The 112,485-nt window shown below is 68.3% G+C and carries 111 protein-coding genes, 3 tRNA genes, 2 pseudogenes and 1 riboswitch (1 of these 117 only partly in view); of the genes and pseudogenes, 55 read left to right on the top strand and 61 right to left on the bottom strand.

Going from position 1 to position 112,485, the window contains the following annotated elements:
- From ACLJQ7_RS13520 to ACLJQ7_RS13505, 4 genes are all read left to right on the top strand, one after another.
- Positions 1–611, top strand: partial view of a SpaA isopeptide-forming pilin-related protein gene (locus ACLJQ7_RS13520; protein ID WP_410648523.1) — the end only. Its footprint begins 862 nt before the window's first position; the window shows 611 of its 1,473 coding nt (coding positions 863–1,473); its start codon lies off the left edge, out of view; its stop codon occupies positions 609–611.
- 11 nt (positions 612–622) lie between these two features.
- Positions 623–1,312: a class F sortase gene (locus ACLJQ7_RS13515; protein ID WP_410648522.1), complete on the top strand. Its 690-nt coding sequence runs from the start codon at positions 623–625 to the stop codon at positions 1,310–1,312.
- 99 nt (positions 1,313–1,411) lie between these two features.
- Positions 1,412–3,403 (top strand): SDR family oxidoreductase, encoded by a 1,992-nt coding sequence (locus ACLJQ7_RS13510; protein ID WP_410648521.1) that lies wholly within the window; start codon positions 1,412–1,414, stop codon positions 3,401–3,403.
- Between the two features lie 118 nt (positions 3,404–3,521).
- Positions 3,522–4,643: a cell division protein DivIVA gene (locus tag ACLJQ7_RS13505; protein WP_410648520.1), complete on the top strand. Its 1,122-nt coding sequence runs from the start codon at positions 3,522–3,524 to the stop codon at positions 4,641–4,643.
- A 147-nt stretch (positions 4,644–4,790) separates the two neighbouring features.
- Here ACLJQ7_RS13505 and ACLJQ7_RS13500 read toward each other — a convergent pair whose 3' ends face one another.
- On the bottom strand, positions 4,791–6,116 hold the full coding sequence (locus ACLJQ7_RS13500) for an amidase (protein ID WP_410648519.1): 1,326 nt from the start codon (positions 6,114–6,116) through the stop codon (positions 4,791–4,793).
- A gap of 224 nt (positions 6,117–6,340) precedes the next feature.
- Positions 6,341–6,916, bottom strand: coding sequence for a TIGR03086 family metal-binding protein (locus ACLJQ7_RS13495; protein ID WP_410648518.1), 576 nt, complete (start codon positions 6,914–6,916; stop codon positions 6,341–6,343).
- A gap of 219 nt (positions 6,917–7,135) precedes the next feature.
- Between ACLJQ7_RS13495 and ACLJQ7_RS13490 the strand changes: the two genes are divergently transcribed.
- The 4 genes from ACLJQ7_RS13490 (at position 7,136) to ACLJQ7_RS13475 (ending at position 11,458) form a co-directional block, all read left to right on the top strand.
- A complete protein-coding gene (locus ACLJQ7_RS13490) occupies positions 7,136–8,356 on the top strand; it encodes a glycoside hydrolase family 3 N-terminal domain-containing protein (RefSeq protein WP_410648517.1) in 1,221 nt (406 codons plus the stop codon).
- A 96-nt stretch (positions 8,357–8,452) separates the two neighbouring features.
- Complete coding sequence (locus tag ACLJQ7_RS13485; RefSeq protein ID WP_410648516.1) at positions 8,453–9,403, top strand: alpha/beta hydrolase family esterase; 951 nt, start codon at positions 8,453–8,455, stop codon at positions 9,401–9,403.
- A 108-nt stretch (positions 9,404–9,511) separates the two neighbouring features.
- On the top strand, positions 9,512–10,216 hold the full coding sequence (locus ACLJQ7_RS13480; protein ID WP_410648515.1) for a TetR/AcrR family transcriptional regulator: 705 nt from the start codon (positions 9,512–9,514) through the stop codon (positions 10,214–10,216).
- A gap of 36 nt (positions 10,217–10,252) precedes the next feature.
- A complete protein-coding gene (locus ACLJQ7_RS13475; protein WP_410648514.1) occupies positions 10,253–11,458 on the top strand; it encodes a cytochrome P450 in 1,206 nt (401 codons plus the stop codon).
- Here the strand turns inward: ACLJQ7_RS13475 and ACLJQ7_RS13470 are convergent.
- Both ACLJQ7_RS13470 and ACLJQ7_RS13465 read right to left on the bottom strand, forming a co-directional pair.
- Positions 11,455–12,096 carry a histidine phosphatase family protein gene (locus tag ACLJQ7_RS13470; RefSeq protein WP_410648513.1) on the bottom strand — a complete coding sequence of 214 codons (642 nt, stop codon included), beginning with the start codon at positions 12,094–12,096 and terminating at the stop codon, positions 11,455–11,457. The two genes, ACLJQ7_RS13475 and ACLJQ7_RS13470, sit on opposite strands and share 4 nt — an antisense overlap.
- Positions 12,097–12,194: 98 nt before the next feature.
- Positions 12,195–12,992 carry a TIGR03084 family metal-binding protein gene (locus ACLJQ7_RS13465; protein ID WP_410648512.1) on the bottom strand — a complete coding sequence of 266 codons (798 nt, stop codon included), beginning with the start codon at positions 12,990–12,992 and terminating at the stop codon, positions 12,195–12,197.
- Positions 12,993–13,121: 129 nt separating this feature from the next.
- Here ACLJQ7_RS13465 and ACLJQ7_RS13460 point away from each other — a divergent pair, with 129 nt between their 5' ends.
- A complete protein-coding gene (locus ACLJQ7_RS13460; protein ID WP_410648511.1) occupies positions 13,122–13,568 on the top strand; it encodes a heavy metal-responsive transcriptional regulator in 447 nt (148 codons plus the stop codon).
- 109 nt (positions 13,569–13,677) lie between these two features.
- On the opposite strand, the gene ACLJQ7_RS13455 is transcribed toward ACLJQ7_RS13460, so the two are convergent.
- Positions 13,678–13,899 (bottom strand): hypothetical protein, encoded by a 222-nt coding sequence (locus ACLJQ7_RS13455; protein ID WP_410648510.1) that lies wholly within the window; start codon positions 13,897–13,899, stop codon positions 13,678–13,680.
- Here ACLJQ7_RS13455 and ACLJQ7_RS13450 point away from each other — a divergent pair.
- Positions 13,813–14,013, top strand: a complete 201-nt coding sequence (locus tag ACLJQ7_RS13450) for a response regulator transcription factor (protein ID WP_410648596.1) — start codon at positions 13,813–13,815, stop codon at positions 14,011–14,013. The two genes, ACLJQ7_RS13455 and ACLJQ7_RS13450, sit on opposite strands and share 87 nt — an antisense overlap.
- Here the strand turns inward: ACLJQ7_RS13450 and ACLJQ7_RS13445 are convergent.
- The 7 genes from ACLJQ7_RS13445 to ACLJQ7_RS13415 form a co-directional block, all read right to left on the bottom strand.
- Positions 13,986–14,855, bottom strand: a complete 870-nt coding sequence (locus tag ACLJQ7_RS13445; RefSeq protein ID WP_410648509.1) for an alpha/beta fold hydrolase — start codon at positions 14,853–14,855, stop codon at positions 13,986–13,988. The two genes, ACLJQ7_RS13450 and ACLJQ7_RS13445, sit on opposite strands and share 28 nt — an antisense overlap.
- 40 nt (positions 14,856–14,895) lie before the next feature.
- On the bottom strand, positions 14,896–15,321 hold the full coding sequence (locus ACLJQ7_RS13440) for a winged helix-turn-helix domain-containing protein (protein WP_410648508.1): 426 nt from the start codon (positions 15,319–15,321) through the stop codon (positions 14,896–14,898).
- Between the two features lie 43 nt (positions 15,322–15,364).
- Positions 15,365–16,612, bottom strand: coding sequence for a sulfite oxidase (locus tag ACLJQ7_RS13435; protein WP_410648507.1), 1,248 nt, complete (start codon positions 16,610–16,612; stop codon positions 15,365–15,367).
- A gap of 60 nt (positions 16,613–16,672) precedes the next feature.
- Positions 16,673–16,749 (bottom strand) — tRNA-Leu (locus ACLJQ7_RS13430).
- 149 nt (positions 16,750–16,898) lie between these two features.
- The gene (locus ACLJQ7_RS13425) at positions 16,899–18,227 is read right to left on the bottom strand and encodes an NAD(P)/FAD-dependent oxidoreductase (RefSeq protein ID WP_007028829.1); all 1,329 of its coding nucleotides are present in this window, start codon (positions 18,225–18,227) and stop codon (positions 16,899–16,901) included.
- Between the two features lie 84 nt (positions 18,228–18,311).
- Complete coding sequence (locus ACLJQ7_RS13420; RefSeq protein ID WP_410648506.1) at positions 18,312–19,004, bottom strand: uracil-DNA glycosylase; 693 nt, start codon at positions 19,002–19,004, stop codon at positions 18,312–18,314.
- A complete protein-coding gene (locus tag ACLJQ7_RS13415; protein ID WP_410648505.1) occupies positions 19,001–19,681 on the bottom strand; it encodes an endonuclease V in 681 nt (226 codons plus the stop codon). The genes ACLJQ7_RS13420 and ACLJQ7_RS13415 overlap by 4 nt, the downstream gene beginning before the upstream one ends.
- A 28-nt stretch (positions 19,682–19,709) precedes the next feature.
- Here ACLJQ7_RS13415 and ACLJQ7_RS13410 point away from each other — a divergent pair, with 28 nt between their 5' ends.
- Together ACLJQ7_RS13410 and ACLJQ7_RS13405 are read left to right on the top strand one after the other, a co-directional pair.
- Positions 19,710–21,206, top strand: coding sequence for a S10 family peptidase (locus ACLJQ7_RS13410; RefSeq protein ID WP_410648504.1), 1,497 nt, complete (start codon positions 19,710–19,712; stop codon positions 21,204–21,206).
- Between the two features lie 499 nt (positions 21,207–21,705).
- Positions 21,706–22,302 (top strand): hypothetical protein, encoded by a 597-nt coding sequence (locus ACLJQ7_RS13405; RefSeq protein ID WP_410648503.1) that lies wholly within the window; start codon positions 21,706–21,708, stop codon positions 22,300–22,302.
- Between the two features lie 80 nt (positions 22,303–22,382).
- Here ACLJQ7_RS13405 and ACLJQ7_RS13400 read toward each other — a convergent pair whose 3' ends face one another.
- The 12 genes from ACLJQ7_RS13400 to ACLJQ7_RS13345 all read right to left on the bottom strand — a co-directional run bounded on the left by ACLJQ7_RS13400 (position 22,383) and on the right by ACLJQ7_RS13345 (position 35,459).
- Complete coding sequence (locus ACLJQ7_RS13400; protein ID WP_410648502.1) at positions 22,383–24,128, bottom strand: S8 family serine peptidase; 1,746 nt, start codon at positions 24,126–24,128, stop codon at positions 22,383–22,385.
- 52 nt (positions 24,129–24,180) lie between these two features.
- Entirely contained in the window at positions 24,181–25,179 is a 999-nt protein-coding gene (locus tag ACLJQ7_RS13395; RefSeq protein ID WP_410648501.1) for an ABC transporter ATP-binding protein, read from the bottom strand.
- On the bottom strand, positions 25,172–26,164 hold the full coding sequence (locus ACLJQ7_RS13390; protein WP_410648500.1) for an ABC transporter ATP-binding protein: 993 nt from the start codon (positions 26,162–26,164) through the stop codon (positions 25,172–25,174). Before ACLJQ7_RS13390 ends, ACLJQ7_RS13395 begins: the two co-directional genes overlap by 8 nt.
- Positions 26,165–26,170: 6 nt before the next feature.
- Entirely contained in the window at positions 26,171–27,124 is a 954-nt protein-coding gene (locus ACLJQ7_RS13385) for an ABC transporter permease (RefSeq protein WP_410648498.1), read from the bottom strand.
- Complete coding sequence (locus tag ACLJQ7_RS13380; RefSeq protein WP_410648497.1) at positions 27,117–28,043, bottom strand: ABC transporter permease; 927 nt, start codon at positions 28,041–28,043, stop codon at positions 27,117–27,119. The genes ACLJQ7_RS13385 and ACLJQ7_RS13380 overlap by 8 nt, the downstream gene beginning before the upstream one ends.
- An 87-nt stretch (positions 28,044–28,130) precedes the next feature.
- Entirely contained in the window at positions 28,131–29,750 is a 1,620-nt protein-coding gene (locus ACLJQ7_RS13375; protein WP_410648496.1) for an ABC transporter substrate-binding protein, read from the bottom strand.
- Between the two features lie 257 nt (positions 29,751–30,007).
- Positions 30,008–30,961: an exopolyphosphatase gene (locus ACLJQ7_RS13370; protein WP_410648495.1), complete on the bottom strand. Its 954-nt coding sequence runs from the start codon at positions 30,959–30,961 to the stop codon at positions 30,008–30,010.
- 76 nt (positions 30,962–31,037) lie between these two features.
- Positions 31,038–32,201, bottom strand: coding sequence for a lytic transglycosylase domain-containing protein (locus ACLJQ7_RS13365; protein WP_410648494.1), 1,164 nt, complete (start codon positions 32,199–32,201; stop codon positions 31,038–31,040).
- A 184-nt stretch (positions 32,202–32,385) separates the two neighbouring features.
- A complete protein-coding gene (locus tag ACLJQ7_RS13360) occupies positions 32,386–32,901 on the bottom strand; it encodes a DUF501 domain-containing protein (protein WP_410648493.1) in 516 nt (171 codons plus the stop codon).
- An 18-nt stretch (positions 32,902–32,919) separates the two neighbouring features.
- Positions 32,920–33,282 carry an FtsB family cell division protein gene (locus ACLJQ7_RS13355; protein ID WP_410648492.1) on the bottom strand — a complete coding sequence of 121 codons (363 nt, stop codon included), beginning with the start codon at positions 33,280–33,282 and terminating at the stop codon, positions 32,920–32,922.
- A gap of 251 nt (positions 33,283–33,533) precedes the next feature.
- A complete protein-coding gene (gene eno / locus ACLJQ7_RS13350; RefSeq protein WP_016337276.1) occupies positions 33,534–34,820 on the bottom strand; it encodes a phosphopyruvate hydratase in 1,287 nt (428 codons plus the stop codon).
- A 162-nt stretch (positions 34,821–34,982) separates the two neighbouring features.
- A complete protein-coding gene (locus tag ACLJQ7_RS13345; protein ID WP_410648490.1) occupies positions 34,983–35,459 on the bottom strand; it encodes a VOC family protein in 477 nt (158 codons plus the stop codon).
- Positions 35,460–35,531: 72 nt separating this feature from the next.
- Here ACLJQ7_RS13345 and ACLJQ7_RS13340 point away from each other — a divergent pair, with 72 nt between their 5' ends.
- Positions 35,532–35,945 (top strand): tetratricopeptide repeat protein, encoded by a 414-nt coding sequence (locus ACLJQ7_RS13340; protein ID WP_410648489.1) that lies wholly within the window; start codon positions 35,532–35,534, stop codon positions 35,943–35,945.
- Between the two features lie 77 nt (positions 35,946–36,022).
- On the opposite strand, the gene ACLJQ7_RS13335 is transcribed toward ACLJQ7_RS13340, so the two are convergent.
- The gene (locus ACLJQ7_RS13335; RefSeq protein WP_410648488.1) at positions 36,023–36,592 is read right to left on the bottom strand and encodes a helix-turn-helix domain-containing protein; all 570 of its coding nucleotides are present in this window, start codon (positions 36,590–36,592) and stop codon (positions 36,023–36,025) included.
- A 54-nt stretch (positions 36,593–36,646) separates the two neighbouring features.
- Between ACLJQ7_RS13335 and ACLJQ7_RS13330 the strand changes: the two genes are divergently transcribed.
- Complete coding sequence (locus tag ACLJQ7_RS13330) at positions 36,647–37,567, top strand: NAD(P)/FAD-dependent oxidoreductase (RefSeq protein WP_410648487.1); 921 nt, start codon at positions 36,647–36,649, stop codon at positions 37,565–37,567.
- On the opposite strand, the gene ACLJQ7_RS13325 is transcribed toward ACLJQ7_RS13330, so the two are convergent.
- Positions 37,540–38,244, bottom strand: a complete 705-nt coding sequence (locus ACLJQ7_RS13325; RefSeq protein WP_410648486.1) for a murein transglycosylase — start codon at positions 38,242–38,244, stop codon at positions 37,540–37,542. The two genes, ACLJQ7_RS13330 and ACLJQ7_RS13325, sit on opposite strands and share 28 nt — an antisense overlap.
- A gap of 142 nt (positions 38,245–38,386) precedes the next feature.
- Here ACLJQ7_RS13325 and ACLJQ7_RS13320 point away from each other — a divergent pair, with 142 nt between their 5' ends.
- A complete protein-coding gene (locus tag ACLJQ7_RS13320) occupies positions 38,387–38,797 on the top strand; it encodes a PPOX class F420-dependent oxidoreductase (RefSeq protein ID WP_125674107.1) in 411 nt (136 codons plus the stop codon).
- A gap of 62 nt (positions 38,798–38,859) precedes the next feature.
- Here the strand turns inward: ACLJQ7_RS13320 and ACLJQ7_RS13315 are convergent, their stop codons facing one another.
- The 9 genes from ACLJQ7_RS13315 to ACLJQ7_RS13275 form a co-directional block, all read right to left on the bottom strand.
- Complete coding sequence (locus ACLJQ7_RS13315; protein WP_410648485.1) at positions 38,860–39,420, bottom strand: hypothetical protein; 561 nt, start codon at positions 39,418–39,420, stop codon at positions 38,860–38,862.
- A gap of 8 nt (positions 39,421–39,428) precedes the next feature.
- Complete coding sequence (locus ACLJQ7_RS13310; protein ID WP_410648484.1) at positions 39,429–40,802, bottom strand: hypothetical protein; 1,374 nt, start codon at positions 40,800–40,802, stop codon at positions 39,429–39,431.
- Positions 40,799–41,602, bottom strand: coding sequence for an ABC transporter ATP-binding protein (locus ACLJQ7_RS13305; RefSeq protein ID WP_410648483.1), 804 nt, complete (start codon positions 41,600–41,602; stop codon positions 40,799–40,801). The genes ACLJQ7_RS13310 and ACLJQ7_RS13305 overlap by 4 nt, the downstream gene beginning before the upstream one ends.
- Before the next feature lie 17 nt (positions 41,603–41,619).
- Positions 41,620–42,435, bottom strand: a complete 816-nt coding sequence (locus tag ACLJQ7_RS13300) for a zf-HC2 domain-containing protein (protein ID WP_410648482.1) — start codon at positions 42,433–42,435, stop codon at positions 41,620–41,622.
- Positions 42,432–42,974 carry an RNA polymerase sigma factor gene (locus ACLJQ7_RS13295; RefSeq protein ID WP_410648595.1) on the bottom strand — a complete coding sequence of 181 codons (543 nt, stop codon included), beginning with the start codon at positions 42,972–42,974 and terminating at the stop codon, positions 42,432–42,434. The genes ACLJQ7_RS13300 and ACLJQ7_RS13295 overlap by 4 nt, the downstream gene beginning before the upstream one ends.
- Before the next feature lie 79 nt (positions 42,975–43,053).
- On the bottom strand, positions 43,054–43,977 hold the full coding sequence (locus ACLJQ7_RS13290) for a MazG family protein (RefSeq protein ID WP_410648481.1): 924 nt from the start codon (positions 43,975–43,977) through the stop codon (positions 43,054–43,056).
- The gene (locus ACLJQ7_RS13285; protein WP_410648480.1) at positions 43,974–44,978 is read right to left on the bottom strand and encodes a hypothetical protein; all 1,005 of its coding nucleotides are present in this window, start codon (positions 44,976–44,978) and stop codon (positions 43,974–43,976) included. Before ACLJQ7_RS13285 ends, ACLJQ7_RS13290 begins: the two co-directional genes overlap by 4 nt.
- A gap of 113 nt (positions 44,979–45,091) precedes the next feature.
- On the bottom strand, positions 45,092–48,646 hold the full coding sequence (mfd, locus tag ACLJQ7_RS13280) for a transcription-repair coupling factor (RefSeq protein ID WP_410648594.1): 3,555 nt from the start codon (positions 48,644–48,646) through the stop codon (positions 45,092–45,094).
- 56 nt (positions 48,647–48,702) lie between these two features.
- Positions 48,703–49,617: an LLM class flavin-dependent oxidoreductase gene (locus ACLJQ7_RS13275; RefSeq protein ID WP_410648479.1), complete on the bottom strand. Its 915-nt coding sequence runs from the start codon at positions 49,615–49,617 to the stop codon at positions 48,703–48,705.
- 86 nt (positions 49,618–49,703) lie between these two features.
- Between ACLJQ7_RS13275 and ACLJQ7_RS13270 the strand changes: the two genes are divergently transcribed.
- The gene (locus tag ACLJQ7_RS13270) at positions 49,704–50,468 is read left to right on the top strand and encodes a helix-turn-helix domain-containing protein (protein ID WP_410648593.1); all 765 of its coding nucleotides are present in this window, start codon (positions 49,704–49,706) and stop codon (positions 50,466–50,468) included.
- A gap of 47 nt (positions 50,469–50,515) precedes the next feature.
- Positions 50,516–51,700 carry a PQQ-dependent sugar dehydrogenase gene (locus ACLJQ7_RS13265; RefSeq protein WP_410648478.1) on the top strand — a complete coding sequence of 395 codons (1,185 nt, stop codon included), beginning with the start codon at positions 50,516–50,518 and terminating at the stop codon, positions 51,698–51,700.
- On the opposite strand, the gene ACLJQ7_RS13260 is transcribed toward ACLJQ7_RS13265, so the two are convergent.
- Positions 51,684–52,334 carry an SDR family NAD(P)-dependent oxidoreductase gene (locus ACLJQ7_RS13260; RefSeq protein ID WP_410648477.1) on the bottom strand — a complete coding sequence of 217 codons (651 nt, stop codon included), beginning with the start codon at positions 52,332–52,334 and terminating at the stop codon, positions 51,684–51,686. The two genes, ACLJQ7_RS13265 and ACLJQ7_RS13260, sit on opposite strands and share 17 nt — an antisense overlap.
- A gap of 94 nt (positions 52,335–52,428) precedes the next feature.
- Here ACLJQ7_RS13260 and ACLJQ7_RS13255 point away from each other — a divergent pair, with 94 nt between their 5' ends.
- Positions 52,429–52,950 carry an isochorismatase family protein gene (locus ACLJQ7_RS13255; protein WP_410648476.1) on the top strand — a complete coding sequence of 174 codons (522 nt, stop codon included), beginning with the start codon at positions 52,429–52,431 and terminating at the stop codon, positions 52,948–52,950.
- 3 nt (positions 52,951–52,953) lie between these two features.
- Positions 52,954–53,346: an NUDIX hydrolase gene (locus ACLJQ7_RS13250; RefSeq protein ID WP_410648475.1), complete on the top strand. Its 393-nt coding sequence runs from the start codon at positions 52,954–52,956 to the stop codon at positions 53,344–53,346.
- Between the two features lies 1 nt (position 53,347).
- Here the strand turns inward: ACLJQ7_RS13250 and ACLJQ7_RS13245 are convergent, their stop codons facing one another.
- Together ACLJQ7_RS13245 and ACLJQ7_RS13240 are read right to left on the bottom strand one after the other, a co-directional pair.
- Positions 53,348–53,941 (bottom strand): TetR/AcrR family transcriptional regulator, encoded by a 594-nt coding sequence (locus ACLJQ7_RS13245; protein ID WP_037318732.1) that lies wholly within the window; start codon positions 53,939–53,941, stop codon positions 53,348–53,350.
- A 98-nt stretch (positions 53,942–54,039) separates the two neighbouring features.
- Entirely contained in the window at positions 54,040–54,990 is a 951-nt protein-coding gene (locus ACLJQ7_RS13240; protein WP_125674120.1) for an acyl-CoA desaturase, read from the bottom strand.
- Positions 54,991–55,163: 173 nt separating this feature from the next.
- Between ACLJQ7_RS13240 and ACLJQ7_RS13235 the strand changes: the two genes are divergently transcribed.
- The 5 genes from ACLJQ7_RS13235 to ACLJQ7_RS13215 all read left to right on the top strand — a co-directional run bounded on the left by ACLJQ7_RS13235 (position 55,164) and on the right by ACLJQ7_RS13215 (position 60,540).
- A tRNA-Gln gene (locus tag ACLJQ7_RS13235) sits at positions 55,164–55,235 on the top strand.
- Between the two features lie 43 nt (positions 55,236–55,278).
- Positions 55,279–57,027, top strand: a complete 1,749-nt coding sequence (locus tag ACLJQ7_RS13230) for a diguanylate cyclase domain-containing protein (RefSeq protein ID WP_410648474.1) — start codon at positions 55,279–55,281, stop codon at positions 57,025–57,027.
- Positions 57,028–57,071: 44 nt separating this feature from the next.
- The gene (glmU, locus tag ACLJQ7_RS13225) at positions 57,072–58,559 is read left to right on the top strand and encodes a bifunctional UDP-N-acetylglucosamine diphosphorylase/glucosamine-1-phosphate N-acetyltransferase GlmU (RefSeq protein ID WP_410648473.1); all 1,488 of its coding nucleotides are present in this window, start codon (positions 57,072–57,074) and stop codon (positions 58,557–58,559) included.
- On the top strand, positions 58,556–59,536 hold the full coding sequence (locus ACLJQ7_RS13220; protein WP_378435544.1) for a ribose-phosphate diphosphokinase: 981 nt from the start codon (positions 58,556–58,558) through the stop codon (positions 59,534–59,536). Before glmU ends, ACLJQ7_RS13220 begins: the two co-directional genes overlap by 4 nt.
- A 128-nt stretch (positions 59,537–59,664) precedes the next feature.
- Positions 59,665–60,540 (top strand): TIGR03621 family F420-dependent LLM class oxidoreductase, encoded by an 876-nt coding sequence (locus ACLJQ7_RS13215; protein ID WP_410648472.1) that lies wholly within the window; start codon positions 59,665–59,667, stop codon positions 60,538–60,540.
- Here the strand turns inward: ACLJQ7_RS13215 and ACLJQ7_RS13210 are convergent.
- Positions 60,534–61,151, bottom strand: a complete 618-nt coding sequence (locus ACLJQ7_RS13210; RefSeq protein ID WP_410648471.1) for an NAD(P)-dependent oxidoreductase — start codon at positions 61,149–61,151, stop codon at positions 60,534–60,536. The two genes, ACLJQ7_RS13215 and ACLJQ7_RS13210, sit on opposite strands and share 7 nt — an antisense overlap.
- Positions 61,152–61,246: 95 nt before the next feature.
- On the bottom strand, positions 61,247–62,368 hold the full coding sequence (locus ACLJQ7_RS13205) for a hypothetical protein (protein ID WP_410648470.1): 1,122 nt from the start codon (positions 62,366–62,368) through the stop codon (positions 61,247–61,249).
- A 340-nt stretch (positions 62,369–62,708) separates the two neighbouring features.
- Here ACLJQ7_RS13205 and ACLJQ7_RS13200 point away from each other — a divergent pair, with 340 nt between their 5' ends.
- The 4 genes from ACLJQ7_RS13200 (at position 62,709) to ACLJQ7_RS13185 (ending at position 64,775) form a co-directional block, all read left to right on the top strand.
- Positions 62,709–63,320 carry a 50S ribosomal protein L25/general stress protein Ctc gene (locus tag ACLJQ7_RS13200; RefSeq protein WP_410648469.1) on the top strand — a complete coding sequence of 204 codons (612 nt, stop codon included), beginning with the start codon at positions 62,709–62,711 and terminating at the stop codon, positions 63,318–63,320.
- Positions 63,321–63,330: 10 nt separating this feature from the next.
- On the top strand, positions 63,331–63,927 hold the full coding sequence (gene pth / locus ACLJQ7_RS13195) for an aminoacyl-tRNA hydrolase (RefSeq protein ID WP_034305613.1): 597 nt from the start codon (positions 63,331–63,333) through the stop codon (positions 63,925–63,927).
- 159 nt (positions 63,928–64,086) lie between these two features.
- The gene (locus ACLJQ7_RS13190; RefSeq protein WP_410648468.1) at positions 64,087–64,446 is read left to right on the top strand and encodes a DivIVA domain-containing protein; all 360 of its coding nucleotides are present in this window, start codon (positions 64,087–64,089) and stop codon (positions 64,444–64,446) included.
- Complete coding sequence (locus ACLJQ7_RS13185) at positions 64,446–64,775, top strand: DivIVA domain-containing protein (RefSeq protein WP_410648467.1); 330 nt, start codon at positions 64,446–64,448, stop codon at positions 64,773–64,775. The genes ACLJQ7_RS13190 and ACLJQ7_RS13185 overlap by 1 nt, the downstream gene beginning before the upstream one ends.
- 61 nt (positions 64,776–64,836) lie before the next feature.
- Here the strand turns inward: ACLJQ7_RS13185 and ACLJQ7_RS13180 are convergent, their stop codons facing one another.
- The 5 genes from ACLJQ7_RS13180 to rsmA form a co-directional block, all read right to left on the bottom strand.
- A complete protein-coding gene (locus tag ACLJQ7_RS13180) occupies positions 64,837–66,528 on the bottom strand; it encodes a fatty acyl-AMP ligase (RefSeq protein ID WP_410648466.1) in 1,692 nt (563 codons plus the stop codon).
- A gap of 51 nt (positions 66,529–66,579) precedes the next feature.
- A complete protein-coding gene (locus ACLJQ7_RS13175) occupies positions 66,580–68,352 on the bottom strand; it encodes an ATP-binding cassette domain-containing protein (protein WP_410648465.1) in 1,773 nt (590 codons plus the stop codon).
- Between the two features lie 68 nt (positions 68,353–68,420).
- Positions 68,421–69,386: a 4-(cytidine 5'-diphospho)-2-C-methyl-D-erythritol kinase gene (locus tag ACLJQ7_RS13170; RefSeq protein ID WP_007028772.1), complete on the bottom strand. Its 966-nt coding sequence runs from the start codon at positions 69,384–69,386 to the stop codon at positions 68,421–68,423.
- A 121-nt stretch (positions 69,387–69,507) separates the two neighbouring features.
- Positions 69,508–70,518, bottom strand: coding sequence for a methionine ABC transporter ATP-binding protein (locus tag ACLJQ7_RS13165; RefSeq protein ID WP_410648463.1), 1,011 nt, complete (start codon positions 70,516–70,518; stop codon positions 69,508–69,510).
- 212 nt (positions 70,519–70,730) lie between these two features.
- A riboswitch (SAM riboswitch) is annotated at positions 70,731–70,821 on the bottom strand.
- A gap of 245 nt (positions 70,822–71,066) precedes the next feature.
- Entirely contained in the window at positions 71,067–71,903 is an 837-nt protein-coding gene (rsmA, locus tag ACLJQ7_RS13160; protein WP_410648462.1) for a 16S rRNA (adenine(1518)-N(6)/adenine(1519)-N(6))-dimethyltransferase RsmA, read from the bottom strand.
- A gap of 40 nt (positions 71,904–71,943) precedes the next feature.
- On the opposite strand from rsmA, the gene ACLJQ7_RS13155 reads away from it, so the two are divergent.
- Entirely contained in the window at positions 71,944–72,528 is a 585-nt protein-coding gene (locus tag ACLJQ7_RS13155) for a GNAT family N-acetyltransferase (protein WP_410648461.1), read from the top strand.
- Positions 72,529–72,674: 146 nt separating this feature from the next.
- The gene (locus ACLJQ7_RS13150) at positions 72,675–73,682 is read left to right on the top strand and encodes a DUF222 domain-containing protein (RefSeq protein ID WP_410648460.1); all 1,008 of its coding nucleotides are present in this window, start codon (positions 72,675–72,677) and stop codon (positions 73,680–73,682) included.
- 58 nt (positions 73,683–73,740) lie between these two features.
- On the opposite strand, the gene ACLJQ7_RS13145 is transcribed toward ACLJQ7_RS13150, so the two are convergent.
- The 3 genes from ACLJQ7_RS13145 to metG form a co-directional block, all read right to left on the bottom strand.
- On the bottom strand, positions 73,741–75,120 hold the full coding sequence (locus ACLJQ7_RS13145) for a transglycosylase family protein (protein WP_410648459.1): 1,380 nt from the start codon (positions 75,118–75,120) through the stop codon (positions 73,741–73,743).
- A 413-nt stretch (positions 75,121–75,533) separates the two neighbouring features.
- Complete coding sequence (locus ACLJQ7_RS13140) at positions 75,534–76,370, bottom strand: TatD family hydrolase (RefSeq protein ID WP_410648458.1); 837 nt, start codon at positions 76,368–76,370, stop codon at positions 75,534–75,536.
- Between the two features lie 7 nt (positions 76,371–76,377).
- Positions 76,378–78,171, bottom strand: coding sequence for a methionine--tRNA ligase (metG, locus tag ACLJQ7_RS13135; protein WP_410648457.1), 1,794 nt, complete (start codon positions 78,169–78,171; stop codon positions 76,378–76,380).
- Positions 78,172–78,233: 62 nt separating this feature from the next.
- Between metG and ACLJQ7_RS13130 the strand changes: the two genes are divergently transcribed.
- The 5 genes from ACLJQ7_RS13130 to ACLJQ7_RS13110 all read left to right on the top strand — a co-directional run bounded on the left by ACLJQ7_RS13130 (position 78,234) and on the right by ACLJQ7_RS13110 (position 82,773).
- Positions 78,234–78,827: a PadR family transcriptional regulator gene (locus tag ACLJQ7_RS13130; protein ID WP_410648456.1), complete on the top strand. Its 594-nt coding sequence runs from the start codon at positions 78,234–78,236 to the stop codon at positions 78,825–78,827.
- Between the two features lie 87 nt (positions 78,828–78,914).
- Positions 78,915–79,925 (top strand): ATP-binding cassette domain-containing protein, encoded by a 1,011-nt coding sequence (locus tag ACLJQ7_RS13125; RefSeq protein ID WP_410648455.1) that lies wholly within the window; start codon positions 78,915–78,917, stop codon positions 79,923–79,925.
- Positions 79,915–80,679, top strand: coding sequence for an ABC transporter permease (locus tag ACLJQ7_RS13120; RefSeq protein ID WP_410648454.1), 765 nt, complete (start codon positions 79,915–79,917; stop codon positions 80,677–80,679). The genes ACLJQ7_RS13125 and ACLJQ7_RS13120 overlap by 11 nt, the downstream gene beginning before the upstream one ends.
- Positions 80,680–80,765: 86 nt before the next feature.
- Complete coding sequence (locus tag ACLJQ7_RS13115; protein WP_410648453.1) at positions 80,766–81,386, top strand: glycoside hydrolase family 25 protein; 621 nt, start codon at positions 80,766–80,768, stop codon at positions 81,384–81,386.
- Positions 81,387–81,495: 109 nt separating this feature from the next.
- Entirely contained in the window at positions 81,496–82,773 is a 1,278-nt protein-coding gene (locus tag ACLJQ7_RS13110) for an aminodeoxychorismate synthase component I (protein ID WP_410648452.1), read from the top strand.
- Between the two features lies 1 nt (position 82,774).
- Here the strand turns inward: ACLJQ7_RS13110 and ACLJQ7_RS13105 are convergent, their stop codons facing one another.
- Positions 82,775–83,734, bottom strand: coding sequence for a quinone oxidoreductase family protein (locus ACLJQ7_RS13105; RefSeq protein WP_410648450.1), 960 nt, complete (start codon positions 83,732–83,734; stop codon positions 82,775–82,777).
- Between the two features lie 101 nt (positions 83,735–83,835).
- On the opposite strand from ACLJQ7_RS13105, the gene ACLJQ7_RS13100 reads away from it, so the two are divergent.
- A complete protein-coding gene (locus tag ACLJQ7_RS13100) occupies positions 83,836–84,390 on the top strand; it encodes a QsdR family transcriptional regulator (protein WP_410648592.1) in 555 nt (184 codons plus the stop codon).
- On the opposite strand, the gene rsmI is transcribed toward ACLJQ7_RS13100, so the two are convergent.
- Positions 84,387–85,223 carry a 16S rRNA (cytidine(1402)-2'-O)-methyltransferase gene (rsmI, locus tag ACLJQ7_RS13095; protein WP_410648449.1) on the bottom strand — a complete coding sequence of 279 codons (837 nt, stop codon included), beginning with the start codon at positions 85,221–85,223 and terminating at the stop codon, positions 84,387–84,389. The genes ACLJQ7_RS13100 and rsmI overlap by 4 nt on opposite strands.
- Positions 85,224–85,291: 68 nt before the next feature.
- Here rsmI and ACLJQ7_RS13090 point away from each other — a divergent pair, with 68 nt between their 5' ends.
- Both ACLJQ7_RS13090 and ACLJQ7_RS13085 read left to right on the top strand, forming a co-directional pair.
- On the top strand, positions 85,292–86,863 hold the full coding sequence (locus ACLJQ7_RS13090) for a dolichyl-phosphate-mannose--protein mannosyltransferase (RefSeq protein WP_410648448.1): 1,572 nt from the start codon (positions 85,292–85,294) through the stop codon (positions 86,861–86,863).
- An 84-nt stretch (positions 86,864–86,947) separates the two neighbouring features.
- Complete coding sequence (locus ACLJQ7_RS13085) at positions 86,948–87,991, top strand: hypothetical protein (protein ID WP_410648446.1); 1,044 nt, start codon at positions 86,948–86,950, stop codon at positions 87,989–87,991.
- Positions 87,992–88,027: 36 nt separating this feature from the next.
- Here ACLJQ7_RS13085 and ACLJQ7_RS13080 read toward each other — a convergent pair whose 3' ends face one another.
- The gene (locus ACLJQ7_RS13080; protein WP_410648445.1) at positions 88,028–88,285 is read right to left on the bottom strand and encodes a hypothetical protein; all 258 of its coding nucleotides are present in this window, start codon (positions 88,283–88,285) and stop codon (positions 88,028–88,030) included.
- Between the two features lie 10 nt (positions 88,286–88,295).
- Here ACLJQ7_RS13080 and ACLJQ7_RS13075 point away from each other — a divergent pair, with 10 nt between their 5' ends.
- Complete coding sequence (locus ACLJQ7_RS13075) at positions 88,296–88,637, top strand: hypothetical protein (protein ID WP_410648444.1); 342 nt, start codon at positions 88,296–88,298, stop codon at positions 88,635–88,637.
- A gap of 33 nt (positions 88,638–88,670) precedes the next feature.
- Here the strand turns inward: ACLJQ7_RS13075 and ACLJQ7_RS13070 are convergent, their stop codons facing one another.
- Complete coding sequence (locus tag ACLJQ7_RS13070) at positions 88,671–90,461, bottom strand: serine/threonine-protein kinase (protein ID WP_410648443.1); 1,791 nt, start codon at positions 90,459–90,461, stop codon at positions 88,671–88,673.
- A gap of 98 nt (positions 90,462–90,559) precedes the next feature.
- On the opposite strand from ACLJQ7_RS13070, the gene ACLJQ7_RS13065 reads away from it, so the two are divergent.
- Complete coding sequence (locus tag ACLJQ7_RS13065; RefSeq protein WP_410648591.1) at positions 90,560–92,518, top strand: propionyl-CoA synthetase; 1,959 nt, start codon at positions 90,560–90,562, stop codon at positions 92,516–92,518.
- A gap of 109 nt (positions 92,519–92,627) precedes the next feature.
- Positions 92,628–94,220, top strand: a complete 1,593-nt coding sequence (locus ACLJQ7_RS13060; RefSeq protein ID WP_410648442.1) for a family 20 glycosylhydrolase — start codon at positions 92,628–92,630, stop codon at positions 94,218–94,220.
- Positions 94,221–94,269: 49 nt separating this feature from the next.
- Here the strand turns inward: ACLJQ7_RS13060 and ACLJQ7_RS13055 are convergent, their stop codons facing one another.
- Positions 94,270–94,881 carry a TetR/AcrR family transcriptional regulator gene (locus ACLJQ7_RS13055; protein ID WP_410648441.1) on the bottom strand — a complete coding sequence of 204 codons (612 nt, stop codon included), beginning with the start codon at positions 94,879–94,881 and terminating at the stop codon, positions 94,270–94,272.
- Positions 94,871–95,566 carry an MOSC domain-containing protein gene (locus tag ACLJQ7_RS13050; protein ID WP_410648440.1) on the bottom strand — a complete coding sequence of 232 codons (696 nt, stop codon included), beginning with the start codon at positions 95,564–95,566 and terminating at the stop codon, positions 94,871–94,873. Before ACLJQ7_RS13050 ends, ACLJQ7_RS13055 begins: the two co-directional genes overlap by 11 nt.
- 40 nt (positions 95,567–95,606) lie before the next feature.
- Between ACLJQ7_RS13050 and ACLJQ7_RS13045 the strand changes: the two genes are divergently transcribed.
- Positions 95,607–96,179, top strand: a complete 573-nt coding sequence (locus tag ACLJQ7_RS13045) for a TIGR03086 family metal-binding protein (protein ID WP_410648439.1) — start codon at positions 95,607–95,609, stop codon at positions 96,177–96,179.
- Here ACLJQ7_RS13045 and ACLJQ7_RS13040 read toward each other — a convergent pair.
- Together ACLJQ7_RS13040 and adh are read right to left on the bottom strand one after the other, a co-directional pair.
- Positions 96,133–96,515: pseudogene (locus ACLJQ7_RS13040) on the bottom strand (DUF779 domain-containing protein). The gene ACLJQ7_RS13045 and the pseudogene ACLJQ7_RS13040 sit on opposite strands and share 47 nt — an antisense overlap.
- Positions 96,515–96,916, bottom strand: a pseudogene (adh, locus tag ACLJQ7_RS13035) (aldehyde dehydrogenase); the annotation flags it as partial. The pseudogenes ACLJQ7_RS13040 and adh, both read right to left, overlap by 1 nt.
- 105 nt (positions 96,917–97,021) lie before the next feature.
- Here adh and ACLJQ7_RS13030 point away from each other — a divergent pair.
- The gene (locus ACLJQ7_RS13030; RefSeq protein WP_410648438.1) at positions 97,022–97,234 is read left to right on the top strand and encodes a hypothetical protein; all 213 of its coding nucleotides are present in this window, start codon (positions 97,022–97,024) and stop codon (positions 97,232–97,234) included.
- On the opposite strand, the gene ACLJQ7_RS13025 is transcribed toward ACLJQ7_RS13030, so the two are convergent.
- On the bottom strand, positions 97,197–97,784 hold the full coding sequence (locus ACLJQ7_RS13025) for a DinB family protein (protein ID WP_410648436.1): 588 nt from the start codon (positions 97,782–97,784) through the stop codon (positions 97,197–97,199). The genes ACLJQ7_RS13030 and ACLJQ7_RS13025 overlap by 38 nt on opposite strands.
- A gap of 95 nt (positions 97,785–97,879) precedes the next feature.
- Here ACLJQ7_RS13025 and ACLJQ7_RS13020 point away from each other — a divergent pair, with 95 nt between their 5' ends.
- Positions 97,880–98,680, top strand: a complete 801-nt coding sequence (locus ACLJQ7_RS13020; protein WP_410648590.1) for an SGNH/GDSL hydrolase family protein — start codon at positions 97,880–97,882, stop codon at positions 98,678–98,680.
- The gene (locus ACLJQ7_RS13015; protein WP_410648435.1) at positions 98,659–99,216 is read left to right on the top strand and encodes a TetR/AcrR family transcriptional regulator; all 558 of its coding nucleotides are present in this window, start codon (positions 98,659–98,661) and stop codon (positions 99,214–99,216) included. Before ACLJQ7_RS13020 ends, ACLJQ7_RS13015 begins: the two co-directional genes overlap by 22 nt.
- Here ACLJQ7_RS13015 and ACLJQ7_RS13010 read toward each other — a convergent pair.
- Positions 99,204–100,637 carry a phytoene desaturase family protein gene (locus ACLJQ7_RS13010; RefSeq protein WP_410648434.1) on the bottom strand — a complete coding sequence of 478 codons (1,434 nt, stop codon included), beginning with the start codon at positions 100,635–100,637 and terminating at the stop codon, positions 99,204–99,206. The two genes, ACLJQ7_RS13015 and ACLJQ7_RS13010, sit on opposite strands and share 13 nt — an antisense overlap.
- Positions 100,638–100,732: 95 nt before the next feature.
- Between ACLJQ7_RS13010 and ACLJQ7_RS13005 the strand changes: the two genes are divergently transcribed.
- The 6 genes from ACLJQ7_RS13005 to ACLJQ7_RS12980 all read left to right on the top strand — a co-directional run bounded on the left by ACLJQ7_RS13005 (position 100,733) and on the right by ACLJQ7_RS12980 (position 105,947).
- The gene (locus tag ACLJQ7_RS13005; protein WP_410648433.1) at positions 100,733–101,467 is read left to right on the top strand and encodes a DUF2786 domain-containing protein; all 735 of its coding nucleotides are present in this window, start codon (positions 100,733–100,735) and stop codon (positions 101,465–101,467) included.
- 82 nt (positions 101,468–101,549) lie between these two features.
- A complete protein-coding gene (locus ACLJQ7_RS13000; protein WP_410648432.1) occupies positions 101,550–102,305 on the top strand; it encodes a GNAT family N-acetyltransferase in 756 nt (251 codons plus the stop codon).
- Between the two features lie 28 nt (positions 102,306–102,333).
- The gene (locus tag ACLJQ7_RS12995; RefSeq protein WP_410648431.1) at positions 102,334–102,675 is read left to right on the top strand and encodes an ArsR/SmtB family transcription factor; all 342 of its coding nucleotides are present in this window, start codon (positions 102,334–102,336) and stop codon (positions 102,673–102,675) included.
- A complete protein-coding gene (locus tag ACLJQ7_RS12990) occupies positions 102,672–102,941 on the top strand; it encodes a hypothetical protein (protein WP_410648430.1) in 270 nt (89 codons plus the stop codon). The genes ACLJQ7_RS12995 and ACLJQ7_RS12990 overlap by 4 nt, the downstream gene beginning before the upstream one ends.
- A 110-nt stretch (positions 102,942–103,051) precedes the next feature.
- On the top strand, positions 103,052–105,232 hold the full coding sequence (locus ACLJQ7_RS12985; protein WP_410648429.1) for an MMPL family transporter: 2,181 nt from the start codon (positions 103,052–103,054) through the stop codon (positions 105,230–105,232).
- Positions 105,225–105,947 carry a class I SAM-dependent methyltransferase gene (locus ACLJQ7_RS12980; RefSeq protein WP_410648428.1) on the top strand — a complete coding sequence of 241 codons (723 nt, stop codon included), beginning with the start codon at positions 105,225–105,227 and terminating at the stop codon, positions 105,945–105,947. Before ACLJQ7_RS12985 ends, ACLJQ7_RS12980 begins: the two co-directional genes overlap by 8 nt.
- Here ACLJQ7_RS12980 and ACLJQ7_RS12975 read toward each other — a convergent pair.
- Positions 105,944–107,317, bottom strand: coding sequence for a UTP--glucose-1-phosphate uridylyltransferase (locus ACLJQ7_RS12975; RefSeq protein ID WP_410648427.1), 1,374 nt, complete (start codon positions 107,315–107,317; stop codon positions 105,944–105,946). The genes ACLJQ7_RS12980 and ACLJQ7_RS12975 overlap by 4 nt on opposite strands.
- Positions 107,318–107,522: 205 nt before the next feature.
- Positions 107,523–108,095 carry a 5-formyltetrahydrofolate cyclo-ligase gene (locus ACLJQ7_RS12970; protein WP_410648589.1) on the bottom strand — a complete coding sequence of 191 codons (573 nt, stop codon included), beginning with the start codon at positions 108,093–108,095 and terminating at the stop codon, positions 107,523–107,525.
- Between the two features lie 218 nt (positions 108,096–108,313).
- On the opposite strand from ACLJQ7_RS12970, the gene glp reads away from it, so the two are divergent.
- From glp to ACLJQ7_RS12950, 4 genes are all read left to right on the top strand, one after another.
- Positions 108,314–109,585: a gephyrin-like molybdotransferase Glp gene (gene glp / locus ACLJQ7_RS12965; protein ID WP_126736878.1), complete on the top strand. Its 1,272-nt coding sequence runs from the start codon at positions 108,314–108,316 to the stop codon at positions 109,583–109,585.
- Positions 109,585–110,256: a GNAT family N-acetyltransferase gene (locus ACLJQ7_RS12960; protein WP_410648426.1), complete on the top strand. Its 672-nt coding sequence runs from the start codon at positions 109,585–109,587 to the stop codon at positions 110,254–110,256. The genes glp and ACLJQ7_RS12960 overlap by 1 nt, the downstream gene beginning before the upstream one ends.
- Before the next feature lie 161 nt (positions 110,257–110,417).
- The gene (glpR, locus tag ACLJQ7_RS12955) at positions 110,418–111,230 is read left to right on the top strand and encodes a gephyrin-like molybdotransferase receptor GlpR (protein WP_410648425.1); all 813 of its coding nucleotides are present in this window, start codon (positions 110,418–110,420) and stop codon (positions 111,228–111,230) included.
- Positions 111,231–111,319: 89 nt separating this feature from the next.
- Positions 111,320–111,392 (top strand) — tRNA-Ala (locus ACLJQ7_RS12950).
- Positions 111,393–111,470: 78 nt separating this feature from the next.
- Here the strand turns inward: ACLJQ7_RS12950 and ACLJQ7_RS12945 are convergent.
- Positions 111,471–112,091, bottom strand: a complete 621-nt coding sequence (locus ACLJQ7_RS12945; RefSeq protein WP_410648424.1) for a site-specific integrase — start codon at positions 112,089–112,091, stop codon at positions 111,471–111,473.
- Between the last annotated feature and the right edge of the window lie 394 nt (positions 112,092–112,485).

Here is a 112,485-nt window from a genome sequence, read left to right as displayed (position 1 = left end):
CCGCGGACCGGCCGTACGTGCAGTTCCCGGTCAAGACCGGAGTACAGAACGTCGTCTCGACCGGCGGCGAGAAGGAACTGAAGGCCCAGGGTGTCGCGGTCGTTTCCAAGCCGGGCAAGGTCCAGGTGACGAAGGTCGACGCGAAGACCGACAAGGGCGTCGCGGGCGCCGTGCTGCGGATCACCGCGAAGGACAAGACGACGGCCGCGGTCGGCCACGACGGCAAGCCCCTCAACGGCGCCGACGGCAAACCCGCCGTCGTCACCACCGAAGGCGAGAACGGCGCCGTCACCGTGGAGAACCTGCGGACCCCGCAGGAGATCTGCGTGGTCGAGGTCAGCGCGCCGCCGGGCTACACCAACGCGTTCGACCCGAAGAATCCGCCGTCCGCCTGCGGTGAGGTCAAGCCGGGTGAGACGCTGGCTCTCAAGGTCGCCAACACGCCCAACGAGGTACCGCGCACCATTCCCGCCGGTGACCGGCCGGTGGCGATGATGCAGGGCACCGTCGAGAATTCGGCGTCGACCGCCGGCATCCTCGGCGTCGGCGCGCTCGCGCTGCTCGGTTCGCTGATGGTGGGCGTGGCCGCGCGGCGGTCTTCGCGACGCTAAGAGGTTCTGGAATGTCAGTACGACGCGGGTTCGCGCTGGGAGCCGTCACGGTCCTGTGCGCGGACCTCGTCGCGGCCCTGCTCATCTGGCCGCCGACGACAGTGGTGACGGGGACGGCCCAGGCCGTCTCCGTCCCGGTCGCGGGTGGAGCGCCCGCCGCTCCCGCGCAGCAGGAGGTCCCGCCTTCGCCGGACGTCGTCCCCACGACGCCGACGGCCGCCCCGCCGGCGTCGTCGTCGAAGGCGCCTGAAGCCCCGAAACCACAGGGGCCGGGGACGATCCGGCTGCCCGCGGGCGGCGCCGCGAAACTCGTGCGGAAGGAACTCGGGCCGGGCGCGGAACTTCCCGTCCCGGAGAACCTCGGCGAGGTGACCTGGTGGGGCGCCGAACTGAGCGCGGCCACCGGCGCGAGCGTGTTCGCGGGCCACGTGAACTGGAAGGGCGCGACGGGCCCGTTCGCGGAACTGTGGACCGAGCGGATCGGCGGCACCGTCACCGTGGTCGACAAGGCGGGCAAATCCTGGCAGTACAAGGTCTCCCAGCTGATCACGCTGAAGAAGAACGAACTGCCGCAACGGGCGGACGAACTGTTCGGCCAGTCCGGTCCACATCGGATAGTCCTCGTCACCTGCGGCGGCCGCTGGGTCGGCGGGGAGACCGGATACGCCGAGAACCGGGTCGTCATCGCCGACCCGCTCTAGTTACCCGTGAGTAACTTCACCGGTGCCGTGGTGGTCCTCGCCGTGCCGATGCAGCAGAATGCCGGGGGACGCGGGCGAGCACGGTGAAGGGTGAGGCTGATGGCGACTTTTCTGGTGACCGGGGCGACCGGACTGATCGGGCGCCAATTCACCCGGCTGCTGCTCACCAGGGACGACGTCGACAAGGTCGCGCTCGTGGTCCGGGCGTCCTCCCGGGACAAACTCGCGAAACTCGTGAACGCCTGGCCCCATCCGGAACGCGTCACCCTTGTCACCGGTGATCTCGGCGAGCCGCTGCTCGGCGTCGGTCAAGAGGACCGAGAGATGCTTCGCGGCGTCGATCACGTCGTCCACCTCGCCGCCCTGTACGACCTCACCGCCGACGACGAAGCCAGCATCAAGGCCAACGTCGAAGGCACCGCGCAGGTGATCGCGCTCGCCGCCGAGCTGACCGCGGGCTGCCTGCACCACGTGTCCTCGGTCGCCGTCGCCGGTGACCACGAGGGCATGTTCACCGAAGAGATGTTCGACGTCGGCCAGCGGCTCCTCACGCCGTACCACCGCACGAAGTTCGAAGCGGAGCGCCTCGTCCGCGAGCAGCAGGACGTGCCGTGGCGCGTGTACCGGCCCGCGGTCGTCGTCGGGAACTCCGAGACCGGCGAAATGGACAAGATCGACGGCCCGTACTACCTGTTCCCCGCGATCAGCAGGCTCGCCGGGCTGCCCGACGTACCGATCGTCGGGCCCGACCTCGGCGACACCAACGTCGTCCCGGTCGACTACGTCGCCGAATCGCTGAACGCCCTGATCACCACGAAGGGGCTCGACGGACGCGCTTTCCACCTGGTCAACCCGGAACCGCAACCGGTCGTCTCGGTCTACAACGCCTTCGCGAAGGCGGCGGGTGCGCCGACGATCTCCGTGCAGCTCAACGACCGCTTGTCCAAAGGCATCGTCAACCTGGTGAAACTGAGCGAGCACATCCCCGGCTTCACGATCGCGCGCGACGCCGTGCTGGAGCGGCTCGGGATCCCGCCGGTGCTGCTGGAGACCATGGCGTTCCCGTCGGTGTTCTCGTCGGCGTCGACGCGCAAGGCACTCATCGGCTCGGGCGTCGAGGTGCCCCGGATCGAGGACTACGCGCCGACCCTGTGGCGCTACTGGCGCGAGCACCTGGACCCGTTCCGCGCCCGCAAGCACGGCCCTCGCGGTGAACTGGACGGCCGCCGCGTGATCATCACCGGCGCGTCCTCGGGCATCGGCCGGGCGACCGCGATCAAGGTCGCGGCCGCGGGCGGGGTGCCGCTGCTCGTCGCGCGACGGCAGCACGAGCTCGAAGAGGTGCGGGACGAGATCATCGCCGCGGGCGGTATGGCGTCGGTGTACCCCGCCGACCTGACCGACGAGGAGTCGGTGCACAAGGCCGTCGACGCGATGCTCGCCGAGCACGGCCGGGTCGACATGCTCGTGAACAACGCCGGCCGCTCGATCCGGCGGTCGATCAAACTGTCGTACGACCGGTTCCACGACTACGAACGCGCGATGGCGATCAATTACTTCGGCGCGGTGCGGCTGATCCTCGCGGTACTGCCGCATATGTCCGAGCGGAAGTTCGGGCATATCGTCAACGTGTCGTCGATCGGCGTGCAGGGAATCGCGCCGCGCTTTTCGGCCTATGCGGCGTCGAAGGCCGCTTTGGACTATTTCTCCCGGATCGCCGCGACCGAGACCCACGGCGACGGAATCACCTTCACGACCATCCACATGCCACTCGTGCGCACGCCGATGATCCGGCCGACGAAGATCTACGACGCGTTTCCGACCAAATCCCCGGATCAGGCCGCGGACATGGTGCTGAAGGCACTGCGGGAACGCCCGAAGCACATCGGCACGCCCGCCGGGCAGGCGATCGGACTCGCGTACACGCTCACGCCGGGACTCACGGATGCCGTGGCCTACCAAGGATTCCGGGTGTTCCCGGATTCCGCGGCCGCGGGCGGTGAAGGCGGGCTCAAGATCGGGAAGGGCGAGCAGCATCTGTCCCGGGCGGCGATGGCGCTCGCCCGGCTCAGCCGCGGCTTCCATTGGTGACACTGCGCACACGGGTGGCGGCCGTTCAGGTGAGGGAACGCAGCTGAGAGCCGACACACGTCGGTGAATCACCAAGCCTGGCAACGGCGACCCCGCGTACGCAGGTACCGTCGTGGCCATGGTTCCCGAGCGAGACAACGGCCTGTTGCCCCTGCGGCGCGAGTACACCCAGGCCTGGCACGGCTTCGACCGGAACGAAGTGCGCCAGTATCTGGATCATCTCGAAGCCCAGCTGCATCGCGTGATCACCGACCGCGACGCCGCGATCGCGCAGGCGACGTCGGCCACGCGCGAACTCGAAACCGTCCGCCACGAGGTGGCGAAGCTGAACGCCAGGATCGAGGAGCTGAAGAAACCGCCGGAGCGGCTCGAAGACCTCGACGAGCGGATGCAGCGCACCGTCACGCTCGCGCAGGCGCGTGCGGAAGAGATCACGAAGCGGGCCGAGGTCGCCGCCGAGAAGCACTGGGCGTCGTCGAGCGAGGCTTCGAAGAAGCTCCGTGAGCGCTACACGCGGCTCGTCGCCGAGCTGGACAAGCAGGCGGACGCGCTGCACTCGGAGCACGAATCCGCGCTCGCCGAGACTCGGGCCGAGGTCCAGCGGCTGACCGTCGAGGCCGCCCAGCGCCGGGAACTGCTGGACAACGAGGCCGAGCGCAAGCGCCGGAAGATCGAGCGCGAGTTCGACCAGACGATCGCGGCTCAGCGCGCGTCGCACGAGAAGCACATCGCCGACCAGCAGACGGCCAGCAAGAACCAGGCCGAGCGCCGGATCGCCGAGGCCACCGCGGAGGCGAAGCGCCGCATCGACGAGGCCACCTCCGAAGCCAAGCGCCGGCTCGACGAGGCCACGACGACCGCCGCCCAGCGCACGACCGCCGCCCAGCGGAAGGTCGAGCGGCTGGCGGAGATCCGCGAGCAGGCCCGCAAGAGCCTCATGCAGGCCGACGAGGTCCTGAAGGGCAGCGAGGCGATGCTCGCGGCGCTGCCCGAGGAGTCGGTGATCCCGCACGCTTCGAAGCTCGTCGGTGGCGACGGCAAGGCCGAGGAGAAGAAGCCGGCGGGTAAGCCCGCCGAGCCGCCCGCCTCGAAGGCCGCCGCCCCTGCCGCCGCAAAACCTTCTCCCGCCAAGCCCGCTCCTTCGGCGCCTGCCGCCGCTGCGCCGAAGAACGGACAGAGCGAGCAGAACGGCCCGAAGACGAACGGGCAGAAGCCGTCACCCGCCAAAACCGGCTCCTGACCAGCGCGAAGTAGCAAGGGACCTTTGCTGTCACTCTCTTTTGGAAAGTGATAGCAAAGGTCCCTTGCTCTCTTTTCGCAGGTCAGCGCGGTGACTGTGTGGATTTTGGGACGTCAGATGTCCCGAAATCCACACAGTCGGGAGCTGTCAGGACGCGGTGGTGCGCGGCCAGGGATTGGCCGCTTCGAGCTGGGCGGCGAGGCCCAGGAGGAGCGCTTCCCCGCCGGGCGCGGCGACGAGCTGGACGCAGGCCGGAATGCCCGAAGGATGCACCCCGATCGGCACGGACATCGCCGGATAGCCCGCGAGATTCCACAGCCCCGCGAAACCCGCCACCCGCACGGACGGCAGCACGTTGGCGATCCATCGGCTTTCATGCCAGGTGCGTGCCTTGAGCGGGAGCGTCGCGATCATGGGCGTGACCAGGACATCGTGGTCGATGAAGAACTCCTCGGCACGCTCCAGCCAGCGTTCCCGCGTGCTCTCCCGGACGCGTTCGGCCATCAGCCGCCCGAGCCGGACATGGGTACGCGTCCGAGGCTGGAGCGCGGCGAGATCGAACTCGGCCGCCTGTTCGGCCGGGCCCGCGACCCAACGCGCCAGGAGACCACCGATCGCTCCGGCGCTGTACCGGGGCGTGCCCGGCGCGACGGTGTGCCCAGCTGCGCGGAACAGCTCTCCGGCTCGCGTGACGGCCCGGCTGAACGCGCGCGGCAGCGGGGCCCTCGTCAACGGAACCTGAGTCGACAGGGCGATGCGGGACGGCTTCGGGTCGGTGAGGTCAGCCAGCCCGGGCTGTTCGGCGAGGACCGACATCAGCACGGCGGCGTCGGCCACGGTGGTCGTCATCGGTCCGTGCGTGGACAAACCGAACCAGCCGTTCTCCCCCGGTACCCGGACCACGCCCTGACCCGGTTTGAGACCGACGATCCCGCACATCGCGGACGGTAGCCGGATCGACCCCAGCCCGTCCGTACCGTGCGCGATCGGAACCAGCCCGGCCGCGACGGCCGCGGCACTCCCACCCGAAGAACCGCCGGCGGCATAGGACGGATTGCGCGGATTGCGCGCCGTCCCGTCCGGATCGTCACTCGATGGCCAGATGCACAACTCCGGCACCCGGGTCAGGCCGACGATCACCGCACCGGCCGCACGTAACCGCCGAGCTATCTCACCGTCCTCTGTGGACAGAGTCGGCGAACCCGCGCGCGAACCCCACGAGGCGTATTCGCCTTCGACCGGCGCGACGTCCTTCACCGCGACCGGCACTCCGGCCAAGGGCAGGTCCGCCAGATCCGCGCGTTCGGCGACAGTGGCGGCCTCGGCGAGTGCCTCCTCCGCCCTCACCCGGCGGAACGCGCCGATCACCCCATCCACCGCCGCGATCCGGGCCAACGCCTCACGCGTCACCTGGACCGGATCGAGTTCCTTGGCACGCACAGCCGCCGCGATCTCCACTGCCGTCTTGACCATCCCCGCACTTTAGAGCGGGTGGCGAAGATCAGACAGGCGAACTTCGCCGAGTCCGGTTCGAACGCCGGGAAGTCGGTGTAACTGTCGCGGCCTGCGCCGAAGTAGACGGCGGGACACGGAGAGCGAATCGGCGGGCAGATCGGGGTTCGCGATGAACAAGCTGCCGAAAGCGACCACGTCCCCGGCCGGTCCGGCGACACCGCGGGATCCACGTCTGATCCGTGTCAGGTGTTCGGGTCACGGCCCATCAGTCCGAGCAGCCTGTCCTGCAGGGGCGCGTCTTCGGGCACTTTCACTTCGGGACCGAAGACGACGATGCCGGGCCCGAACGCTCCGGGAATCCTCATCTGATCGGGGATCGCCTGCGCCGCCGGCCACATTCGGGCGACCTCGTCCGGATCGATCGTGTCGTCCTGCCCGGTGGCCCTGGCCAGATCCCAGCCGTGGATCACCATGTCGGCACTGACGACCTGGTCGATGTGCTGCTCCGCGGTCATCTTCCCCGTGGGTGTCTCGTGTTCCGCGGCCGCGAGTACGGGATCGGCGAGGATGGCTTCGACGTCGGCCCGAGCGGCGCGGAAGGCACCCAGCGGGTCGGCCAGGAGCGACGGCGCCGGCCCGAGGTCACGTCCGAAGGGGCGCAGCATCGCGCCGTGCATGTCGACGATGTGCCCGACGACATCCCTGGCGTTCCACTCTTCGCACGGAGATCTGCTCTCCCACCGCCCGGTTCGGACGGCGGCGACCTTGCTCTCGAAGGCGTCGGCCCGGACGCGATAACGGTCCGCGATGGCGGTCATCACGCCTCCACCGAACGGCCGTGACGTCGAAGGACCTCGTCATGACGATCTCGAGATCGCCCGATTTCGTCACGAAGAGAGTTCATCCCATAACCTTGCGGTTCCATAACCATGCGGTAATTTACGACGCCCCTGATCGGGTTGTCAACGACGCGGCCACGCACCAAAGGGCACGCGAGCGCGTACGAAAGGGCAGCGGGGGTTACCGTCGACAGCGGCATGGACGACGAACGAAACGAGCCGATGAACTCCGGGCGACCGAAGACGACGAAGCGGTGGGCGACCGTCATCCTGGGAACCGCCGCTGTCCTGGCCACCAGCGTGCAGTGCGGTACCGCGAACGACCAGGGCGGATCCGCGCAGCCGGCGGGAACGGTACCTCCATCCAGCAGCAGCGCGGCCCCGAGCAGGCCCTCGCCGTCACCGAGGGCGGAACAGGCGCCGGTCGCCGGCTGCGAAGCCGTCATCGCCGGGATGAGCCCCCGGCAGCGGCTGGCCCAGCTGGTGGTGGTCGGCGTGAACGCCGGTGACCCGCAGGCCGCGGTGAAGCTGGTACGCGATCAGCAGGTCGGCGGGATCTTCCTCGGCGGCAACGAGACGGCCCTGCTGAAGAACCGCGCACTGGACGAGGTCCAGCGCGCCGCGAAGGTCCCGGTGTCGGTCGCGATCGACGAGGAAGGCGGTCGCGTCCAGCGGATCGACGCCCTCGACGGCGACATGCCGAGCGCCAGGAAGATGGCCTCGACGCTGACGCCGTCGCAGGTGCGGGCGAAGGCGGCCGAGCGAGGACGGCAGATGCGAGCCCGCGGTGTCACCGTCGATTACGCGCCCGACGCCGACATCACCGACCAGCCCGACCGCGACATCGTCGGCGACCGATCGTTCGGCGCGGACCCGGAGGTCGCTCGCAAGTACATCCTGGCGTTCGCTCAGGGCCTGCGGGACGCCGGGGTGCAGCCGGTATTGAAGCACTTCCCCGGGCACGGGCACGCCACCGGGGATTCCCACAAGGGACTGGTGCGAACGCCGCCGCTGGCTTCACTGCGGAAGGTCGACCTGGTGCCGTACCGCGACATCGGCGAGTACGGCGAGATCGGCGTCATGGTCGGGCACCTGGACGTACCCGATCTCACCGGCGGCACCCCGTCGACCCTGTCGGCACCGGCGTACCGGCTGCTGCGGAAGGATTACGCGTTCGACGGCCCGGTGATCACGGACGATCTCGGGGCGATGAAGGCGATCACGGCGCAGTACCCGCTCCCGGCGGCCGTGCTCAAAGCCCTGCAGGCGGGCGCGGATCAGGCGTTGTGGTCCTCCGGCGGCAACGTCGGGACGGTGCTGACCACCCTGGAGCAAGCGCTCGCGTCCGGTGATCTCCCGGCCGCCCGGGTCGACGAGGCGTTGAGGCGGGTTCTGACCGCGAAACACGCCTGCGGCTGACCGGCCGGTCCGAAAACTCAATGAACACAATGCTGACCAGGCCCGCGTCAGGAGTGACCCTGATCACCGCCCTGCCGCCCGATCAAGGAGGATCGCGTGCCTGGTCCCACGAAGTTCCTGCGCCGTCTCGCGCTGACGGCCACCGCCGCCGCCGGGCTTAGCCTGTTGGCCGCCCCGGCGGCGTCGGCGTCGGTGCCGGCAGTGCCGTCGGCGATCGATCATCCGGTGCGGACGACCGGCTGCCAGCGTCCCTCCCCGGTTCCCGCCGGGACGACGACGCTGCGGACGCTGACGTCCGGCGGCCTGGTCCGCGAATACACGGTGCACGTTCCGGCCCGGTACCGGCCGTCACGGCCGTACCCGCTGGTGTTGTCGTTCCACGGCCACAAACGAACGTCGGAATATCAGGAGCAGCTGTCCGGATTTTCCGCCTATGACGCGATTTCCGTCTATCCGCAAGGACTTCCGGGCACGGACGGCGAATCGGCGTGGACCGGCGCGCCGTATTCGGCGGCAGCCGACGACGTGCTCTTCACCAGCGATCTGCTGAACACGCTCCAGCGTGAATTGTGCGTCGACTCCCGCCGGATCTACGCGACGGGCAAGTCGAACGGCGGCGGATTCGTCGGCGTCCTCGCTTGCCGGATGCCGGGCCGGATCGCGGCGTTCGCTCCCGTCGCCGGCGCGTTCTACCCGCAAGGTGGCGATTGCCACCCGTCGCGTCCCGCTCCGATTCTCGCTTTCCACGGCACGGCCGACGCGACGATCCCCTACACCGGGAATCCCGCCAAAGGCCTGCCGGCGCTCCCGGACTGGCTCGCCGCGTGGGCGGCCCGGAACGGCTGCCACCCGCGCCCGGTCCAGAATTCGCCGAAAACCGACGTCACCGTTCAGCGCTGGCTCGGTTGCTCGCTCCAGCATTACCGGGTGACCGGCGCCGGTCACGTCTGGCCGAGCACCGCACCGAACAACGACTCCGCCACACCGACCGTCATCGACGCGACTCCGGTCATCTGGAAATTCCTGCTCGCCCACCGCCTGCGTTAAGAACTCGTCGATTCCCCTTGCCGGACCGGCACCCCCGGCGCTACCGTCGAACTGACCAGATGACCGGATAAGCAAATTCGGTCACGAAGTCAGAGACTGGGAGCGCACGTGGCAGACCGTCCGGACCGCACCGCCGGCCGCGCCGATCGCATCCTCGACGCGGCCGGCGTCCTGCTGACGCGGCTGGGCTATCGCAAGGTGACCATCGAGGACATCGCGAGTCAGGCGGGCATCGGGAAGGGCACGATCTACCTGCACTGGCCCACGAAGGAAACCCTCTTCCACGCGTTGCTCCTGCGCGAATCCCTCCGGGCCGCCGAGAATCTCCTCGCCCGGCTGGACGAAGATCCGGCGGAAGTCGTCCCGCACCGGTTCCAGCGGGCGGTTTACCTCCACACCCAGCAGAACCCGTTGCTCGGCGCGCTCATCACCGGCAACACCGAACTGCTGGGCCGGTTGAAGAAACATCCCTTGCAGGACCAGGACGCGGTCGTGACCGAGCGGTACCTGAAGACGATGACGGACCGGGGCCTGCTGCGCGACGACATCCCGAACCTGCTGTTCTCCCTGCGCGCCTCGGCGCTCGGGTTCTACCTGATGGACAGCTTCACCGCCGACGGCGCCGACCTCGACTCCGAGGAGAAGGCCGACGCTCTCGCGCACATCATCCGGACGGCGTTCGAGCCGCCGGAGCCGCCGTCCCCGGCGAACGTGGCCGCCACCGCGGCCGAAGTGATCCAGGCGTTCCGGGATCTGATCTCGTCCTATCGCGCCTGGATCTACCGGAAGGACGGCCCCGAGGAGCCCGCCTGACCCGGGCTCTCCACCACTGAAGAAGGGGGCAAGCCATTGACCACGATCGCCGAAAGCTGGGGCGTCCACGAAGGCCAGTTCTGGCTCCGGGGGGAATTCCCGGCCGAACCGGTCCGTTTCGACCCCGAGACGGGCATGTGGAACGTCTACGGCCACGCCGAGGCGCTGAAGACCCTGAGTGATCCCAAGGTGTTCTCCTCCGACACCACCCGGCTGATCCCCGAGGAGCTTTCACCGGACAAGGACACGTTCGTCGAAGGCAACCTGCTCGTGATGGACCCGCCGGACCACAAGAAACTGCGCACGCTGGTGAGCCACGCCTTCACCCCGAAGGTCGTCGCGGATCTCGAACCGCGGATCGCCGCGCTGACGAACGAACTCCTCGACGTCGTCGACGGCGCGGACTCGATGGAACTGGTGACCCATCTGGCGTACCCGCTGCCGGTGATCGTCATCGCCGAACTGCTCGGCATCCCGGTGAGCGATCGCGACCTGTTCAAGGAATGGGTCGACACGTTGCTGCGGAACAGCCAGCAGCGGTCACTGATCAAGCAGACCGAGGCGGACAAGAAGGCCGCCGAGGAGACGACCGCCCAGGTGAAGAACCTGGTGAACTACCTTGCCGAGCATGTCGACGACCGGCGGCGGAACCCGCGTGAGGACCTGCTGACCAAACTCGTCGAAGCCGAGGTCGACGGCGCGAAACTCACGCAGAACGAAGTCGTCAACTTCGCGAACGTGCTGCTGCTCGCCGGGCACATCACCACCACGATGCTGCTCGGGAACACGGTGCTGTGCCTGGATTCCCATCCGGACGAGTACCGGCGCGTCCGGGAGGACCGGGCATCGCTGCCCGCCGCCATCGAGGAATCGCTGCGTTTCCTCAGCCCGTTCGCACTCGTCGCCCGCGCCACGACGACCGAGGTCGAACTGGGCGGCCGGACGATCCCGCCGGACAGCATGCTCGCCATCTGGGTCGCGGCGGCGAACCGGGATCCGCGTACGTTCACCGATCCGGGCACCTTCGATCCGGCGCGGGCGCACAACCCCCACCTGGCCTTCGGACGCGGGATCCATTTCTGCATCGGCGCCCCGCTCGCCAGGCTGGAGGGCAAGATCGCGCTCAACCTCCTGCTGGACCGTTTCCCGGATCTGCGCACCGATCCGGCCGCTCCGCCGTCGTTCATCCCGAGCCCGAACATGACCGGGGTGAACAAGCTCCAGCTGTTGCTGAAGCCCTAGCGGTCGGCGTACCGGGAGGCGAGCGGGACCACCACTCGCGGGACCCGCTTCCCGGGCGTGTACCGCAGTTCGGTGATGTTGCCGTTCGGCACGAGGTAGGTGTCGGCGAACGTGCGGAATCCGCGCATGGCCTCGCTGTCCGGCGTGGTGATGCCGGTCAGCAGTGACCACATGACCGCGCGGATGAAGAGTCCGTGCGTGAACACCGCGATCGGGCCGGGTTCGCGTTCTCCCAGCCGGGCCAGGAATTCCTGGGTCCGGGTGAAGAGGGCCGCGAAGGATTCCGCGCCGTTCACCGCGTGGTGCGGATCGGCACGGGACCAGTAGGCCTCCGTGTACGGCTTACGGGTGGCCGTGGTGGTGACCTGTCCATGGAGTTCGCCGAGAAAGGCGAACTCCTGGACAGGCCACTCCTCGCGCTCCGCGCCGGGGAACCGCTCGATCGTCGGCTCGGCGGTCTGCCGCGCCCGCAGGAACGGCGACGTCACGATCAACCGTGGCGGTTCGGCCAGCGAATCCGCGATTTCGCGGGCTTGGCGTCTGCCGAGTTCGGTCAGCGCCGAAGCCCCCGGCTCCCCGCCGGGAAGCCCCGCGTTGGACTCGCTTTCCCCATGCCTGATCAGCCACACTCGCGCCACGATCGCCTCCTAGACCCCCAGTGCGTCGACGATCGCATCGACTGCGAGTTGATCGCGACTTCCAGGATGCCCTATCCACCGCCGGAACGGCGGGACTCTCAACGGCCGAACTGTCCCGGCGAGCGCCCCTCGCCCGCGGGGCCGCGGTACGCCTGCGCGATGTCCAGCCACTGGTCCGCCAGCGCACCCTCGGCACGGACGTCGAGGTCGTCGCGGTGACGGCGGCGCGTGACCAGAAGGCAGAAGTCCTCGGCGCTCCCGGTGATCCGCTCGGGCGAGTCCTCGGGGCCGAACGTCCACAGCTGGCCGGACGGTGAGGTGATCTCGAACCGGAACTCCTGCTCCGGCGGAGTCAGGCCGCGCGCTTCGTAGCCGAAGTCCCGCACCCGGACGGCGAAGCCGACGAGGTACGCGAGCCGGTCCGTCCGCTCCGGCCGCACCCCCAGCGCGTCCGCGATGTCCTGTCCGTGCGCGAACAGTTCCATCATCCCGGCGCAGGCGAGGATGGCCGGCGGCAGCGGGTTGACCAGCCACGGGACGACCTGGTCGGCCGGGACCGCGGCGAGGGCCTTGATACCGGCGTCGCGTTCGGCGCGCCAGCGGCTCAGCAGGACCTCGTTGGGGTCACCGAGGTAGTCGTGGAGGGCCCCGTTGACGGCGGCGTCGAACCCGCGCGCCATCGACGACTTCGCGAGTTCGGCGAAGGCCCGCGGCTCGGCCGCGGACAACCCGGCGATCTTGAAGATGAACGCGAGATGCGCGATCTGGTGTTTGACCGACCAGCCCGTCGCGGGCGTGGGCCGGTCCCATCCCGCGTCGTCGAGGCCGGCCACCAGGGCGTCGACCTGTTCACCCTCCGTGGTGAGGTCCCTGATCACGTTCCGGAAGTCAGTCACCGTGCCGTCCTCTCGCCGTTTCCACCCTCTCGAATGATGCGGACGAGCCTGGCCGTCGTCTTCTCTTCGTGAGCGCCATCGGAATCCGGACTTGATTCTGGAGCCGGGTCCAAGTTCTACCCTCGTTTCATGCGAACCGAAGCGACGAAGGCGCTGACGGCGTTGACCATGTCCGAGGTGACCTCCCGCGCCGGAGTGCGGCCGGACACCGTGCGTTACTACGAGCGCATCGGCCTGCTGCCCACGCCCGCGCGGACGACCGGGGCCCACCGGCGCTACGACGAGGGCGTCATCGACCGGCTGCGGTTCATCCGCGGCACGCAGCGGCTCGGGCTGACGCTGACGGAGATCGGTGACCTGCTGAGCGTGCGCGACACCGGCGTGTGTCCGTGCGAACCCGCCGAAACCATGCTGGAACGGCATCTCGCCGAGATCGAAGCGGAGATGGCGCGACTCGGCGAGCTGCGCGCCGAACTCACTTCCATGCTGTCCGGGATGTCCGGGGAGAACTGCGCCGACCCGGTGCCCGGCGCCTGGTGCCCGCCCGGCTGTGCCCCCGAGGGAGGAGGTGGATGACCATGCGCAACGACGACTGGTGCGATTGCGACTGCTGCGGCAGCGGCTGCTGCTGACCCGCTTCGGCGGGACCGGCCGGGCTTGACGTCACCCGGCCGGCCATCCGAGGTCACTCCTGCGGCAACAGCACCGTCTTCCCGATCCGGTCCTTGCAGACTTCGGCCGAATACGCCATCAGACCGCCCGCTTTCAGGGCCAGCTCGCGACCAGGACGAGCCCTCGCCGTCATCGGGCGCGAGCCGGGCTGAGCACGCTGACCGAACGCGAGCGGCAGATCGTCACCGCCGTCGCGCAGGGCGGCACCAACGCCGAAATCGGCGCGGCACTGCACCTGAGCGAAGCGACGGTGAAGACCCACATCACCCGGATCTTCGCGAAACTCGACGCGGCCAACCGGGTCCAGCTGACAATCTTCGCCTACGAAGCCGGGCTTGTCGCTCCCTGAACATCCGTCGCGAGCCCGGCGAGGACGGCGGCGGCCTCCTGGGGGTGGATGAGGAACCGGACGTGGCTGCTCACGAGCGACCGCACGTCGGTCGGGTTGTCCGGGGTGAGCGCGTCCGCCTCCTTGACGAACCGGTCCTGCAGCGCGAGCGGCATCGACCGGTCCTCGGTGAGCCGGATGTAGGTGCGCGGGATCCGACCCCAGGTGGCGGCGTCGGCGAGTCCGGTTCCGGCGTCGAGGCTCTCGTCCGGTTCGAGAGTGTTGAGGTACGCGAAGAACTCCTGCTCGGTGCCGTCTTCGAGCATCGCGTTCTTCAACGCGGCCAGCAGCGCGGGATCGGCCGTGCGCCAGTTCATCCGGAGCGCGCCGAGTTCGGCGGGATTCGCGACGACGACCCCGCCGACGTCGTTGAGCGCGCTGCTCGCGTACTCGGGTCCCTGCATGTACTCGCCCACCGTCGCGTCGACGCAGCACCACGCCGAGATGTAGACGATCCGGTCGATCAGTTCGGGGACGGCGTTGCCGACGCCGGTGAGCACGAGCCCGCCGCGGCTGTGCCCCACCAGGATGACCGGGCCGTGCTCGGCGACCTTGCGCACGACGTCCACCACCTGCTCGACGGCCTCGGCCAGCGTGACACCCGCCTGGTTCGACGGCGCCGTGGCCAGCGTTTCGAGGTCCTGCGGCGCCTGGTAAGCGGCGTGGAAACCGGCGGCGAAGCCGTGTCCGGGGAGGTCGACGGCCAGGGTGCGATGGCCGAGCAGCGCGAGCTCGCGTTGCAGCGGGCCCCAGGTGAAGGAGGCACTGCTGGAACCGTGCACGAAAACGTAAGTCGGAGTCACGGTTCGTATCCTGTCATCCCGGCTTTGCCTGGATGACGGCTCAGTCCGCGATGAGCACCTGGCCCGCCCCGTCGAACCGGTAGCCGACCCCGCGCACCGTCGTGATCGGCGTCAGCACGGGTTCCAGCTTCCCCCGGATCTTGCGGACGTGGACGTCCACGGTCCGCCCGTTGCCGCCGGACAGCCCCCACACCTGCGCCATCAGCGTGAGGCGGTCGAAGACACGGTCCGGATTCCGGCTCAGGAACAGCAGGAGATCGAACTCCAATCTGGTGAACTCCAGTACCTCGCCCCGCAACAGCACTCGTCGCGAATCGGGCTCGATACGCAGCGGTGGCGCGAAATCCGCGTCGACGGTCCGTGTCGTCAACGTCACCCCGACGGTGTCCTCAAAGGACTCGAGCAGGCGCGCGGCGATCGCGGCGGCATGTTCCGAGTCGGTGTTGACCCTTAACTCGAGGGTCAATTCGACGGCTGGTTCCCCTCTCACCGCGACCGACCGCGTCACCTCACACCACCCGGACCGGGTGCCGGACGACGGCGTCGAACAGGTAGCCCTGAGTGTTGTGCGGGGTGACCTCCGGCTGGGTGGCACCGGTGATGTCCGTGGCCCGCGCACGCAAGGTGCGGGCACCGGAAACCGCTGGACGCCAAGGGAGTTCCCAGCGTTGCCAGCCCCGGTCCGCCGCCGCGCCGACGAACTTCACCGGCCGCCAACCGGCACCGGTGTCGACTTCGACGCGCCGGATCCGGCCGTTGCCCGACCACGAGCGGCCGCGCAGCACCTGCTTGCCGCCTGCGGCGAATTCGGCGTTCCACGGCAGTTCGAACGCGCTCTTGACCACCTGCCGGGTGACGACCGTGCCGTCGGCCGGATAGTGCGGCCCGAGCAGCCGGTAGTACTGCGTGTTCCACGGCGACACCAGTGGCGTCTCCGAAACCTCGATCCGGCCCAGCCATTTGATCGACGAGATCCCGACCCAGGACGGCACGACGAGCCGCACCGGATGGCCGTGGTCCGGCGGAAGCGGGCGCCCGTTCATCTCGTACGCCAGCAAAACGTCCTGCAACGCCTTCGCGACCGGCAGCGGGCGGCGTACCTTCCCCAGGTTGACCCCGCCGGTGACGTAGTCGGCGTCCAGGCCCTCCGGCAGGACGTCCACCGCGTGCCGCGTCATTCCCGCCTTGGCCAGCACGGTGGAAAGCCGGACGCCGCGCCAGCGCGCGACCCCGATCGCGCCGAGCTTCCACGCCGTACCGGACACCGCCTGCCCTTGCTGGCTGGAGAAGAAACTCCGTCCGTTGCCCGCGCATTCGATGGCGGAAGTGATCGTCTCCGCGGGCAATCCGAGCAAGTCTCGGTAGCTGAACTCGACCGGCCCCTCACGCAGCCCGGTCCCGAAGAGTTTCAGCCGCCAGGTGCCGGCGTCGATCGACGGTGTGGCGGTGTGGTTCCGGACGAAGAACCGTTCGACCGGCGTCAGATAACCCTCACCGCTCAGCGCCTCCCAGCGGGTCTCCGCGTTGGTGCCGTAAACCTCGAAGATCTCCGGCGGCAAGGGTTTCACGATCGGTGAGGCGGCCGATGCCGTTCCGGCCGGAAGCGCGCCGAGCGCCGTCAGCGCGAGCGAGCCACCGGCGGCCAACCGGAGCATCCCGCGCCGCGATATCCCGTCACCCCGCGCCTCCCCCGCACGCCACTGGGCGAGCCGAGCGCGGTCGTAGGTGGCTTCGTCGGTCAGGCCGGTTCCGGTCATGCGGGCCATTGTCGGCAGCGGCGGTGCGCGCGGACCAGGACGTCCACAGAGCGGAACGTGTGGTGCCCCGGACGGGGATCGAACCCGCACTGGGTCGATTTTAAGTCGACTGCCTCTGCCAGTTGGGCTACCGGGGCACCGACAGCCTAGGCGATGCCCTTCGGTTCGCCGCTTCAGTACACCGATATTCGCACGTGCTTCGCCTGCACCGGCACACCTTGAACGCCGTGAAGGCCTCCTTCCCTACGCTCAACGCAGGGAAGGAGGCCTTCACGGACTCACGAACTCAGGACTTCGACAGCCGGTCGAATTCCTCGCGCGGGTTGTTGATCTGACCGAGCGAGATGACCTCGCGCCGGAACAGGCCACCGAGCATCCAGTCGAACAGGATGCGGATCTTGCGGTTCCACGTCGGCATCGCCTTGAGGTGGTACGCGCGGTGGAAGAGCCAGGCCGGGAAGCCCTTGATCTTCAGGTTCAACGCGTCGGCGACACCCTTGTGCAGGCCGAGGCTGGCCACCGCACCCAGGTTCTTGTGGTAGTAGTCCTTCGGCTTGCCGCCGCGGATCACCTTGATGATGTTCTTCGCCAGCAGACGCGCCTGGCGAACGGCGTGCTGCGCGTTCGGCGGGCAGGTCGCGGTCGGGTCCTGCTCGGTACGCGAGAGGTCCGGCACGGCGGCGTTGTCACCGGCGGTCCAGACGTCGGGGTGCCCGACGACCTGCATCGCGGCGGTCGCCTCGACGCGGCCGCGCTTGTCGAGCGGCAGGTCCGAGCTGGCGAGCACCGGGTTCGCCTTCACACCGGCGGTCCAGATGATCGTGTCGGTGTCGAACTCGGTGCCGTCCGAGAGTACGACGTGGCCGTTTTCGAACGACTTCGCCGCTGTCGACAAATAGACTTCGATGCCGCGCTTTTCGAGCTGCTCGACGGTGTACACACCGAGCGTCTCGCGCACCTCGGGGAGGATCCGCCCGGCCGCCTCGACGAGCACCCAGCGGATGTCCTCGACCTTGAGGTTCGGGTAGTAGTTCTCCACCGCGAACCGGGTCATGTCCTCGAGTTCGGCGAGCGCCTCGATACCGGCGAATCCGCCGCCGACGACGGTGAACGTCAGCAGGCGCTTGCGCTGCTCGGGATCGAGCGTGCTGGCGGCCTCGTCCAGCTTCGTCATGACGTGGTTGCGCAGGTAGATCGCCTCGCCGATGGTCTTGAAGGCGATGCCTTCCTCGACCAGGCCCGGGATCGGCAGAATGCGCGCGACGGCACCGAGGGCGACCACGAGGACGTCGTAGTTCAGCTGCTCGACGTGCCCGTCGGCGGCCTCGACCGTCACGGCCTTGCGCTCGTGCTCGATCTTCGTCACGCGCGCGGTGAGCACGTGGCAGCGCTTGAGCACGCGCCTCAGCGGCACGACCACGTGCCGCGGTTCGATCGCACCGGCCGCCGCCTCGGGCAGGAAGGGGGCATAGGTCATGTGCGGCTGCGGGTCAACGACCGTCACGGACGCTTCGTTGGCCCGGAGCATCTTCTGAAGCCCGTACGCCGTGTAGAGCCCGACGTACCCACCACCAAGGACGAGGATCCGTGTCGGTTCCGACTTAACACCAGCCATATTTCTATAGTCGCACCCATCAGCTGAGATCGCTCGCAGACCCCATCCGGCTGTGACCAGCGTCGCCACGGTTTCCGCACCGATTCAGTTCAGGCCGGCCGCCGAGGTCGCGGAGGCCAGGACGTCGCACACCATGTCAAGGGTCAGGCGGCCGGTCTGGACATTGCGCTGCGACACGTGATAACAGCCGAAAAGGCGCAGGTCGCCGAGTTCCAGTTCGGCTCCGTGGCCGAACTTCGGGCGTGGCGCGGGCACCGGCCAGCCCGCGTCCGCGAGCACCGGCAGCAGCGCCTGCCAGCCGAACGCGCCGAGCACCACGACGGCCTTCAGCGTCGGTTTCAGCAACGCGAGCTCCGCCGCGAGCCACGATCGACAGGTTTCCCGTTCCTCAGGTGTGGGCTTGTTGGCGGGTGGCGCGCATCTCACCGGCGAGACCATCCGAGTCCCCCGGAGTTCGAGACCGTCACCTATACGGGTCGACGTCGGCTGCGACGCGACCCCGACCCGGTGAAGCGCCTTGAAGAGAACGTCACCGGACGGGTCGCCGGTGAAGAGACGGCCGGTCCGGTTCGCACCATGGGCGGAAGGGGCGAGGCCGACGATCGCCAGCGACGCGTCCGGCGGGCCGAAGCCGGGCACCGGCCGGGCCCAGTAGGTCTCGTCGGCGAAGGCCGCGCGTTTGACCACGGCGATCTCCTCGCGCCACGCGACCAGCCGCGGGCAGGCGCGGCAGCCGACGACCTCGGCGTCGAGTTCGGCGAGCGAGCGGAACCTCATAACGCCTCTTTCAGCGCGTCTCGGGCCAGCCGGTCGGCCTGCCGGGTGGTCTCCGGCTGACGGAACGCGGGACACAGCCGCAGCACCTGGCGGCACGCGTTGTCCAGCGAGATCTTGTGGCCGACGGAGACGTAAAGGGGTTTCACGCCGTCTTGGGTGCGCAGGACCGCGCCGACGACCTCGCCGTCGTCCAGCAGGGGCGCCCGCGAGCCACGATCGAACCCCGGCTCGTCGTGCTCGCCGACGAAGCGGGTCTTGCCGACCCCGACGGACGGCAGCCCGGTCACGACGCCGACGTGGCACGCGAGCCCGAACCGGCGTGGGTGCGCCAGGCCGTGGCCGTCGCAGACCAGCAGATCCGGGACGTGGTCGAGCGCGCGGAGGGCGTCGAGCAGCGGAGGCAGCTCGCGGAACGCGAAAAGGCCCGGTTCGTACGGGAACGAGATCCGGGAAACGACGGTTCGCTTTTCCACGACGCGGAATCCGCCGGTTTCGAGGGTGACCGCGGCGGCCGCGATGAGACCGCTGTCCTCGTCGTAGGCGACGTCCAGCCCGGTGGCCGCGACGATCTCTTGTGGACAGCGATCTTCGAGTTCGACCAGGCCACGCAGGGTTTCCTGGATCCCGGCAGCCTCCTGGGGCGTGTTCGGGCGATCATGCGCCGTGACGATGTCCACTCCTACAGACTGCCAGTAAGTTGGGAGCATGCCGGACACCAATCCCGATTCGAAGGCCGCCGACGAGAAGGACACCCCGTCGGTGGAAACCAAGGTCGAGCCGACCGACGACCTGGTCACCACGAAGCACACGCTGACGCTCAAGCGCAAGAAGCTCGCCTACACCGCCCAGACCGGGCGGATCGTGCTGCGGAAGGAGGTCATCACCGACGGCAAATCCGAGGGCTACAAGGCCAAGGCCGAGGTGTTCCTGACCTCCTACACGCTCGACGACGCGGAGCCCGGTTCGCGCCCGGTCACGTTCGCGTTCAACGGCGGGCCCGGCTCGGCGAGCGTCTGGCTGCACATGGGCCTGCTCGGCCCGCGCCGGGTGCTTTCGGGCGATGTCGACGATCCGGTCGCGCCGCCCTACGGGCTGACCGACAACCAGGAAACCCTGCTGGCGCACAGCGACCTCGTGTTCATCGACCCGGTGTCGACCGGCTACTCACGCGCCGTGGACGGCGAAGCGGCCAAGGAGTACCACGGGTACGCCGCCGACATCGAGTCCATCGGCGAGGTCATCCGGCTGTGGGTCTCGCGCAAACAGCGCTGGCTCTCGCCGAAGTTCCTCGCGGGCGAGTCGTACGGCACGCTCCGCGCGGCCGGGTTGGCGTCGCATCTCCAGGAACGCCACGGCATGTACCTCAACGGGCTGTTGTTGATCTCGTCCGTACTGGACATGGGCACGCTGCGGTTCACCGAGGGCAACGACCTGCCGTACTCGCTCTTCGTACCGACGTACGCCGCCATCGCGCACTACCACGGGCTTCACGGCGACCGTCCGCTCGACGACGTCCTCGCGGACGCGGAGGACTTCGCGGCCAAGGAACTCCCCTGGGCTCTCGCGCGCGGCGCCCGTCTGTCCACACAGGACCGCGCCGAAGCGGTGGCCACCCTCGCTTCCCTGACCGGCCTGAGCGAGTCCTATGTGGACCGGGTCAACCTGCGGATCGAGCACGTCCGGTACTTCACCGAGCTGTTGCGCGACAAGGGGCTCGTCGTCGGCCGGATGGACGGCCGGTTCACCACCTGGGAACCCGACGGCGGCCGCGAGCACATGAGCGACGACCCGTCGATCTCGCGGATCATCGGCGCCTACACCGGCGGGCTCAACCACTACGTGCGGGCCGAACTCGGCTACGAGAACGACCTGCCGTACGAGGTCCTGTCGACGGACGTGTTCCAGGCCTGGTCGTACTCCGACTTCGAAGGCCGCTCAGTGTCCTCTGTGGACTCACTCGCGTCGGCCATGCGGGCGAACCCGCACCTTCGGGTGCACGTCGCCTTCGGTCACTATGATGGCGCGACGCCGTACTTCGCTTCGGAGCACGTGTTGGCGCGCCTGCAGATTCCCGAGGAGCTGCGGGAGAACATCGACACGGCGTACTACCCGGCCGGGCACATGATGTACGTGCACGAGGAGTCGCGGGTGCGGCAGGCGAAGGACCTGGCGAAGTTCATCAAGGAAGCTTCAGGAAAGTAGCGATCTTCCGCCTTTACCTTTGCTGCGAGTGCCATGAAAGGTCCTTTCCTTGCAAAATTTGCAAGGAAAGGACCTTTTATGGCACTGCGGGATTGAATTTTGTCGGACCTCGCGATCACTGTGTCGGCATGTACCTATCACGAGCTCCGCTAACGGACTCATACCTACGTCAACACAGTCGACACGGCGTCATCCGCGTGGCGACGCTAGAGCAACTCGGAGTCACGCAAAGCACTTCGTATCGAAGATGCCAGCCTGGTGGAAGGTGGACTCACCTGCTTCCAGGCATCGTCCTTCTCTCGAAGGAGCAGCCAAGCGCACGGCATCGAGTAGAAGCCGCCCTGATGCTCACAGACGCCCGGGGATCGTCACTGGCTTCGAGGCCGCACGACGATACGGCCTACGACAGTCCGGCCCCCATGGGACCGTCCATGTACTCATTCCACAACAGCGCAAGGTACGAAGCGTCAAGTTCGCAATCTTCGAACGAACGGTCTCCATGCCGGACCGTCGAGTCATCGAAGGGGTCCCGCTGGCAGCACCGGCTCGAGCGGTCTTGGATGGCGTAAGGCGCATTCGGGACCTCGAACCGGTTCGAGCCCTGCTCATCGAAGCCATCGAGACGGGCCTCTGCACAGTGGACGAGCTAAGCGCCGAACTCGAGTCCGGCAGCAGAAGAGGAACCGCTCTTCCTCGTGCCGTGCTCCGAGAGCTCGCCGCCGATGTCAAGTCGGTCCCCGAAGCGGAGGCCCTGGCGATCTGGGAGAAAGCGGGGCTGCCGTCTGCTGAGCGGAACGTCAAGATCTACGACGCCTTCGGCAACTACATCGGCAAGCCCGATTCATGGTGCGACGAGCTTGGCATGGCATGGGAAGTCGATTCGTACGCCTTCCATTTCGGCAGGGACGCTTATCGGAAGACCCTCCACCGCAACAATCGTTACGCGGCCGCGGGGATCGTCGTCGTCCAGACCTTGCCGTCCCGGATTCGCGACGAACCGGAGAAGGTCATGGCCGAACTCCGTGCCGCGGCCCAAGCAGCGGCACAACGCCCAAGACCCGATGTCACCGTTGTCCGCACCGACCGAGCCGCCTGACGGTCCGAACCGCGCATGCTATGAAAGGTCCTTTCCTTGCGAAATTTGCAAGGAAAGGACCTTTCATAGCACTCTAAAGATCAGCCTCGCAGGTACTGCGAACCCCGCGTGACCGCCGACCAGGCGTCCACGCCCCCGTGACCGTAGAAGCCGTTGAACGAAGCGTCACCGGTGCAGGTCGCGGTGAACGACGCGTCCCGGCCTTCGTCCAGGTAGTCGACGGTCCGCGGCACCGGGCACGCGATGTCCGAAGCCGTGCCCTCGAGCACCCGCTGTACGGCGTCCGGGTTCATCCCGAAGTCGCGCGAACCCTTGCCGTACTGCGAAACGATGAGCGCGGCGACACCGCTCGCGTGCGGCGACGCCATCGACGTGCCCTGCAGCCACTGGTAGTAGCCGACGCGGCCGTCGGCGGCCGTCGCCTTCTTGATGCCGGCGGTGACACCGTCGGGGGTGATGTTCCCGGCAGCGTCGATCATGCCTTCCGCGACACCCACATTGCGCGGGTACGTCGAGAGGATCTGGTTCTCGACCGTGCGGAACCACGGGGTGCCGAAGTAGTCACGGAAGTATCCGCCGGGCGCGGACACCGAGATCTGCTCGACGCCGTAGTTCGAGTAGTCCGCCTTCGCCTGCGAAGGACCGAAGGAGGAGACACCGATCGTGTGCGGGCCTTCGACGGGCAGCGAGAGGCAGCTCGCGTTGTCGATCTGCCGCGGGTGCGTGCTGTTCGACGGGTAGCCCGGGCTCGACGCGTCCGGCTGCGGGGTGGCGAGGTCACTGTGCTGGTTGCCCAGCGAGACGACCTGGGTGACGCCCTTGCGGTGCGCGTAGTTCAGCGCACGGGTCGTCGCCTCGATGATGGTGCGCTGCTCGGCCTGCTGCGCGGGCGTGTCCGCGGGGTTCGCGGTGCAGTTGTACAGCCACGGGTCCGTGAAGAAGCTCATGTTCACGACGTCCACACCGGCGTCGCCGGCGTAGGTGATCGCGTCCACGGTCGACTGCAGGAAGAAGAAGCCCGAGTCCTGCCCGGCGCGGAGGTTCACCAGCGTCACGTTCGGCGCGACGCCCGAGACCCCGAAACCGTTCGCGGCGGCGCCGATGGTGCCGGCGACGTGCGTGCCGTGCCCGTTGTCGTCGTGGTCCACCGGGTCGACACAACTGCGGAATTCACACGGTCCGTCGACGACGGCGCCGTTGACGTCGGAGACGATGTCCTTCGTGAAGTTCCGCGACGCCGCGCGGTCGAAGTTCGGCGCGATGTCCGGGTGGCTCCCGTCGACGCCGGTGTCGATGACACCGACCTTCACCCGCTTGTCGCCGGGCTGCTTGGTACGCGAAAGGTCCGACCGGACCGACTTGAGACCCCAGAGCTGGTCATCGAGCGGGTCCATGCCGACGGCGTTGGCCTGCGCCTGCTTCTTGGCCGACGCGGCGCCGCGGCCTTCCTTCTCGACGACGCCCGGCTTGACCTTGGCCTTGCCCTGCTTCGGCGCGGTGCCGATCGCCTTCGCTTTGGCCGCGCCGAACACCGAGCGGTCCGCGGACACCCGCTCGGCGAAACCGTTGGCGGGCGCGGTCGCGGTGATCAGGCCGACCGCGGCGTTGCTCGTCACGACGGTGCCCCCGGCGGCGCGGATCGCCCTTTCCACCGAAGCGACACTTTGACCCTCACGGGCCAGGACGGAGAATTCGGTCGCGGCGCCGGAAAGCGCCGGTTGCGCTGATGCCACCGGAGCAGCGACGATCGCGCCGAACAGCGGTACCGCGAGCGCGATCACGAGAGATCTGGGCTTTTTCACTTCCTGCCTCCTGAACAAAACCATTCGGGCAAACTACGTCAGCTGTCCCCACGTATCAACGAAGTCCCTACGAAAGTCAGGGGACGACGGTTTTCTCCTCCGCGAAATGACAGGCGGACAAATGCCCGCCGGACCGGGTGATCAATTCGGGTTCCTGATCCGCGCAAATGTCCCGCGCCTTCCAGCACCGCGTGCGGAACCGGCAGCCCGACGGCGGGTCCAGCGGGCTCGGCACGTCGCCTTCCAGCCGGATCACCTGCCGCTGACCGCGCAACGCCGGATCCGCGACCGGCACCGCGGACAACAGCGCCTGCGTGTAGGGATGCGACGGATGTTCGTAGATCTCCTCTTCCGTCCCCATTTCCACGATCTTGCCGAGATACATCACCGCCACGCGCGTGGAAAGGTGACGGACAACCGACAGATCGTGTGCGATGAACACATAGGAAAGGCCGAATTCGTTCTGCAGATCACCGAGCAGATTCATCACCTGCGCCTGGATCGAAACGTCGAGCGCGGAAACCGGTTCGTCGCAGATGATCACCTTCGGCCGCAACGCCAACGCCCGCGCGATGCCGATGCGCTGACGCTGGCCACCGGAGAATTGGTGCGGATAGCGGTTGATGTGCTCCGGATTCAGCCCGACGACGTCGAGCAGCTCCCGCACCTTCGCGGCCCGCGATCCCTTCGGGGCCACGTCGGTGTGGATTTCGAAGGGTTCGCCGATGATGTCGCCGACCGTCATCCTCGGGTTCAGGGAGGTGTACGGATCCTGCAGCACGATCTGGATCTCGCGCCGCAGCCTCCTCAGTTCGGCTCCCCGCAACGCGAAGATGTCGCGGCCTTCGAAGGTCGCGAGCCCGCCTGTCGGTTCCTCCAGCCGCATCAGCACCTGCGCCAAAGTGGACTTGCCGCAACCGGATTCCCCCACCACACCGAGCGTTTCGCCCGGCATGAGATCGAAGGAGACGCCGTCGACGGCCTTCACGTGCCCGATGGTGCGTTTGAAGAGGATCCCGGCCCGCACCGGGAAGTACTTCACCAGGTTTTCGACACGCAGAATGGGGTCAGACACGATCGCTCACCACCTCGTCGGCGAAGTGGCAGGCGCTGACCCGGCCGAAGCCGAGGTTGTGCAGGGCGGGCCGTTCGGTCTCGCACCGGCTTCGCGCGCGCGGGCAGCGCGGATGGAACGGGCAGCCTGACGGGATGTTCAGCAGGCTCGGCGGCAGGCCCTTGATGGTCTCCAGCGTCTGTCCTTTGAGGTCGAGCCGTGGCAGCGAGGCCATCAGCGCCTCGGTGTAGGGATGCCCCGGCGAACGGAACAGCTCGGTGACGTCGGCCTGTTCGACGATCCGGCCCGCGTACATCACGGCGATGCGATCGGCGACCTCGGCGACCACCGCCAGGTCGTGGGTGATCAGGATCAGGCCCATCCGCCGTTCGGCCTGGATCTCCGCCAGCAGGTCCATGATCTGGGCCTGCACGGTGACGTCGAGCGCGGTCGTCGGCTCGTCCGCGATCAGCAGATCCGGATCGAGCGCGAGCGACATGGCGATCATCGCGCGCTGCCGCATCCCGCCCGAGAACTGGTGCGGGTACTCGCGCACCCGGCGGGCGGCGGCGGGAATTCGCACGATGTCGAGCAGTTCGATCGCCCGTTTCCGCGCGTCCTTTTTGGACATACCGAGTCGGACCCGCAGCTGTTCCTCGATCTGGAAACCGACGGTGAACACGGGATTCAACGCCGACAGCGCGTCCTGGAAGATCATCGCGATCTCCCCGCCCCGCACCTCACGCCGCCGCTCTTCGGTGGCGGTGAGCAGATCCTCGCCGCGGTAACGGACCGCGCCGCCGGTGACGACGGCGGGCGGGCTGTCGAGGATGCCCATCACCGTCTGCGCGGTCACACTCTTGCCGGAGCCCGATTCTCCCAGCACGGCAAGGGTTTCCCCGGCGTGCACGGAGTAGTCGACGCCGTTGAGCACGGTCGCGACACCGTCGGACGTGCGGAATTCGACATGGAGGTCTTCCACCTCCAGCAGCAGTTCGTCGGTCACGGACGATCACCGGGCCTTCGGGTCGAGCGCGTCGCGGATACCGTCGCCGAGCATGACGAACGCGAGCACGGTGATGGTCACGAACCCCGCGGGGAACAACAACATGTGCGGATTCACCCGGAAGTAGTCCCGCGCGTCGCTGATCATCACACCCCACGAAACGACCGGCGGCCGCACGCCGACGCCGAGATACGCCAGCGTCGCTTCCGCGCCGATGAACGCGCCGAGCGCGATGGTCCCGTAGACCAGCACCGGCGCGACCGTGTTCGGCAGCAGATGCCGGAACACGATGCGTGGCGTGCTCGCGCCGAGTCCGCGCGCGGCCTTGACGTAGTCGAGCTGCTTGGCCACCAGCGTCGCCGACCGCATGATGCGCATCGCCACCGGCCAGCTCAGCGCGGCGATCGACACGACCACCTGCACGATGATGGTGACGACCCCGGGGTTCGAGCCGGGCGCGTTGAACGTGGTCAGGATGACGATCGCGCCGAGCACGAACGGCAACGCCGCGAAGATGTCGCCCACCCGCGAGAACAGGCTGTCGACGAGACGGCCGTAGTACCCGGCGACGATCCCCACCACCGAGCCGATCAGGATCGTCAGCACCGTCGCGAAAACACCGACCAGCAGCGACGCGCGCGCGCCGTGGATGGTCCGCGCGTAGACGTCGTAACCCTGGTTGTCGTAACCGAACCAGGCGTCCGCGGACGGTCCTTCGTTGGCGTGGAGCAGATCACTGAACCCGGCGGGCCGGGAACTGAACAGGTCGGGCGCGATCGCGATGAGCACGACGAGCGTGATGATGACGGCGGAGATGACGAACGACGGCCGCTTGCGCAACATCCGCCAGGCGTCGCCGCCGAGGCTGCGCGGTTTGTGCGCCTCCGCGGAATCGTCGGCGACACCGGCGCCCGCGACGTCCACAGAGGACACACCGCCGGCCACATTGGGGTCAGTCATAACGGATCCTCGGGTCGAGAACGGCGTAGAGCAGGTCGACGATGAGACTCACCAGCAGGTAGACCACCACCAGCAGGACGACGACACCGGTGACGGTGGCGCCCTCCCGGTTCTGGATACCGCGGAAGATGAGCCCGCCGATGCCGTTGATGTTGAACACGCCTTCGGTGACGATGGCGCCGCCCATGAGCGCGCCGATGTCGGTGCCGATGAAGGTCAGCACCGGGATCACCGAGTTCCGGAGCAGGTGCACGCCGACGACCCGGCTGCGCGGCTGCCCCTTCGCGACGGCCGTGCGGACGTAGTCGGCGTGCCGGTTCTCCGCGATGCTCGCTCTGGTCAGCCGGGCTATGTAGGCCATGGAAAGACTGCCGAGCGCGATCCCCGGCACGATCAGCTCGCCGATCGTGGCGTCCTCGGACACGCTCGCGTCGATGATGCCCAGTTCCGAACCGAGGACGATCTGGAGCACGATCGCGGTGACGAACACCGGGATCGAGATCAGGAACGTGGTGGACATCAGCACGAGGTTGTCGAGGAAACCCTTGCCGCGCAGGCCGGTCAGGATCCCCGCGGACAGGCCGATGATCGCTTCGATGGCCACCGCGATGAGGGCGAGCCGGACCGTCACCGGATAGGCGTTCCCGATCAGTTCGCCGACCGAGACGCCGTTGAAGGTCTCGCCCCAGTCGCCGGTGAACAGGTTGCCGAGGTATTTGAAGTACTGGACGAAGATCGAATCGTCGAGGTTGAACTTCGCGGTCATCATCTCGATGTAGGCGGGCGGGCAGGCGACCTGGCCGCATTTGCCGGCGAACGGGTCACCGGGCACCGCCCACACGAGGGCGTAGATGAGGAACGTCGTGCCGAAGAAGACCGGGATGAGTTGAAGCAGCCGTCGGAGGATGTACTGGGGCATGGGCGTGCCGTCCTGAGGATCGCGTGGTGGGAGCCGTGGGTCCGGCCGGCCGGGAGCGGTGCGCTCCCGGCCGGCACGACCACGCGATTACTTCGCCGCGACCTCGATGGACGAGTAGTCCGCGAGCCGGCCGAAGTCGAGCTTCGCGACCTTGAGCCGGTTCGACTTGCCGCCGACACCCTTCTCTTCCCACACGGGGATCTGCGGCAGATCCTTCGCGATCAGGTCCTCGGCCTGCTGGTACAGCTTGATCGCGGCCGCCTTGTCGGCGGTCTGGTCCGCCTGGGTCAGCAGCGCGTCGACGGCCGGGTTGTTGTACGTGGAGTCGTTCGACGAACCGGTGCTCTTGTAGCGCGGGTTCAGGTAGTTCTCGATCGACGGGTAGTCGGCGGACCAGTCGGAACGGCCCATGCCGGTCAGCTGGCGGTTGTTGACGATGCTGCGCCACTGCCCGAAGTCGGTCGCCGGCACGAAGTCGCATTCGACGCCGAGCGCGTTCTTGATGCTGTTGCACGCCGCGACCAGCGGCTCCTTGCGGCCACCGTCGGCGTTCGAGGCGATGGTCAGCTTGCCGGTGTAGCCGGACTTGGCGAAGAGCTCCTTGGCCTTCACCGGATCGAACTTGCAGAACTCGCCGCAGACACCGGGCCGGTAGCCCTCGATTCCGCGCGACACGTAGCCGTCGGCGGGCGCGTAGGTGTCGTTCATGACGGTTTTGACGATCTGCTCACGGTCGATGGCCAGCGAAATCGCCTTGCGGAGGTCCAGGTTGTTGTAGCCCGGGACGTAGTACGGAAGCGCGAGCGCGCTGATGCCGAGCAGCTTCCCTTCGACCAGACGCTCGCCGAGGTCGGTCTTGTACTTGCCACCGGCCTTCGCCGCGGGCGGGAGCGCCTCCATGAAGTCGAGGCGGTTGCTCAGCAGATCCTGGTACGCGGTCTCCTGGCTGGTGTAGATGCGGACCTCGAGGTCCTTGAACTTGACCTTGTCCTCGCCCTGGTACTCGTCGAACCGGGTGAGCTTCATGTTCTGGTTCGGCGTGCGCGAAACGAACTTCAGCGGCCCGTTCCCGATCGGGGCCTTGGCGAACGCCTCCGGGTCGGCGAAGAACTTGTCCGGCAGCGGCGCGAAGGCGAGGTAGCCGATCTTGGTGGAGAACACCGAGAACGGTCCCTTGAGGGTGACCTGGAACTCGTAGTCGTTCACGACCTTGAGCCCGGACATCTCCTTGACGGCGGGCTCCTTGGCGCTGATCTCGTCGTAGCCCTGGATCTGCTCGAAGAACGACGCGTTCTGCATGCCGTTCTTGCCGTTCGCGCTGTAGTTCCAGGCGTCGACGAAGTTCTTGGCCTTGACCTCGGTCCCGTCGTGGAACTTCCAGCCCTTTTTGATCTTGATGTCGAAGACCTTCGAATCGGTCGTGGTGATCGATTCGGCCATCAGGTTGTACGGCTCGGCGGTGTCGGACTTGTAGCCGACCAGCGCCGAAAAGACCGGCTTGAGGGCCTTGGACCCACCGAGCTCGTTGGTGTTGGCGGGAATCAGCGAGTTCTCCGGCTCGGTGCCGTAGACCGAGACCGACGCGTTGGCGTCGACAGCGCCGGATCCCTTGTTCTCACTGGATCCACCACCTCCACAGGCCGTCAGCAGCAGGGCCGCCGTGGCCACCACCGCCGTCGCTCCCCAGAACCCGCGTGAAGCCCGCATGTCCACTCCAACTCTCGTCGTCGGATAGTCCGGCGAGCGCTGGTCGCGCCCTACCGTCCAGAAGGTGAGACGACGCTATGGGACAGGTGAACCTGATCACAGTGCGTTGGTGTTGCAAATGTGTGACGGTCTCCCGGACCACCCGGTCAGAGCACAACGTTGGTAGGAACGACGCTGCGCCGAACGGCCCAATCCGGACTGGAGGTCACCGCTTGATCACCTAAAGAAATGGCTTCCTGCAAGAGAAAACCCGACTGTCAGGCCAACGACAGCGCGATCCCGTCGAGGATGTCGTGCTCGGAGATCACCAGCTCGCCGGGACCACCGCGCGTGGCGAACTGCTCGGCCAGCACCTGCACGATCACCGAGCCGCCGCCGATCACGTCGACCCGGCCGGGGTGGATCACCGGGTTCGCGGCGCGGGTCGCGTGGTCGGCCGTGAGGAGCGACTGAGCGACGCGGTCGATGTCGGCGTGGGAGAGCTTCGAGAGGTGGGTGCGCTCGGAGTCGTACTCCGGCAGGCCCTGCGCCACGGCGGTCAGGGTCGTGACCGTCCCGGCGACACCGATCCACGTCTTGGCGGTGGACACGTCGACGACGTCGAAGGCTTCGGTGAGGACCTTGGCGGCCAGCTCCCGGGCTTCGGCGATCTCGGCCGCGGTCGGCGGGTCGGACTTCAGCGCGCGTTCGGTGATGCGCACACAGCCGATGTCGACCGACTTGGCCGCGATGACCTCGGCCTGACGACCGTCCCAGGTACCGACCACGAGCTCGGTCGAGCCGCCGCCGACGTCGACCACCACGAAGGGGCCGTCGTCGGGATCCTGCTCGCCGACGGCGCCGGTGAAGGACAGGCGTGCCTCTTCGTCCCCGCTGATGACTTCGGCTTCGGTGCCGAGGACCTCGCGCGTCATCGCGAAGAACTCGTCGCGGTTGCTCGCGTCGCGGGTCGCGGACGTCGCGACCATGCGGACCTTCTCCACACCCTTGCGGCGCGCGGCGATCGTGTAGTCGGCCAGCGCCTTACGGGTGCGCTCGAGCGCCTCGGGGGCCAGCCTGCCGGTGGCGTCCACGCCCTGGCCGAGGCGGACGATCCGCATCTCGCGGTGCAGGTCCCGCAGGTCGACCGTCCCGTCGTGGCGGGGTGTCAGCTCGGCGACGAGCAGGCGGATGGAGTTGGTCCCACAGTCGATCGCGGCAACACGAGGCATGTCCCGGAGATTACAGCGGAGCGGAGCTTCTCCGCCGAGGGTAGTGGCGGGGGCATGGACGGAGTGGTCGACGCGATCAGGGGGACTTGGTACCGGTGTCGCCCGTCGGCGTGACCGTCGTCGTCGTGGTGGTCGTTGTCGGCGAGGTACAGGTCGTCGGCGGCGGAGGCGTGGTCGTCGAGCTGGTGCTGGTGTTCGTGTTCGGCACCGTCTCGGTCTCGGTGACCGTCGGGCAGGCCGGCGGCTTCGAGCTCGACGACGATTTCGACGAAGACGACGAACCCGAATTGCTCGGCGGCAGCGAACTCGACGGCGACGGCGGCACCGAACCGGGCGGCGTCGGCGGCACCGGAGGCGGTGGTACCGACGCGGGCGGCGGAGCGGCGCCGGCGTTGGGCGCGCCGATGGGCACCCTGCTGTCCGGCGTCGGCAGCACACCGGTGCGGTACGCCTCGGCCCAGATCAGCACGGTGTTCACATAGGTGTCCGAGTTGTTGTAGCGGAACACGGCCGCGCGCAACTGGTCCGGTTTGGACAGATCGAGCCCGCCGGAGCACAGGTACCGGCCCGTACCCAGCGCCGCGTCGAAGATGTTGTTCGGATTGGACTCGCCGTCGCCGTTGCCGTCGGAGGCGTAGCCCTTCCAGGTCGACGGGATGAACTGCGTCGGGCCGACGGCGCGGTCCCATACCGTGTCGCCGTCGAATTTGCCGCCGTCGGTGTCCGGGATGGCCGCGAACGGGCCGGCGCCGTTGAGCTGCGGGCCGAGGATCGGTTCGAGGGTGTTGCCCTTCGCGTCGACGTAACCGCCACGCGCGTGATTGGACTCGATGCGGCCGATACTCGCGATCAAAGCCCAGTCGATGTGGCAACCGGGCTGTTCGGCGATGAGGATGTCGGCGGCGTTGCGGTACGCGGCGAGCGCGGTGACCGGGATGCCCAGCGGTCCGTCGGGGAGTTCGTCCGCGGGGAGCGGGAGCGGGGTCGGCGCGTTCGGCAGGCTGCCGTCGACACCGATCTGGTGGACGAGCGGGTTCTTCGGGTCGTAGCCGTCGACGAGGGCGACGTTGTCGGTGTGGATCGTGCTCGCCGTCGCGGCCCAGCTGCCGGCACCGACGATCGCGGCACCGGCCGGGACGATGGCGAGGACACCTCCGGCCACCGCGGCGATCGTGCGATGCCGGAGACAGAGTCTCCGGACATGACCGGTGACCGCGCCTGGCACGTGCCTCACGCGCATACCTCAGAACCCTCCCCGGCGGATCACGACTCGGCGATCCGGTACTGGCTCACCCCGTCAACACTCGACCGTGCCCAGCCTGCCGCATACGGTGACCGGTTTCACCCCTTAGCGGGAGACCAGTTGGCCGACATCGGGTGAATTAACCCACCTGGAGGAACTATCTGTAAACGAGGGGTCGGTGTTACCACTGGCAGTCGCCCGACGGCCAGCCGTTCGCCTTGAGCAGTTCGAGCGTTTCGTCACCGAACGGGTTCACGCCGGGTCCGACGGCCAGCGTGTGCGCCAGGTGGACGTGCAGGCATTTGACGCGGCCGGGCATCCCGCCCGCGCTGACCTCGTGGCCGAGCGAATCGATGGCGTCGCGTTCGGCGAGGTAGCTCTCGTGGGTCCGCTGGTAGGCGGCCGCCAGCTCGGGGTCCTCCGCGAGCCGGTCGGTCATCTCCTTCATCAGCCCGGACGCTTCGAGCGTGCCGACCATGGACGTCAGCTTCGGGCAGGTCAAATAGTAGAGCGTGGGGAACGGTGTGCCGTCGTCGAGGCGGGGGCTGGTCTGCACGACCGACGGGTGGCCGCTCGGGCAGCGCGCGGCGACGGCGCGCAGCGCACGGGGGGCCCGGCCGAGCTGTTCCGCGATGATCTCGCGGTCGGCGTCGGTCACAGGCTCGTATGAAGACTTTTCCGTGCTGTTCACACCCATAAGGCTAAAGGGCGCACTTCAGCCGCCCGCGACCTGATCCCACAGCTTCTCGTACCAGGAACCCGCGGGCACCGGCTGCTGACCTCGCGGCTGCCCCTGCTCGGGCGCCTTGTCTTCGGGGAGCTGCACGATGTACGGCGTCTCGCCGGGCTTCACGAACCCGAACCGCTTACGCGCCTCCGCCTCGATCTGCGCCGGGTCGCTCAGCTCGGCCTTGCGGCCTTCCAGCTGGGTGACGCTCCGCTGCAGTTCGGACTGCAACTGCTGCTGCTCGGTCACCTCGGACTTCTGGCTGAGGTACGTGCGCAGCGGGACGGCGATGGTGAACGCGAGCGCGCACACCACGATCGCCACCACCGCGGCCCGGCGGGTGGTGGACATGCCGAGCACCTTCGCGGCACCCGAAGCCCGTTTCGCCGCCAGGCTGCGGCGCAGCCGGGTTCGGGCGTGAACCTCCGTCGTCGTCGTGCGACGGGCACGCTCGGGACGGCGGCCCCTGCCGGAGCCACCGCCGCCCGCGCGCCCGCTGCCACGACGGGTCGTCCGCGCCCTCCCCCGGTCCGCCATCATCTTTATCGCGCTTTCTCTAGCCGACTAGTCGCGACTTCACAAGATCAAGGAACACTTCCGGCTCATCCCTCCGGGCTGAACCGCGGGAACGCGAGGTCGCCGGCGTAGCGCGCCGCGTCCGCGAGGGTCTCCTCGATGCGGAGCAGCTGGTTGTACTTGGCGATCCGCTCGCCGCGCGCCGGGGCGCCGGTCTTGATCTGGCCGACACCGGTCGCGACGGCGAGGTCGGCGATGAAGGTGTCTTCGGTCTCGCCGGACCGGTGGCTCATCATCGACTTGTAGCCGTACGAGGTGGCCAGCGAGATCGCGTCGAGGGTCTCCGACAGGGTGCCGATCTGGTTGACCTTCACCAGCAGCGCGTTGGCGGCGCGGCGGGTGATGCCCTCTTCGAGGCGGTCCGGGTTGGTGACGAACAGATCGTCGCCGACCAGCTGGACCTTCTCGCCGATCTCGGTGGTCAGCTGGACCCAGCCGTCCCAGTCGTCCTCGCTCAGCGGGTCCTCGATGGACACGAGCGGGTAGTCGCGGACGAGCTCGCCGTAGTAGGCCGACATCTGCTCGGCGCTCTTCTTCGCGCCTTCGAAGGTGTACGCGCCGTCGGAGAAGAACTCCGTCGCGGCGACGTCGAGCGCGAGCGCGACATCGCGGCCCGGGGCGTACCCGGCCTTCTCGATCGCCTGAAGGATCAGGTCGAGCGCCTCGCGGTTGTTCTTCAGGCTGGGCGCGAAGCCGCCTTCGTCACCGAGACCGGTGGCCAGGCCGCGGCCCTTCAGGACCGACTTCAGCGAGTGATAGACCTCGGTGCCCCAGCGCAGGGCCTCGCGGAACGACTCGGCGCCGATCGGCGCGATCATGAATTCCTGGATGTCGACATCGGTGTCGGCGTGCGCGCCACCGTTGAGGATGTTCAGCATCGGCACCGGCAGCACATGCGCGTTCGGCCCGCCGAGGTAGCGGAACAGCTCCAGCTCGGCCGACTCCGCGGCGGCCTTCGCGACGGCGAGCGAAACACCGAGGATGGCGTTCGCGCCGAGGCGGGACTTCGCCGGCGTGCCGTCGAGGTCGACCAGCTTCTGGTCGACGATGCGCTGGTCGACGGCGTCGGTGCCGACCAGGTCCGGGCCGATCTCGTCCAGGACGGCCGCGACCGCGCGCTCGACACCCTTGCCGTTGTACCGGCCGGTGTCGCCGTCACGCAGCTCGACGGCTTCGTGTTCGCCGGTGGACGCACCCGAGGGGACCGCGGCCCGCGCCAGCGTGCCGTCGTCGAGAGCCACCTCCACTTCGACCGTCGGGTTGCCTCGCGAGTCCAGAATCTCGCGAGCGCCTACCTGCTCGATGAGCGCCACGCCATGCTCCTCATGTGGGTTGTGCCTGCGGTGACCGCGCTCAGCCTAGCCGTCGGCGCCGTTCACCCGTTGGAGGCACGCGCCACAATGCGTGCTCCGCAGTACCTCTCCGACCTTCCTCCCCACCACCACCCTCAACCGAGGAGCTGCGCTCCGCGGTAGCTATTCCGGAGCTGGTTCACCTGCGCGAACTTCCCGCCAGCCCGACGGAAGCTCGACGGTGTCGGAGAACTGCTGCCAGAAAGTCCAGCTGTTGCCGCCGATGTCGGAGACGGTGAAAACGCGGGCGCCATAGGGCTGGTCCTGGGGCGCGTCGATGTCGGCGTCGTCGCCGAGCGCGGCGCGGACACGCTCGTACTGCGCGTCGGCGTCGGGGACGTACACGATGTTCAGCTGACCGACCGGGCCGTCGACGCCTTTCGCCTGCCAGTATTCGGGGCCGACCCCGGCCAGCTGGATCTTCGCCGGACCGGCGCACAGAGTGGCCTGGAACACCTCTCCGGAGGCGTCGGCGAAGCGCACTTCCTCGGTGAACCCGAACACTCTGACCAGCCACGCGACCGCCTCGGTGGCGTCGGCGTAGTAGAGGTACGGCGCGAGTCCGAGGTAGCCGGGCTCGCATTCTTCGGCACTGCTCATGGCAGGACAGTCCACCATGACCGTTTCAGCTCCTCGTGAACGACCCTGCCCAGGCGTATCGTGGAGCGGACCATGATGGATGCCGAACCCGCCCCAGAACCCGGTGAGGACCCCTCCGGTGAGTCTCGGTTCCGCGCCTTCCGACAGGCGGAGGCGCTGGTCGAAAGCCGCAGGCCGCTCGACGCCCTCAAAGCCCTCGAGCCCTTGCTGGAGGACGAAACCGACAAACCGAGTGTCCAGTTGCTGGCAGGCCGCGCGTACTTCCACTCCGCACAGTTGCGGCGGGCCGAACGCGCCTTCACCCGGGTACTGGAGCTGGACCCCACCGATCATTACGCGCGGTTCGTGCTCGGGCGGACCCTCCAGCGCCTCGGCAGGCTGACCGAGGCGCTCGCGCAGATGCGGATAGCGTCGGCGATGCATCCGATCCCGGAGTATCTGGAAGCGATCAGCGAGGTCAACGCGCGAATCGCGTTGCGCGACTGATCCGGCCGGGAGGGGAGCAAGGGACCTTTGCTCGCAATGTTGCTCACCGTCACCCCTGGCGCAAGGGACCTTTGCTGTCACGTCGACCTGGCCCGCAGGTGGGCCCGCTCGCCCTGCTTGCCGAACAGCACCAGCAGCTCCACCGGCCCCGGCCCCGCGCTGCCGAACCAGTGCGGCACCCGCGTGTCGAACTCCGCGGCCTCGCCGGGCCCCATCGTGAAGTCGCGGTTGCCCAGCAGCGCCCGCAGTCGTCCACTGAGGACGTACATCCACTCGTAGCCCTCGTGCGTGCGCTGCACGGGCTCGATGTCTTCGACCGGGATCAACAGTTTGAACGCCTGCGGCTGCCCCGGTTGCGCGGTCAGCGCCCACGCGGTGAACCTGCCGAATTTCTGCGGTTTCATCCGCACTCGCGGATCGGCGGGTTCGGGTTCGCCGACCAGTTCGTCGAGTGGCACCTGGTGCGCCGCCGACAACGTGAGCAACAGCTCCAGCGTGGCCTTCCGGGTGCCCGATTCGAGCCGCGAGAGCGTACTGGCGGAGATCCCCGTCGCCTCCGAGAGCGCGGAGAGCGTGGTGCCGCGTTCCTTGCGGAGCTGCTTGAGCTTCGGGCCGACCTCGGCGAGCCGCCGTTCGATGTCCTCCATGCCTCCAGCTTGCCAAATCGGCAATGAACTTTGCCAATCCTCGCGGAGATCCGGATGCTCGGCAGCATGAACAACGAATTCGACGTGGTGATCATCGGTGGTGGCGTCGCGGGTCTCAGCGCGGCCTTGGTACTGGGCAGGGCGCGGCGCCGGGTCGTCGTGATCGACGCCGGCTCCCCGCGCAACGCGCCCGCCGCCCACGCCCACGGTTTCCTGACCAGGGACGGCATCCCACCCAAGGAATTACTGGAGATAGGCCGTGACGAGGTCCGCGGCTACGGTGTCGAGATCGTCGAGGACGTCGTCCACCGGCTGCGGCACGACAAGGCGGTGGAACTGGCGAGCGGCCGGGTCATCCGCGGTCGCCGGATCGTGGTGACCACGGGGCTGGCCGACGAACTGCCGGACGTCCCCGGCGTCGCGGAGCGCTTCGGCGCCGACGTCCTGCACTGCCCGTACTGCCACGGCTGGGAGGTGCGCGATCGGCGTTTCGGCGTGCTCGCCACGTCCGAGAAGTCGGTCCACCAGGCGCTGATCGTCTGGCAGTGGAGTAAGGACCTGACCTTCTTCACGCATACGCAGCAGCTCTCGGCCGAAGATCGGGCGAAGCTGACCGGGCTGGGCATCCGGATCGTGGACGGGAAGGTGTCCGAACTCGCCGTCGAAGACGACCGGCTGACCGGCGTCCGGCTCGTCGACGGGGGATTCGTCGAACGCGATGTCGTGTTCGTCGGCCCGAAGTTCGTCCCGCACGACCGGCTTCTCGCCCAGATCGGCTGCGCGCGCACCGAAAGCGGCTCGATCGCGGTGGACGCGCAGGGCCGCACGAACGTGGACGGTGTCTGGGCGGCGGGGAACGTCGTCGATCCGATGGCGCAGCTGGTCGTCGCCGCGGGCGACGCCTACCGGATGGCGTCGGCGCTCAACTTTGACCTGGTGCTCGAGGATCAGGGCGCGACGCTGGCGTCCGCGTAGGTGTCGGCCGCACTGAAGACCTCCTGGACGTAGGGCACCGACGGGTTGAACACCCGCATCGACTTCCACCAGCCGTCCGGGGTGGCGACGTCGTCGCCGGCGGCGCACAGGTAGCGGGCGGTGGCGAAGGCGGCGTCGTCGAGGTCCTTCGGATCCGGTTGCTTCCCGTCGCTCGTGGCCCGGGCGGAGTGCTTGGCCCAGACGTCGGCCGGGAGCGTGATCGGGCCGGGCCTGCCCTGCGCCGTTTCGACGTGGGAGATCCCGGCCAGGGTCGCCCACGAGAGGTGGCAACCCGGCTTCTGCCGCCGGAGCCACATCTCGGCCCGGCCGTAGGCGGACAGGTCGGCGAAGGAGAGCCTCGTCTTCGCCGCCACCCGTTTCGCCCAGGTCTCGAGTTCGGCCGCGTCGGAAACGGTGGGCCGGTCGGGCGGCGCGGCGAGCCCCGCCCGCGGCGTCGCCACCCCCGGCTGGGGCTTCTGGTCGGGAACCGCGAGCGCGGGCTGGGGCTGGGCCGGCGGAGGCGGCTCCCCGCCTCCCGGCCGGTTCACCCCGACGGTCATGATCAGCACCACGCCCGTGAGTACGAGCCCGCCCGCGAAAGCGAGCTTGGGCACGTACGGCGGCAGAGGGCGGGCAGCGTGCTCCGGGGCTTCGGTGCTCTGCGCGGTGTCGGCCACCCGGTCAGATTACTTCGCCACACTTCCGGGCGATGCCCCAATCGGCTTACGGATCCGACCGACGGTGGAACCGATCGGCGACCGGCTCGAAGCACGACCGGCTCTTGACCTCCAGTCAAGTCGAGATAACACACTGATTCCCATGTTCAGTGAAGCGGAACTCGACTACCTCGCCACCCAAGGGCTCGGGCGGCTCGCGACGGCGCAACCGGACGGCACACTGCAGGTCAGTCCCGTCGGTTACGCCTACAACACCGAAACCCGGACCATCGACATCACCGGCTACGAACTGGCGAAGAGCAAGAAGTTCCGGAACGTGGCCGCGAACGGGCAGGCCGCGTTCGTGGTGGACGACATGCCCTCGCAGGATCCGCCGAGGATCCGCTGCCTCGAGATCCGCGGCCGGGCCGAGGCGCTGACCGGCGCCCGCACCCCCGACGGCCATCTCGACGGCGCGGTGATCCGGATCCATCCGTCGCGGATCATCAGCCTCGGTGTCGACGACCCGGACCACGACCCGCTCGACCTCGTTCCGCACAACCGAAACGTCTGACCGGGGAAACGAAAGGGGCGTTCCCGGCGAATTCGCCGGGAACGCCCCTTTCTTCGACGGAGTCAGCGACGGGCGCCGTAGACCGCGTAGGTCCCCAAACCGGCCACGGCGAGCACGACTGCGGTCCACGTGGCTTCGGCGACACCGGCGGGCTGGAACGGCCAGGTGATCATCAGATGCACGCTCTCCGTGCCCGCCGTGGTGGCCCAGACCACGAACGCGACCGCGAACATGGCCAGCGGCAACGTCCACCCGAAGGCACCGCCGAACAGCACCGCGGCGATCCCGGCGAGACCGAGCAGCCCACCCGCGTTCCGCACGATGATCTCCACCGGAACCCGCTCCGCCTCCCACAGCCGCGGCAGCAGCACGGCACCGATGCCGAGGCCGCCGATCAGCAGGAGATGCAGGATGCGGCGAGGCGCCCAGCGGATCGCCGCGGTCCGGTCGAGGTCGATGTCCTGCCCGCTGAGGCCGATGGCGGTCACCGCGATCGCCACCAGGAGCGCCAGGGAAACCGGGATCTCCGACCAGTGGTCCCGTGCCAGGAACCAGAACACCGCCATGCTCACCGCCAGCGCCGCGAACGACGCGGGCATGGCACGCGAGCGCGCGTACAGCACCGTCCACCTCATCGGGCGCCGCCGAGCAGGATGTCGAGCTGGTTGCCCTGGCAGGTCAGGCCGGCCTGCCGCTGCGCGATGATCCGCTCTCGCTGCACATCGAGCGGAAGGGCGCGGAAGGTCTCCCATTTCCGGAGGACCTCGCTCTTCTTGTCGTCGCTCAGCCACGAACCCCTGAGCATCTCCCATTCACCGAGGAACCAGCTCGACGTGATCGACCGCGCGGTGAGTTCGTCCATGAAGGACCTGCCGGCACCGTGGAGGGTGTAACAGGTCGGCGTCCCGGCGCCGGCGAGCAGTGTCCGCGTCATGTCGTCCGAATTCAGGGCCGAACGGATGGACCAATCCAGCAGGTCGACGAAGACGGTGTCCGCGGCACGCGGCGGTTCCTCGTCGAAGTCCAGCCGCCGGTCCATCACCGTGACCTTGACCGGCGCGTCCGGCAAGGTTCCCAAGAGCCGCAGTGCCTCTTTTCCGGGCCCGGCGAGACGAGCGAGTTCGGGCTCGAGCAGGCGGGGAACGCAGACCGGGCCGTCACAAACCAGCGCCGTCGCACGCGGGTCGACGGTCTCGGCCTCGGCGTAGGTCGCGGGCAGGACGGGCATCGCGATCACGAACGCCACCAGCGCGGGGACGACGGAGAGTGCCTTCGCCCGCTTGGAGCGGGTCGCCAGCAGAAGGAATCCGGTCACGGCGAGTCCGGCGAGCCAGAGCCCCTGCCCGACATCCACCCGGATCGAGGTGGTGACGAACGGATCGTTGGTGACGTCCATCGCAGGAGAGAGCGAAGAGACCCAAGCCGGAACGGCGCCCATGAGCACGCTGCCCTTCGACCCGGCGATCTGGAGCACGAGCACGGCCACGAGAGCGGCGACGGCCACTGCGGGCCCGGTCAGCGGATGCGGCAGCAACCGTCCGATCCCCAGTCCCAGCCAGGCGCCGGCGAGCATCGCGAGGGCGCCGACCACGACGATCGGCAGCCAGCCGAAGGTGAAGAACGCGCCGCTGAAGATAACCTGTACGGCACCGACGGCGAAGATCAGCAGGTAACCCAGCACCAGCAGGCCGCCCAGCGCACCGGCGAGTTTCGCCGCCCGGTGCCAGCCGGGCCGCGGCATCGTGGTGAGCAGTTCGGCCATCCCCGACCGGCTGTCCCGCATACCTTGGATGGCCCCGGCGCCGATCGCGATCGGCCACAGGAACACCAGCAGGAACCGGCTCCACGCCGCGGCGGGCACCCAGTTTTCGTCCCAGGCGAGCGGCGCCTTCGTCCACGGCCCGCTGAACGAATACAGGAAGCCGAACGCCACCACGAGGATCGCGAGGGTGGCCCAAGGGGCGATGGAACGGCGGAGTTCCGTCCGCAGGACACGAGTGTTCACCAGTTCCCCCTTCCCGGCTCGTGCCCCAGCAGCGCCGAGTAACCGCGCTCGATCGGGCTGTCTCCGACGTACTCTTCGCTCCCGGCCGCGGCCAGCTCGTCCGGCGTCCCCTGGAAGACGAGTTTCCCGTTTTCGAACAGGACGACGTCGGTGCAGGCCGTCGCGACGTCCTCGACGAGATGCGTCGAGACGACGACGCAGGCGTCGCGGCCGATTTCCTGAAGGAGATCGCGGAACCGCACACGCTGTGCCGGGTCGAGCCCGGCGGTCGGCTCGTCCAGCAGCAGGACGTCCGGATCGTTCACGATCGCCTGCGCGATCCCGACCCGCCGCACCATGCCGCCGGACAGCGTCTTCATCCGGTCGTCGGCCCGATCGGCGAGGCCGACCCGTTCGATCGACCGCTGTACCGCGGCCGGGATGTCCTCTTTGGACATCTCCTTCAGCCACGCGATGTACTCGACGAATTCGCGGACGGTGAACCGCTTGTAGTAACCGAAATTCTGCGGCAGATAGCCGATCCGGCGGCGCAGGCGGCGCTGATCGGTGAACCCCCCGACGGATTCACCGAGTAGCGCCAGCCCTCCCTCCGCCGGCCGGAGCACCGTCGCCAGTGCCCGGATCAGCGTGGTCTTCCCGGCCCCGTTCGGACCGAGCAGACCGTGCACCCCCGTGCCGAGTTCCAGATCGAGCCCGTTCACGGCGAACTTGCGTTTGCCGACCCGGACCTTCAGTCCCTCCGCCTTGATCTGCCACGCGTAGGTCGTCGGTGCGACCTCCGCGGCCCCGACAGCACGCATCATGTTCTCCCCTTCGTTCATCGTTCGGATCCGGTGAGCAGGCCGAAGACGCTCCGCCGGAGCACCACCACGACCGCGGTCAGCGCGAAGATCGCGCCCCATACCGGGAGCAACCGGGGTTCGAGCGCGGTGGCGCGCCCTTGCGAAGCCACCGCGGGCGCCAAGATCACCGCCAGCCAGACCCCGGTCAGGACGTAGGCCGCCCGCACCACCCCGATCAGCCCGCCGAGCGCGAGCGTCCCGGTGGTGAAGGCCAGGCTCGGCAGGAGACCGAGCCCGAATCCACCGCCGGCGAGCCAGCTCGAAAGGCCCTGGATCGGCAAGACGACGGCGAGGACCGCCGTCGTCCGGCGCAACAGCAGGTAGAGCCCGGCCCTCGGCGTGGAAGTGACGAGTTCGTACGCGGGATCGAGCCCCTTCGCCCACGACACCGCGACCCCGAGCACCGGCAGCACCGGCGAGAAGAGCTGGACGAACGAGGAGCCCTTGGAGCCGGTGAACCCGATCGCGTCCAGCAGGAAGCCGATCGCCGGGATCAGGAGGATCATCACCAGCCACGGCAGCATCACCGGCGTCACCCAGGTATGCAGCCGTCCGGCCCATCGCCTCCGCATCGGGCTCGGGCCCGCTTCGGCGAGCTTCGGGCCCAGTCCGGCCCAGACGTCGTCCACCAGTGCCGACACCGTCGGAAGGCTGAGCGCGGACAGTCTCCCCCGGCATTCCTCGCACGATTCGAGATGGGCTTCGACCGCCCAGACCTCGTCTCCGGCCAAGCCGTCGTCCCCGCGGACGTAACCGGCGAGGAGCTGTCCGGACACGTGTTCCTTGTTCATGACAGCGCCTCCCGCATCGCGATCCGAGCCCGCCTGGCGCGGGTTTTGACGGTTCCTTCCGGCAGGCCGAGCAGGACCGCGGTCTCACGGACGGTCAGCCCGTCGAGCACCATCGCCTGCAGGACCTGACGGAGTTCGGGAGCGAGGCGTCGCAGCGCGTCGCCGACGTGGTCGCCGACCGCGCCCGCCAGTGCCTCGTCCTCGGCGGCCGGCGCGACGGTGGTTTCCGCGACCGGCAGCGGCTGCGCGTGCCGCGCCCGGCGGCGGAAGGCGTCGACGAGCCGCCGCGCGGCGATCGTCCACAGCCAGCCCACGGCGCTCCCGCCGACGGCGGAACCGGCGAACGCGCCCGCCGCGCGCCAGACCGCGAGGTAGGTCTCCTGCATCACCTCGGCGACGATCTGATCGTCGGCGCAGCGACGGCGCAGGCGCACGGCCAGCCAGGGCGACGTGCGGCGGTAGAGCTCTTCGAACGCCGCGCGGTCACCTCGGGCCGCGCGGCGGACGAGCTGCTCTTCGTCCGGTTCCGTTCCTTTCACATCCGGCAAGACGCCGAGATCACCGGAACGGTTCTCACTAGATTGTGTCCTGTATCACAGCACCTCCGCGGAGGTCCCGTCAGGAATCCGGCCAGAACTTGCGCCAGCCGTCGGCCTCGAGCGTCGTCGGCTCCAGGCCGGCGTCGCGGGCCGCCTGTTCGGCGGCCTGGATGTCGCGCGCGAACCGCTTCGCGACGGCTCGGAGCTCGCCTTCGGGATCGATCCCCGCGCGGCGCGCGGTCGCGGCGACCCGGAACAGCTGGGCGGCCGCTTCGGAACCGTCGGGGAACAGGTCGAGCGGGATCCCTGCCCGGCCGCTGCGCTGGCCGAGCTTCCCGGCGAGGGCCACGGCGGGCTGGCCGAGCGCGACGCCGTCCACAATGGACTGTCGGCTCTTCTCGGCCTGTTTCAGTTCTTCCCACTTGACGTTCTGGTCGCTGACGGTTTCGACCCGGGGAGCGTCACTGAATATGTGCGGATGACGTCCGACGAGTTTCGCGACCAGTTCGGAAGCGACCTCGTCGATCCCGAAGGGGTCGTCCGCGTCTTCGACGGCGACGCGCGCGTGGAACAGCACCTGGAGCAGGACGTCACCGAGTTCCTCGCGCAAGGCGAGGCGGTCGCCCTCCTCGATCGCGTCGAGCAGCTCGTAGGTCTCCTCGACCAGGTATTGCCGCAGCGACTCGTGCGTCTGGACGGCGTCCCACGGGCATCCACCCGGCGAACGGAGACGGTCCATCACCTCGGCGGCCTCGACCAGGGGCGGAACGGGCGCTTCGATCACGCGCGCGCCCGACCTGATCAGCGCCGCGGCCTTCGGCTCCCTGCGCGAACCGGCGATGAGCACGAAGTCGCGCCCCAGCGCGTCACCGAGCGCGGGCACCCCGAAGACCTCGGGATCGACGTCGGAAGCCGCGTACACGGCCGAGCCGGTTCGCAAGATCGGGAGTGCCGCGGCGGGCAGTGTCGCACCGCGGGCGATCACGACGACGGCAGCGGTCACGGGTTTCGCGGGGCGGCACCGTGCACAGGCAGCACGATGCCCTTCTTCGAAGCTTCGTTGGGCGCGAGGTCCATCTCGACAACATCCCACACGCCGTAGCGCGGGTTCACCTTGAGGCCGATCTGGTCGAGGTCCGGCTGGAGGAGCCGGACACCGACCTTGGCCAGCTGCTGAGCGGTGGGCTGCGCGGCCTGATCCGACGCGACGGGCTTGTCCGCGGTCCGCTCACGCATCACGACGACGACCCAAAGCGGCTGCTGCGGTGTCGGCTGGAAGGCGGCGACGGTGTTGGGTTCGAGACCGAACAGGACGGTGGCCGCGGTCGCGGGCGACTGCATGGCAGGCAGCTTCTGGCCGGTGCCCGCCTGGGTGTCGGCGGTCTGCTGGTCCTGCGCGATCAGCTCGGCGGCCGCGTTCGGCGAGGCGGCGAAGCGCCGGGCCTTCTCGATCGCCTGCTCGCGCAGCTTGTCCGAGTCGGCACCGGTGGCGTCGGTCGAGGAGACCGAGCTGAAATCGAACGTGACCGTGAGCTTGTCCAGGTACTTCATCGCGAGCTGGGTCTGCAGCGCCGCGTCGATCAGTGCCTCGCGGTGGTCCCGCACCCGCGCCACGAGCTGCTCGACACTGAGTTCGGGGTCGTCCTGCGGGTTGGCCTCCATCGGCTTCGCCAGCGGATCGTTCCGCAACGCGTTCACCACGAGGGACTCGTCGACCCCGATGCCTTCCCTCTGAGCGACGCGCTGGGTGAGGGCGTGCAGGATCTCCTGGCGGACGATCTCGCGGCCGACGAGGTCGAGCTTGTGCTCCTTGGCGAGCTGCTGGCCGTACGGGTGCTCACGAACGGCCTTGTCGATCAGCTGCTGGACGCGATCCACCGAAACGGTCCTGCCGTCGACGATCACCGCCGCACCGACCTGCCCGGGTCCGGCGTTGCATCCGGCGAGAAGGAGAGAACCGGCAAGAACCCCGACCAGCGCGCGACGGCGCCCCATGATCCGCATCACAGGGCCTACCCTCTCATACCGGCCCCGGCGAGAGAACCAGGTCGTAAGTCGCGATTCGGGCTCGGCCCATCACGCGAGTTACGTCTCCGATCACGCGTGTTCGGAGTTCCTCACCCGACGGGCGCCGGCGACTTCATCAGATTCGTCAGCAGCTTCGCGCACCAGTCCAGCAGTTCCTCGTCTCGCAGCACGGGGGCGCCGATCCGCCCGCCGGCCGGGCCCTCCGTCGGCTTCGGCACGGAAACCGTGTTCGTCACCGCCTTGTAGAGAGCCTTGGGGTACAAGCGCTTCAGCCGCACCATCTGCGAATCCGCCAGCGGCAGCGGCGCGAACCGGATCGACGAGCCCTGGGCGGAGACCTCGGTGACCCCGGCCGCGCGGCAGGTGTGCCGGAACGTGGCGACCGCGAGCAGCCTCCGCACCGGGGCGGGCGGCTGGCCGTAGCGGTCGACCAGTTCCTCGCGGACGGCGTCGAGCCCGGCCTGGTCGGGCGCGGCCGCGATCTTGCGGTACGCCTCCAGCCGCAGCCGCTCGCCCGGCACGTAGTCGTGCGGGATATGCGCGTCCACCGGAAGATCCACGCGGACCTCGGCGAGCTCCTCCTCTTCGGAGGTCTCCGCCCCTGTGTGCCGGCGGAACGCGTCGACCGCTTCGCCGACGAGCCGCACGTACAGATCGAAACCGACGCCCGCGATATGCCCGGACTGCTCCGCGCCGAGGATGTTGCCCGCGCCGCGGATCTCCAGGTCCTTCATCGCGACGGCCATACCCGCGCCCAGTTCGGTGTTCTGCGCGATGGTCGCCAGCCGGTCGTGCGCCGTCTCGGTGAGCGGGGCCTCCGGCGGGTACAGGAAGTACGCGTATCCGCGCTCCCGCCCGCGCCCGACGCGGCCGCGCAACTGGTGCAGCTGCGCGAGACCGAGCAGGTCGCCGCGTTCCACCAGCAACGTGTTGGCGTTCGAGATGTCCAGCCCGGTCTCGACGATCGTGGTGCAGACGAGCACGTCGTACTCGTTCTCCCAGAAACCCTGGATGATCTTCTCGAGTTTGTCCTCGTTCATCTGCCCGTGCGCGGTGACGACACGCGCCTCGGGCACCAGCTCGCGAATACGTTTCGCGGCCTTCTCGATCGAGGAAACCCTGTTGTGCACGTAAAAAACCTGGCCGTCGCGCAGCAGTTCGCGCCGGATCGCGGCGCCGACCTGCTTGTCGTCGTACGCGCCGACGTAGGTCAGGATCGGGTGCCTGTCTTCGGGCGGGGTCAGGATCGTGGACATCTCGCGGATCCCGGCGAGCGACATCTCCAGCGTCCGCGGGATCGGCGTCGCCGACATGGTCAGCACGTCGACGTGCGTCCGCAGCGCCTTGATGTGCTCCTTGTGCTCGACGCCGAACCGCTGTTCCTCGTCGACGATCACCAGGCCGAGGTCCTTGTACCGGACCCCGGTCTGCAGCAGGCGGTGCGTGCCGATCACGATGTCGACGTCACCGGAGGACAGCTGTTCGAGGATCGCGTCGGACTCGGGCTTGTTCGTGAACCGCGAGAGTCCCCTGATCTTCACCGGGAACGAACTCATCCGTTCGGTGAAGGTGTTCAGGTGCTGCTGCGCGAGCAGCGTCGTGGGCACCAGCACCGCGACCTGCTTGCCGTCCTGCACCGCCTTGAACGCCGCGCGCACCGCGATCTCGGTCTTGCCGTAGCCGACGTCGCCGCAGATGACGCGGTCCATCGGGACGCCGCGTTCCATATCCGCCTTGACCTCGTCGATCGCGGCGAGCTGGTCGTTGGTCTCGGTGAACGGGAAGGCGTCCTCGAGTTCGCCCTGCCACGGGGTGTCCTGCCCGAACGCGTGCCCCGGCGCGGACTGCCGCGCGGCGTAGAGCTGCACGAGCTCGGCGGCGATCTCCTTGACCGCCTTCTTCGCCTTGGCCTTGGTGTTCTTCCAGTCCGACCCGCCGAGTTTGTTCAGCGTCGGCAGCTCACCGCCGACGTAGCGGGAGACCTCGTCGAGCTGGTCGGTCGGGACGAACAGCCGGTCCCCCGGATGCCCGCGTTTGGAGGAGGCGTACTCCAGCAGCAGGTACTCGCGGGTCGCGCCGGCGACGGTGCGCTGCACCATTTCGACGAACCGGCCGATGCCGTGCTGGTCGTGCACCACGTAGTCGCCCGTCTTGAGGGCGAGCGGATCGACGGCGTTGCGGCGCCGCGAAGGCATCTTGGTGCTGAAGTCCTTTGTGGACGTCCCGGCGCCGGAGCCGCGACCGGTGAGATCCGATTCGGACAACACCACGAGGGCTCGTTCCGGCGAGACGAAACCGTCCGAAAGACCGCCGCACGTCACCGTCACGACGCCGGGCGTCAGCGGACCGGTGATGCCTTCGGCGAGTGCCGCGGGCACGTCTCCCGCCGACAGTTGCTCGACGGCGCGCGCCGCGGTGCCGTGCCCGGCGACGACGAGGACGGCCGTGCCGCCCGCGGCCGTGTGCGCGCGCAGGTCCGTCGTCGCGCGCTCGACCTCGCCGCGGTAATTCGGCGCGGCCTCGATCGAGACGCGGTAGACGTCGGGATCGTCGCTGGCCAGCTGGGTCAGCGTCCACCAAGGGCGCTTCGTCTCCTGAGCGTGCTTCGCGATCCCCGCGAGGTCGCGATACGCGGACGCGCCGAGGTCGATCGGGGCCTGACCGCCCGCGGCGGCCGTGGTCCAGGACGCTTCGAGGAACTCCTGCCCGGTGCGGACCAGGTCGGCCGCGCGGGCCCGGATCTTCTCCGGATCGGCCAGCAGCACGTGCGTGCCCTGGGGCATCGCGTCGGTCAGCAGGTCCAGCTCGCCCTCGCACAGGACGGGGATGAGCGCCTCCATGCCCTCGACCGGGATCCCGCCGGAGAGTTTGGTGAGCATCTCGGTGAGCTGGGCGTCCGCCTCGTACGTCGTCGCCAGCTCGGCGGCCTTCGCGCGCACCGGCTCGGTGAGCAGCAGCTCACGGCACGGCGGCGCGCTGACGTGCTGGATCTCCCCCGGCAGCGACCGCTGGTCGGATACCGCGAACGCGCGGATCTCGCTGACCTCGTCGCCCCAGAACTCGACCCGCACCGGATGCTGCGCCGTCGGACCGAACAGGTCGAGGATGCCGCCGCGCACGGCGAACTCGCCGCGCTTCTCGACCATGTCCACCCGTGTGTAGGCGAGCTCGACCATTCGCTCGAGCAGGCCTTCGAAGCTCTGCTCCTCGCCGACCACCAGGTCGATCGGCGCGAGCGAACCGAGCCCGGGCGCCATCGGCTGGATGAGGCTGCGGACGGTCGCGACGACGACGCGCAGGCCGTCGGCGCCCGTCTTGAGCCGATGGAGCACCTCCAGCCGCCGCCCGACCGTGTCCGCCCGGGGCGACAGCCGCTCGTGCGGCAGCGTCTCCCAGGACGGGAAGTCGGCGACGGCGCCTTCGCCGAGGAACGACTTCAGCGAAGCGGTCAATTCGTCGGCCTCGCGGCCGGTCGCGGTCACCGCGAGCACGGGGCGGCCGGCGCCCTCGTCCGCGGCGAGGGCGCCCACGACCAGCTGGCGGGTGGCGACGGCGCCCTGGAGTTCGAGCACCGGGGCACTGGCCCGCTCGACGACCCCGCGCAGGGCCGGATCGGGAAGGATGGAATGAAGGAGTCCGGACAATGGAGCGTTTGTCACCGTCCCAGCCTACGTGGGGGCACCGACAGTCCGCCGCGCGATTACCTGGGCAAGGCGTCGACGACCTTCGGAAGCTGTTCGTCGAACTCGGCCGGTTCCTGCGTCGCGATCCGGATCAGCACGTGTTCGGCGCCCGCGTCCTGGTATTCGCGCAACCGGTCGGCGACCTGCGCCGGGCTGCCCGAGATCTGCATTTGGATCTTCTCGACGAAGTCCAGCGGAACGCCGTAATTCCGCCGCGCGTAGTCCTCCAGCCGCTCGCGTGCCCGGATCGGGTCCTCCTCGATGAGCACTGTCGCGAACAACGCGGGCGTCACGGGGCGTACGGCCGCTTCGCGGATCTTCGCGAGCCCGTCGGCGTAGTCCGCGACGTCGGGCGGATACGGCGGCCAGCCGTCGTAAAGGCGTCCCGCTCGCTCGAGCGCGCCCGGAGTGAACGAGGCCAGCCACACCGGCGGACCACCCGGACGGTGCGGTCCCGGGTACTCCGGAAGCGCGTCGTAATGCAGCACCTCGCCGTGGAACGGACCGCTGTTCCCGCTCCAAACGTGCCGCCACAGCGCGACGATGTCGTCGAGCCGGGCGCGGCGGCGTTCCCACGGAACGCGGGTGAAGGCGAACTCGGGTTCGCTGCGGCCGGCGAACCCCGCGCCGACGCCGAGCGTGATCCGGCCCTGGCTGAGCAGGTCGAGCGAGAGGATCGCGTTCGCGGAAAGCAGCGGATCCCGTAACGCCGGGAGCAGCGCCGCGGTGCCGAGGGTGACCCGTTCGGTTCTGGCGGCGAACGCGCCGAGCAACGTCAACGAATCGATGGGCGCCTTCGCGAGCGTGTCGCCGACCCAGACCGAATCCAAGCCGAGGCGTTCGGCTTCGACCGCGATCGCGACCATTTCGGGCGCGGTGCGCCCGGCGTCGAGGATGGACCGATAAGTGGGGACGACCAGACCGAATTTCATGCCGGGAGCATCGCCGCGGCGGGGAATCGTCTCAATTCCTTCGAGGGAATGGCGGCGCCGAGGACGGCTCGGCCAAGATGACGACCATGGTTTCCGGATTCGGCCCCGCGCTGAAGGGCTGGCGTGAGCGGCGGCGGCTGTCCCAGCTGGAACTGGCGATCCGGGCCGGCACCACCCAACGGCATGTGAGTTTCCTGGAAGGCGGCCGGTCGATCCCCGGCCGCGGCCTGGTGCTGCGCGTCGCCGAATCACTCGAACTCCCGCTCCGGGAGCGCAACGGCCTGTTGCTCGCGGCCGGGTTCGCCCCCGGTTTCCCCGAAACGGAACTGGACGATCCCAGGGTGAAGCCGGTCCTCGACGGGATGCGGCGGCTGCTCGACGGGCACCGGCCGTACCCGGCCATCGTCGTCGACCGCTACGGCGTGCTCGTCGCCCGCAACGACGCGCTCGACCTGCTCTTCGAGGACGTGGCGCCCGAACTGCTGGAGGAACCGGTCAACACCCTGCGGCTCGCGCTGCATCCGAAGGGGATGGCGCCACGGGTGCTGAACCTCGCGGATTGGGCGCGGCACATCCTGGAACGGCTGACGCAGGAAATCGCGCACGCGCCCGACGAGCGGCTCACCGCGCTGCTGGCCGAACTCGAAGGTTACGTTCCGGAGCCGGGGCCGCCCGGCCCGGACCATCTCGGGTTCGCCGTGCCGATGCGCCTGTCCACTTCGGCGGGTGAGCTGCGGCTGATCACGGCCATCACGACGTTCGCGACCGCGGCCGACGTCACGGTGTCGGAATTGAAACTGGAGACTTTCCTTCCCGCCGACGCCGAGACGGCCGCGATCCTGATCGGATGACCGGTTCGTCCCTAGTGGGCGACCGGCCACGGTGGCATGCTGAAGACATGCGCTCTTCCGCCGTCGTCGCGTTCGCGTCCCTGTCCTTGCTGGTCACGGCCTGTTCCGGGGCGTCGAGCGAGGCGGTGCAGAGCGCACCACCGGTCACTTCGAAACCCGCCGTGTCGGCGCTGAAGGTCGAGCAGGTGACGGCCGGGCTCGAACACGGCTGGGACGTCGGATTCCTGCCGGACGGGAAGATCCTCGTCACCCAGCGTCCCGGGAAGCTGGCACTGGTCGAAGGCGGCACGAAACGCGACATCGCCGCCGACTTCTCCGACGTCCACGCCCGCGGCGAAGGCGGCCTGATGGGGATGGTGATCAGCAGAGACTTCGCGACGTCGCGCGAGTTCATCACCTGCCAGACCCACAAGGAGGGCGACACCGCCGTCGACATCCGGCTGGTCACCTGGCGGCTGTCGGACGACGGCGCGAGCGCCACGAAGGTCAAGGACCTCCTGACCGGGCTGCCGGTGAACTCCAGCGGCAGGCACTCCGGCTGCCGCCCCGCGTTCGGCGCGGACGGCGCGCTGCTCGTCGGCACCGGCGACACCGCCCGCCCGCAGCATCCGCAGGACCGGACGAGCCTCGGCGGCAAGGTGCTGCGCATCGACGCGAAGACCGGGAACGCGTTGCCGGACAACCCGTTCATCAAGTCCGCGAACCCGAACGAACAGCGCGTGTTCACCTACGGGCACCGCAACGTCCAGGGCGTCACGGTCCGTCCGGGCACCGGGCAGGTGTTCACCGCCGAGCACGGGCCGACCATCGACGACGAGGTCAACCTGGAGACCGCGGGCGCGAACTACGGCTGGGACCCGTCGAAGGGCGGCACCGAGACCAGCTACGACGAAAGCGTCCCGATGACCGACAAGCAGCGTTTCCCGGACGCCGTCGGTCCTTTGTGGACGACGGGCGAGATCACCGAGGCCATCTGCGGCGCGGAATTCCTCACCGGATCGCAGTGGGGCGCGCTCGAAGGCTCGCTGGCCGTGACCGCGCTGAAAGGCCAGAAACTCCTGCTGTTCCGCCTCGACGACGCGGGCAAGGTCACCGAGGTGACGCTGCCGCCGGAGTTCGACGACAAGTTCGGCAGGCTGCGCGCGGTCCGCAGCGCGCCCGACGGCTCGCTCTACGTCACGACTTCGGAGGGCGAGGACGACAAGCTGCTGAAGGTCACTCCCGGCGCCTAACTGCCGAGGTGCGCGCCGCCCCGTTGACGTGGACGATCTGTCCGGGGACGTGCCGGGCCTCCGGGCTCGCCAGGAAGGCCACCACCTCGGCGACGTCCGCGGGTTCGCCGGCGCGTTTGGTCAGCGTGTTGCCGATCAGCCACGTCTGGCGTTCTTCGGAGAGCTTGCCCCGGAAGAACTCGGTATCCCCGACCAGTCCGGGCGCGACGATGTTCGCGGTGATCCCCCGCGGCCCGAATTCCCTCGCCACGTCGACATTCCACGCCTCCAGCGCGGCCTTGGCCGCACTGGAGGAATCCGCTCCCGTCCGCGCGGCGATGGAGCCGATGGTGACGATCCGCGCGCCGTCGGCGAACCTTTCCCGCAAGGCACGGGTGACCAGTACCGCGCCGAACACGTTCGCGTCGAGGTTGGCCTGCCAGTTCGCCGCGAAGGTTTTCAGATCCTCGGCCGGCTCGTTCCGGAAATCGGTGTTCCCGCCCGCGTTGTTGACCAGGACGTCGACGCGCTCCGGCAATTCGGCCACGGCCCGTTCCACCGCGTCCGGATCGGCCGCGTCGAACGGGACCGGGTTCGCGCCGAGCAGCGTGGCGGCCTCGGTGAGGACCTGTTCGCGGCGGCCGGTGATAGTCACCCGGTCACCCCGCGCGGCGAACGCCGCCGCGACCGCGTAACCACTTCCCTGTTCTGCCCCATGCCCGCCGGCATAGGGACACTAGGCTTCCCCCATGACGAAGATCGACCCCGCGACGACGGCGCTCGTCCTGATCGACCTCCAGACGCGGATCGTCGCGCTGGAGACCGTCCCGATCGAAGGCACCGAGGTCGTGTCGAACGCCGTCCTGTTGCGGGAGGCCTTCAGCGCGGCCGGCTCATCGATCGTCCACGTGCGCGCGCACCGGCCGGGTGTCGACGAGCAGCCGCCCGGCAGCGAACTGGTCGCCGAGCTGACACCTCGCGACGGCGAGCATCTGATCACCAAGAACACCATCGGCGCGTTCTATCGCACCGGTCTCGACGAACTCCTGCGCGGACTCGGCGTGAAGACACTGGTGATCGCCGGGATCGCCACGGAATACGGCGTCGAATCGACGCTGCGGGCCGCGATCGACCACGCCTACGAGACCATCGCCGTTTCGGACGCGATGGCGGGTATCGCCGCCATCTCCCACGAATCGGCGGTCACGAAGGTGTTCCCGCGGCTGGGCGAAGTGCTCACGACCGCCGAGACCGCCGCGGCGCTGGGCTGAGCCATGATCGACAAGATCGCTTGGCTGCATTTCCGGGACGGCCGTGTCCTCGGCGCTCGCTCACGCGGGAGGTCCGTGTTCTACCTGCCCGGCGGCAAACGCGAACCCGGTGAAAGCGATGCGGAGACCCTGATCCGGGAGATCCGCGAGGAGCTGACCGTCGAGATCGATCCGGCGACCATCGAACCCGCGGGGGTCTTCGAGGCGCAGGCCGATGGCCACGCGACGGGATTCCTGGTCCGGACGACCTGCTACACCGCCGAATTCACCGGGACTCTCTCCGCCAGCAGTGAAATCGACGAGATCACCTGGCTGGGTCACGAAGACAGGGACCGGCTTTCCGCGGCGGGCAAGATCATCTTCGACCACCTGCGGGAGACCGGGCTCCTGCGCTGATTCAGTACAGCCGCAGCTTCGGCTTGTGCTCCAAATTGGACAGACCGTTCCAGGCAAGGTTGACCAGATGCGCGGCGACCTCGTCGCGCTTCGGCTTCCTGGCGTCGAGCCACCACTGTCCGGTGAGCGCGACCATTCCGACGAGCGCCTGCGCGTACAGCGCGGCCAGCTTCTCGTCGTAACCCCGCGCGGCGAACTGCTGCGCGAGGATGTGCTCGACCTGGCTGGCGATGTCGTTCAGCACCGTCGAAAACGTGCCCGTCGAACTCGCGACCGGCGAATCCCGCACCAGGATGCGGAAGCCGTCGTGCGAGTCTTCGACGTAGGAGAGCAACGCGATCGCCGCCTGCTCCAGCATCACCCTCGGGTGTCCACCGTGGAGGGTGGAGACCATCCGGTCCAGCAGCAGCTGCGTCTCGCGGTCGACGACGACGGCGTAGATGCCTTCCTTGCCGCCGAAATGCTCGTACACCACCGGTTTGGAGACATTCGCGCGGTGCGCGATCTCCTCGATGGACGTACCTTCGAAACCCTTCTCCGCGAACAGGGCCCTGGCGACGTTGAGCAGCTGCTGCCTGCGCTCCGTCCCCGTCATCCGCACCCGGGCCACCGGGGCGACAGGACGCGCCCCGGTGACCGCTTCACGTTTGGTCCGCCTTCTCCCCGCCATCGCAGAAGACTAACGCGACCTCGCTATTTGCTTTCAGTGGCGATGCGCGCGAGGCGCTGCGGGGTCGGCCAGCGCACGTCATAGGCCCAGCCGAACTTTTCGAAGATCCAGATGAGCCGAGCGGAAATGTCGATCTGGCCGCGCTGCACACCGTGCCGCGCCGAGGTCGGGTCGGCGTGGTGCAGGTTGTGCCACGACTCGCCGAAGGAGAAGATCGCCAGCGGCCAGAAGTTGGCCGATTTGTCGCGGGCCGCGAACGGGCGCTCGCCGATCATGTGGCAGACCGAGTTGACCGACCAGGTCACGTGGTGCAGCACGCAGACCCGCACCAGCCCGGCCCAGAAGAACGCGGTCACCGCGCCCCAGAACGACCAGGTGATCAGTCCACCGAGGATCGCGGGCAGCACCAGGGTGAGCAGGCTCCACAGCCAGAACAGGTCGTCGACCTTCTTGATGGCCGGATCCTTCACCAGGTCCGGCGCGAAGCGCTCCGCGTTGGTCTGGTCACGGTCGAACAGCCAGCCCATGTGCGCGTGCCAGAAACCCTTGGCGATGGCGACCGGTGTCGTTCCGAACAGCCACGGCGAATGCGGGTCGCCGTCGCGGTCGGAGAAGGCGTGGTGGCGCCGGTGGTCGGCGACCCAGGTGATCACGGGGCCCTGGACGGCCATGCTGCCGGCGATCGCCATCGCGACGCGCAGCCACGGCTTGGCCTTGAACGAGCCGTGCGTGAAGTAGCGGTGGTACGAAACGGTGATACCGAGTCCGCTGATCGCGTAGAAGACCACGAACAGGCCGACGTCGACCCAGGTCAATCCCCAGCCCCAAGCGAAGGGGACGGCCGCGAGCAACGCGGCGAGCGGGAAGATGACCCCGAGGTAGACCGAGAGCTGCACGCCACTCGATCGATGTCCTTCGATTACCGGCTTGGGGCCCTTCGCGGGCTTCTGGGAACGGTCCAGGGTAGCCGTCATGCAGTCACTTCTTTTCTATGCGCAACCCCGAGGATTTCCCTAAGGGTGACCTTACCTACGATGCCGTAAGTTACGGTACAGGAGGTTTCGTCCCCTGTGGAGTGCCCGCGACGGTGACCCCACCCCCGGGCGCACGTGGAGATCCCCGGCATGGCTATCCTGACCAGGATCGATCCGCCGTAGTGTAATCGGCAGCACTTCAGATTTTGGTTCTGACAGTTCAGGTTCGAATCCTGGCGGCGGAGCAGACGAACAGATGACCAGCGGCGTTTTCAACGGTGGGGGTGTGTGCGGCTGACCGAGGACGCGACGACCAGTGGCAGGCGGCCGGCGCTTGCGGAGATGTCCGACGCCTGGCTGCATGGCCGCGCGCGCGAACTCGGGGCGGCCATCCAGCGCGTCAGCTTCGCCGAACAGCTGGACATCGTCACCAGCCTCGACGAACTCCTCGACGAGACGCAGCGCCGCGGCGAACCCTTGCTGGTTGCCCAGCTGCTGCGCTACTCGGCGATGGCGAGGCTGGTCACCCGCGGTCTCGCCGCCGAAGCCGAACCCAGGCTCGACGAGATGCTCGCGCACACCAGGCGGCACGGTCTCGCCCTGATGCGCGCCGACGCGCACGCCATGCGCGGCCGACGGCTGGTGATCGCCAAACAGGAGGACGCCGCCCTCACCGAGATCGCCAGGGCGCTGGCCATCCTCGACGACTCCGCGGTCCCGGACCGCCAGGTCGGCAGGCGCAACTGGGACCGGATGCTGTCCACCACCCTCGTCGACTGCTGGCTGGTGCTGAACCAGCTGGGCGTCTACGAGGCGGCCGAGGAGGCCATCGCCCGCGCCGCGCAGGCGATCCGTGACAGCGCCAGCCCGCACGAGATCGCGCTCCAGCTGATCAACCGGGTCAAGATGCTGCTGGGCTGGGGCCTGCGGCTCGAACGCATCGAGCGCTACGACGAGGGGGCGGACAAGTTCCGCACCGCCGCGTCGATGGCCCAGGCCGCCGAAGGCCCGTTCACCGAGTCGCTCTTCCCGCGCAAGGCCGGCGTGCCCGCGATCGACCAGGTCGGCGTGCTCGCCGCGGCCGCCGCGCTGGCGTCGCCCGATTCGTCGCATATCGAGCGCCTGAACTCGCTGCTGCATCCGGAACTGGTCTTCCCGCACGAACGCGAGATCATCGCCATCGCGCTGGCCCGCTGCCTGGACAACGACGGCCGCCGCGAGGACGCCCTGCAGGTGCTCAAAGAGGTCCGCGAGGACAACGAGGACGGCTCGCTGCCGTCGATGCGGTTGAACCTCGCCCGCGAGCTCGCCAGGCTCGACACCACCCCGGACTACGCGTCCGGGGCGAGCCAGTCGCTGATCGACTACGCGACCATCCTGGAAACGGAGATGTGGTCGCTGCGGGAATCGCAGATCGCGACGCTCAACGCGCGGCGGGAGCACGAGCGGCTCTCCGCCGAACACGGCGCCATCACCCAGCAAGCGTTGCAGGACCCGCTCACCGGGCTGCCGAACCGGCGCGCGCTCGACGAAAAGCTGCGGTCGCTGGCGTCGTCCGCCGACGCCCAGCCGCTCGCGGTCGCGTTGGTCGACCTCGACGGCTTCAAGGACGTCAACGACAAGCAGTCGCACGCCGAGGGCGACAACGTGCTCCGTGTCATCGCGAGCACGCTGCGCGACGCCCTGCGTGGCGACGATGTGGTCGCCCGCTACGGCGGAGACGAGTTCATCGTGCTTCTACCTGGGGCTCCGGCCTCCGCGGCGAAGCAGGCACTGGGTCGTTCTGTGAATGCCGTCGCATCTCTGCCGCACCATCTTTCGCACGGTGTCACCCTCTCCGTCGGCCTCGTCTCGCTCCGCCCGCAGGAACGGGCCGAGCAGGTCCTCGCCCGCGCCGACGCGGCCATGTACCAGGCGAAACGCGGTGGCGGGAACCAGGTTTCGTCGGTGAACTCGATGGCCATCGACCCGGTGACCGGATGGCCCGGTGAAGATGCTCCGACCGACCCCGCGTGGGACTCCGAGCAGCCCACGTAGGATCAATGCCCGACAACCACCGTTGGTGAAATGTTGGGAGAGCCGTGACCGGCCCGCTGAGCACGTTGATCCTCGCCGCGGGTGAGGGCACCCGCATGCGTTCGTCCACCCCGAAGGTGCTGCACCCGATCGCCGGCCGCCCGTTGGTCGAGCACGCGGTGCGGGCCGCCGCGGGACTGAACCCGGAGCACCTGGTCGTGGTCGTCGGCCACGGTCGCGACTCGGTCGGCGCCCGGCTGGAAAAGGTCGGCGAGGCTCTCGGCCGCGAGGTCGTCACGGCCGTCCAGGAAGAGCAGAAAGGCACCGGGCACGCCGTCTCGTGCGCGCTCTCCGCCCTGCCCAGCGGACTGACCGGCACCGTCGTCGTCAGCTACGGCGACGTCCCGCTGCTCGACACCGAAACGCTCGCTTCCCTGGTCGCCGAGCACACCTCGACCGGTAACGCGGTCACCGTGCTGACCGCGGTCGTCGAGAACCCGACCGGTTACGGCCGGATCATCCGCGACGAAAACGGCGTCGTCATCTCGATCGTCGAGCAGAAGGACGCCACCCCGGAACAGCACGAAATCGCCGAAATCAACTCCGGCGTCTACGCCTTCGACGCTTCGGTCCTCCTCGACGGGCTCTCGCGGCTTTCGACGGACAACGCGCAGGGCGAGCTCTACCTCACCGACGTCCTCGGCATCGCCCGCGGCGACGGGAAGGGCGTCGGCGCGCTGGTCATCGACGACCCGTGGGTGACCGAAGGCGTCAACGACCGCGTTCAGCTGTCGGTCCTCGGCGCCGAACTGAACCGCCGGATCGTCCGCGGCTGGCAGCGGGCGGGCGTCACCGTCGTCGACCCCGCGAGCACCTGGATCGATGCGGGCGTGACCCTGTCGCGCGACGTCGTCATCGAGCCCGGCGTGCAGCTGAAGGGTTCGACGTCGGTCGGCGAGGGCGCGCAGATCGGCCCGGACAGCACGCTGGAGAACGTCTCCGTCGGCGCGGGCGCGTCGGTGGTGCGGACGCACGGTTCCGATTCGGAATTGGGCGACGGCGTGAAGGTCGGCCCGTTCACCTACCTGCGTCCCGGCTCCAAACTGGGGACCAAGGGCAAACTCGGCGCGTTCGTCGAGACGAAGAACGCCGACATCGGCGCCGGCACGAAGGTCCCGCACCTGACCTACGTCGGCGACGCGACCATCGGCGAGAACAGCAACATCGGTTGTTCCAGCGTCTTCGTCAACTACGACGGCGTGAACAAGCACCACACCACGATCGGCTCCCATGTGCGGCTCGGCGCGGACAACACGTTCGTCGCCCCGGTGACCATCGGCGACGGCGCCTACAGTGGGGCAGGCACCGTGATCAGGCAAGACGTGCCCCCGGGCGCGCTCGCCGTGTCCACCGGACCGCAGCGCAACATCGAAGACTGGGTGTCCCGGCGCAGGCCGGGCACACCCGCGGCGGACGCAGCTTCCGCCGCGAAGCAGGACACCACCGCCGTGTCCGATTCAAACAAGGGAAACGACGGGGAGTCACCAGCATGAGCTCGAAGTCCGGTACACCGAAGAAGAACCTGATGCTCTTCTCCGGGCGCGCCCACCCGGAACTCGCGGAAGAGGTCGCCAAGCACCTCAACGTGTCGGTCGTTCCGCAGACCGCGCACAACTTCGCCAATGGGGAGATCTTCGTCCGGTTCAACGAATCGGTGCGCGGGACCGACGCGTTCGTGATCCAGAGCCACCCCGCTCCCATCAACGAATGGGTGATGGAGCAGCTGATCATGGTGGACGCGCTCAAGCGCGCGAGCGCCAAGCGGATCACCGTGATCATGCCGTTCTACCCGTACGCGCGGCAGGACAAGAAGCACAAGGGCCGCGAGCCGATCTCCGCGCGCCTGATCGCGGACCTGTTCAAAACCGCGGGCGCCGACCGGATCATGACGGTCGACCTGCACACCGCGCAGATCCAGGGCTTCTTCGACGGTCCCGTCGACCACCTGCTCGCGCAGAACGTGCTCGCCGCGCACATCAACAAGACCTACCACGGCGAGAACATCACCGTCGTCTCGCCGGACTCCGGTCGCGTGCGGCTCGCCGAGAAGTGGGCGGCGCAGCTGGGTGACCGGCCGATCGCCTTCATCCACAAGACCCGCGACCCCGACAAGCCGAACCAGGCCGTCGCCAACCGCGTCGTCGGCAAGGTCCGCGGTCAGCTGTGCGTGCTGATCGACGACATGATCGACACCGGCGGCACGATCGTGAAGGCCACCGAGGCCCTGCTCGACGAAGGCGCGTCCGACGTCGTCATCGCCTCGACCCACGGCATCCTGTCCGACCCCGCCACCGAGCGGCTGTCGAACTGCAAGGCGCGCGAGGTCATCGTCACCAACACGCTGCCGATCCCGGAGGAGAAGCGGTTCCCCGGTCTGACCGTGCTGTCCATCGCGCCGCTGCTGGCGCAGGCCATCCAGCAGGTCTTCGAGGACGGGTCGGTCACGTCCCTCTTCGACGGCAACGCCTGATCCCGGCGGAGCAAGGGACCTTTGCTGTCGCTCTCTTTTGGAGAGTGACAGCAAAGGTCCCTTGCTCCGTTTTCGGCTCCTCGCGAAACGACGCGCGCCCGGCCGCCCGGCATGGCTAGGTTCCGTTCATGGGGAAATTCAAATTCGGCGTGAACCTGTGGGGCGCCGAGAACCGTGAAGACTGGGTCGCGAAGTGCCGTCGCGTCGAGGCCCTCGGATTCGACGTCATCTCCGTGCCCGATCATCTCGGCCCGGGACGGAACGCGCCTTTCCCGGCGCTGACCATGGCCGCCGCGGTGACCCAGCGGCCCCGCGTCGGCACTCTTGTTTCCAATATGGCGTTTTACAACGCCGCGCTCTTCGCACGCGAAGTCGTCACCACGGTGAAGATGACGGGCGACCGGCTGGACCTCGGGCTCGGCTCCGGCCACATGAAATCGGAATTCGACGACGCCGGTCTGCCGTGGATCCCGGCCAAGGAACGTATCGAGTATCTCGTCGAGAGCCTTGACCACCTGCGCGAACACTTCGCCGGCGAAGGCATCACGCCCCCGCCGCTGCTCCTCGCGGGCAACAGCGACGGCGTGCTCTCCCTCGCCGCCCGCGAAGCCGACATCGCCGGCTTCGCGGGCCTTCGTCAAGCACCGGGGGAACCGCCGGGCACGTTCCGGCTCGACGACGCCGAGCGCATGGACGAACGCGTCGCCTTCTTCCGCTCGCACACGAACGGCCGCGATCCCGAGCCGAACATGCTCGTCCAGCGGGTCGTCGTCACGGACGACCGGCGCGCGGCCGCCGAGGCCTGGCGTGAGGAAGTCGAAGACCAGGACGGCCTCGACGTCGACACCCTGCTCGAAACGCCCCAATTGCTTTTCGGCACCGTCGCCGAGATCGTCCGGCAGCTCCAGGAGCGTCGCGAACGGTACGGCTTCTCCTACATCACGGTATTCGAGCCGATGCTGGAAACGTTCGCGCCGGTCGTTCGGGAACTGTCCGGTCAGTAAGCGACGCAGAAACGCTGACGGCGGTGTTCCGGCTTGTCGATCTCGTCGACGAACGCGATCGCGTAGTCGGCACCGCCGATCTTCGAACCGCCGTTCTCGTCGGTCAGGAGCACGTCGCCACCGAGCCGGAACTCACCGGTCCGCTCGCCCTCGGCCCAGGCGCCGAACTCCGCGGCCGGGCTGACGTAGAACCAGTCGACGTCCTCGGGAAGCTTCCGGAACGCTTCCAGCACCTCGACGTGCGCACCCGCTTCGCCCTTGTACTCGTCCGGGAACTCGGGGGTGTCGATCAGTCGCGGCCCGCCCTTGGCCACGTGCAGGCTGCCAGCCCCGCCGACCACGCCGATCCGCGCGCCGTTGTCCCTCGCGACCCGGGCGATCGAGGGCACCGCGTCGAGCAGACCGCTCTGCCCGTGAACCGCGATGACCAGGACGTCGGCGCCCTTGGCGGCATCGGCCAGGAAGGCCTCGTCGTAGAGCGAGCCGGCCTTGGTCCCCTCGCCTTCGGCGTTCCTCGACACCACCAAGACCTCGTGCCCACGGCCGCGGGCCTCCGCGGTGATCTTCCCGCCCGCGTACCCGGTTCCTCCGAACACAACCAATTTCGCCACGCGTTTCTCCCTTTTCATCGGCGACCACGCCGATGCTAAGAACGCGAGACCGGCTACTTCAACGTATGCAACGCACCCCGAGGTGAGCGTGCAGGTCAGCCGCCCAGCGTGGCGAATTCGGACTTGAGCTTTTCGCGAACGCCGTTGACGTCGACCGGAGCCCGGACCTCACCTTTGGCCGACGGTTTCGCCTGCACCTGATAGCTGGCGTTCCGATTCGGCAGTTTGAACTTGACCTCGCAGGACATGCTCGTCGTGGTGTCCGGCGCCGCGTCGGCGTCCGCCGTGCAGCTCTGCGCGCCGAGGGTCTGCGCGGTGAAGTCGACGGTCAGCTTCAGATGCACGGGCGTCCCGTTCACGCCGCCGATGACGGAGTTGGCGACGTCGATGGTCGCCCGGCAGGTCCCGACGAAGTCCGTGCAGTCCAGCTTGTCGTTGACAACACTGACCCTGACCTGGATCAGCGCGTCGAACGGCTGCCCGAGCCCGCCGATCGCGCCGTCCAGATCGGCCTGGAGCTTCTTGAGCGCTTCCCCGGCGAGCGGCTCGACCCGCAGCTCGGCGCCGAGCGTCTTGCCGCCCGCCGCGGCGACGAGCGATGGCGCGAAGCTGACGACACGGTGCGGCGCCGCCGTGGTCACCCGCAGTGTTCCGAGCCCGCTCCCGACGTCGTAGACCTCGGTCCCGTCCGGCAGCTTCGAACGGACCGGATCGGTCAACGGGTTCATCTCGGACACCGCGGTCCTGAGGGTCGACGCGGCCTTGCGCGGGCTGAGCACCTCGACGGCGTTCACCGGCAGGTCCGAGCTGTCCGTACGGACCCAGTTGGTGCCGTACTGTTCGCTGTCGCCGAGCCCGTGCGCCTTCCAGTACTCCGGCGTCGCCGAGAGGTACAGCTGCTTGTCGGCGGAGATGACCTGGATGGCCTGCCCGTCGACCGGCAGCGCTCCGTACGCGCTCCCGTTCCGGGTGATCCGGAACTGGAGTTCCGCGGGCTGCCCCGACGCGTCCTTGATCGTCGACTTGTAGACGACGGCCGGAGACTGCTCCAACGCCTTCAGCGCGCTCTCGACAGCGCCGCGTTGCTCGGCGCGCCGATCCACCCGCTGCTGCTCGGCGGCCGGGATCCCGGCCGCCCCGTCGATCGCGACGTCGCAACCGGCCACGAGGCAGCACAGGGCGGCGATCGCGCCGATCTTCGACCGTCGTGCCGGCATCCCGTCCCCTTAGTCTCGCGTGCGAGCAGATCACACCTTAGAAAAGGGGTCGCGCACCACCGCATCCGCGGGTTCGCGAAGCAGCTGTCACCGACTTGTCACCTGTACGAGCCACCCGGCGGGACCCCCGCCCGATCGGTTGGTCTACACTTTCCCGGTCTCGGCGAGGCGGGTTCCGTGAGCACCTGGTGCCCGACGTGATCGACGCGGCGGCTTGAGTGGCCACACGCGGTCGAGCACGCCTGTGGAATTCGCCGCCGAACACCAGAACCGCCCCGAACCATCCCCACCTCAGCATGCTTTCGCTGAACATGTTGGTGAATTGAAGGAGTGCTACACCGTGTCCGAGGTACGCCTGTCCGTCGAGCCCCGCACCGAATTCGGCAAGGGTGCCGCGCGCCGCACGCGTCGCGCCGGCAAGATCCCCGCGGTGCTGTACGGGCACGGCTCGGAACCGCGCCACTACGCCCTGCCCGCCATCGAGTTCGCCCGCGTCGTGCGTGAGAACGGCAGCAACGCCGTCATCACCCTCGACCTCGAGGGCAAGAGCGAGCTGGCGCTGACGAAGACCATCGTCGTCCACCCGCTGAAGAACTACATCGAGCACGTCGACCTGCTGGTCGTCATCCGCGGCGAGAAGGTCACCGTCGACATCCCCGTCGTCGTCACCGGCACCCCCGGCCCGGGCACCCTGGTCACCACCGACCTCGACGCCATCCAGATCGAGGTCGAGGCGCTGCACATCCCCGAGCAGGTCGAGGTCTCGGTCGAGGGCGTCGTCGCCGGCACCCAGATCAACGCCTCGGACGTCGCCCTGCCGAAGGGCGCCACGCTGGTCACCGACCCTGACGCCCTGGTCGTCGCCGTGAACGAGGCGCCGTCCGAGTCCGCGCTTGAGGGTGAAGAAGGCGCTTCCGAGGCGGCCGAGACCCCCGCCGAGGACGCCGAATAAAGTCACTGGTGTGACCGAAGCAGTACTTCCCGGGGCCGGCGAGCAGATCCTGCTCGCCGGCCTCGGCAATCCCGGCCCCCAATACGCGGGCAACAGGCACAACGTCGGCTTCATGGTGCTCGACGAGCTCGCCCACCGTGTCGGCGGCAAGTTCAAGGCCCACAAGAGCGGTGCCGAAATCCTCGAAGGACGGCTCGCGGGCCGGCGGGTGGTCCTGGCCAAGCCTCGTTCGTACATGAACCTCTCGGGCGGCCCCGTCGTGGGCGCGGCCCGGTTCTACAAGATCCCCCCGGCCGGTGTGGTGGTCATCCACGACGAGCTGGACGTCGACTTCGGCGCGCTCAAGATGAAACTGGGCGGCGGCGACAACGGGCACAACGGTCTCCGCTCGATCACCAAATCGCTGGGCACTAAGGACTACTACCGGGTCCGTTTCGGCGTCGGCCGCCCTCCGGGACGGCAGGATCCGGCGGATTTCGTGCTGAAAGACTTCTCGACGGTCGAACGGAAAGAGCTCGCTTTCGAGGTCGATCGTTGCGCCGACGCCGTTGAAGCGCTTATCAGCACCGGTCTCGCCGCGGCCCAGAACACCTTCCACGCTGGGTGAACCCGCTCACATGGCGGTGCGTTACACCCCGTCACTCGAAGGCGTTTCACCACGCCCCTGATCGAGTCGTGGAATAGCGCGAACTCTTCCGGGGAACTCTCAAACCCGTTAGGACGGAATGCGGAGATCGCATTCCCCACCGAAACCGGAGAGAGTTTCATGTCGTTCACGGCCGAAGACATCACCGGCGCCACTTTCCCGAACGCCCCGATCGGGCGACGCGGATACGCCAAACACGAGGTCGACGCGTTCCTGGAACGGATCGCCGACACGATCTCGGACCGGGACGACCTGACGGCCGCCGAGGTCCACCACGTCATGTTCTCGCGTCCGTTGATCGGTAAGCGTGGCTACGACGAACGCGAAGTCGACGATTTCCTCGACAAGGTCGAGGTGCAGCTCGCCCATCAGACCGGCCAGCAGGCGCTCGGTGTGCCCGGCGCCCGTGAAGAGGGCGAGGCGACCGCCGAACGTGCCGTCCCGGACCGCGGTCCCGTCGAGTTCCTCCGGGAGCGCTAGTGCCCGTTACCGCCTTCGAGGCCAGGACCCGGCAGTTCGACCGGGCGCCGATCGGCGCCCGCGGCTATCACGAACCCGCGGTCGATGCCTTCCTCGAACGGGTCGCGGCGACTCTCGACGGCGACGACGATCTGTCGGTCGCGGACGTCCACAACGTGGCGTTCGCCAAAGCGCCGCTGTCGAAACGAGGCTACGACCAGGCAGCCGTCGACGCGTTCCTGCGAGACGTCGAGGGAACGCTGGCCGGGCTGTCCCATTCCGCCGGCTACTACATCGCGCCCGCCTTGGAGCACACCCATACCCGCAAGCCACCCTGGCGACGCCGCTGACCACCGGGAGGTGCAGCGAAAGGGCCGGGTCCGCGAGGTTCGCGGACCCGACCCTTTCGTGTCAGCCGGTCGCCGCGTTCTTGGCGATCTTGTCCGCGAACTGGACGGCGGTCGCGGCCCGCTTCACCTTGCCCGAGGGCGTCTTGGGCAGGCTTCCCGCCGGGAGCACCACGACCGCGAAGGGCCGCATGTCGACGGCGCCGCGCACCTTGGCCGCGACCTCCTTCGCCAGCGCCTTCTCCGTTTCCGGATCCCCGGCGATTTTCGATTCGACCACGACGGCGAACCGTTCCCGGCGGCTGCCGGCGTCGAGCCGCACGGCCACCGCGTTCCCCGCCCGGACTCCCTCGACCGAGGTCGCCGCGCGTTCGATATCGGTCGGGTACAGGTTCCGGCCGCCCATGATGATGACGTCCTTGCGACGGCCACAGATCACGATCATGCCGTCGACCAGGTAGCCGAGGTCACCGGTGAGCAGCCAGCCGTCCTCGTCCTGCGTCGCGAGCGGCCCCTCCATGGTCAGGTACCCCGGTGTCACGGCCTCGCCGCGCAGGCGGATCTCCCCGACCTCGCGTTCTCCGAGCACGGTTCCCTTGTCGTCGACGATCTCGGCCTCGAGCCCGTCGAGCGGCGGCCCGAGCACCGCGAATGACCGGACTTCGTCAGTTCCCCGACGCGGGTCGCCCTCCGAGACCGGCACCGCGCGGTTGTCCGCCTCGAGCGCGTCGGCCTCGACGACGTCCAGCGTCAAGCCGGTGAACAACGGCGCGAACGAAACCGCGAGAGTCGCCTCCGCCATTCCGTACGCGGGGAACACGCATTCGGCGGGCATCTTGAAGCGCGTCCCAGCCTCGACGAACGTCTTCACCGCCGTCTCGTCGATCGGCTCGGCACCGTTCAGCGCGATCCGGAGCTTCGAGAGGTCGTACGCGTCGTCGTCCTCGACACGGGCCAGCCGCCTGCCCACGATCGCGTACGCGAAGTTCGGCGCGGCCGTGGTCGTGCCGTTGTACTTGCTGATCAGCTGCGGCCAGATCAACGGTCCCGACAGGAACTCGACCGGCGTGATCTTGACGAGCTCGACGCCGAACGTCATCGGCACCGTCAGGAAGCCGACCATCCCCATGTCGTGGAAGGTGGGCAGCCACGAGACCATCACGTCGACGTCGAAATCGAACTCGGCCCGGTCGACCATCGCCTTGACGTTCGAATACAGGTTCCCGTAGGTGATCCGAACGGCCTTCGGGTCGGCCGTCGACCCACTGGTCAGCTGCAGGAGCGCCGTGTCCGATTCGGCCGTGGGAACGGGCTCCGCCAGTGGTTCGGCCTCGAGCAGTTCGGTGATGACCTGGAAGGCGATGCCGTGCTCCGTGAGTACCGGCGCCAGCTGATCGAACGGCTCACCGAGCAGAACCAGGTCGGACCCGATCATCCGCAGCACGCGAACGGTGTCCTCCGCCCACTCCGTGAGGTCGGTGCGCTGCGTCGGCTGGTGCAGCATCGTCACACTGCCGCCGACGAGCCAAACCGCCTGAACCGTCGGCGCGATCAGCGACGGCGCCGCCGCCAGTACCGCGACCGCCTTGCCGGGCTCCAGCCCAGCCGTCACCAGACCCCCGGCGACCCGCTTGGCCCGCTCGTGAATCTCGGCCCACGTACGCCGAACCGGCTCCCTGGGCTCCCCGGTGACCATTCCCCGCTGCTGACCTCGCCCCGCCGCGGTGGCGACGAGCGTGTCCACGAACCGACTCATGCGCGTCACACTACTGTCCGCGCCGAACGACCCGCTCGCCGTCGAGTGAACTCATTCGATCGCTTCGGAGGTCTCGAGCCACTGGGCCTCGACCTCCTCCTTTTCCGTTTCGACGGCTTTCAATTCGGTGTTCAGCTCGATGAGCTTCCTCGGATCAGTCGCCGCGGCGAGCAGCGCCGTATGCAGCTTCTCTTCCTTCGTGTGCAGCTGGTCGAGCTTGCGCTCGAGGCGGGACAGCTCCTTCTGAGCCGCCCGCTGTTCCGCTGCGCTCTTCTTGGGCGTGGAGCCCCGCGCACTGCCTGTCTTCCGGTCACCGCCGGCCTTCTCGAGGCTCTTCGCGCGCCGGTCGAGGTATTCCTCGATCCCGCCCGGCAGGTGGGTCACTTGCCCTTCCCCGAACAGGGCCACGATCGTGTCGCAGACGCGTTCCACCAGGTACCGGTCGTGTGAAACGACGACAAGGCTGCCAGGCCAGGAATCCAGCAGGTCTTCGAGCTGCTGCAGGGTGTCGATGTCGAGATCGTTCGTCGGTTCGTCGAGCAGCAGCACGTTGGGCTCGGCCATGAGGAGCCGGCACAGCTGCAGACGGCGCCGTTCACCACCGGAAAGGTCCTCGACCGGCGTCCACTGCCTCGCGGCGGGGAACCCCAGCTTTTCGGCCAGCTGCGAAGCGGTGAGCTCCTGCTTGCCGAACACGACCCGGCCGGAGACCTCTTCGATCGCCTGCAGCACGCGCAGATCGCCCGGTAGGTCGTCGAGCTCCTGTCGTAGGTGCGCGAGGCTGACCGTCTTGCCCTGGACGCGTCGTCCCGTTTCGGGCTCCCTGTCGCCGCTGAGCAGCTTGAGAAGCGTCGTCTTGCCGGACCCGTTGACGCCGACCAGGCCGATCCGATCGCCGGGCCCGATCCGCCAGGTGACGTGATCGAGCAGGGTGCGGTCGCCGACGGTCAACGTGGCGTCCTCGATCTCCAGCACGGTCTTCCCCAGCCGACGGCGGGCGAACGCCTGCAGCTCGACCGAATCACGCGGCTCCGGCACGTCGGAGATCAGCGCCTCCGCCGCCTCGACGCGGTAGCGGGGCTTCGAGGTCCTGGCCTGCGGACCGCGGCGCAGCCACGCGAGCTCTTTACGCGCCAGGTTCTGCCGCTTTTCCTCGGCCGTCGCCGCCAGCCTCGCCCGCTCGGCGCGCGCGAAGATCCAGTCCGCGTATCCGCCTTCGTACTGCTCGACACGACCGTTGGCGACCTCCCAGGTCACACTCGCGACCGTGTCGAGGAACCACCGGTCGTGCGTCACGACCACGACCGCGATCTTGCGGTTGAGCAGGTGATCCGCGAGCCAGCGCACACCTTCGACATCGAGATGGTTGGTCGGCTCGTCGAGGACCACGAGGTCCAGTTCACCGGTGAGGGCGGCCGCCAGCGCCACCCGGCGGCGTTCGCCACCCGACAGGTTCGCCGTTTCCTTGTCGATGCCGAGAGCCGTGATGCCCAGACCGTCCATAATGGACCGGACACGCGCGTCAGCGGCCCACTCGTGCTCCGCGCCGTAGCGCTCCAGCACGACATCTCCGACCGTGCTGCCTTCGGGAAGTTCGGTCCGTTGGGTGACCACGGCCATCCGCAAGCCCCGGACTTGGCTGACGCGTCCCGTATCGGGCTCGCTGATCCCCGCGAGGACCTCCAGCAACGTCGTCTTCCCGCCCCCGTTGAGACCGACGACACCGATACGCTGCCCCTCCGCCACACCGAGCGAAACACCGTCGAGCAGCGGGCGCACCCCGAAGGACTTGCTCACCGACTCCAGGTTGACCAAGTTGGCCATGCCTCAGCCGATCCTTTCCAAAAAGCTCGCACCACAAACGAATTAGTCGGTGTCCATTTCGGACACCCTCATGCGTGCACCCGAGGCGGTGACGGCCGCGGCGCGTCGTCCCCGCCGACCAGCCGGGCTCCGGGAACAGGCCCGTGCGCGACGCGCACCGTGCGACAGACACCGGCACCGGACAACTCCGCGGCGACCTCGACGGCCGACTGGGCATCCGCGCACAGGAAGGCACAGGTCGGCCCGGATCCGGACACGGTGCCGGCGAGCGCACCCGCGTTGACTCCCGCCCGCAACGTGCGGCGCAGTCCCGGACGCAACGAGACAGCGGCCGCCTGCAGGTCATTGCCGAGAAGCAGCGCCAGTTGCCGCGGGTCGCCGGATGCCAGCGCCTCCACCACCGGAGTGTGCGAACCGATCCGCGGCGGACTGCCCTCTTCACGCAACTTGTCCAGCTCGCCGAACACCCGCGGAGTCGAAAGCCCACGCTGGTCGAAGGCCAGGACCCAGTGGAAGGTGTGCCTCGACAAGACCGGCACCAACTGCTCGCCTCGGCCGGTGCCCAGCGCTGTCCCGCCGTAGAGCGCGAAAGGAACATCACTACCGAGCTTCGCGGCGATACCCGCCAGTTCGTCCCGGGAGATGTCGAGCTTCCAAAGCGACGCGAGCCCCACCAGGGTCGCGGCAGCGTCGGCACTGCCACCGGCCATCCCGCCCGCGACCGGGATGCCTTTGCGCAACACGACTCTGACCTTCGACTCGCCATCCGCCTTGCCGACGTGGGCCGCCAACGCCTGCGCTGCCTTCCAGGCCAGGTTGTTGGCTCCTGTCGGTACGGAACCTTCACCTTCACCGTAGACCTCGACGCCGGGGTCTTCGGTGACCGCGACGGTCACCTCGTCGGTCAGGGAAAGCGCCTGGAACACGGTCACCAGCTCGTGGTAGCCGTCCGGGCGTACATCTCCGACCGACAGGTGCAGGTTGACCTTGGCGGGAACCCTGACGGTCACTGGGGGCGGTACGACGGCGAGCACGCGTCAAGCCTACGTGGCCGCTCCACTTGCCTTGTCACCAGGAGAAAAGAGAACTTGCGGGTCGGACGCGAACGGGCCGCCCCGGACGCGATTCGTCCTGGGCGGCCCGTTCGCGGAGGAATCAGGCGGCGACACCCTGCGGGCCGCGGACCGGGTGGGTCACGTGACCACCACGTTCGGCGATCCAGGCGAGCGCGGCGTCCGCGCGCTCACCGCGCACCCCGAGGCGGAACCGGCCGACCGGCGTGTCACCGATCCGGGTCAGGCCGCCCCCGATGGTGGCGAGCTCGACGTCGAAGCGGCCGGCGGCTTCTGGCAGCAGCGCACCGACCGAGGCGAAGCCGACGAGCACGACGTCCACCGCGCGGTCGTACTTCGAGGCCTGTGCGCGCCCGGTTTCGATGACGGGAAGCAGCGCCTGCGCGGTCCGGCTGTTCGGGTCGGAGACCAGGTCGAGCACGGTTCCGCGTTCGATGATCGCGCCGGCCTCCAGCACCGCGACGTCGTCGCAGACACGGCGGACCACTCCTGCGTCAGGTGTGGTGAGCAGGACGGTGACGCCGAGCTCGGCGCGCGCACGGTCGAGCACGGTCAGGACCGCGCCGGACTCCTCGGGCTGCACGCCCGCGGTCGGGTCGTCGGCCAGGAGCACGGACGGCCCGGCGGCCAGCGCCTTGGCGATGGCCACTCGGCGCAACTGCCCCTCGGACAGGTCGCCCGGTCGCTGCCCCGCTCGGGGGGTGAGCCCGACCAGGTCGAGCAGGTTGCCGACCCGGTTGCGGCGCTGCGGCCCGTCGAGGCCGAGTTGTTCGAGCGGCGAAGCGATGTTGCCGGCGATGGTGCGTTCGGCGAGCAATTCCGGCTTGGTGCTCACTACGCCGACCTGGCGCCGGATTTCGCGGAGACGGCGTCCGTCGAGGGTTCCGGTGTTGAGCCCGTCGAGGCGGACGACACCGCGGTCGGGGCGCTCCTGAAGACCGATGCACCGAGCGAGGGTCGACTTGCCGGAGCCCGCCGGGCCGACGACTCCGAACAGCGAGCCTGCTTGGATGTCCACGCTCACATCGCGCAGTGCGACGACGGGATTTCCGTTGAGGGGAAAGGATTTGGACAGGTTTTCGACAGTGATCACGAAAGGCTCCATGCACATGGGGCGCTGCTTCTTTCGAGCGCGCCGACCGTCACCGAGTAACCGTCCGGGAAACGGACGGATTCAGAGATAAGGGAATGGACTCAGGCAGTAACGGTGGAGCGTCGACACGCACTTACCGTGCGGCGACCTTCATCGACGACACGTCGCCTGGTCAGCAGGAGCGGGTGGGTGACCCTGTTCATTAGGCACAGCCTCCATCGGTCCTGGCGGTAGCACCTGCCCTGTGGAGGGTGGTTGCTGCGACTTCGGCGAGCCAGGTCTCTCAGTCGCTCGGGATGGCTTACTGAGTAAAACCGATCCCACTGGATGAAAGCAAGCGCGTAGGCGCAGATCACACGTCTGGTCGCGTCCAGCATACAGGATGGGCTGCCCATATTCTGAGACCACTAGGGAGTGTCCAGCTCGCGGCGGACGCGCTGCCTGCCAAGACGGGGCCCGCCGGCAAGAATCGAGAAGAGGGAGCGCGCACTCATGCGGCCATGGCCGGCCGCCGTTCGCGCGGCTCCGGTCACCCCCGCGAAAGATGGTCAGCCTGCGGCCGCGGCGATCCGGGCGAACTGATGAACGTCCAGCTGCTCCCCGCGGGTCTTGGGGTCGATACCGGCCTTTTCGAGCAATTCCCCCGCGCGTTCGGCGGAGCCGGCCCACGACGCCAACGCGGCACGCAAGGTCTTCCGTCGCTGAGAGAAGGCAGCGTCCACGACCGCGAACAGCCGCTCCCGATCCACGGACGACACCACGTCGCCCCGTTCGAACGCGACCAAGGCGGAATCGACGTTCGGAACGGGCCAGAACACCGCCCGAGGCACCGCGGCGACCTTGCGCGTCTTCCCGTACCAGGCGAGCTTGACACTGGGCACGCCGTAGGTGCGGCTTCCCGGGCCCGCCGCCATCCTGTCCGCGACCTCGGTCTGGACCATTACAAGGCCGCTGGTAAGCGACGGCAACTCGGCGAGCAGATGGAGCACGACGGGAACGGCGACGTTGTACGGCAGGTTCGCGACCAGCGCCGTCGGCTGCGCAGGCAGGTCGTCCGCGGTGATCCGCAACGCGTCCGCGCCGACGACCGTCAGCCTTTCACCCCCGCCGCGCTCGGCCACGGTGCTCGGCAGCCGCCCAGCCAGCACCGGATCGATTTCGACCGCGACGACCTCGGCACCGGTCGCGAGCAGTCCGAGGGTCAGCGAGCCGAGGCCCGGCCCTACCTCCAGGACGACGTCCCCTTCGCCGATCCCCGAAAGGTCGACGATGCGGCGCACCGTATTGGGATCATGCACGAAGTTCTGGCCGAGCTTCTTGGTCGGACGTACGTCCAGCTCGGCCGCCAGCGCCCTGATTTCCGCAGGACCGAGCAGTTCAGTCACCCGACGATCGTAACCAGGCCCGGTAAGCCACGATTGGCCGGTGGACGACGTCGTACTCGATGGTGAAAAAGTCCGGCTGCGCGACTGGCGCCCGTCCGACCTCGGGCCGCTCGTCGACCTACTCGATCCAGCACGGCCTTGGCATGAAACGAACGGGCCCTACTTCGGCACCCCGACCACGGCCGCCGCCGAATCCACGGCGCGCGAACTCACCGCGGTCAAGACCGATCCGCCCGATCCCCGCGCCAGCCTCGCCGTGTGCGACCTGAGCGACGGAAGGCTGATCGGCCGGGTCAGCTGGTATTGGGAAAGCAGGCAGACCGACTGGCGCCGGATGGGGCTGGTCATCTACGACGAGCGGTATTGGGGCGGCGGGTTCGGCACCGAGGCCTTGCGCATGTGGACGACCTACCTGTTCTCCCGCACCGACGCGCTCCGCCTTGACTTCGCGACGTTCTCGGGTAATCCGGGAATGATCGCCGTCGGGCGACGGCTCGGATTCGTCGAAGAAGGCCGGTTCCGGCGCGCCCGACGCTGGTCCGGCGGTGTCCACGATGCCGTCGTCTACGGGGTGCTCCGCGAGGAGTGGGACCAGATGCATCGCCGAGGCAAGGGTCCGACCTGATCCGGCCCCACCATCCGGATGGCTTTTCCGAAGCGACACGCATCCCACTCAAGGGTGATGGGCGCAGGTCGGCTTAGGCGGAGCGTGATGATCATCCACCCGATCGATACCGTGCATTCGTTCGAATCTGCCTCGACAATCGAGGGATGACCAGCACAAACATTCCCAAGGCCTTCCCGCTCAACCTGCCGGAAGGTGACGCCGAACTGCTTCTCGACGAGTTGCAGACGCGGCTACGCGAAGGGCGACGTCTTGTCGCCGAAGTCGGCCAGATCCTGGCCGAGATCGAGTCACGTGGTGTCCGTGAGGTCTACGGACACAACTCGATCGCCGTGTTCTACGAGCATGTGGCCCGGGTACCTCGAGCGGAGGCTCAGAGAGTGACCGGTAGAGCGCTGGCGCTCAATTCGAGACGGGCGCGCGACGGCACGTCGATCGACCCCGTCGCGCCCCTGACCGGTACTGCGGCCGCCACCGGCGCGCTGGCCGAGGCCAGTATCGACCGGATCGTCACGGTCATGAAGAGGGTGCCCGAGTACGTCACCGCGAGCGCACGCCTCGAGGCCGAGGAGGGCTTGGTCGAGCTCGCCCGCGTCGCGAGACCGCGCGACGTCACGGTGGCGGGCACCGAACTGCTCGCACAACTGGACCCGGATGGAAAACCCAAAGACGAGCCCGCTCCGCAAAGGCGGAGGAGCGAGTTCTGGTTGCGCCAGAAACGAACCGGCCGCTGGGACATGCGCGGCGACCTCGATGCCGAGACAGGCGCCCGACTGAACGCGCTCCTGGTGCCGCGGGCCTACCCGGCCCCCGATGGAGAAGCCGACGACCGTTCGCCGGCCGAACGGCGCGGCGACGCGTTCTCGGAGATCGTTAAGCTCGCCGACACCGGCCCGGACATCCCCCTGCCCCGGCAGAGGTCGGAGCAGGCCGCCAAGCAGCCCCTGACCGCCGAGCCCGCCGAGGAGCCGGCGAACCGTCCTAAGCCCGCCCAGGCGCCGCTTCAGGGCCGTCAAAGCCCGCCTCGCGATGGTGGAGGTGTTCGACAACCGTCCAGGAGCGTGGCCCACATACGGCCTGCTCGCTGGTGGACGAGACTCTCGAGACCGAGACCCGGGAACCCGGCTCAACCTCCGAAGCCCCTAACGGCCTGAAGGCCACCTTGCGGGCGAACCCACACGGTGACCTTCAGGAAAGGAGGTTGGACTGGCGTCAGGCCTTCTTGCCGCAATGCGGCCAAGCGCCGTAGCCGCCACGGTCGTCGCGGAGCTTCTCGGCGACAGCGATCTGCTGGGCTTTGCTGGCCTGGTGCGGGTACGCGGCGTACTGATCGCCACCGTAGGCATCCCAGGTGCTCTTGTTGAACTGCAGGCCACCGTAGTAACCGTTGCCGGTGTTGGCGGACCAGTTACCGGTCGACTCGCACTGCGCGATACGGTCCCAGGCGCCGGCGTCCCCGATGACCGGATCGGCGGGCTTCTTGGTCCCGACCTTGACGATCTTGGGCTTGGCCTCGGTGACGACCTCTTCCGAGACCTTCTCGCGGCCGACCTCTTTGCCGTTGCGCTTGGTGACCTTGTAGGTCACGGTCTTCTGGCCAGGGGTGCCCGGGTCCTCGACCTTGGTCTTGCCCTTTTCGAGGTTCGGGTCGTCGACCTTCTGCTCGGGCGGCGCGATTTCCTCGTCCTGCTTGACCATGGTGACGCCGGTCCGGCTGATGTGGACCTCGGCGCCGTCGACCAGCTTGACGTCGAGACCGCCGACGGCCTCGTCATCCGGGCCGAGGGTCATCCGGAGCTCACCGAGGAATTCCTTGGTGGTGACCGAGTTGGTCTGAACCTTGCGCGGTTCGTTCGCGCCGTCGTAGACCGTGACGTTCTTGAGGGTCTTGACCTCGATGGTCGCGCCTTCGAGCGGCAGCTCACCGTTCTGCGGGAGCGAGGTCCAGGTGCCGGCCTTGGCGAGGTCGGCGCGACCGAGCTGGTTCAGCGCTTCGCCGAGGTTGGTCGCGCGGACCCAGGACTCCTGCTGCGGTGCGCCGTCGACGATCAGGTTCAGCTTGCGGCCGCGCTCCAGCTTGATGACGCCGCCGTCGCCCACCTCGGCCTGCGGCGAGGGCGAGAGCGAGTCGTGCGCGCCGACCGAGAGGCCGGCGTCTTCGAGGACCTCACCGACGGTGTCGCCGAAGCTGTGGACGGTCTGCTGCTTGCCGTCGACGTCGAGCGTGACGCTTTTGTTCATCGCCATCGCGGCCGCGCCGCCACCACCGAGGGTGAGCAGCACCGCCATGACGGTTCCCTTGAGGAAGCGCTTCTTCCAGACGCGGGTCGCGCTCGAGATGACCTCGTCCTTGGCCGCGGCCTTCATCGGCGCGCCCGCGGTGCGGTCCTCGGCCAGCTCGTCCGGGATGACGATCGGCGGAAGCATGGTGGTCTCGGCGCTGATGAGACGGATCAGCTCGTCGACGTCGACGTCGATCTCGGCCATCAGGGTGTCGGCGTCGGGGCCGAGCGCGGCCAGGACGTCCTGGTGCGTAATGCGCGGATCGTCGGAGTAGTCCAGCTCGCCGTACTGAGTGTCGCGGTCGAGCACGGCAACCGAACCGGAGGAAGCGAAGGTGTGCGTCTCTGCGCCGAGGCGCGAGCCATCCTGCCTACTGCTACCAGTCACTGGGTCGTTCCCTTTCCCAAGACGTCGAGGAGCTCGACAACCACTCCAATACGTCCTTCGTCTCGATGCGCGCTTCGGCACACCTCTAGAAGTCCGACACCCCCAGCCAGCGCCATCGTCACGGTTCCAGGCCGTACCTCTCCTGGTTCCGCTTCCCCGACGTGCACTGACGTGACTGTGGGCGTAACAGCCGGAAACCGCAGGAGCGGATACCGACCGGCACGATCACGGGACAGTAACGAACCTCGCCGGGTTGCGCAAACACCGCCCGGAGTGTCGTGACGTTGGTCACTCATCAGAGTGGACCATTGCTGATCACTAATGTCGCAATCCGTTCAACCGGTGGTGACTGTCGGCAAACCGAAGACCCGCTCGGCGGTCGTTCGCACCGATTCGGCCACCTCGTGTACCGCTTCGCCCCTGAGCGAGGCGAGGTGTCGAACCGTATAAGCGGCGCAGTAGGGCTCGTTCGGGCGCCCGCGGAACGGATGCGGGGTCAGGAACGGAGCGTCCGTTTCGACGAGGTACTGGTCCGCCGGAACGATCCGTGCCGCCTCGTGGAGCCCGCGGGCGTTACGGAAGCTGACCGTGCCGGCGAACGAAAGCACGTATCCCGCGTCGACGCACCGGCGCGCGATGTGCTCGTCTCCGGAGAAACAGTGGAAGACGACCTGCTCGGGCGCTCCCTCTTCCTCGAGGATCCGGAGGACGTCGTCGTGGGCGTCCCGATCGTGGATCATCAGCGGTTTGCCGATCCGCTTGGCGAGATCGATATGCCACCGGAAGGCGTCCTGCTGTGCGTCGTGGGGCGAGTAGTCCCAGTAGTAGTCGAGGCCGGTCTCGCCGACCGCGACCACTCTGGACTCTTGGGCGAGACGCTCCACTTCGGATTTCTCGGGCTCGCCGAAATCCTTGGTGCGCGTGGGATGGATCGCGACGGCGGCCCAGACCCGTGGGTCCCAAGTGGACGCTTGCGCGGCCCAGCGAGCGGCCGCGAGATCGTCCGCGACGGTGATCACCCGGGAGACACCAGCGCGTTCGGCGCGGTCGACCATGGCTGACACATCAGCCGCGGTGACCGCGCCGCACGCGTCGAGGTGGGTATGCGCGTCCACCACCGAGACCGGCAACCTGTCCGGGATCGGCGGCAGTTCTTTCTTCTCCGCACTCATCAGCTGATCACTTCGAGATCGGAGCCCATTCGGGACCGGTCTCGCCGAGTTCCGGGTCCAGCTTGGCGAACAGCGGGGTCGGCTTCTCCAGCGGCTTGCCGACCTCGATCGGCACGGACTTCCAGCGCGCCTGCTCGGCCTTGTAGTCCCCGGTGATGATGGGGTTGATCCGGCCGGGGATGTCGAGGTCCTCGACTTCCTGAAGTTCGGGCTGGGCCGCCCAGACGCCGGTGCCGCCGAGCGCCTCGTGCACCTTCTGCGCCGAGTGGGGCAGGAAGGGGGTCAGCAGCGTGTTGGCGTCCGAGACGACCTGCAGAGCGGTGTGCAGAACGCTGTCGCGCCGGGCGGGGTCGTCCTTGAGCTTCCAGGGCTCCTGGTCCGACAGGTACCGGTTCGCGGCGGTGACGACGCGCATGGCCTCGCCCGCCGCGGCCTTGAACCGTGACCGCTGCAAATGGGCGCCGGCGGTGTCGAACGCCTTGCGCGAGAGCTCCTTGAGCTCCTCGTCGGCGGCCGTGGGAGCGTCGGGACGCGGAATCGCGCCGACGTTCTTGTGGGCCATCGAAATGGACCGGTTGACGAGGTTGCCCCACTCGTTGGCGAGTTCGAAGTTGGTCCGGCGGACGAATTCGTCCCAGGTGAAGTCGGTGTCCTGGGTCTCGGGTCCCGCGACCGAGATGAAGTACCGCAGCGTGTCCGGGCCGAAGTCGCGAAGGAAGTCGTGGACGTAGATGACCGTGCCGCGCGAGGTGGAGAACTTCGAGCCGCTCATGGTGAGGAACTCGCTGGAAACGATCTCGTCGGGTAGGTGCAGCTTGCCGTACTTGCCTGCCACGCCTCCCCGATCGCCCTCGCCGTTGTGGCCGAAGAGCAGAGCGGGCCAGATCTGGGCGTGGAAGGTGATGTTGTCCTTGCCCATGAAGTAGTAGGAGCGGGCGTCCGGGTTGTTCCACCACTCCTGCCAGGCGTCCGGGTTGCCTGTGCGGCGCGCCCACTCGACGCTCGCCGAGAAGTAACCGATGACCGCGTCGAACCAGACGTAGAAGCGCTTGAGCGGCTGGTCGCGCCAGCCGTCCAGCGGGATCTTCACCCCCCAGTCGAGATCACGGGTGATCGGCCGCGGCCGCATGTCGTCGATCAGGTTCTTCGTGAAATTGAGGACGTTCGGACGCCAGTCGGTCTTGCTGGACAGCCATTTACCCAGCGTGTCGACGAACGCCGTCAAGTCGAGGAAGTAGTGCTCGGTCTCGACGAACTTCGGTGTTTCACCGTTGATCCGGGACTTCGGGTTGATCAGTTCTGCGGCGTCGAGCTGATTGCCGCAGTTGTCGCACTGGTCGCCGCGGGCGCCGTCGTAGCCGCAGATCGGGCACGTGCCCTCGATGTACCGGTCGGGCAGGGTGCGGCCGGTCGAGGGGCTGATCGCGCCCCGGGTCGTCTTGGGGACGACATAGCCGTTGCGGTGCAGCGCGAGGAAGATCTGCTGCGTGACATCGGCGTGGTTGCCGGTGGTGGTACGGGTGAACAGGTCGTAGGTGAGGCCGAGCCCCTGCAGGTCCTGCCCGATCTGACGGGTGTACTTGTCGGCCGTCTGCTGGGATGTCATGCCTTCTTTGTCGGCCTGGACGGTGATCGGGGTGCCGTGTTCGTCGGTACCGGACACCATGAGCACCCGGTTGCCGGCCATTCGCTGGTAGCGGGAGAAGACGTCGGACGGGACGCCGAATCCGGACACGTGGCCGATGTGGCGGGGGCCGTTGGCGTAGGGCCAGGCCACCGCAGTCAACACTGGGGTGCTCATGCTTGTTTAGCCTACGGACGTCGTCTAAGGCATTGTTGTCCGGGAGAGGATCGGAGGCCTCGGTGTCCGCCACGCGTCTGCTGGTGCTGGGTGTCGTGCGCATGTACGGGAAGGCACACGGCTACCAGGTCCGGCGCGAGCTTCTCTCGTGGGCGGCCGACAAGTGGGGCAATGTCCAGCCCGGTTCGATCTATCACGCGCTCAAGAAGATGACCGCCGAAGGCCTGCTGGAACAGGTCGAGGACGCCGAGACGGGAAGCGGGCCCGACCGGGTCGCCTACAGTCTTACCGAAGACGGAGAGACCGAGTTCGTCGTGCAACTCGGCAGGGCGTTGTCGAGCGACGACGCCACCGGGTACTCGCTGTCGGCGGCGGTCACGTTCATGCCGACCCTGCCCCGCGCGCAGGTACTGGCCCTGCTGAAACAGCAATTGGCGAATATGGAAGCGCACGCCCAATCGACCCATTACGCCCGCGAACACGCCGTCGACCTGGGGAAACCGCCGCACGTGAGCGAGTTGTACCGCCTGTGGAGCGCGCACGCGGAAGCGAACGTGAGCTGGATGCGGGATTTGATCGGCCGTCTCGAAGCCGGTGAGTACGTGATGGCGGGCGAAGGCGACGACGAAGCCGTGTTCGGCGCGCCGCCCAAGTAATCAAATTTGACTATGGAACGACTCCTAGGGCACAGTGCGTCCAGCCGCTAGTCAAACTTGACTAGCTGGATGCCGAAAGGAGTAAACATGATCAAGGCACGCGGCCTTGAGCGGCGTTTCCGCCGCAAGGGCCGCAATGGGGGCGAGGTCCACGCCGTCAAAGGCGTCGATCTCGACGTGTCGGCCGGGGAACTGGTCGGCTTCCTCGGACCGAACGGCGCGGGGAAGACCACGACCCTGCGCATGCTGACGACGCTGCTCAAGCCCACCGCCGGTGAGGCGACGGTCGGCGGCTGCGACCTGCTCGCCGACCCGCTGGGGGTGCGTCGGCGAATCGGTTATGTCGCCCAGGGCGGCGGCACCGCGCCGGCGAGCAAGGTCATCGAAGAGATCGAATTCCAGGGCAGGCTGTACCGGATGAGCAAGGCGGACGCGCTCGCGCGCGGAGCCGTCCTCGCCGAACAGTTGGACCTGGGCGGGCTCGACCAGCGCACGACCGCGACCCTGTCCGGCGGGCAGCGCCGTCGGCTCGACATCGCGCTCGGGCTGATCCACTCACCCGGTCTCGTCTTCCTCGACGAGCCGTCGACGGGGCTCGACCCGCAGAGCCGGGCGAACCTGTGGAATCACATCCGCGGCCTGCGCGACGAGCAGGGAGTCACGGTCTTCCTGACCACGCACTACCTCGACGAGGCGGACGCGCTGTCGGACCGGCTGATCGTCATCGACGACGGGAAGATCGTCGCCGAAGGAACACCGGACTCGTTGAAGGCGAGAGTTTCCGGTGACAGTGTCGTCATCGGGGTTTCACCAGAATCGGCGGCCGAGACCGCGGAGGTCGCGGGCCGTCTCGAAGGGGCGCACGAGCTGACCATCACCGACGGCACCGTGCGGTTCCGGGTGCCGCGCGGCGACACCGCGATGCCCGAACTGCTTCGGGCGCTGGACGCCCGTGGCATCGCGACGGCGTCCATCCAGGTGCACCGGCCGACACTCGACGACGTCTTCCTGGCCCTGACGGGCAGGAGTCTGCGCGACGCCGAAGAGAGCAAGTCGGTCGACGCTGACACGGAGAAGGAGGCCACGCGTGTTGCATGACACTTGGTTGATCTTCCGCCGCGACATGCTCGCGGCGTTGCGCAACCCGACGTGGCTGGCCATCGGCATCATGCAGCCGCTGCTCTACTTGTTCTTCTTCGGGCCGCTTCTGGTGAAATCGCTCAACGCGCAAGGGCTGTCCGATGTGGACGGCTGGATGATCTTCACGCCGGCGATCATCGCGCAGCTCGCGCTGTTCGGCGCCTCTTTCGTCGGTTTCGGGCTCCTCGCGGAGTACCACTCGGGCGTGGTGGAGCGGATGCGGGTCACACCGGTGAACCGGGTGGCGTTGTTGCTGGGCAAGGTGCTCGCCAACGCGCTGCAGACCGTCGTCCAGGCCTTGCTCATCATCGCGCTGGCGTATCTGGTCTTCGACCTGAACGCGCCGGTCGGCGGTGTCGTGCTCAGCCTGGCGATCGTCTTCCTGTTGTCGATCGCCCTGGCGTCGTGTTCGTACGCGCTCGCGTTGACCCTCAAGAGCGAAGACACCTTCCCGGCATTGCTCAACGCGGTTCTCATGCCGCTGTTGCTGCTTTCCGGAATCCTGATCCCGATCACCGCGGGCTCGGCGCCGGAGTGGCTGTACACGATTTCCCGCATCAATCCGTTCCGGCACGTGGTGGATGTCGAGCGGAACAGTTTCCGCGGTGACTTCTCGATGGACGCCTTGTTCACCGGGAGCGTCGTGGTGCTGGTCATGGCCGTTCTGGCCATCTGGTGGGGCTCACGGACGTTCCAACGCGAAAACGCCTGAGACACGCTGAACCGAAAGGTCACCTTGCGGCCGCTCCGCGGACGTAGGGTGACCTTTCGGTCGTACTGGGGCGAAATTCGAGGCAGGTGAGTTCGATCGATCCGGAAGGCGAGCACGGCGTCACCCTGTCCCACCGCGAGACGGTGACGGACTGGGCGGCGGTGCGTGGCGCCGACATCCGGTTCGCTTCGGTCACCGTCACCGAAAACACCAACTGGCGGGACGTCGCGGCGGAACGCAATCTGACCGGCGCGCAGAACGCGGGCATCCACACCGGGGCACGGCACTACGCCCGGCCCGGCGCCGTCCACGACCAGGCCGATCACTTCGTGCGGACGGCGAGCGCGCTCGGTGCCTTCGCGCCCGGTTCGCTCGCGCCCGCGCTGGAAGTGGAGGCGCCCAGCGTCGACGACCGGTTCATCAAGGCGTGGATCAAGCACGTCCGGAATGCGGCGCGCGTCGAACGCGTGCTGATATACGCGGGGCTCGACTGCTGGGCGAACCGCTTGCACCCGGACAAGTGGGCGGACAGCGAAGTGGTGTTGTGGCTGGTCAGGCACAACGAAATCCCGGGAAGGCCGGGATGGTTCCACTCGCGATTGGGCCTGCATCAGCACGGTTTCGGGACCGGGCTGCCCGGTGTGGACGGACCGATCGCGCAGGACGCCGTTGTCTACCCCTTCAAGCTCACGGATGTGCTCTTGTAGTGCCCACTGCGTGACGACGGGTGTGCACGACGTCACCGCGTGGTCGCGGATCTCACTTTCCGGCCGACGCGGGTTGCGTTTCCGGCCATCCGGCCGGTGACAATGTCGCGTGCGGTTGATGTGCCGGAGGCTGCGGACGGACGTCGGGCCCGAACGGGCGCTGGCGGTCCTCGGCGTACGCGCCGAGAAGCTCGGTCTCGCACCGCCCGCCGCGCTGTGCGGAGAGTGGTTTTCGTCGCGCGCGGTCATCGCGCTGAACGCTTCCCTGGCTCCTGTCCGGGACGTGGCGGAAGCGTTCGCGATCCCCGCTCGGTTGCCTGAAGTCCGCGACGCGGTGCCGGGCGCGGTCGGGGGCGGTTGGTTCGGTTACCTGGGTTATGACTTGACCGATCCCTCGGGCCGTTCCGGCGCGCTTCCTCCGGCTGCCTGGGGCTGGGTCGACAGGGTTCTCCGGCTGGACGCCGACGGTTCGTGGTGGTTCGAAGCCCTGGTTCTCGATGGCACCCCGGATCCGGTCGACGAAGTGGCCGCGGTGGAATCCGCCCTTGCCGAGGTTCCCGAAGCGACGACTTGGAGTTCCGGCCCGTTGTCGCGCCCGCTTCCGTCGGAGCACTACGACGCGGTCAAAGCGTGTGTGCACGCGATCGAAGCCGGAGAGCTGTTCCAGGCGAACATCTGCGCTCGCTTCAGCGGAAAATTCGCCGGCGACCCGATCGCGTTGTTCGCCGAGGGCGCGCGTCTCCTGGGAGCACGCCGGGCGGCGTTCCTCAGCGGCGACTGGGGCTCGGTCGTGTCGTTCTCCCCCGAGCTTTTCCTTTCCAGGCATGGGCGGCACGTCCGGTCGACGCCGATCAAGGGCACCCTGCCGCGGCGGAACGCCGCCGACGAGCATCTCGCGCAGCGACTACGGGAATCCACCAAGGACGTCGCCGAGAACGTGATGATCACCGATCTCGTCCGGAACGATCTCGGGCGAGTGTGCGCCACCGGCACCGTACGGGTGCCCGAACTTCTCGCGGTCCGGCCCGCACCGGGCGTCTGGCATCTGGAGTCCACTGTGGAGGGATCACTCGCCGACGAGATCGACGACGCGGCCCTGCTGGCGGCCACCTTCCCACCGGGCTCGGTCACGGGCGCGCCGAAGATCCGCGCGCTCGATCTGATCGCCGAACTGGAGCCTGCCGCGCGCGGCGTCTACACAGGTGCGATCGGACTCGCTTCGCCGATCGCCGGGCTCGAATTGAACGTCGCGATCAGAACCTTCGAAATCCACGAAGGCACGATCGAGCTGGGGGTCGGCGGCGGGATCACCGCCGACTCCGACAGCGAAGCGGAGTGGCAGGAATGCCTGCACAAGTCCGCTCCGCTGGAGCACCTGCTCGGCTGAATTACTTAGCGGGGTCCAGCAGGAGCTTGCCCATCGTGCCGCGCGAGCGCAGTGCCTCGTGGGCGGCGCGCGCGTCGGACAGCGCGTACTCGCCGCCGGCGATGGCGCGGACCCGGCCGGCGAGAGCCAGCTCGAAAAGCTCGTCGAGGGTGCGCCCGAAGACGTTGCCGGGGAGTTTGAAGGCGTGCGGCAACCACATCCCGGCAACGGTGGTGCTGTGCCCGAGAAGGTTGCGGGCTTCGATCGGCTTCGGCTGCTCGCGGCTGGCCATGCCGTAGAACGCGAGACGGCCGAACGGCGCGAGGGCCGCGATGCTCTGGTCCGTGACCGTGCCGCCGGTCATGTCGAGCACGATGTCGACCCGCTTGCCGCCGTTCGCCTCGCGAAGCGCGTCCGTCATGTTCTCGGCGCGCGAATCGATGGCGACATCGGCACCGAGTTCGAGGGCGAGCGCACGTTTCTCGTCGCTGCTGGCGGTCGCGATGACCCGGCCCGCTCCCCAGGCTTTCGCCAACTGGACGGCGATGGAGCCGACCCCGCCCGCGGCCGCGTGCACGACGACGGATTCGCCGGTTTCGAGGTGGGCGCTCTTGCGCAGCAGGAGCGAAGCGGTGGTGCCCTGGACGATGAAGGACAGCGCGGTCAGGTCATCGACGCCCTCGGGCACCTCAAAGCTGGTGACGTCGTCGGCCACCGCTCGCTCGGCGTAGCCGCCGCCACCGTTGAGCAGCGCGACGACACGCTTGCCGTCCCCGGTGCGGCCCACGATCTCACCGCCGGGGACGAGCGGGAGCTTGCTCGGGGCGAGGTACGAGTTCTCGGCCTGGTGCGTGTCGGCGTAGTTGACGCCGATCCGGTCGACCTCGACCAGCCGCTGACCTGGGCCCGGGACGGGGTCGGGGAGATCGACGAGGTTGAGCACCTCGGGTCCGCCGAACTCGGTCACCTGTACTGCGCGCATCCGCATCCTCCTCGTCGAGAGGTAAGACATTCTTGCATATGTCTCATTGGTGAGACATTTCGTGATATGTTTCACTCATCGAAACCGCACTCGAACGCCAGCTGACTTCACCGCGCCCGGACGCCCTGCGCGCGTTCACGATCGCGCGTGACTGGTTCCTGGACGGGCGCCGGGTGGACATGGGCGAACTCGCCGGTGAGCTGGGGATCAGCCGGGCCACCCTGCACCGGTGGGTCGGCGGCCGGGATCAACTGCTCGGCGAGATCCTCTGGTCGATGACCGTCGAAGTCTTCGAAGCGCGGGCTTCCGGCAAGCTCGGGCGCGGCGCCGAGGGGATCGCGGACCTCGTCGGCACCTTCGTCCGGACCGTGAACGGCTCGAAACCGTTCCGGGAGTTCCTGCGTAACGAGCCCGAGCGGGCGCTGCGGCTACTGACGACGAAGGCCAGCGTGGTGCAGAGTCGCGCGATCGCGAAAATGCGCGAATTCCTCGACGAGGAGATCACCGCGGGCCGGCTCACTCCGCCGCTGCCGGCCGAGGACCTGGCCTACCTGCTGGTGCGGATCGGCGAGTCCTTCATCTATACGGACGTCATCACCGGCGCGGAGCCCGATGCCGCGAAGGCGCACGCGGCCGTGACGGCCTTGCTGTCCTAGCTCTTACGGGACGCGAGCACGGCGTCGTAAAGCTCCTTCTTCGACACACCGGTCGCTTCGGCGACCTCGGCGGCGGCGGACTTGAGGCGTTCACCGGCCGCGACGCGCGACGAGACTTCCGAGACCAGGTCCTCGACACTCACCGAACGCGGCGGCGCACCCGAGAGCACGACGGTGATCTCACCCTTGACCCCCCCGGCTGCCCAAGCGGCCAAATCCGGCAGATTGCCGCGTTTGACCTCTTCGTAGGTTTTGGTCAGTTCGCGGCAGACGGCGGCGCGACGGTCGGGCCCCAGGACCTCGGCGGCGTCGGCGAGCGTGCTCGCGAGACGGTGCGGAGATTCGAAGAACACGGCCGTCCGGGGCTCGTCCTTCAGCGAACCGAGCCATTTCGCGCGTTCGCCGGGCTTGCGCGGAGCGAATCCTTCGAAACAGAAACGGTCGCAAGGCAGGCCGGACAGCGCGAGCGCCGTGGTCACCGCCGACGGGCCGGGCAGGCAGGTCACCGGCACATCCGCCTCGACGCAGGCCGCCACCAGGCGGAATCCGGGATCCGAAACACTCGGCATTCCGGCGTCGGTCACCAGAACCACCGTTTCGCCCGATTGGAGCGATTCGAGCAGTTTCGGCAGACGAGCCGTTTCGACGTCCTCGTAGAAGCTGACGACGCGCCCGACCGGCGAGACGTCGAGAGCCGCGGTGAGAGAGCGCAGGCGGCGGGTGTCTTCGGCGGCGATCACGTCGGCCGTCGCGAGGGCTTCGGACAGGCGCGGCGAAGCGTCACGGACGTCTCCGAGCGGGGTGGCTGCCAGCACGAGGCGTCCTTCGGTCATTCCCGAAGGTTAACCGGTTCGCAGATCCGGACACCGAGTTCACTCTTCCGCCCGTAGGATCATGCCCCGTGACCGCACTGCTGACCCGGGACAATGAGAGCGTGCGGCCGGACCCGGTCGACGCGCTCAGGCCACCGAGTGACCGGGAGGCCACCCTCCTCGGTCGCGGCATGCCGACCGATCGCCTGCGCGGCTGGATCGTCACGCTGGTGCTGACGCTCATCGGCGGCATCGTCCGAATCCAGAACCTGGGAACGCCCACGGACAAGGGCACGCCCGTCTTCGACGAGAAGCACTACGTCCCCCAGGCGTGGCAGATGCTGCGCAACGGCGGTTACGAGGACAACTACGGCTACGAGCTGATCGTCCACCCGCCGCTGGCGAAGCATCTCATCGCGATCGGCGAATGGCTGTTCGGCTACAACGCCTGGGGCTGGCGGATCATGCCCGCGCTGGCGGGCACGCTGATCGTGTTCCTCACGATCAGGATCGCCCGGCGCCTCACCCGCTCGACCCTGCTCGGCGCGGTCGCGGGGATCCTGGTGATCAGCGACGGCGTTCTGCACCTGCAGTCCCGCATGGGGATGCTCGACATCTTCATCGCGCTCTTCGTTCTCGCCGCGTTCGCCTGCGTGCTCTGCGACCGCGACCAGGTGCGGCGGCGGCTGGCCGTGGCCGTCCGCGAAGGCTGGATCGACGAGTCCCGGTTCGGACCGAAGCTGGGCTTCCGGTGGTGGCGGTTCGCCGGCGGCCTGATGATCGGGCTGACCTTCGGCGTCAAGTGGTCGGCGCTCTACTACATCGCCGCGTTCGGCCTGCTCACCGTTTTCTTCGACGTCGCCGCGCGCCGGGCCGCCGGGGTGCAGCGGCCTTGGGTCGGCACGCTGCGCCGCGACGTGCTGCCGGCGCTGTGGGCGATCGTCGTCATCCCGATCCTGGTGTACCTCGCCTGCTACTGGGCCTGGTTCGCGAGCGAGACCGCGACCGACCGCAACTACGTGGCGATCAAGGACATCGATCCCGGTTTCTGGGCCTGGATGCCGCCCGCGTTGCGGTCGCTCGGCGACTACACGATGAACGTCCTCGACTTCCACGCGAACCTGGTGACGCCCAAGGACAAACCGCATCCGTGGGAGTCGAAGCCGTGGACCTGGCCAATGGGCCTGCGGCCGATGCTCTACGCGTACGCGGGCGGCACCGACGCGACCGGCTGCGGCGAGTCGACCTGCGTGCGGGCGACGATGCTGATCGGCACGCCCGCCATGTGGTGGCTGGCCCTGCCGATGCTCGGCTGGAGCGTGTGGCGGTCGTTCTTCCGCGCGGACTGGCGCTACGCCGCCGTGCTCGTCGGCTACCTGGCCGGGTTCCTGCCGTGGTTCACCAACCTCGACCGCCAGATGTACTACTTCTACGCGACGCCGCTGGCGCCGTTCCTGATACTCGGGTTGACGCTGATCCTCGGGCAGATCCTCGGCAGCGCGAAACGCGGTTTCGAACGGCGGGGCACCGGCATGCTCGTCGTCGCCCTCTACGTTGGTCTCGTCGTGGCCAACTTCGCCTGGTTGTGGCCGATCCTCAACGGCAACGCGATCACCAACGACCACTGGAACGCCGAGTTGTGGCTACCGTCCTGGAAGTGACCACGACCGGTTGAGCGAAGAGCCAGCGAGGCGTCCGGAAGCGTTTTAGACTCCCGTCCGAATTGAGGATTTCTGGGGGTCGTCATGTCTCGTTGGCCGGTTTTCGTGGCCGTCGCACTGCTGCTCACCGGGTGCTCCAGCGCCCTCGACGGAAAGGCTTTCCGCGAGGGCTCGGCGCCCGGTGCCAGCGATACGAAGTTTCCGCGCTACACCCCGCCCGCCGACGGGTCGGGGTTCAGCGATCAGGTGCTCGACCAGCCGCTGGCCCTGCCTGTGAAACAGGGTGAGGAAGGCTGTGATTGGCTGGATTCGATCAAACCCGATCTGCAACCGCTCGGCCTGGTCAGCACCAAGGGCTCGCTCAGCGGCTGCCAGTTCGTGTTCCCGGACAACAAGGGCGCGCAGGTGCACGCCTACAGTCCGTATAGCTGGATCACCCAGGACTCGCCGGTGATGGAGCCGGTGGAGATCGCCGGGATCAAGGGCCGGACTTACGCCTTCGACCCGGAACCTGCGACGTTCTGTTCGGTCAACATGGACGTCCGCGCCTATGCCTCGATCGCTGTCGACGCGTATGACGTCGACAGCGACGAAGCGGGCTCTCGTCCCGAGCACTGCGAGTTGGCGAAGAAGGTCGCCGAAGTGGTGCTGAAGAAGTTCGTCCCGCTCGCCGGTGGCAAACCGGCGCCGAGCACCGTTCAGGAGCCTCCAGCCGAAGCGCTGAAGAACGCCGACATCTGCGAAGTCGTCAAGTTCACTCATGCGAATTACGCCGGAGTCAACGCCGGTCGCGAAGGCGCTCAGAAGGGCGAAGGGCCGCTGGGACCGACCTGCACCCACGAAGTCCCGTACGCGAAGGCCGTCGGGATGTACACGAACGGCACGGGCGGCCTCGAAGCCGTGCCTCCGAAAGCGGGCGCGGACGTGCGGAACGGACAGTTCGGCACCTTGAAGGCCAGGTTCGAGCAGACCGCGGAGGCCTGCGCCCTGAGCGTCCAGTTGAGCAACGGCCAGGTCGTGCAGGTCGACTTCGTGGGCAAGAAGAAGGAAGCGATGCCGCGGACCTGTGTCTCCGCTCGGCTCATCTTGTCCGTGTCGATGCTGGCCCTGATCACGGGCGACTCCTGATTTCCCGATTCAAGTGTGACACTTGGTCGATAGTTGTTACTCTCCCCTGGTCAGCAGCAGTCCTACAGGGGGCATCATGACGATCCGACCGCTCGGAGCGGCCTGCGCGGCCGTGGCGTTGTTCTTGATCGCGGGATGTGAGGAGCAGACGCCGGGGACCGCGGCACCGCAGACTTCGGCCGTTCCGAGCACTTCCGAAGCGCCGAGCAGCAGCTCGAGCGCGCCTACGTCGACTACGCGCGCCAGCGCTACAGCCCCTTCGGCGACGGCCGCGACGGTCACCAAGCCCGCCACCGGCGGAGCGGTGGCACACACTCCGGACGGCGCCGCGAGCGTGATGGAGGAGTTCCATCACGCGCTGGGCGCCAAGGACCTGGATACCGTGTGCCGGATTTCGGCGCCCGCCTACGACGGTGGCATGAAGGAGTGCCGCAGCCTCACGCCGATGCTGTTCGAGATGTTCACGCCCGGGGATCTGAAGAACCTGAAAGCCACCCGGGTCGACCGCGCGAAGGTGAAGAGCAAGGGGCCCGATCAGGTGACCATCCCGCCCAACGCCATCGCGCCGAAGGCGACGATCATGGACGGGGACCCCAAGATCTTCACCATGGGCTGGCGGGGCGGGACCTGGGTCATCGTCGAGTGAGAGAGCAAGGGACCTTTGCTCTCTTTTCGCAGGTCAGCGCGGGTGACGCTGAGGCTGCGCCTGCTTCTGGGGCTGCTGGTGGGACTGCGGTTGCTGCTGCTGCTGCTGCGGAGGACGGCGCGGCACGATCTGCGTCACCGGGCCGTCCGGCGACTTGCCCGCGCGAGCGAGCCAGCCTTCGACGTCGCGCCGCACGGCGGTGAGCGTCGGACGGCGGCGGGGCTCCTGGTCGAGCGACGCGATGAGGATCCGGGCGTGCGCGCTGCGGTTCGGCAGCTTCGACACCGGTTCGGCGCGGGCGGCGGCCATCAGCGCGGCCATCGGGGTCTCCCGGGTGCCGCGCGGAGGCTGGCCCGAGAGCGCGTAGCTGACCGTCGCGGCGAGCTGCCAGGCGTCCGAAGCCGGGCTGGCCGGTGAGCCCATCGCCTGCTCGGGGGCGACGAAGTCCGGCGTGCCGATCATCATCCCGGTCGCGGTCATCTTCGAGTCGCCCTGGCTGCGGGCGATGCCGAAGTCGATGAGGTGGGCGAGCCCGTTGCGGTCGAGGATGATGTTCGACGGCTTGAGGTCCCGGTGCAGCACCCCCTTCTCGTGCGCCGCGGCGAGCGCGCCGGCCATGGTCGACCAGAGCCGTCCGGCGGCGATGTCGTCGAGCGGGCCCTGCGAGTCGACGATCTCGGCCAGCGAGCGCCCTTCGAGGTACTCCATGACCAGGGCGAGCCCATCGGGTTCCTCGACGAGGTCGTACACCTTGACGCAGTTGGGGTGGTTCACCACGGCCAGCGCCCTGGCCTCACGCTGCATGCGCTCTTCGGTGTCCCGGTCCGGCGCGTGCGCGATCTTCAGCGCGACCGTGCGGTTGAGCTGGGTGTCGATCGCTTCCCACACGGTGCCGAAGCCACCGTGGCCGAGCCGGCGGACGCGCTTGTAGCGGCTGCCGCCGGAGTTGCGGGAACCCGGCGGCGCCGGGACCGGACCCGGGACGGCGGCCAGCGCGGGCGGTTCGGGCGCCTGCGCCAGCGCGGTCGCCGGATACTGCTTGGCGGGCGGAGGCGGCAGTTGCGGCTGCGGTTTCGGGGCGGGCGGCTCCGGGCGGTACGGCTCGACCTTCTGCCGGGGCTGCGGGTCGGGCCGGTTGATCACCGACCACGGCGGCGGGCCGACGAGCGCGACCGGGATCAGGCCCAGCACGCTGAACGGCAGGAAACCGAGCCAGAAGTGCACGGCCGTGTTCGCGCCCATGCCGACGCTCGCCAGCACCATCAGCACGAACGGGATCCAGAAGAACCGCGAAGGCCACTTCGGGCCGCGACGGAACGCGGTGCGCGCCTGCAGCATCACGAACAGCAGCGACAGCGCCGGCAGCCCGACCAGCAGAATGAGGTAGAAGATATAACTGAGCTGCATCCCGTTCGGGTAGAACAGCACCTCGTACACGTTCTGGCCGCGGCCGAGGTACTCGCTCTGCTTCCCGATCAGCGGGCTGTAGTCGGCGTTGAAGGTCGCCAGGTCACTGCTGGAAAAGCCGGATTTACCGCCCGATTTGGACGCGGCCTCCTGGTACGTCTGCGAAACCCCGGTGGCCAGCAGCCAAGGCAGCAGGAAGACGGCGACGACGCCGATCCCGCCGAAGATGGACAGGGTCACCACGTCGTAGCGGTTGCCGGTGCCTTTGCGGATGATCGCGACGACCATCGCTCCCAGTGCGGGCAGCAGCGCGACCAGCGCTCCCGCGGTGCTCGTCGCCCACACCCAGTCCCCAGGCCAGATCCCTGGTCCGAACAGGCTGTGCGCGAACGAAAGCAGCGCGCTCGCTAGTCCCATGGACCCTGCTCCCCTCGCTCGTCGAGGCCGTTTCCGGCGGTTTTTCCCCTAGTCCAGCTTAGGACGCTCCATGCCCGCGCAGGGTTGCCGGGTTGTCGCTGGCGTCTCTTCGCCGTTACCACCGGGCATCGGCCCAGCCGGAAGTCCATGATGAGGTCCGGTACCCGAACGCGAAGGAGCATTCGATGCACGCCGAGTCGTACCAGCGGAGCCTCGAAGACCCGGAGGGTTTCTGGCTCGAAGCCGCGCAGGCGATCGACTGGACCAGTCAGCCGACGCGCGCCCTCGACGCGTCGAAAGCGCCGTTCTACCGCTGGTTCCCGGACGGGGAGCTGAACACCGCGTTCAACGCGCTCGACCGGCACGTGCGGGACGGCCGCGGCGAGCAGACCGCGATGATCTGGGATTCCCCCGTCACCGATTCGGTACGCCGGTACACCTACGCGGATCTGCTGGACGAAGTCGCGCGTTTCGCCGGCGCGCTCGCCTCACTCGGTGTCGGGAAGGGCGACCGCGTCATCGTGTACATGCCGATGGTCCCCGAGGCCGCGGTCGCGATGCTGGCGTGTGCCCGGCTCGGCGCGGTGCACTCGGTGGTGTTCGGCGGCTTCGCGCCCAAGGAGCTCGCGTCGCGGATCGAGGACGCGAAACCCAAGGTCATCGTGGCCGCCTCGTGCGGGATCGAGCCGACGCGCGTCGTCGAGTACAAGCCGATCATCGACGAGGCGCTCGCGGGCACCGTCCATCAGCCGGACAAGGTCGTGGTGCTGCAGCGGGAACGTGCCCGCGCCGAACTGGGCGAACGTGACGCCGACTGGACCGAACTCGTCGCGAAGGCCTCCCCCGCCGACCCGGTGCCGGTCGCGGCCACCGATCCGCTGTACATCCTGTACACCTCCGGCACGACGGGGAAGCCGAAAGGCGTCGTGCGCGACACGGGCGGGCACGCGGTCGCGCTGGCCTGGTCGATGGGCGCGATCTACGACATCCAGCCGGGTGACGTCTGGTGGACGGCGTCCGACGTCGGCTGGGTCGTCGGCCATTCCTACATCGTGTACGCGCCGCTCCTGATCGGGGCGACGACGGTCATGTATGAGGGCAAGCCGGTGGGGACCCCGGACGCGGGCGCGTTCTGGCGGGTCATCGCCGACCACGGGGTGAAGGCGTTGTTCACCGCGCCGACGGCGTTGCGGGCGATCAAGAAGGTCGATCCGGACGCGGCCGAAATCGAAAAATACCAGCTCAGCGGATTCAAGACGTTGTTCATGGCCGGTGAACGGCTCGATCCGGAGACCTACCACTGGGCGCACGGGAAACTCGGCGTGCCGGTGATCGACCACTGGTGGCAGACCGAGACCGGGTGGCCGATCGCGGCGAATCCGCGCGGGTTGGAACCGATGCCGGTCAAACCCGGCTCCGCGACGAAACCGGTGCCGGGCTGGGACGTGCGGATCCTGGACCAGGTCGGCGACCCGCTCCCCGCCGGCCGGGAGGGTGCCATCGCCATCAGACTGCCGCTTCCGCCGGGATCGCTGCCGACGTTGTGGCAGGACGACGAGCGGTATCGCGAGGCGTACCTTTCGCGGTACGAAGGCCACTACCTGACGGGTGACTCCGGATACGTCGACGAAGACGGCTACCTGTTCGTCATGGGCCGCACCGACGACGTCATCAACGTCGCGGGCCACCGGCTTTCGACCGGTTCGATGGAAGCCGTACTGGCGTCGCACCCCGCCGTGGCCGAATGCGCGGTGATCGGGGTCCGAGACCAGCTGAAGGGGCAGCTTCCGCGTGGTTTCGTGGTGCTGAAGTCGGGCACCGACGTCGACGCGGAAACGCTCAAGGCCGAGCTGGTCGCGCTGGTGCGGCGCGACATCGGGCCGGTCGCGGCGTTCCGCGACGTGTCCATTGTGGACGCGCTACCGAAGACGCGGTCCGGGAAGATCCTGCGCAAGACCATGCGCGGGATCGCCGACGGCCGCGACGAGCAGGTGCCTTCGACGATCGAGGACGCGAGTGTTCTCGATGCCCTGAAAGCGGTTCTGCGCGGCGAGTGACCGGTGATCGGTACGGCGTACTGGTCCGATCGGGTGTTGTCGTGTTTGCCCTATTGGTCTATACCTTCTCAGGGAAGAGAGTCTCCAGTTATCCGACCGGAGGTGCTCCATGAGTAAACGCCTGTCCAGAACCGTGCTCGGCGTGGCGGTCCTGAGTCTTGTGACGCTCGGCCTGCCCGCGACGGCGAACGCGGATTCCGCGGCCGGGTGGCACGCGAAGGCCGAACGGACCGTCGCCGACGTCGTCCCGGCGCCGGTCGACGCGAAACCCGATCCCCGCTCCGACTTCCGGCTCGGTCCCGCGACCGTCATCCGCACCGACCGCGAAGGCAGGCAGGTCGCCGAGTACCTGGCAGGCCTGCTCCGGCCCGCCACCGGCTACCGGCTGCCCGTCGTCAGCGGTCACCGTGGCGGCGGCCCCGCCATCTCGCTCGAGACCGGCCGTGCGAGCGGCCGCGTGGGCACCGAGGGCTACCAGCTCAAGGTGTCGCGGTCCGGCGTGATGTTGAAGGCGAACACCGACGACGGCCTGTTCCTCGGCGTGCAGACATTGCGCCAGCTGCTCCCGTCGGCGATCGAGGCGAAGACCGTCCAGAAGCGCTCGTGGGTGGTTTCGGGCGGCACGGTGTTCGACTATCCGCGCTTCGGCTACCGCAGCGCGATGCTCGACGTCGCCCGGCATTTCTTCACGCCGGCGCAGGTCAAGCTCTACATCGACCAGATCGCGCAGTACAAGATCAACAATCTGCACCTGCACCTGAGCGACGACCAGGGCTGGCGAATCGAGATCAAGAGCTGGCCGAAGCTGGCGACCGTGGGCGGCCAGACGGCCGTCGGCGGCGCTCCGGGCGGCTACTACACGCAGGAGCAGTACAAGGACCTGGTGCGCTACGCGGCTTCGCGGCACATCACGATCGTTCCCGAAATCGACATGCCGGGGCACACCAACGCGGCGCAGCACTCCTACGCCGAGCTGAACTGTGACGGCAAGGCGGTGCCGCCGCGCACGGACATCGAGGTCGGCTACAGCTCGCTGTGCATCGGCAAGGACATCACCTACAAGTTCGTCGACGACGTCATCCGCGAACTCTCGGCGATCACCCCCGGGAAGTACATCAACATCGGTGGCGACGAAGCCCACTCGACCACGCCGGAGGACTACCAGACCTTCGCCACGAAGGTGCATCCGATCGTCGCGAAGTACGGCAAGACGATCACCGGCTGGCACGAAATCGCCAAGACGAAACCGCCGGTTTCGGCCGTCCCGCAGTTCTGGGGCACGACCGGGACCGATGCCCACGTCGCCGCCGCGGCGGCGCGGGGCAACAAGATCCTCATGTCGCCCGCGAACAAGTCGTACCTGGACATGAAGTACCACCCGCAGACCCCGCTCGGACTGAGCTGGGCCGGGCTGATCGAGGTCAAGACCGGTTACGACTGGGATCCGGCCACGTACCTGCAGGGCGTGTCGGAGAAGAACGTCATCGGCGTCGAGGCGCCGCTGTGGTCGGAAACGCTGATCACCAGCGACAACATCGAGTTCATGGCGTTTCCCAGGCTGCCCGGCCACGCCGAGATCGGCTGGTCGCCGAAGGACTCCCGGACCTGGGACGCCTACCGGCTCCGGCTGGCGAAGCAGAGCCCGCGCTGGGTTCAGCAGGGCATCGACTTCTATCGGTCCACGCAGGTCGACTGGAAGTAGCGCGCCATGAAAGGCCCCTTCATTGCGAAATTTGCAATGAAGGGGCCTTTCATGTCACGGCCGCGGCGTCGAGGCGGGCGGTGATGGCGGCCCGGGCCAGCGCGTAGGGCTCCGCACCGCCGAACATCACCGAGTCGGCGTTCGCGGCCCGCCCGAGCGCGTTCAGTTCGAAGGCCAGCCGGTTCACGTCGACGGACTCCCGCAGGTGCCCCGCTTTTCGCGCTTCGAGGACGGTGGACCGGATGAACTGGGCGAAGGCGCGGCTCGCGTTCGCGACCGCGTCGTGGACCCGGCCGGTCCGCGCGTCGAACTCGGCGCCGGTGTTGAAGAAGAAGCAGCCGCCGGGGAAGACCCGGCGTTCCGAGTAGTCGAGCCAGTTCGCGCACAGCGCGCGCAGCCGCGCGATCCCCTGCTCGACCCGCAGTGTCGGCTCGACGACGTTCTCCGCGAAGATCGCGCTCGCCGTCTCGACCGCCGCGAGCTGCAGTTCCTCCTTGGAACCGAACAACGCGAACACCCCGGATTTGCTCAGTTCCAGTTCGGCGGCGAGCCTGCCGAGGGACAACCCGTCGAGCCCTTCGACGGACGCGATGTCGACGGCGCGCCGAAGCACGATCCGCCTCGTCGCGTCGCCTCGGGCCACCCGGCCGTCAACCGGCATTCCGTTCCTCTCGCCGCCTCTTCGCCGATTCCAGGCCGTCACGGTACTGCCGGGAAAGCGACGGCGCCGCGAGCACCCGGTCCAGCAGCGACCAGTACGCGTCGCGGCGATCGTCATCCAGCTGGGCGACGTTGGTGAACGAGGCGACGTAGACCTCGGCGATCGTCGGACTCGCCGGATCGCGTTCCTCGAGCGTCATCCGCCCCGACGTGGGGACCTCGCCGCGCCGGAGTACCCGCAGGTACCAGCCGCTGCGCCCGGAATCGATCATGGCGGGGATGACGTCCTTGCGCCCGGTCTTCATCGCGAGCTTGAAGCACGGCGTGCGCGGCTGCGAGACCTGGACCAGCGCGTCTCCCCAGGCCCAGACGTCACCGACGCGCACGTCGTACTCATCGGCGCCCGTCACCGACGCGTTCTCCCCGAAGTCGCCCGCGACCACCGGGAAGCCCTGCTCGGCCCAGGCCGCGTAGTGCGCTGCCGGGTAGACGTAAACCGCTTTGTCGACACCGCCGTGGACACTCCGGTCCGCCTGGTCGTCACCGGCCAGGTTGATCTTGTCCAGCTTCAACGACGGCACTTTCACCCGCGTCTTCGCGATGGCGCTGTACACCGGGACGTCGCGCTTGATCCCCAGCACCGACGGCCGTCCGACGAAGACCTCGTTCACTTCGAGTGTGCTCACACCCTAGAAGATAGCACGATCGTTCGTATACATTGCCGCCATGGATCTCATCGCGCTCACGACAAGAGCCCATCGCGCCGCCGGCGCCACGATCGCCGGAATCGGCACGGACGACTGGAACCGCTCGACCCCCTGCGCCGAGTGGACCGTCCGCGCCATCGTGAAACACCTGATCGACAACAACGAGCACCGCGCCGCGCAGGCGACCGGCCACCCCAGGTGGACCCGGCCGACGACGGACGGCGACCTCGCCAGGTCATACGAAGAGAGTTCCGCCGAGTTCCTCGCGGCCTTCGACGCCGAAGCGCTGGAGAAGACCTTCGACTTCGGGAACTTCGGCCCGCTTCCGGGCAAGAACGCCTTGGCCGTGCTGTTCGTCGACACCCTCACCCACGACTGGGACCTCGATACCGCCCTCGGCCGTGAACACCGGTGGGACGACGAACTCGCGACCGCCGCGCTGACGGTGGCGAGCCGCTACCCCGACGCGATGCCGGTACGCGGGCCCGGCGGTGCCTTCGACCCCCCTGTCGAGGCACCGCCGGGCGCCACGCCGGGCGCACGGCTCATCGCGTTGCTGGGCCGTTCAGCTCAGCCGACTCCGCATCGCTGAACAGCCGGGACCGGACCAGGAAGCGGACCCCTTCCGGCGCCTCCAAGGAGAATCCGCTTCCCTGCCGGGGACGACGTCGATGGTCAGATGCGTGTGCTTCCAGTAGTCGAACTGGGGGCCCGACATCCACACCGGAACGTCGTCGATGCCCTCGACGCTCAGGTCACCAAGGTGGACGTCGGACGCCCCGGTGCGGAATTCGCCCGCCGGGTAGCACATCGAGGCGCTCCCGTCGCAGCATCCGCCGGACTGGTGGAACATGACCGGCCCGTGGAGCGACACCAGCCGCCGCAGCAGCTCCGCGGCAGCCGGTGTCAAGCCGACCCGCTCGGCCATCAGAAGAACCCGAGCGCACTGTCCGAATAGGACACCAGCATGTTCTTGGTCTGCTGGTAGTGGTCCAGCATCATCTTGTGGTTCTCGCGCCCGATCCCGGACGCCTTGTAGCCGCCGAAGGCCGCGTGCGCCGGGTAAGCGTGGTAGTTGTTGACCCACACCCGGCCAGCCTGGATGTCGCGGCCCGCGCGGTAAGCGGTGTTGCCGTCGCGCGACCAGACACCGGCGCCGAGACCGTACAGCGTGTCGTTGGCGATCTTCAACGCGTCTGCGTAGTCGTCGAACTTCGCCACCGAGACGACCGAGCCGAAGATCTCCTCCTGGAAGATCCGCATCTTGTTGTCGCCCTCGAAGACGGTCGGCTGCACGTAGTAGCCGCCGGAGAGTTCGCCGCCGAGGTCGACGCCGACTTCCTGCGTGTCCGCGCGGCGCTCAGACGAGGCGACGTCGCCGGGGCCGCGAACGCGTTCCACGGTCCGCTACTGCCCGAATCGGAGTCGCCGGCCGTGCGCGAAGAGCGCGAGTCGGTCACCGCGTCGGTCCGCCGGGTCGTGCTCGGGAGCGGGGACGTGGCGGCGCTGTGGTCGTACTGGGAGACCCCCGGCGGAGCCGACGATCTGGAGGTCGTCGACGCGCTGTGCCGCGTCCTCCCCGAGGGCGATCCGCGACGCGCCGTCGCCTTCACGCATCGGGCCCGCGTCCTGTCCGGGCGGCCTTGACGGCCGCTCGCTCGATCCGGTCGCGTCTGGCTTCCCAGAAAGCCTCGTCGCGCTCCCCGGTTGCCGCCTCGGTCGAGCCGTCCAGTTGTTCGCGCAGGATGTCGGCGTGCCCGGCGTGGCGGCTGGTCTCGGTGAGCATGTGGACCAGGACGGCGAACAGGGTCACCCTCGGTCGCGGCCACCACGGCACGTGACCAGGCGAATCGAGGGTCAGAGCCGCGATCGTCGCGTCGGAGTGCGCCCACGCGCGACGGTAGCGAGCGACGACCTCGTCGCGGGGCTCGTGCTCGGTGACCCACAGGTCGGTGCCGCGATGCCCGAGGTCGTCCCACCGGATCAGGGGTTCGGGGAACGGCCGGTCGAAGACCTCGCCGAAGTACCGGGATTCCCAGAGCGCCAGGTGCTTGACCAAGCCGAGAAGGTTGGTTCCGGTCCGGGTCAGCGGACGGCGGATCTCGTACTCACCCAGCCCTTCGATCTTCTGGAGCAGCACCCCGCGGATCTCTCGCAGATCGCCGTGCAAGTGCTCTTTCGCGACGTCATCGATCATGACCCGAGCCTGCCAGGCCGGGGCTGAGTAGACAGCGTCTACATCAGTTTGATAGACAGTGTCCACAAGGTGAACTCGTGGTTACGGAGATCTGGATGGGCTACCAACGTTTCGTCGCGCTCGGCGACAGCTGCGCCGAAGGGCTGGCCGATCCGCATCCGTCGGGTGGCTTCTACCGGGGCTGGGCCGACTTCGTCGCCGCACGCCTCGCCGAGGAAGAGCCCGGTTTCCGCTACGCCAACCTCGCGGTCCGCGGCCGCAGGCTCGACCAGATCCACGCCGAACAGACCCCGGCGGCGAGCAGGCTCCAGCCGGACCTGATCGCCTTGTTCGGCGGAGGCAACGACGTGATGAGCCGCGGCTGGGACGCGCGCACGGTCGCCCGCCGGGTCGACAGGGCCGTCCGCGCCTGCACCGAGATCGCGCCGGTGGTCGTCACCTTCACCCTCAGCGACATCTCCCACCGCATGCCGATGGGCCACCGCATGCGCCCGCGCCTCACCGCGCTGAACGACGCCGTCCGCGAGGCGTCCGTCAGCTACGGCGCGACGCTGGTCGACCTCTGGCCGGACGACGCCGCGCACGATTCCCGCTACTTCGGCCCGGATCGGCTGCACCTGTCCGAGGAGGGCCATCGACGCCTGGCCGGGCACGTCCTCGGCGGGCTCGGCGTCTCCCACGACCCGGCCTGGCTCGCCCCGCTGCCCGGATCGGCGGGACGCCCCGGTCTGCGCGCGGATTTACGCTGGCTGACGCGGGAAGTCCTTCCGGTCGCGGGCACCCGCTTCCGCAACCGGCTCATCGGCCGCCAGCCGGGCGATGGTTTCCTGCCGAAGCGTCCCGAACTCCTGCCCGTGCACGAGGAGACCCGGTCGTGGGCGCCCGAACCCGCCTGATCGACACCGCGGCGAACCTCCTGGCCGAAGAGGGCGTCGCCGCCGTGACGCTGCGCGGGATCGCCAAGGCCGCCGGCGTTTCGCACGGCGCGCCGCTGCGGCATTTCCCCGGCCGCGCGGCCCTGCTTTCGGCGGTCGCCACTCGCGGTTACACCGAACTGCTCGATCGCGGCATTGGCCTGCCGGACGGGACACCGCGCGAACGGCTCATCGCGGCCTGCCACGGCTATCTCGATTTCGCGCTGGCCAATCCGGCGATGTTCGAGCTGATGTTCCGCCGCGATCTCATCGACGCGGACGATCCCGATCTCACGCGGGTCAGCAGCGCGGTGTTCGACTTCTTCGCCGCGATGGTCGCCGAACTCCAGGAAGGCGGCTGGCATCGTGCGACCGATCCGCGGCTGCTCGCGTCTTCGCTGTGGGCGTCGCTGCACGGTCTCGCCCAGCTGTGGCTGTGGGGCGGGCTGGCCGGTGCGAGCTTCGCGCCGTCGCCGGAAAGGGCACTGGCCGTCACACTGGACGCCTATCTGGGCTGAACCGGGAAGTCCTTGCCCAGTACGGTTTTCGCGGCATGCCAGCCACCCATCCCATGCACGCCTGGCCCCGGCGCCGTCGCCGCCGAACACAGGTGGACGCCGTTGAGCGGGGTTCGATGCGTGTTCCACCGGGCGACCGGCCGTCCGAGCACCTGCCGCAGATCCACCGCGCCGGCGGCGACGTCACCGCCGGGGTAGTTCGCGTTGTAGGCCTCGAGTTCCGGCGCGGTGAGACAGCGGCTCGCCAGGACCGTGTCGGAGAACCCGGGCGCGAAGTGTTCGATCCGCCGACGGATCAGCTCCGTGACGTCTCGCGGATCCCCTTGCAGCACATGGCAATAGGCCCACACCGGCCGTTTGCCCGGCAGCCCGCGGGACGGGTCGAGCGCCATCGGATCCGACACGAGCACGAACCGGTCGTCCACGTCCTCCCCGCGCGCGATGGCGTTTTCGGCGGCGTACACCTCGTCCCGCGTGCCTCCCAGATGGACCGTGCCGGCCTTGCCGACCTCCGGTACCGCCCACGGGACCGGTTCGGACACCAGGAAATCGACCTTCGCCACACCGGGTCCGTATCGGTAGGACTCCAGCGCCTTCCGGTATCGCGGCGGCAGCAGATCGCGGGCGATTTCGAGGAAACCGCGCGGGGCGACGTCGAGGATCACCGTGCGCGACTTCGCGAGTTGCCGCAGATCGGTGATCCGGCTGCCGGTGTGGATCCGCCCGCCGCGCGCGCGGACGTCGGCGGCGAGCGCCTCGGTGATGGCCTGGCTGCCGCCGCGGGCGATCGGCCAGCCGGTCGAGTGCGCCAGGTGGCCGAGCAGGAGTGTCGCGCCTGCCGCGGCGAGCGAGGGCTGGCGGCCCATCACGTGCGCGGAGACTCCGGCAAGGAGCGCGGGCGCTTCCGGGCCGGTGAACAGGCGGCGCTCCAGACCGGCGGCGAGCATCGCGATCCTGGCCGGGAGAAGGGCGGCGACCCGAGGGTCGCGGGGCGGATGACGAAGGTCTCCGAGCAGGAGATCGGCCAGTTCACGGCTGTGTTCGGCCAGCGGGCCGAGCAGACGGCGCCACCGGGGTCCGTCCGTGCCGAGGGCATCACAGGTCCGGTCGAGATCTTCATAGGCGAGCCCGGCGCGGCCACCGTCCAAAGGATGCGCGTACGCGATCTCCGGCCGCAGGAGATCGACGCCGTGCGCGGCGAGATCGAACCAGCGGAAGAACGGCGACGCCGCGGCCAGCGGATGCCCGGTGGCGCAGATGTCGTGGCGGACTTCGTCTTCGAACAGCGAAGCCGTGCGCGTCCCGCCGCCGATCTCCTCCGCCGCCTCGTGCACTTCGACCGTCAGGCCCGCTCTGACCAGCAGCACCGCCGCCGCGAGCCCGTTCGGGCCGGAACCGACCACCGACACGTCGACCGTCATAGTGCCCCCTTGCCGGGATCGGCGACAGCTCACCCGAATATTGTCGGACCTCTCTCCTAGATTGATCCGCTCCAACCCAATCAGGAAGGAGGGCCATGCCCGACCATGACACGCTGCTCGCGCGCGTCCGGAAACTCCTCGCGAAGGCGGAGGACCCGGCGGTCACCGAGGCCGAAGCCGAGTCGTACAACACCAAGGCCGCCGAACTGATCGCCCGGTACGGCATCGATCAGGCGCTGCTGGCCGCCTCCGGGGCGACCGTGGACGAGATCACCCAGATCATGATCCCGCTCGACAACCCGTACAGCCGGGACAAGGCGGGGCTGCTCACGAACATCGCGCATCCGCTGCGCTGCCGGGCCCTGCTGCACCGGCTCGGCCAGTCGGTCACCGCGGTGACGGTGTTCGGGTTCCGCTCCGATCTGGAACGCACGGAGCTGCTGTACACGAGCCTGCTGCTGCAGGCGACCACCCAGCTGACCAGGGTCCGCCCGGAGAACCGGGTGTTCGCGGGCGAGTCGCTGGCGGCGTACCGGCGAACCTGGCTGCACGGGTTCTCCGGCGCGGTCTACGAACGGCTCCGCAACAGCGAGGACACCGCCGCCCGCACGCATACGGCCGCCGCCGGTCATCGCTCGGCCGAGCTCGTGATCCAGGACCGGACGGCGATGGTCAAGCAGGCGTATGACGAGCAATACGGAGACCTGCGCTCGGCGCCGCCGAGGCGGTTGTCCGGCAGCGGCTACCTCGACGGGCACTCCGCCGGCGAGCGCGCCAACCTGAACACCACCGGCATCACCGGACGGCGCCGCGCGCTGCCCGTGCGCTAGTCCGGTCGCACCACCTCGCACGGCGGAGCCGTGCCCTGAAACCACCTCGTGAGAATCGCGTGTCCTCGGGTCTACTGAGGACATGATCGTGATCGAAGACCTGGCCACCCGGCCCGACCTGCGTGAGCCCGCGCTCGCCCTCGGCGGTGTCGGCGGCGAATTCCTCCAGCACGGCCTGGCGGGCCTGCTGGCGAAGTCGTCCCACCTGGCCGCCCGCTGGCCGGAGTACTTCCTCGTACTGCTGGAAGACGGCGTACCGGTGGCGAGAACCGCCGCCGTCCCGGTCGGCTTCCCGACGACCGAACGCCCGGAACTGCCGGACCACGGCTGGGACGCCGCCCTGATCTGGGCCGCGGAAGACCTGATGAGCAACCGTGAGACGAAGACGCTGATCGCACTCGAAGTGCTGGTCGCGCCAGGCCGCCGTGGCGGCGGTCTGGCCGCGAAAGCGTTGCAGGCATTGAAGAAGCGCGCCGCTGAAACAGGAATGCACAACCTCGTCGTGCCGGTCCGCCCGGCCGGGAAGGAGAACGAACCACGACTGTCCTTTGAGGACTACATCGCCCGCCGTCGCGCGGACGGGCTGCCGGAGGATCCGTGGCTGCGCACGCATGAACGGCTCGGCGCCCGGTTCGTGAAAGTGGCGCCGTTTGCGATGACGGTCACCGGAACGTTCGCCCAGTGGAAGGCGTGGACCGGCGTCGAACTCCGGGACGGCTTGACGGCCGTGCCGGGCGGGATCGCGCCGGTGCTCGCCTCCTCGGCACTGGACCTCGGCGTCTACACCGAACCGAACGTCTGGCTCGAGCACCTGGTAGATCGAGCCAGCACCTGCTAGATTTCCTTGGCATGTGCAGGAGTGCGGCGTGAGCGCCACCGGACCGTCCGGCGACGAGCTGCTGCGACTGCTGGGGGCGCTGGCGAATCCGCACCGCCTGCGGATCGTCGCGGCACTGCGCGCGGAGCGCGCGTATGTGAGTCAGCTGGCGCGAGAGCTCGGCATCAGCCGGGCGCTGCTGCAGCTCCACCTGCGCAAACTGGAGGCGGCCGGGCTCGTGTCGGCCGCATTGGAGCTGTCGGAGGACGGGAAAGCGATGAAGTTCTACGAGGTGAAACCGTTCGTGGTCGAGCTGAGCCCGGACACCATCGCCGCCGCGGCGCCGACGCTGAGCACGCCGAAACCCGGCGACGAGGGGGAACGATCGTGAAGTGGCATCAATGGCAGGAGGTCGCCGGGCTGATCGGCATCTTCGTGTTCCTCACCGTGGTGATCACCGTGGTCGTATGGCAGTTCGGCGCGACCATCCGGGCCAGGGGTGCCCTCGCCCGCGAACAGGAATACCGCAGGCTCGCCGAAAAGGCCGTCCAGGCGCAGGAAGAGACCGAACGCAAACTCACCGAACTCGACGGGCGCCTCGCGGATCTCCAGAAGAGCGTGGCCACCGTCGAGCGGATCCTCAAGGAGGTCGACTGACCACCGGTGAAAGACCCTGGGCCGCCGAGCGGCAACTCGACGGCCCAGGAAAGAAGAAGCAAAAACCTCGCCCGAGGCATCTCACTCCTTCACGCAAAGGACTGTAGTTCATGCTGCCCGAAAAGATCGCCGCCTGGTCCATGCGGCACCGAGCGGTCACCCTCGTCGGCTGGGTCGCCCTCGTGGTCCTCGCCCTGCTGTCGGGAACGCTGCTGGACGGCGAAAGCCGTCGAAGCACCGATCCTGGCGAGTCCGGTCGCGCACAGACCGCTTTGAACGCCCAGGACACCTTCGATCCCTTACGCGAGAACGTCCTCGTCCAGGCGAAGGAGCCCGGCTCACCACCGTTCGCCGCCAACGAGGAACTCCGGCTGGCGACCGGAGACCTGGTCACCACGCTCACCCGTTCCGGTTCCGTCACCGACGTCCGCTCACCGCTGGCCACCGGCGGTGCCGAGCGGATCTCGGCCGACGGCGCGTCCGGCCTCGTCGGCTTTTCGATCGCGGGCGGGGAGAAGGACATCCGCCCGAACTTCGAAACCGCGACCGCGCTGGTCGACGAGGTCGCTTCCCGGCATCCGTCGGTCCGGCTGGGCCTGTCCGGTGATCTCAGCCTGTCGACCGTGGTCGACAAGGGCATCCGGGAGGACGTCAAGCGGTCGGAACTCCTCTCACTGCCACTGACGCTGGTGATCCTGCTGATCGTCTTCGGGACGCTGGTCGGGGCGTCGGTCCCGTTGCTGCTCGCGGGCACGACCGTCGCGGCGACGTTCGGCTTCCTCTCCGTCGTCGACGACCTGACCCCGATCAACAGCGCGACGACGGTGATCACCCTGCTCATCGGGATGGCGGTGGGCGTCGACTATTCGCTGTTCTTCCTCAGGCGGCAAAGGGAAGAACGCGCGCGCGGCCACTCCGTCGACGACGCGATCCGCATCGCGGCGCGGACGTCCGGGCACGTCGTGGTCGTCTCCGGTGTCACGGTCGTCCTGTGCGTTGGCGGGCTGGTGTTCACCGGACTCGACAACTTCACCGGTCTCGCGATCAGCACGGCGTTCGTGGTCGGACTGGCCGTGCTCGGCGCGGTCACCGTTCTGCCGGCGCTGCTCTCGCTGCTGGGCGACAAGGTCGATCGCGGCCGGATTCCCTGGCTGGGCAAGCGGCGCACCGCCGCGGAGAAGTCACGGTTCTGGTCCGCGACGGCCCGCGTGGTCACCCGGCGGCCGTCGCTGTGGGGCGGGCTCGCGGTGGCGCTGCTGATCCTGCTCACCCTGCCGGCGCTCGGCATGCGGCTGCAGGATCCGACACCGGCGGAGAGCCTGCCGCGGTCGGTCACGACGATCGACGTCGCGGTCCGCACTCAGGAAGCCTTCCCGGGCGTGGTGTACCCCGCGACAGTGGTGCTGACGGCCGCGAACGGCGGCCCGGTCGACAGCCCGGCGCTGCGGTCGGCGATCACGGATCTCGACCGGCGGATCGGGGAAACCTCCGGCGTGCTGAACAAACCCATCGCGGTGTCGAACGTCGACGACGCCGTGGTCGTCCGGGTCCCGCTGTCCGGCGCCGGCCGCGACGCGGAAGCCGATGCCGCGCTGGCGAAATTGCGCACCGAAGTACTCCCCGCGACGATCGGCAAGGTGGACGGCGTCGAGTTCGCGGTGTCGGGCCGCACGGCGAACGCGCGCGACTTCGCGGACCGGGTGGTCGAGCGGATGCCGCTGGTGCTGGGGTTCGTCCTGCTGGCGGCGTTCGTGTTGCTGCTGCTGGCTTTCCGCTCCGTGGCGGTGGCGCTGGGGTCGATCGTGCTGAACCTGCTGTCGATCGGCGCGGCCTATGGCGTGCTCACCTGGATCTTCCAGGACGGCCATTTCGCTTCCCTGCTGGGCTTCACCCCGTACGGCGGAGTCGTCGGCTGGCTGCCGATGTTCATGTTCGTCCTGCTGCTCGGGCTGAGCATGGACTACCACATCTTCATCCTCAGCCGGATCCGTGAACGCCGGGCCGAAGGCGCCGTCGCCGCGATCGTCCGCGGCACCGGCACCAGCGCGGGAGTGATCAGCGGCGCGGCGGTGATCATGGTCGGCGTGTTCAGTGTCTTCATCACGCTGAGCGCGATCGAGTACAAGATGATGGGCGTCGGGATGGCGATCGCCGTGCTGATCGACGCCACCCTGGTCCGCGGGGTGTTGCTGCCCGCTTTCCTGGCGTCGCTGGGAGAACGGGCCTGGCGGCGCGACCGTAAATCCGTGGCCGGAGAACGCGTACCGGAGCTATCGTCGCCGAATGCCTGACGCGCTCTTCGCCCACGCCCGGCTCGCACCGATCTACGACGCCTTCGACGGCGCCCGCGACGATCTGGAGCACTACCTCGGCATCATCGGCGAACTCGGGGCGAAGAGAGTGCTCGACGTCGGCTGCGGCACCGGCTGCCTGGCCGTTCTCCTCGCCGCGCGCGGGATCGAGGTCGTGGGGGTGGATCCGGCCGAGGCCTCGCTGGAGATCGCGAAGGCCAAGGACCCGGAAGGCAAGATCACCTGGGTCCACGGTGACGCGAAGGCGGCGGGTGACGCCGGCGCCGATCTCGCGGTGATGACCGGGAACGTGGCCCAGGTCTTCCTGACCGACGTCGAATGGCGCCGGACACTCGAAGGCATTCGCACCGCGCTGGTGCCGGGCGGTCACCTGGTCTTCGAGATCCGGCGCCCCGGTCGCCGTGTGTGGGAGGACTGGGCCGCCGACACCGCGCATGACGTCATCGACGTCCCCGGCGTCGGCGAGGTCGAGCAGTGGCGTGAGGTCACCGAGGTGAACCTCCCGTTCGTGTCGTTCCGGTACAGCTACCGGTTCCCCGACGGCGAGGTCGTCACCTCGGACTCGACGCTGTGGTTCCGCGAACGCGAAGAGCTGGAAGCCTTGCTGGCCGAGCACGGTTTTCGCGTCCTGGACGTCCGGGACGCCCCCGATCGTCCAGGACGCGAATACGTGTTCATCACCCAACGGGGTTAGAGGACTTCGCCGTCCGGGACGGTTTTCGGCCCGGTGATCTTCACGTCGCCGCGGACGACGACGTTCTTCCCGAAGGTGACGTCGCCGTCCACGGCGAGGCTCGTGCACTCCTTGAGCGAAGGCGCGGAAGGGATCCGCGCGTCGAAGTCCGGCAGGAGCTTGTAGAACTCCTTGCTCAGCGACACGACCGGCGGGGTCGTGGTGAACTCCGGGATCATCTCCCCGCTCTCGTCGAGCACGTACGCGTCGGACCGGACGACGAGCAGGTCGTCGGTGGTCTTGACCGGCGCGAACCGGGTCCGCGGGATTTCGATGGCCCGCGCGCCCTCGACGGAGCCGATCGCCGCGCCCATCGCCGTTTCGAGCTGGATCACCGGCGTGCTGGCCGCGTCGGCCGGATCGACGGTCTTGCGGTTCACGATCAGCGGCAGCTGCGGCGCGGCCGGGTCGGCGTCCTGGAGCGCCTTCAGCCGTTCGAGGTCGACCCAGATGTTGTTGGTGTTGTAGAACCGCCACTTGCCGACGTCGCCGAACGAGTCGTCGCCGTCGGGGACCTGCGCGGATTCACGCAGGACGATCCGGCCCGCGCGCCGCGCGAGGTGCCCGCCCTTCCGGTCGGCCGCCGTGCCGAGCACCGTCTCCATCGCGAACGGGATGTTCTCCTTCGCCAGCCACGCGGCGATCCGCGCGTCCGGCAGCGCGCCGAGGTTGTCGGCGTTGGACACGAAGCACCAGCGGATACCCTCCGCCAGCAGCGTTTCGAGCATCCCGCTCACCGCGAGCGCGATGTAGATGTCGCCGTGTCCCGGCGGGCACCATTCGAGTTCCGGGTTCGCGGGCCATTCGGCGGGCCGCCCATCGGCGGTGATCTTCGGTTCGCGCCCCTGCAGGAAGTCGGCTGGGATGACGTCGTCGGCGAGATCGGGATACTTCTTCAGCGACTCCAGCGAAGGTTCGCGGGTGCCCGCCGAATTCATCAGGATCAGCGGAAGCCGCGCGTGGTACTTCTCGCGGACCGAAAGCACCTGCAGGGCGATGACGTCGAGGAACGTCTTTCCCGGTTTGATCTCCAGCAGCGACTTCGGCCCGGTGAGCCCCATGCTCGTGCCCAGCCCGCCGTTGAGCTTCAGGACGGCGGTGCGGTCCAGCACCCGGCGCGCTTCTTCGGCGTCCGGCTCGGGCAGGTCGACGAGCCTGCTGATGTCCTCGAGCGGTTCGAGTTCGCTTCCCGGCAATTGGCCGGCGCCGGGTTCGGACAGCTGCTCGAGACGCCGCCGCAGGGCCGCCAGCTCCATGGCGTGGGCCCCCGCGGAACGCATTTTCGACAGCGTTTCGGCGAACTGATCGGACAGGTGCGCGTCAGAGCTCATTGTGCCCTTTCTGAACCACTGCGTCGGGGCGTCAGTGTCGTTGGTGAACCCGCGACCGCGATCGACGTCGGCAGGACGCGGCCTCGTCATTCCTCTCCTGGTGACGAGCAGGGCGCCCTGCCACCGCGATAGCGGGGCCCGCGGCCGGGGCGGGTTCACGCTCAGGGTCACTTCCCCGGCTACGTCTCAGCTCCGCGAACAGGCGTCAGTCTATTACCGGGCGCGGCGCCAGGCCGTGCTCCGGGGTCAGTACCCCGGTCATGCGGACGTCATGCGGTTCCGCGGGCAACTCACGCACGAGTTCGGCGTCCCGGACGACGGCGACTAGCGCGGCGTCCGGCGCGGCGAAGGAGAGCGACCGGTCGTAGTAGCCTGCGCCCCGGCCGAGCCGGACCCCTTCGTCGTCGACCGCGAGCGCGGGGATCAGCACCAGATCGGCGGTCCCCAGCGTGTCGGGACCGAGGCGGCGCCCGGTCGGTTCGAGCAGTCCCCGCAACCTGCCGGGCCCGAGACTCGACGAGCCCTCGAACGCGGCCCACTCCAGGGGCCCCGGCGTATCGGGGACGATCGGCAGCAGCACGCGTTTCCCCTGGTCGAGAAGTTGATCAAGCAGCGCCGTCGAACCCGGTTCGGTGCCGAACGGCACGTACGCGCACACGACCTCACCCGGCAACCGGGCGGCCGCGGCGGCGAGCGCCACCGCCTCCCGCGCCCGCACTTCCGACACCTGCGAACGTCGTTCGGCGGTTATCCGGGAGCGCCACTCCGCTTTGCTCAGGTGTTCATTGCCGGGCTCGACCACGTGGTCAGGTTAGGCTTCACGCCTATGACAGGCGCAGCGACCACCCCGGCGGCACGGACCACGAGGAGCTTGCCCGATCGGGCGATTTCCGCGGCTTCGGACCGCATCACTCCTGGTAACGGTGGTGAACTTCAGTTCACCGACGGGCCTTCCTCGCGTGCCTGGTCGAACGAATGGATCGAGATCCCCCAGTCATGACGGAGCCCATCGCCGAAGCGGCCGAGACCGAAGACGCGGGACAGTTCCGTTCCGTCGAGGATCAGATCGCGCTGACCCTGGACGCCGCGGTGCGCCCGCGCCCGGTCCGGGTCGCCATCTCCGAGGCCCAAGGCCTCCTGTGCGCCGAAGAGGTCGTCGCCGAACACGCGCTCCCCGGTTTCGACCAGGCCGCCGTCGACGGTTACGCGGTACGAAGCGTCGACGTCCGCACCGCGGGCCAGGAGCCCGTGCAGTTGCCGGTGGTCGGCGAGATCGCCGCCGGTTCCCGCCAGCCGCGGCGGTTGCAGCCCGGCCAGGCCGTGCGAGTCGACACCGGCGCGCCGCTGCCCACGCTCGCCGACGCCGTCGTCCCGACCGCCTACACCGACGGCCACCAGGCCAAGGTCACCGTGCACAAATCCGTGCCGTCGGCGGCCTACGTGCGCCGGACCGGCGAGGACGTGCAGATCGGCGACGTCGCCGTGCGCAAGGGCGATACCATCGGCTCGGCCCAGGTCGGCCTGCTCGCCGCGGTCGGCAGGGCGAAGGTCCTGGTCTACCCGCGGCCCCGGGTTTCGATCGTTTCCGTCGGCGACGAACTGGTCGACATCGACCGCACCCCGTCGGTCGGACAGGTCTACGACGTCAACTCCTACGCCCTGTCCGCGGCCGCGCGGGACGCGGGCGCCGAGGTGAGCCGCGTCGGCATCGTCCCCGGCGACCCGAAACGCCTGCGGGAGGTCGTCGAAGGCCGCCTGCTGATGTCGGAGATCGTCGTCGTCGCGGGCGGCGCCGGCGGAAGCGCGGGCGACGAGGTGCACGCGGCGCTGTCGGACCTGGGCCACATCGACATGACCCGCGTCGCCATGCACCCCGGTTCCGTACAGGGCTTCGGCAGGCTCGGCCCCGATTCGGTGCCGACGTTCCTCATCCCCGGCAACCCGATGAGCGCGCTGGTCGTGTTCGAGGTCCTGGTCCGCCCGCTGATCCGCGCCGCGCGCGGCACCCGCAACCCGCACCGCCGGATCGTCGGCGCGCGGCTGCTCTCCCCGATCACCTCGACCAAGGGACGCAAGGGTTTCCTGCGCGGCCAGCTGCTGCGCGACGAGGGCAACGGCGAATACCTGGTGCAGCCGCTCGGCACCTCCGGCGCGCATCTGCTGGCGTCACTCGCCGAGGCGAACTGCCTGATCAACATCGACGAAGACCTCACCGAGGTCGCCGCGGGCGAGCAGGTCAAGGTGACCTTCCTGGCCCAGCGGGCGTAATGGGCGCACCGATTTCCGGCGTCGCGTATCCGATCGAGAGCAGGCATCCGGGCTGGCCCGCGAGGCTGGGCCCGCTCCGGGTGCCCGCCGGGGTCCTCGCCGTCCGGCCGGTCCGGCTGCGGGACGCCGGCGACTGGAGCCGCGTCCGGCTGCGGGATCGCGAACACCTCGAAATGTGGGAACCGACCGGCGTCGGACCGTGGCCGGATCGCAACGCGTATTGGTCGTGGCCGTCCCAATGGCTGGCCTTGCGTGGCCTCGCCAGACGCGGGCAATGTCTCCCGTTCACCATCACGGTGGATGGACGCTTCGCCGGGCAGATCACTGTGGGTAACGTCATCCGGGCGTCGCTCCGCTCCGCTTGGATCGGCTACTGGGTGTCGTCGGACATCGTCCGCGGCGGCGTCGCGACCGGCGCCGTCGCCCTCGTCACCGACCATGTCTTCGACTTCGGCGGGTTGCACCGGCTGGAGGCGACCGTCCGTCCCGAAAACACCCCCAGCCTGCGGGTTCTCGCCAAAGCGGGCTATCGCCAAGAGGGACTTTTCGAGCGCTATCTCGATGTCGCGGGCCGCTGGCGGGACCATTTCTGCTACGCCGTCACCAAGGAGGAGACCGGTGACGGACTGGTCTCGCGGCTCGTCGCGAAGGGCCTCGCGGAGCGCGTTTGACCCCGTCACCGGGTCGTTCCGGTGACCGCGTTACCACAAGCTGTGAGATTCACCTAATTTGGTGATGCATTTTCCGTGATCGAAACCGGCGAGTCTGCGCGGCGTGTGTGACTGTTGTGGCTAGCGTGACTACAGCAGTGGATCGGGGGAGGTGACGGGAGATGCCCAGTTCGGTGATCATCGTCGCGCTCGCAGCGGCATGGCTCGTCGTTCTCGTGCCCATGGTCGCCCGCAAGCGCCAGCAGGTCGCACGGACGACGGACTCGGCCTTGGCGGCGCGAGTCGTGCGGAGCGGGAGCACACGCCACGAGGGACCGGAGGAGTTCGCCATGGCGGAGAACACGGAACCATCGGTAGAAGACGACCTGGCCGAACTCGAGGCGGAGCTCGACGCCGACCTCGAAGACGAGGCACCGGAGGCCGAGCCGCTTCCCCAGCCCTCGCGCACGACCCGGCCCGAAAGAGAACGCCAAAGCGCCGGTTACCGGCCCGGCCGGGGCGGATTCGACCCGGAAGCGGCGGACATCGCCGCGCGCGCCAAGTACGCGTTCCGGCAGCGGATCGTCATCGCGCTGCTGGTGCTGGTGGTCACCACCGCGGCCGTCGCCGGCTTCCTGACGCCGACGGTCTGGTGGGCCAACGGTGTCATCGACGCCGTCCTCATCGGCTACCTCGTGTACCTGCGCCGCCAGGTCCGCATCGAGAACGAGATCCGGCAGCGCCGCCTCGCCCGTTTCAACAGCACCCACGTCCCGCGCCGCCCGGCGATCGGCGATGACGGCGAAACCCACGAATCCCGTGAGGACATCGAGGTCGTCGCCACCGAACGTCCGGCAGTCGTGGAGCGCAAACCGTCCCCGATGTCCCGTCTCCGGCGCCAAGCCGTCGTCGTCGACCTCGACGACGAGGATCCGGCCTTCCACGAGCTCGACGAGCCCGGGACCAGGCCTTTCCGGCGGGCCTCCGGAGAGTGACCCCCCTCGTTCGAGGCTCCGTGAGCCGCTGCTAAGCTCATGGAGCCTCAACTGAGGGGCAAGTTTCACCAGGGGCTCAAGTTTTACCAGGGGCTGTAGCGCAGTTGGTAGCGCGTCTCGTTCGCATCGAGAAGGTCAGGGGTTCGATTCCCCTCAGCTCCACAGCAGGTCAAAGGCCCTTCCCAGGGAATCGGGAAGGGCCTTTTCGCTACCCGTACAGCAGCGAAGTACAGCAGCAGGTCATTGCAAGCTGTCTCCGAGTTTCTTGAGCGCCGCCCGCGTCTGCTCCGACGAGATCTCGGTGTAGATCTCCATCGTGACCGCGAACTGAGCGTGCCGGAGAATCCGCATCGCGACCCGAGGGTGAACGTCGAGATCCGCCAGCAGCGACCCGCAGGAGCGACGGCCATCGTGCACGGTGATGTACCGAACACCCGCCTTCCTGCATCGCCTCGCCCACGACCGTAGGAAGTTACGCGGCTCGATCGGCGTGCCGTGCTCGGTCGTGAACACGAGCCCGCTGTCCAGCCAGGCGTCTGCCTTCTCCTTGTCTCGCCCCCGACGCTCCAGCCGCAGCTTCAACGCTGTTGTGACGATGTCGATCAGGGGCATGGTGTCGTCAGACGTCGGTGTCTTCGTCTGGCGATGGAGAAGCTTCTTCTGAACCCTTTGCAACTGCCAGGAGATATCCAGCTCCGACGTCTCGAAGTTGATCGCCTCGTCAGGGAGACCCAGCACTTCACCCTCACGCATGCCCATGATCAGGACGAGCGCATACGCCGCGTACAGCGGGTCGTTCTCCGCCTTCGCCGACTGAGCGTCGGTTGGCGACGGCGCGAAGCGCCGCGGAGCGACGAGCATGGGCGGGCAGCGGTGCAGATCGAGTGGCGGCTGCGGAAGGTCATGGCCTCCCGCAACGTCTGGAACGCGACCGAACTGCGCGAGCTCCTCGTCCAGCGTGCCGGGTTCGAACTGTCTCTCCAGTCGGTTGACGTGCTGATCAAGAAGCCGCCGGTCCAGTCAAGGTGGCGACCTTGCAGGCCCTGTGCACGACGTTGCGGTGCACGCCGAACGAGCTGGTCGGGATCGACGCGTCGCGTGACGTCTCGCTCGTCGAACCGGACAGCATTGAGGTACGCGGCGAGCAGTGAGCTCGCAGCGCAAGCGGCGGCGACGGCCCTCGCCAACGGGGCGGGGTGAACGCCTTCCCCTGTCAGTCCTGCCGAACCGAGCGTGGTTTGGATCTGTCGATACC

It is taken from the genome of Amycolatopsis sp. cmx-4-54, from assembly GCF_046548895.1.
Lineage (GTDB): Bacteria > Actinomycetota > Actinomycetes > Mycobacteriales > Pseudonocardiaceae > Amycolatopsis.
Note: the sequence above shows the minus strand (reverse complement) of the source record. Positions and strands in the feature narration are given on the sequence as shown.

Coding starts and splice junctions, on each gene's coding strand:
- ACLJQ7_RS13190 (WP_410648468.1), top strand. CDS start 64,087: ATGTCGTTCACGGCCGAAGACATCACCGGCGCCACTTTCCCGAACGCC.
- ACLJQ7_RS13285 (WP_410648480.1), bottom strand. CDS start 44,978: ATGCGGATCATGGGGCGCCGTCGCGCGCTGGTCGGGGTTCTTGCCGGT.
- ACLJQ7_RS13085 (WP_410648446.1), top strand. CDS start 86,948: ATGTCTCGTTGGCCGGTTTTCGTGGCCGTCGCACTGCTGCTCACCGGG.
- ACLJQ7_RS13420 (WP_410648506.1), bottom strand. CDS start 19,004: ATGAGGTTCCGCTCGCTCGCCGAACTCGACGCCGAGGTCGTCGGCTGC.
- ACLJQ7_RS13180 (WP_410648466.1), bottom strand. CDS start 66,528: ATGAGTCGGTTCGTGGACACGCTCGTCGCCACCGCGGCGGGGCGAGGT.
- ACLJQ7_RS12960 (WP_410648426.1), top strand. CDS start 109,585: ATGGGCGCACCGATTTCCGGCGTCGCGTATCCGATCGAGAGCAGGCAT.
- ACLJQ7_RS13070 (WP_410648443.1), bottom strand. CDS start 90,461: ATGGGACTAGCGAGCGCGCTGCTTTCGTTCGCGCACAGCCTGTTCGGA.
- ACLJQ7_RS13505 (WP_410648520.1), top strand. CDS start 3,522: ATGGTTCCCGAGCGAGACAACGGCCTGTTGCCCCTGCGGCGCGAGTAC.
- ACLJQ7_RS13255 (WP_410648476.1), top strand. CDS start 52,429: ATGACGAAGATCGACCCCGCGACGACGGCGCTCGTCCTGATCGACCTC.
- ACLJQ7_RS13320 (WP_125674107.1), top strand. CDS start 38,387: ATGTTCAGTGAAGCGGAACTCGACTACCTCGCCACCCAAGGGCTCGGG.
- ACLJQ7_RS13250 (WP_410648475.1), top strand. CDS start 52,954: ATGATCGACAAGATCGCTTGGCTGCATTTCCGGGACGGCCGTGTCCTC.
- ACLJQ7_RS13330 (WP_410648487.1), top strand. CDS start 36,647: ATGCTCGGCAGCATGAACAACGAATTCGACGTGGTGATCATCGGTGGT.
- ACLJQ7_RS13375 (WP_410648496.1), bottom strand. CDS start 29,750: ATGCGGGCTTCACGCGGGTTCTGGGGAGCGACGGCGGTGGTGGCCACG.
- ACLJQ7_RS13275 (WP_410648479.1), bottom strand. CDS start 49,617: ATGAAATTCGGTCTGGTCGTCCCCACTTATCGGTCCATCCTCGACGCC.
- ACLJQ7_RS13125 (WP_410648455.1), top strand. CDS start 78,915: ATGATCAAGGCACGCGGCCTTGAGCGGCGTTTCCGCCGCAAGGGCCGC.
- ACLJQ7_RS12980 (WP_410648428.1), top strand. CDS start 105,225: ATGCCTGACGCGCTCTTCGCCCACGCCCGGCTCGCACCGATCTACGAC.
- ACLJQ7_RS13060 (WP_410648442.1), top strand. CDS start 92,628: ATGAGTAAACGCCTGTCCAGAACCGTGCTCGGCGTGGCGGTCCTGAGT.
- ACLJQ7_RS13220 (WP_378435544.1), top strand. CDS start 58,556: ATGAGCTCGAAGTCCGGTACACCGAAGAAGAACCTGATGCTCTTCTCC.
- ACLJQ7_RS13240 (WP_125674120.1), bottom strand. CDS start 54,990: ATGACGGCTACCCTGGACCGTTCCCAGAAGCCCGCGAAGGGCCCCAAG.
- ACLJQ7_RS13105 (WP_410648450.1), bottom strand. CDS start 83,734: ATGCGCGCAGTACAGGTGACCGAGTTCGGCGGACCCGAGGTGCTCAAC.
- ACLJQ7_RS13495 (WP_410648518.1), bottom strand. CDS start 6,916: ATGACCGCCATCGCGGACCGTTATCGCGTCCGGGCCGACGCCTTCGAG.
- ACLJQ7_RS13515 (WP_410648522.1), top strand. CDS start 623: ATGTCAGTACGACGCGGGTTCGCGCTGGGAGCCGTCACGGTCCTGTGC.
- ACLJQ7_RS13385 (WP_410648498.1), bottom strand. CDS start 27,124: ATGACTGACCCCAATGTGGCCGGCGGTGTGTCCTCTGTGGACGTCGCG.
- ACLJQ7_RS13045 (WP_410648439.1), top strand. CDS start 95,607: ATGGATCTCATCGCGCTCACGACAAGAGCCCATCGCGCCGCCGGCGCC.
- ACLJQ7_RS13305 (WP_410648483.1), bottom strand. CDS start 41,602: ATGCGTGCTGTCGGGGCCGCGGAGGTCGCACCGACGACCTACGCGTGG.
- ACLJQ7_RS13435 (WP_410648507.1), bottom strand. CDS start 16,612: ATGACCGGAACCGGCCTGACCGACGAAGCCACCTACGACCGCGCTCGG.
- ACLJQ7_RS13005 (WP_410648433.1), top strand. CDS start 100,733: ATGCCCGACCATGACACGCTGCTCGCGCGCGTCCGGAAACTCCTCGCG.
- ACLJQ7_RS13020 (WP_410648590.1), top strand. CDS start 97,880: ATGGGCTACCAACGTTTCGTCGCGCTCGGCGACAGCTGCGCCGAAGGG.
- ACLJQ7_RS12945 (WP_410648424.1), bottom strand. CDS start 112,091: ATGCTCGTCGCTCCGCGGCGCTTCGCGCCGTCGCCAACCGACGCTCAG.
- ACLJQ7_RS13335 (WP_410648488.1), bottom strand. CDS start 36,592: ATGGAGGACATCGAACGGCGGCTCGCCGAGGTCGGCCCGAAGCTCAAG.
- ACLJQ7_RS13340 (WP_410648489.1), top strand. CDS start 35,532: ATGATGGATGCCGAACCCGCCCCAGAACCCGGTGAGGACCCCTCCGGT.
- ACLJQ7_RS13175 (WP_410648465.1), bottom strand. CDS start 68,352: ATGGCCAACTTGGTCAACCTGGAGTCGGTGAGCAAGTCCTTCGGGGTG.
- ACLJQ7_RS13140 (WP_410648458.1), bottom strand. CDS start 76,370: ATGAGTGCGGAGAAGAAAGAACTGCCGCCGATCCCGGACAGGTTGCCG.
- rsmI (WP_410648449.1), bottom strand. CDS start 85,223: ATGACCGAAGGACGCCTCGTGCTGGCAGCCACCCCGCTCGGAGACGTC.
- ACLJQ7_RS12975 (WP_410648427.1), bottom strand. CDS start 107,317: ATGAGCTCTGACGCGCACCTGTCCGATCAGTTCGCCGAAACGCTGTCG.
- ACLJQ7_RS13405 (WP_410648503.1), top strand. CDS start 21,706: ATGCCGGACCGTCGAGTCATCGAAGGGGTCCCGCTGGCAGCACCGGCT.
- ACLJQ7_RS13460 (WP_410648511.1), top strand. CDS start 13,122: ATGCGAACCGAAGCGACGAAGGCGCTGACGGCGTTGACCATGTCCGAG.
- ACLJQ7_RS13000 (WP_410648432.1), top strand. CDS start 101,550: ATGATCGTGATCGAAGACCTGGCCACCCGGCCCGACCTGCGTGAGCCC.
- ACLJQ7_RS13490 (WP_410648517.1), top strand. CDS start 7,136: ATGGACGACGAACGAAACGAGCCGATGAACTCCGGGCGACCGAAGACG.
- ACLJQ7_RS13370 (WP_410648495.1), bottom strand. CDS start 30,961: ATGCCTCGTGTTGCCGCGATCGACTGTGGGACCAACTCCATCCGCCTG.
- ACLJQ7_RS13500 (WP_410648519.1), bottom strand. CDS start 6,116: ATGGTCAAGACGGCAGTGGAGATCGCGGCGGCTGTGCGTGCCAAGGAA.
- ACLJQ7_RS13410 (WP_410648504.1), top strand. CDS start 19,710: ATGCCGGACACCAATCCCGATTCGAAGGCCGCCGACGAGAAGGACACC.
- ACLJQ7_RS13215 (WP_410648472.1), top strand. CDS start 59,665: ATGGGGAAATTCAAATTCGGCGTGAACCTGTGGGGCGCCGAGAACCGT.
- ACLJQ7_RS13345 (WP_410648490.1), bottom strand. CDS start 35,459: ATGAGCAGTGCCGAAGAATGCGAGCCCGGCTACCTCGGACTCGCGCCG.
- ACLJQ7_RS13300 (WP_410648482.1), bottom strand. CDS start 42,435: ATGAACAAGGAACACGTGTCCGGACAGCTCCTCGCCGGTTACGTCCGC.
- ACLJQ7_RS13380 (WP_410648497.1), bottom strand. CDS start 28,043: ATGCCCCAGTACATCCTCCGACGGCTGCTTCAACTCATCCCGGTCTTC.
- ACLJQ7_RS13245 (WP_037318732.1), bottom strand. CDS start 53,941: ATGACGGGGACGGAGCGCAGGCAGCAGCTGCTCAACGTCGCCAGGGCC.
- glpR (WP_410648425.1), top strand. CDS start 110,418: ATGCCCAGTTCGGTGATCATCGTCGCGCTCGCAGCGGCATGGCTCGTC.
- ACLJQ7_RS13010 (WP_410648434.1), bottom strand. CDS start 100,637: ATGACGGTCGACGTGTCGGTGGTCGGTTCCGGCCCGAACGGGCTCGCG.
- ACLJQ7_RS13205 (WP_410648470.1), bottom strand. CDS start 62,368: ATGCCGGCACGACGGTCGAAGATCGGCGCGATCGCCGCCCTGTGCTGC.
- ACLJQ7_RS12985 (WP_410648429.1), top strand. CDS start 103,052: ATGCTGCCCGAAAAGATCGCCGCCTGGTCCATGCGGCACCGAGCGGTC.
- ACLJQ7_RS13055 (WP_410648441.1), bottom strand. CDS start 94,881: ATGCCGGTTGACGGCCGGGTGGCCCGAGGCGACGCGACGAGGCGGATC.
- ACLJQ7_RS13510 (WP_410648521.1), top strand. CDS start 1,412: ATGGCGACTTTTCTGGTGACCGGGGCGACCGGACTGATCGGGCGCCAA.
- ACLJQ7_RS13355 (WP_410648492.1), bottom strand. CDS start 33,282: ATGTCCACCACCCGCCGGGCCGCGGTGGTGGCGATCGTGGTGTGCGCG.
- glp (WP_126736878.1), top strand. CDS start 108,314: ATGACGGAGCCCATCGCCGAAGCGGCCGAGACCGAAGACGCGGGACAG.
- ACLJQ7_RS13270 (WP_410648593.1), top strand. CDS start 49,704: ATGGTTTCCGGATTCGGCCCCGCGCTGAAGGGCTGGCGTGAGCGGCGG.
- ACLJQ7_RS13150 (WP_410648460.1), top strand. CDS start 72,675: ATGACCAGCACAAACATTCCCAAGGCCTTCCCGCTCAACCTGCCGGAA.
- metG (WP_410648457.1), bottom strand. CDS start 78,171: ATGAGCACCCCAGTGTTGACTGCGGTGGCCTGGCCCTACGCCAACGGC.
- ACLJQ7_RS13425 (WP_007028829.1), bottom strand. CDS start 18,227: ATGGCTGGTGTTAAGTCGGAACCGACACGGATCCTCGTCCTTGGTGGT.
- ACLJQ7_RS13400 (WP_410648502.1), bottom strand. CDS start 24,128: ATGGTTTTGTTCAGGAGGCAGGAAGTGAAAAAGCCCAGATCTCTCGTG.
- ACLJQ7_RS13360 (WP_410648493.1), bottom strand. CDS start 32,901: ATGGGTGTGAACAGCACGGAAAAGTCTTCATACGAGCCTGTGACCGAC.
- ACLJQ7_RS13025 (WP_410648436.1), bottom strand. CDS start 97,784: ATGATCGATGACGTCGCGAAAGAGCACTTGCACGGCGATCTGCGAGAG.
- ACLJQ7_RS13365 (WP_410648494.1), bottom strand. CDS start 32,201: ATGCGCGTGAGGCACGTGCCAGGCGCGGTCACCGGTCATGTCCGGAGA.
- ACLJQ7_RS13265 (WP_410648478.1), top strand. CDS start 50,516: ATGCGCTCTTCCGCCGTCGTCGCGTTCGCGTCCCTGTCCTTGCTGGTC.